111 protein-coding genes, 1 pseudogene and 1 riboswitch (2 of these 113 running past the window's edge) are annotated in these 111405 nt (G+C 69.7%); of the genes and pseudogenes, 56 read left to right on the top strand and 56 right to left on the bottom strand.

Going from position 1 to position 111405, the window contains the following annotated elements; genetic code table 11:
• Window positions 1–894 carry the 3' portion of a GNAT family N-acetyltransferase gene (locus ACH4FH_RS19155; RefSeq protein WP_398557032.1) on the top strand. Its footprint begins 534 nt before the window's first position, so the window shows 894 of its 1428 coding nt (coding positions 535–1428); the start codon falls outside the window, past its left edge; it ends in the stop codon at window positions 892–894.
• 97 nt (window positions 895–991) lie between these two features.
• Here the strand turns inward: ACH4FH_RS19155 and ACH4FH_RS19150 are convergent, their stop codons facing one another.
• Complete coding sequence (locus ACH4FH_RS19150; RefSeq protein ID WP_398557031.1) at window positions 992–1519, bottom strand: rhodanese-like domain-containing protein; 528 nt, start codon at window positions 1517–1519, stop codon at window positions 992–994.
• 94 nt (window positions 1520–1613) lie between these two features.
• Between ACH4FH_RS19150 and ACH4FH_RS19145 the strand changes: the two genes are divergently transcribed.
• Window positions 1614–2060, top strand: a complete 447-nt coding sequence (locus tag ACH4FH_RS19145; protein WP_398557030.1) for an Lrp/AsnC family transcriptional regulator — start codon at window positions 1614–1616, stop codon at window positions 2058–2060.
• A 23-nt stretch (window positions 2061–2083) separates the two neighbouring features.
• Here ACH4FH_RS19145 and ACH4FH_RS19140 read toward each other — a convergent pair whose 3' ends face one another.
• From ACH4FH_RS19140 to ACH4FH_RS19120, 5 genes are all read right to left on the bottom strand, one after another.
• Window positions 2084–5284, bottom strand: coding sequence for an AAA family ATPase (locus tag ACH4FH_RS19140; RefSeq protein WP_398557029.1), 3201 nt, complete (start codon window positions 5282–5284; stop codon window positions 2084–2086).
• Complete coding sequence (locus tag ACH4FH_RS19135) at window positions 5281–6447, bottom strand: exonuclease SbcCD subunit D (protein WP_398557028.1); 1167 nt, start codon at window positions 6445–6447, stop codon at window positions 5281–5283. Before ACH4FH_RS19135 ends, ACH4FH_RS19140 begins: the two co-directional genes overlap by 4 nt.
• Before the next feature lie 199 nt (window positions 6448–6646).
• Window positions 6647–7081, bottom strand: coding sequence for a hypothetical protein (locus ACH4FH_RS19130; RefSeq protein WP_398557027.1), 435 nt, complete (start codon window positions 7079–7081; stop codon window positions 6647–6649).
• A 271-nt stretch (window positions 7082–7352) separates the two neighbouring features.
• Window positions 7353–8816 carry an APC family permease gene (locus tag ACH4FH_RS19125; RefSeq protein ID WP_398557026.1) on the bottom strand — a complete coding sequence of 488 codons (1464 nt, stop codon included), beginning with the start codon at window positions 8814–8816 and terminating at the stop codon, window positions 7353–7355.
• A gap of 161 nt (window positions 8817–8977) precedes the next feature.
• The gene (locus tag ACH4FH_RS19120; RefSeq protein ID WP_398557025.1) at window positions 8978–9604 is read right to left on the bottom strand and encodes a YigZ family protein; all 627 of its coding nucleotides are present in this window, start codon (window positions 9602–9604) and stop codon (window positions 8978–8980) included.
• A 245-nt stretch (window positions 9605–9849) separates the two neighbouring features.
• Between ACH4FH_RS19120 and ACH4FH_RS19115 the strand changes: the two genes are divergently transcribed.
• The 3 genes from ACH4FH_RS19115 to ACH4FH_RS19105 all read left to right on the top strand — a co-directional run bounded on the left by ACH4FH_RS19115 (window position 9850) and on the right by ACH4FH_RS19105 (window position 11756).
• Window positions 9850–10647 carry a type VII secretion system-associated protein gene (locus ACH4FH_RS19115; RefSeq protein ID WP_398557024.1) on the top strand — a complete coding sequence of 266 codons (798 nt, stop codon included), beginning with the start codon at window positions 9850–9852 and terminating at the stop codon, window positions 10645–10647.
• Window positions 10648–10831: 184 nt separating this feature from the next.
• Window positions 10832–11239, top strand: a complete 408-nt coding sequence (locus ACH4FH_RS19110; protein ID WP_398557023.1) for a CoA-binding protein — start codon at window positions 10832–10834, stop codon at window positions 11237–11239.
• Between the two features lie 25 nt (window positions 11240–11264).
• The gene (locus ACH4FH_RS19105) at window positions 11265–11756 is read left to right on the top strand and encodes a GNAT family N-acetyltransferase (protein ID WP_398557022.1); all 492 of its coding nucleotides are present in this window, start codon (window positions 11265–11267) and stop codon (window positions 11754–11756) included.
• 112 nt (window positions 11757–11868) lie between these two features.
• Here the strand turns inward: ACH4FH_RS19105 and ACH4FH_RS19100 are convergent, their stop codons facing one another.
• Complete coding sequence (locus ACH4FH_RS19100; protein WP_398557021.1) at window positions 11869–12426, bottom strand: YbaK/EbsC family protein; 558 nt, start codon at window positions 12424–12426, stop codon at window positions 11869–11871.
• A 146-nt stretch (window positions 12427–12572) separates the two neighbouring features.
• Entirely contained in the window at window positions 12573–13145 is a 573-nt protein-coding gene (locus ACH4FH_RS19095; RefSeq protein ID WP_398557020.1) for a helix-turn-helix domain-containing protein, read from the bottom strand.
• 105 nt (window positions 13146–13250) lie between these two features.
• Here ACH4FH_RS19095 and ACH4FH_RS19090 point away from each other — a divergent pair, with 105 nt between their 5' ends.
• Both ACH4FH_RS19090 and ACH4FH_RS19085 read left to right on the top strand, forming a co-directional pair.
• Window positions 13251–14120, top strand: coding sequence for an EamA family transporter (locus ACH4FH_RS19090; protein ID WP_398557019.1), 870 nt, complete (start codon window positions 13251–13253; stop codon window positions 14118–14120).
• Window positions 14121–14246, top strand: coding sequence for a hypothetical protein (locus ACH4FH_RS19085; RefSeq protein WP_398557018.1), 126 nt, complete (start codon window positions 14121–14123; stop codon window positions 14244–14246).
• A 38-nt stretch (window positions 14247–14284) separates the two neighbouring features.
• Here the strand turns inward: ACH4FH_RS19085 and ACH4FH_RS19080 are convergent, their stop codons facing one another.
• On the bottom strand, window positions 14285–15139 hold the full coding sequence (locus ACH4FH_RS19080) for an acyltransferase (RefSeq protein WP_398557017.1): 855 nt from the start codon (window positions 15137–15139) through the stop codon (window positions 14285–14287).
• Window positions 15140–15281: 142 nt separating this feature from the next.
• Here ACH4FH_RS19080 and ACH4FH_RS19075 point away from each other — a divergent pair, with 142 nt between their 5' ends.
• Window positions 15282–15821, top strand: a complete 540-nt coding sequence (locus tag ACH4FH_RS19075; protein WP_398557016.1) for a gamma carbonic anhydrase family protein — start codon at window positions 15282–15284, stop codon at window positions 15819–15821.
• 93 nt (window positions 15822–15914) lie between these two features.
• Here the strand turns inward: ACH4FH_RS19075 and ACH4FH_RS19070 are convergent, their stop codons facing one another.
• The 8 genes from ACH4FH_RS19070 to ACH4FH_RS19035 all read right to left on the bottom strand — a co-directional run bounded on the left by ACH4FH_RS19070 (window position 15915) and on the right by ACH4FH_RS19035 (window position 23435).
• On the bottom strand, window positions 15915–16679 hold the full coding sequence (locus ACH4FH_RS19070; protein WP_398557015.1) for an enoyl-CoA hydratase/isomerase family protein: 765 nt from the start codon (window positions 16677–16679) through the stop codon (window positions 15915–15917).
• 53 nt (window positions 16680–16732) lie between these two features.
• Window positions 16733–17632: a cytochrome P450 gene (locus ACH4FH_RS19065; protein ID WP_398557014.1), complete on the bottom strand. Its 900-nt coding sequence runs from the start codon at window positions 17630–17632 to the stop codon at window positions 16733–16735.
• Between the two features lie 465 nt (window positions 17633–18097).
• Window positions 18098–19465 carry a cytochrome P450 gene (locus ACH4FH_RS19060; RefSeq protein ID WP_398557013.1) on the bottom strand — a complete coding sequence of 456 codons (1368 nt, stop codon included), beginning with the start codon at window positions 19463–19465 and terminating at the stop codon, window positions 18098–18100.
• Between the two features lie 10 nt (window positions 19466–19475).
• On the bottom strand, window positions 19476–20066 hold the full coding sequence (locus tag ACH4FH_RS19055; RefSeq protein WP_398557012.1) for a GTP-binding protein: 591 nt from the start codon (window positions 20064–20066) through the stop codon (window positions 19476–19478).
• Window positions 20041–20421, bottom strand: a complete 381-nt coding sequence (locus ACH4FH_RS19050; RefSeq protein WP_398557011.1) for a DUF742 domain-containing protein — start codon at window positions 20419–20421, stop codon at window positions 20041–20043. The genes ACH4FH_RS19055 and ACH4FH_RS19050 overlap by 26 nt, the downstream gene beginning before the upstream one ends.
• A complete protein-coding gene (locus ACH4FH_RS19045; protein ID WP_398557010.1) occupies window positions 20418–20825 on the bottom strand; it encodes a roadblock/LC7 domain-containing protein in 408 nt (135 codons plus the stop codon). Before ACH4FH_RS19045 ends, ACH4FH_RS19050 begins: the two co-directional genes overlap by 4 nt.
• The gene (locus ACH4FH_RS19040; protein ID WP_398557009.1) at window positions 20822–21961 is read right to left on the bottom strand and encodes an ATP-binding protein; all 1140 of its coding nucleotides are present in this window, start codon (window positions 21959–21961) and stop codon (window positions 20822–20824) included. The genes ACH4FH_RS19045 and ACH4FH_RS19040 overlap by 4 nt, the downstream gene beginning before the upstream one ends.
• A 472-nt stretch (window positions 21962–22433) precedes the next feature.
• Window positions 22434–23435, bottom strand: coding sequence for an alpha/beta hydrolase (locus ACH4FH_RS19035; RefSeq protein WP_398557008.1), 1002 nt, complete (start codon window positions 23433–23435; stop codon window positions 22434–22436).
• 279 nt (window positions 23436–23714) lie between these two features.
• Between ACH4FH_RS19035 and ACH4FH_RS19030 the strand changes: the two genes are divergently transcribed.
• The 4 genes from ACH4FH_RS19030 (at window position 23715) to ACH4FH_RS19015 (ending at window position 26030) form a co-directional block, all read left to right on the top strand.
• Window positions 23715–23930, top strand: coding sequence for a hypothetical protein (locus tag ACH4FH_RS19030; RefSeq protein WP_398557007.1), 216 nt, complete (start codon window positions 23715–23717; stop codon window positions 23928–23930).
• 119 nt (window positions 23931–24049) lie between these two features.
• On the top strand, window positions 24050–24259 hold the full coding sequence (locus ACH4FH_RS19025; RefSeq protein WP_398557006.1) for a hypothetical protein: 210 nt from the start codon (window positions 24050–24052) through the stop codon (window positions 24257–24259).
• A 262-nt stretch (window positions 24260–24521) separates the two neighbouring features.
• The gene (locus ACH4FH_RS19020; protein ID WP_398557005.1) at window positions 24522–25238 is read left to right on the top strand and encodes a hypothetical protein; all 717 of its coding nucleotides are present in this window, start codon (window positions 24522–24524) and stop codon (window positions 25236–25238) included.
• A gap of 126 nt (window positions 25239–25364) precedes the next feature.
• Window positions 25365–26030: a 1,4-alpha-glucan branching protein gene (locus tag ACH4FH_RS19015; protein WP_398557004.1), complete on the top strand. Its 666-nt coding sequence runs from the start codon at window positions 25365–25367 to the stop codon at window positions 26028–26030.
• A gap of 192 nt (window positions 26031–26222) precedes the next feature.
• Here the strand turns inward: ACH4FH_RS19015 and ACH4FH_RS19010 are convergent, their stop codons facing one another.
• Window positions 26223–26870, bottom strand: coding sequence for a DedA family protein (locus tag ACH4FH_RS19010; RefSeq protein WP_398557003.1), 648 nt, complete (start codon window positions 26868–26870; stop codon window positions 26223–26225).
• A gap of 363 nt (window positions 26871–27233) precedes the next feature.
• Window positions 27234–27689, bottom strand: coding sequence for a DUF4442 domain-containing protein (locus ACH4FH_RS19005; protein WP_398557002.1), 456 nt, complete (start codon window positions 27687–27689; stop codon window positions 27234–27236).
• A 242-nt stretch (window positions 27690–27931) separates the two neighbouring features.
• Between ACH4FH_RS19005 and ACH4FH_RS19000 the strand changes: the two genes are divergently transcribed.
• Entirely contained in the window at window positions 27932–29248 is a 1317-nt protein-coding gene (locus ACH4FH_RS19000; RefSeq protein ID WP_398557001.1) for an MFS transporter, read from the top strand.
• Window positions 29249–29282: 34 nt separating this feature from the next.
• On the opposite strand, the gene ACH4FH_RS18995 is transcribed toward ACH4FH_RS19000, so the two are convergent.
• The 4 genes from ACH4FH_RS18995 to ACH4FH_RS18980 all read right to left on the bottom strand — a co-directional run bounded on the left by ACH4FH_RS18995 (window position 29283) and on the right by ACH4FH_RS18980 (window position 32720).
• Window positions 29283–30074 carry a spermidine synthase gene (locus ACH4FH_RS18995; protein WP_398557117.1) on the bottom strand — a complete coding sequence of 264 codons (792 nt, stop codon included), beginning with the start codon at window positions 30072–30074 and terminating at the stop codon, window positions 29283–29285.
• 152 nt (window positions 30075–30226) lie between these two features.
• A complete protein-coding gene (locus ACH4FH_RS18990; RefSeq protein ID WP_398557000.1) occupies window positions 30227–31069 on the bottom strand; it encodes a patatin-like phospholipase family protein in 843 nt (280 codons plus the stop codon).
• Between the two features lie 180 nt (window positions 31070–31249).
• On the bottom strand, window positions 31250–32422 hold the full coding sequence (gene tuf, locus ACH4FH_RS18985; RefSeq protein WP_398556999.1) for an elongation factor Tu: 1173 nt from the start codon (window positions 32420–32422) through the stop codon (window positions 31250–31252).
• A gap of 109 nt (window positions 32423–32531) precedes the next feature.
• Window positions 32532–32720, bottom strand: coding sequence for a hypothetical protein (locus tag ACH4FH_RS18980; protein ID WP_398556998.1), 189 nt, complete (start codon window positions 32718–32720; stop codon window positions 32532–32534).
• Window positions 32721–33089: 369 nt separating this feature from the next.
• Between ACH4FH_RS18980 and ACH4FH_RS18975 the strand changes: the two genes are divergently transcribed.
• Together ACH4FH_RS18975 and ACH4FH_RS18970 are read left to right on the top strand one after the other, a co-directional pair.
• Window positions 33090–33791, top strand: coding sequence for a TVP38/TMEM64 family protein (locus ACH4FH_RS18975; RefSeq protein ID WP_398556997.1), 702 nt, complete (start codon window positions 33090–33092; stop codon window positions 33789–33791).
• 265 nt (window positions 33792–34056) lie between these two features.
• Window positions 34057–34929: an undecaprenyl-diphosphate phosphatase gene (locus tag ACH4FH_RS18970; protein WP_398556996.1), complete on the top strand. Its 873-nt coding sequence runs from the start codon at window positions 34057–34059 to the stop codon at window positions 34927–34929.
• Window positions 34930–34957: 28 nt separating this feature from the next.
• Here the strand turns inward: ACH4FH_RS18970 and ACH4FH_RS18965 are convergent, their stop codons facing one another.
• From ACH4FH_RS18965 to ACH4FH_RS18900, 14 genes are all read right to left on the bottom strand, one after another.
• Complete coding sequence (locus ACH4FH_RS18965; protein ID WP_398556995.1) at window positions 34958–35350, bottom strand: hypothetical protein; 393 nt, start codon at window positions 35348–35350, stop codon at window positions 34958–34960.
• A gap of 297 nt (window positions 35351–35647) precedes the next feature.
• On the bottom strand, window positions 35648–37006 hold the full coding sequence (gene mgtE / locus ACH4FH_RS18960) for a magnesium transporter (protein WP_398556994.1): 1359 nt from the start codon (window positions 37004–37006) through the stop codon (window positions 35648–35650).
• A gap of 275 nt (window positions 37007–37281) precedes the next feature.
• Window positions 37282–38025: a VOC family protein gene (locus ACH4FH_RS18955; protein ID WP_398556993.1), complete on the bottom strand. Its 744-nt coding sequence runs from the start codon at window positions 38023–38025 to the stop codon at window positions 37282–37284.
• A 426-nt stretch (window positions 38026–38451) separates the two neighbouring features.
• The gene (locus tag ACH4FH_RS18950) at window positions 38452–39075 is read right to left on the bottom strand and encodes a flavodoxin family protein (RefSeq protein ID WP_398557116.1); all 624 of its coding nucleotides are present in this window, start codon (window positions 39073–39075) and stop codon (window positions 38452–38454) included.
• Window positions 39076–39083: 8 nt separating this feature from the next.
• Window positions 39084–39581, bottom strand: coding sequence for a flavin reductase family protein (locus tag ACH4FH_RS18945; RefSeq protein ID WP_398557115.1), 498 nt, complete (start codon window positions 39579–39581; stop codon window positions 39084–39086).
• 52 nt (window positions 39582–39633) lie between these two features.
• Entirely contained in the window at window positions 39634–40284 is a 651-nt protein-coding gene (phzG, locus tag ACH4FH_RS18940) for a phenazine biosynthesis FMN-dependent oxidase PhzG (protein WP_398556992.1), read from the bottom strand.
• Window positions 40285–40294: 10 nt separating this feature from the next.
• Complete coding sequence (locus tag ACH4FH_RS18935; protein ID WP_398556991.1) at window positions 40295–41131, bottom strand: PhzF family phenazine biosynthesis protein; 837 nt, start codon at window positions 41129–41131, stop codon at window positions 40295–40297.
• 357 nt (window positions 41132–41488) lie between these two features.
• The gene (locus tag ACH4FH_RS18930) at window positions 41489–43384 is read right to left on the bottom strand and encodes an anthranilate synthase family protein (RefSeq protein WP_398556990.1); all 1896 of its coding nucleotides are present in this window, start codon (window positions 43382–43384) and stop codon (window positions 41489–41491) included.
• Window positions 43381–44004 carry an isochorismatase family protein gene (locus tag ACH4FH_RS18925; protein ID WP_398556989.1) on the bottom strand — a complete coding sequence of 208 codons (624 nt, stop codon included), beginning with the start codon at window positions 44002–44004 and terminating at the stop codon, window positions 43381–43383. Before ACH4FH_RS18925 ends, ACH4FH_RS18930 begins: the two co-directional genes overlap by 4 nt.
• A 44-nt stretch (window positions 44005–44048) precedes the next feature.
• Window positions 44049–45233 carry a 3-deoxy-7-phosphoheptulonate synthase gene (locus ACH4FH_RS18920; protein WP_398556988.1) on the bottom strand — a complete coding sequence of 395 codons (1185 nt, stop codon included), beginning with the start codon at window positions 45231–45233 and terminating at the stop codon, window positions 44049–44051.
• A gap of 71 nt (window positions 45234–45304) precedes the next feature.
• Window positions 45305–45784: a PhzA/PhzB family protein gene (locus ACH4FH_RS18915; protein WP_398556987.1), complete on the bottom strand. Its 480-nt coding sequence runs from the start codon at window positions 45782–45784 to the stop codon at window positions 45305–45307.
• 52 nt (window positions 45785–45836) lie between these two features.
• Entirely contained in the window at window positions 45837–47027 is a 1191-nt protein-coding gene (locus tag ACH4FH_RS18910; RefSeq protein WP_398556986.1) for an acyl-CoA dehydrogenase family protein, read from the bottom strand.
• Between the two features lie 152 nt (window positions 47028–47179).
• Entirely contained in the window at window positions 47180–48625 is a 1446-nt protein-coding gene (locus ACH4FH_RS18905; RefSeq protein WP_398556985.1) for an FAD-dependent oxidoreductase, read from the bottom strand.
• Window positions 48626–49188: 563 nt separating this feature from the next.
• On the bottom strand, window positions 49189–50049 hold the full coding sequence (locus ACH4FH_RS18900) for an SAM-dependent methyltransferase (protein WP_398556984.1): 861 nt from the start codon (window positions 50047–50049) through the stop codon (window positions 49189–49191).
• 294 nt (window positions 50050–50343) lie between these two features.
• On the opposite strand from ACH4FH_RS18900, the gene ACH4FH_RS18895 reads away from it, so the two are divergent.
• Window positions 50344–51363: an Lrp/AsnC family transcriptional regulator gene (locus tag ACH4FH_RS18895; protein ID WP_398556983.1), complete on the top strand. Its 1020-nt coding sequence runs from the start codon at window positions 50344–50346 to the stop codon at window positions 51361–51363.
• A 76-nt stretch (window positions 51364–51439) separates the two neighbouring features.
• Here the strand turns inward: ACH4FH_RS18895 and ACH4FH_RS18890 are convergent, their stop codons facing one another.
• A complete protein-coding gene (locus ACH4FH_RS18890) occupies window positions 51440–52897 on the bottom strand; it encodes an MFS transporter (RefSeq protein ID WP_398556982.1) in 1458 nt (485 codons plus the stop codon).
• Window positions 52898–53285: 388 nt separating this feature from the next.
• Here ACH4FH_RS18890 and ACH4FH_RS18885 point away from each other — a divergent pair, with 388 nt between their 5' ends.
• From ACH4FH_RS18885 to ACH4FH_RS18865, 5 genes are all read left to right on the top strand, one after another.
• Window positions 53286–54308, top strand: coding sequence for an MDR family NADP-dependent oxidoreductase (locus ACH4FH_RS18885; RefSeq protein ID WP_398556981.1), 1023 nt, complete (start codon window positions 53286–53288; stop codon window positions 54306–54308).
• Window positions 54309–54408: 100 nt separating this feature from the next.
• Complete coding sequence (locus ACH4FH_RS18880; RefSeq protein ID WP_398556980.1) at window positions 54409–55509, top strand: phenazine antibiotic biosynthesis protein; 1101 nt, start codon at window positions 54409–54411, stop codon at window positions 55507–55509.
• A gap of 74 nt (window positions 55510–55583) precedes the next feature.
• Window positions 55584–56894: an aldehyde dehydrogenase family protein gene (locus ACH4FH_RS18875; RefSeq protein ID WP_398556979.1), complete on the top strand. Its 1311-nt coding sequence runs from the start codon at window positions 55584–55586 to the stop codon at window positions 56892–56894.
• 175 nt (window positions 56895–57069) lie between these two features.
• On the top strand, window positions 57070–58080 hold the full coding sequence (locus ACH4FH_RS18870) for an Lrp/AsnC family transcriptional regulator (RefSeq protein WP_398556978.1): 1011 nt from the start codon (window positions 57070–57072) through the stop codon (window positions 58078–58080).
• Between the two features lie 806 nt (window positions 58081–58886).
• Entirely contained in the window at window positions 58887–59927 is a 1041-nt protein-coding gene (locus tag ACH4FH_RS18865; RefSeq protein WP_398556977.1) for a methyltransferase, read from the top strand.
• A gap of 237 nt (window positions 59928–60164) precedes the next feature.
• Here ACH4FH_RS18865 and ACH4FH_RS18860 read toward each other — a convergent pair.
• Together ACH4FH_RS18860 and ACH4FH_RS18855 are read right to left on the bottom strand one after the other, a co-directional pair.
• Window positions 60165–60318, bottom strand: a pseudogene (locus ACH4FH_RS18860) (kinase); the annotation flags it as partial.
• 614 nt (window positions 60319–60932) lie between these two features.
• Entirely contained in the window at window positions 60933–61322 is a 390-nt protein-coding gene (locus ACH4FH_RS18855) for a hypothetical protein (RefSeq protein ID WP_398557114.1), read from the bottom strand.
• Between the two features lie 137 nt (window positions 61323–61459).
• Here ACH4FH_RS18855 and ACH4FH_RS18850 point away from each other — a divergent pair, with 137 nt between their 5' ends.
• Entirely contained in the window at window positions 61460–62065 is a 606-nt protein-coding gene (locus ACH4FH_RS18850) for a TetR/AcrR family transcriptional regulator (RefSeq protein ID WP_398556976.1), read from the top strand.
• A 129-nt stretch (window positions 62066–62194) separates the two neighbouring features.
• Here the strand turns inward: ACH4FH_RS18850 and ACH4FH_RS18845 are convergent, their stop codons facing one another.
• Window positions 62195–63007: a MerR family transcriptional regulator gene (locus tag ACH4FH_RS18845; RefSeq protein ID WP_398556975.1), complete on the bottom strand. Its 813-nt coding sequence runs from the start codon at window positions 63005–63007 to the stop codon at window positions 62195–62197.
• Between the two features lie 348 nt (window positions 63008–63355).
• Between ACH4FH_RS18845 and ACH4FH_RS18840 the strand changes: the two genes are divergently transcribed.
• Both ACH4FH_RS18840 and ACH4FH_RS18835 read left to right on the top strand, forming a co-directional pair.
• On the top strand, window positions 63356–63748 hold the full coding sequence (locus ACH4FH_RS18840; RefSeq protein ID WP_398556974.1) for a YciI family protein: 393 nt from the start codon (window positions 63356–63358) through the stop codon (window positions 63746–63748).
• 65 nt (window positions 63749–63813) lie between these two features.
• Entirely contained in the window at window positions 63814–64140 is a 327-nt protein-coding gene (locus tag ACH4FH_RS18835; RefSeq protein WP_398556973.1) for a hypothetical protein, read from the top strand.
• 125 nt (window positions 64141–64265) lie between these two features.
• Here the strand turns inward: ACH4FH_RS18835 and ACH4FH_RS18830 are convergent, their stop codons facing one another.
• The 4 genes from ACH4FH_RS18830 to ACH4FH_RS18815 form a co-directional block, all read right to left on the bottom strand.
• On the bottom strand, window positions 64266–64691 hold the full coding sequence (locus tag ACH4FH_RS18830) for a VOC family protein (protein ID WP_398556972.1): 426 nt from the start codon (window positions 64689–64691) through the stop codon (window positions 64266–64268).
• Between the two features lie 174 nt (window positions 64692–64865).
• Complete coding sequence (locus tag ACH4FH_RS18825) at window positions 64866–66065, bottom strand: acyl-CoA dehydrogenase family protein (RefSeq protein WP_398556971.1); 1200 nt, start codon at window positions 66063–66065, stop codon at window positions 64866–64868.
• 56 nt (window positions 66066–66121) lie between these two features.
• Window positions 66122–67309 carry a CaiB/BaiF CoA transferase family protein gene (locus tag ACH4FH_RS18820; RefSeq protein WP_398556970.1) on the bottom strand — a complete coding sequence of 396 codons (1188 nt, stop codon included), beginning with the start codon at window positions 67307–67309 and terminating at the stop codon, window positions 66122–66124.
• A 5-nt stretch (window positions 67310–67314) separates the two neighbouring features.
• The gene (locus ACH4FH_RS18815) at window positions 67315–68559 is read right to left on the bottom strand and encodes an MmgE/PrpD family protein (protein ID WP_398556969.1); all 1245 of its coding nucleotides are present in this window, start codon (window positions 68557–68559) and stop codon (window positions 67315–67317) included.
• Window positions 68560–68869: 310 nt separating this feature from the next.
• On the opposite strand from ACH4FH_RS18815, the gene ACH4FH_RS18810 reads away from it, so the two are divergent.
• The 4 genes from ACH4FH_RS18810 (at window position 68870) to ACH4FH_RS18795 (ending at window position 72970) form a co-directional block, all read left to right on the top strand.
• Window positions 68870–70273, top strand: coding sequence for an MFS transporter (locus tag ACH4FH_RS18810; protein ID WP_398556968.1), 1404 nt, complete (start codon window positions 68870–68872; stop codon window positions 70271–70273).
• Between the two features lie 79 nt (window positions 70274–70352).
• On the top strand, window positions 70353–71243 hold the full coding sequence (locus tag ACH4FH_RS18805) for a hypothetical protein (protein WP_398556967.1): 891 nt from the start codon (window positions 70353–70355) through the stop codon (window positions 71241–71243).
• A complete protein-coding gene (locus tag ACH4FH_RS18800) occupies window positions 71240–72070 on the top strand; it encodes an HpcH/HpaI aldolase/citrate lyase family protein (RefSeq protein ID WP_398556966.1) in 831 nt (276 codons plus the stop codon). The genes ACH4FH_RS18805 and ACH4FH_RS18800 overlap by 4 nt, the downstream gene beginning before the upstream one ends.
• Window positions 72071–72208: 138 nt before the next feature.
• Window positions 72209–72970 carry a GntR family transcriptional regulator gene (locus tag ACH4FH_RS18795; protein ID WP_398556965.1) on the top strand — a complete coding sequence of 254 codons (762 nt, stop codon included), beginning with the start codon at window positions 72209–72211 and terminating at the stop codon, window positions 72968–72970.
• Between the two features lie 130 nt (window positions 72971–73100).
• Here ACH4FH_RS18795 and ACH4FH_RS18790 read toward each other — a convergent pair whose 3' ends face one another.
• Window positions 73101–73841 (bottom strand): Clp protease N-terminal domain-containing protein, encoded by a 741-nt coding sequence (locus ACH4FH_RS18790; protein WP_398556964.1) that lies wholly within the window; start codon window positions 73839–73841, stop codon window positions 73101–73103.
• Window positions 73842–73979: 138 nt separating this feature from the next.
• A complete protein-coding gene (locus tag ACH4FH_RS18785) occupies window positions 73980–74816 on the bottom strand; it encodes a hypothetical protein (RefSeq protein WP_398556963.1) in 837 nt (278 codons plus the stop codon).
• A gap of 614 nt (window positions 74817–75430) precedes the next feature.
• Here ACH4FH_RS18785 and ACH4FH_RS18780 point away from each other — a divergent pair.
• The 3 genes from ACH4FH_RS18780 to ACH4FH_RS18770 all read left to right on the top strand — a co-directional run bounded on the left by ACH4FH_RS18780 (window position 75431) and on the right by ACH4FH_RS18770 (window position 77855).
• The gene (locus ACH4FH_RS18780) at window positions 75431–76018 is read left to right on the top strand and encodes a hypothetical protein (RefSeq protein WP_398556962.1); all 588 of its coding nucleotides are present in this window, start codon (window positions 75431–75433) and stop codon (window positions 76016–76018) included.
• Between the two features lie 154 nt (window positions 76019–76172).
• Window positions 76173–76826 (top strand): class F sortase, encoded by a 654-nt coding sequence (locus ACH4FH_RS18775; protein ID WP_398556961.1) that lies wholly within the window; start codon window positions 76173–76175, stop codon window positions 76824–76826.
• 37 nt (window positions 76827–76863) lie between these two features.
• Window positions 76864–76951: riboswitch (ZMP/ZTP riboswitch) on the top strand.
• Between the two features lie 43 nt (window positions 76952–76994).
• The gene (locus ACH4FH_RS18770; protein WP_398557113.1) at window positions 76995–77855 is read left to right on the top strand and encodes a bifunctional 5,10-methylenetetrahydrofolate dehydrogenase/5,10-methenyltetrahydrofolate cyclohydrolase; all 861 of its coding nucleotides are present in this window, start codon (window positions 76995–76997) and stop codon (window positions 77853–77855) included.
• 128 nt (window positions 77856–77983) lie between these two features.
• Here ACH4FH_RS18770 and ACH4FH_RS18765 read toward each other — a convergent pair whose 3' ends face one another.
• Together ACH4FH_RS18765 and ACH4FH_RS18760 are read right to left on the bottom strand one after the other, a co-directional pair.
• Window positions 77984–78214, bottom strand: coding sequence for a hypothetical protein (locus ACH4FH_RS18765; RefSeq protein ID WP_398556960.1), 231 nt, complete (start codon window positions 78212–78214; stop codon window positions 77984–77986).
• A gap of 2 nt (window positions 78215–78216) precedes the next feature.
• A complete protein-coding gene (locus tag ACH4FH_RS18760; RefSeq protein ID WP_398556959.1) occupies window positions 78217–78453 on the bottom strand; it encodes a DUF6400 family protein in 237 nt (78 codons plus the stop codon).
• A 322-nt stretch (window positions 78454–78775) separates the two neighbouring features.
• On the opposite strand from ACH4FH_RS18760, the gene ACH4FH_RS18755 reads away from it, so the two are divergent.
• On the top strand, window positions 78776–79321 hold the full coding sequence (locus tag ACH4FH_RS18755; protein WP_398556958.1) for a hypothetical protein: 546 nt from the start codon (window positions 78776–78778) through the stop codon (window positions 79319–79321).
• A gap of 750 nt (window positions 79322–80071) precedes the next feature.
• On the opposite strand, the gene ACH4FH_RS18750 is transcribed toward ACH4FH_RS18755, so the two are convergent.
• A complete protein-coding gene (locus tag ACH4FH_RS18750) occupies window positions 80072–80776 on the bottom strand; it encodes a TetR/AcrR family transcriptional regulator (protein WP_398556957.1) in 705 nt (234 codons plus the stop codon).
• A 422-nt stretch (window positions 80777–81198) separates the two neighbouring features.
• Between ACH4FH_RS18750 and ACH4FH_RS18745 the strand changes: the two genes are divergently transcribed.
• Together ACH4FH_RS18745 and ACH4FH_RS18740 are read left to right on the top strand one after the other, a co-directional pair.
• Window positions 81199–82719, top strand: coding sequence for an APC family permease (locus ACH4FH_RS18745; protein WP_398556956.1), 1521 nt, complete (start codon window positions 81199–81201; stop codon window positions 82717–82719).
• Window positions 82720–82867: 148 nt separating this feature from the next.
• The gene (locus tag ACH4FH_RS18740) at window positions 82868–84538 is read left to right on the top strand and encodes an amidohydrolase (RefSeq protein WP_398556955.1); all 1671 of its coding nucleotides are present in this window, start codon (window positions 82868–82870) and stop codon (window positions 84536–84538) included.
• A gap of 116 nt (window positions 84539–84654) precedes the next feature.
• On the opposite strand, the gene ACH4FH_RS18735 is transcribed toward ACH4FH_RS18740, so the two are convergent.
• Complete coding sequence (locus tag ACH4FH_RS18735; RefSeq protein WP_398556954.1) at window positions 84655–86046, bottom strand: ROK family protein; 1392 nt, start codon at window positions 86044–86046, stop codon at window positions 84655–84657.
• A 152-nt stretch (window positions 86047–86198) separates the two neighbouring features.
• On the opposite strand from ACH4FH_RS18735, the gene ACH4FH_RS18730 reads away from it, so the two are divergent.
• Genes ACH4FH_RS18730 through ACH4FH_RS18715 form a run of 4 tightly spaced genes read left to right on the top strand, consistent with a single transcriptional unit; the run spans window position 86199 to window position 90810 of the window.
• Entirely contained in the window at window positions 86199–87515 is a 1317-nt protein-coding gene (locus tag ACH4FH_RS18730) for an extracellular solute-binding protein (protein WP_398556953.1), read from the top strand.
• Window positions 87516–87525: 10 nt separating this feature from the next.
• Entirely contained in the window at window positions 87526–88536 is a 1011-nt protein-coding gene (locus tag ACH4FH_RS18725; protein ID WP_398556952.1) for a carbohydrate ABC transporter permease, read from the top strand.
• Window positions 88529–89422, top strand: coding sequence for a carbohydrate ABC transporter permease (locus tag ACH4FH_RS18720; RefSeq protein ID WP_398556951.1), 894 nt, complete (start codon window positions 88529–88531; stop codon window positions 89420–89422). The genes ACH4FH_RS18725 and ACH4FH_RS18720 overlap by 8 nt, the downstream gene beginning before the upstream one ends.
• Window positions 89419–90810 carry a GH1 family beta-glucosidase gene (locus ACH4FH_RS18715; protein WP_398556950.1) on the top strand — a complete coding sequence of 464 codons (1392 nt, stop codon included), beginning with the start codon at window positions 89419–89421 and terminating at the stop codon, window positions 90808–90810. Before ACH4FH_RS18720 ends, ACH4FH_RS18715 begins: the two co-directional genes overlap by 4 nt.
• Window positions 90811–90885: 75 nt before the next feature.
• Here ACH4FH_RS18715 and ACH4FH_RS18710 read toward each other — a convergent pair whose 3' ends face one another.
• Entirely contained in the window at window positions 90886–91296 is a 411-nt protein-coding gene (locus tag ACH4FH_RS18710; protein ID WP_398556949.1) for an organic hydroperoxide resistance protein, read from the bottom strand.
• A gap of 129 nt (window positions 91297–91425) precedes the next feature.
• Here ACH4FH_RS18710 and ACH4FH_RS18705 point away from each other — a divergent pair, with 129 nt between their 5' ends.
• The 7 genes from ACH4FH_RS18705 (at window position 91426) to ACH4FH_RS18675 (ending at window position 97516) form a co-directional block, all read left to right on the top strand.
• Window positions 91426–91878: a MarR family winged helix-turn-helix transcriptional regulator gene (locus tag ACH4FH_RS18705; RefSeq protein ID WP_398556948.1), complete on the top strand. Its 453-nt coding sequence runs from the start codon at window positions 91426–91428 to the stop codon at window positions 91876–91878.
• 477 nt (window positions 91879–92355) lie between these two features.
• Window positions 92356–92589 (top strand): acyl carrier protein, encoded by a 234-nt coding sequence (locus ACH4FH_RS18700; protein WP_393896845.1) that lies wholly within the window; start codon window positions 92356–92358, stop codon window positions 92587–92589.
• Complete coding sequence (locus tag ACH4FH_RS18695; RefSeq protein WP_398556947.1) at window positions 92586–93827, top strand: beta-ketoacyl-[acyl-carrier-protein] synthase family protein; 1242 nt, start codon at window positions 92586–92588, stop codon at window positions 93825–93827. The genes ACH4FH_RS18700 and ACH4FH_RS18695 overlap by 4 nt, the downstream gene beginning before the upstream one ends.
• Before the next feature lie 180 nt (window positions 93828–94007).
• The gene (locus ACH4FH_RS18690; RefSeq protein ID WP_398556946.1) at window positions 94008–94928 is read left to right on the top strand and encodes an alpha/beta fold hydrolase; all 921 of its coding nucleotides are present in this window, start codon (window positions 94008–94010) and stop codon (window positions 94926–94928) included.
• Window positions 94929–95110: 182 nt separating this feature from the next.
• Window positions 95111–95428 carry an ArsR/SmtB family transcription factor gene (locus ACH4FH_RS18685; protein ID WP_398556945.1) on the top strand — a complete coding sequence of 106 codons (318 nt, stop codon included), beginning with the start codon at window positions 95111–95113 and terminating at the stop codon, window positions 95426–95428.
• Complete coding sequence (locus ACH4FH_RS18680; RefSeq protein WP_398556944.1) at window positions 95425–96273, top strand: SRPBCC family protein; 849 nt, start codon at window positions 95425–95427, stop codon at window positions 96271–96273. The genes ACH4FH_RS18685 and ACH4FH_RS18680 overlap by 4 nt, the downstream gene beginning before the upstream one ends.
• A 556-nt stretch (window positions 96274–96829) precedes the next feature.
• The gene (locus ACH4FH_RS18675) at window positions 96830–97516 is read left to right on the top strand and encodes a transglycosylase SLT domain-containing protein (RefSeq protein ID WP_398556943.1); all 687 of its coding nucleotides are present in this window, start codon (window positions 96830–96832) and stop codon (window positions 97514–97516) included.
• 117 nt (window positions 97517–97633) lie between these two features.
• On the opposite strand, the gene ACH4FH_RS18670 is transcribed toward ACH4FH_RS18675, so the two are convergent.
• Window positions 97634–97951 carry a hypothetical protein gene (locus tag ACH4FH_RS18670; protein WP_398556942.1) on the bottom strand — a complete coding sequence of 106 codons (318 nt, stop codon included), beginning with the start codon at window positions 97949–97951 and terminating at the stop codon, window positions 97634–97636.
• Between the two features lie 661 nt (window positions 97952–98612).
• Between ACH4FH_RS18670 and ACH4FH_RS18665 the strand changes: the two genes are divergently transcribed.
• The 4 genes from ACH4FH_RS18665 to ACH4FH_RS18650 all read left to right on the top strand — a co-directional run bounded on the left by ACH4FH_RS18665 (window position 98613) and on the right by ACH4FH_RS18650 (window position 102232).
• The gene (locus ACH4FH_RS18665) at window positions 98613–99179 is read left to right on the top strand and encodes a transglycosylase SLT domain-containing protein (RefSeq protein WP_398556941.1); all 567 of its coding nucleotides are present in this window, start codon (window positions 98613–98615) and stop codon (window positions 99177–99179) included.
• A gap of 450 nt (window positions 99180–99629) precedes the next feature.
• Entirely contained in the window at window positions 99630–100484 is an 855-nt protein-coding gene (locus ACH4FH_RS18660) for a lysozyme (protein WP_398556940.1), read from the top strand.
• A gap of 330 nt (window positions 100485–100814) precedes the next feature.
• Window positions 100815–101264 carry a spore-associated protein A gene (locus ACH4FH_RS18655; RefSeq protein WP_398556939.1) on the top strand — a complete coding sequence of 150 codons (450 nt, stop codon included), beginning with the start codon at window positions 100815–100817 and terminating at the stop codon, window positions 101262–101264.
• A gap of 368 nt (window positions 101265–101632) precedes the next feature.
• Complete coding sequence (locus tag ACH4FH_RS18650; RefSeq protein WP_398556938.1) at window positions 101633–102232, top strand: DUF4142 domain-containing protein; 600 nt, start codon at window positions 101633–101635, stop codon at window positions 102230–102232.
• A gap of 35 nt (window positions 102233–102267) precedes the next feature.
• On the opposite strand, the gene ACH4FH_RS18645 is transcribed toward ACH4FH_RS18650, so the two are convergent.
• Window positions 102268–102792 (bottom strand): MarR family winged helix-turn-helix transcriptional regulator, encoded by a 525-nt coding sequence (locus tag ACH4FH_RS18645; RefSeq protein WP_398556937.1) that lies wholly within the window; start codon window positions 102790–102792, stop codon window positions 102268–102270.
• Between the two features lie 268 nt (window positions 102793–103060).
• Between ACH4FH_RS18645 and ACH4FH_RS18640 the strand changes: the two genes are divergently transcribed.
• Window positions 103061–103444, top strand: coding sequence for a nitroreductase family deazaflavin-dependent oxidoreductase (locus ACH4FH_RS18640; protein WP_398556936.1), 384 nt, complete (start codon window positions 103061–103063; stop codon window positions 103442–103444).
• A 78-nt stretch (window positions 103445–103522) separates the two neighbouring features.
• Here the strand turns inward: ACH4FH_RS18640 and ACH4FH_RS18635 are convergent, their stop codons facing one another.
• Window positions 103523–104242: an alpha/beta hydrolase gene (locus ACH4FH_RS18635; protein ID WP_398556935.1), complete on the bottom strand. Its 720-nt coding sequence runs from the start codon at window positions 104240–104242 to the stop codon at window positions 103523–103525.
• A gap of 290 nt (window positions 104243–104532) precedes the next feature.
• On the opposite strand from ACH4FH_RS18635, the gene ACH4FH_RS18630 reads away from it, so the two are divergent.
• Entirely contained in the window at window positions 104533–104829 is a 297-nt protein-coding gene (locus tag ACH4FH_RS18630; RefSeq protein ID WP_398556934.1) for a hypothetical protein, read from the top strand.
• A 10-nt stretch (window positions 104830–104839) separates the two neighbouring features.
• Entirely contained in the window at window positions 104840–105733 is an 894-nt protein-coding gene (locus tag ACH4FH_RS18625; protein ID WP_398556933.1) for an endo alpha-1,4 polygalactosaminidase, read from the top strand.
• Between the two features lie 33 nt (window positions 105734–105766).
• Here the strand turns inward: ACH4FH_RS18625 and ACH4FH_RS18620 are convergent, their stop codons facing one another.
• A complete protein-coding gene (locus ACH4FH_RS18620) occupies window positions 105767–106846 on the bottom strand; it encodes a LacI family DNA-binding transcriptional regulator (RefSeq protein ID WP_398556932.1) in 1080 nt (359 codons plus the stop codon).
• Between the two features lie 469 nt (window positions 106847–107315).
• Between ACH4FH_RS18620 and ACH4FH_RS18615 the strand changes: the two genes are divergently transcribed.
• From ACH4FH_RS18615 to ACH4FH_RS18600, 4 genes are all read left to right on the top strand, one after another.
• Entirely contained in the window at window positions 107316–108608 is a 1293-nt protein-coding gene (locus ACH4FH_RS18615) for an ABC transporter substrate-binding protein (protein ID WP_398556931.1), read from the top strand.
• A 98-nt stretch (window positions 108609–108706) separates the two neighbouring features.
• A complete protein-coding gene (locus ACH4FH_RS18610; protein WP_398557112.1) occupies window positions 108707–109576 on the top strand; it encodes a carbohydrate ABC transporter permease in 870 nt (289 codons plus the stop codon).
• Window positions 109573–110436 carry a carbohydrate ABC transporter permease gene (locus ACH4FH_RS18605; protein WP_398556930.1) on the top strand — a complete coding sequence of 288 codons (864 nt, stop codon included), beginning with the start codon at window positions 109573–109575 and terminating at the stop codon, window positions 110434–110436. The genes ACH4FH_RS18610 and ACH4FH_RS18605 overlap by 4 nt, the downstream gene beginning before the upstream one ends.
• Window positions 110437–110508: 72 nt before the next feature.
• Window positions 110509–111405, top strand: partial view of a glycosyl hydrolase gene (locus tag ACH4FH_RS18600; RefSeq protein ID WP_398556929.1) — the 5' portion only. 408 nt of this gene lie beyond the right edge of the window; only the first 897 of its 1305 coding nucleotides appear in the window; it begins with the start codon at window positions 110509–110511; the stop codon falls past the right edge of the window.

Raw genomic sequence — 111405 nt, 5'->3', positions numbered from 1 at the left:
GCGTCGGTCGTCGAGAAATTCGTGGCCCTCCAGGAGGACTCCTTGACCGGGGGTGTGGTGCTGCGCGCCTTCGAGTCGTTCGACGCCGCGGGCGAGGCCCGGGTGTGGTGGGTGGACGGCGAGCCGGTGCTGGTCGGCGCGCATCCCGATACTCCGCAGCTGCGCCCGGTGCCCGATCTGACCGGGGTGGCTGCCGCCGTGCGGGAGTTGGGCTGCCGATTCGTCACCACGGATGTGGTACGTCGCTCGGACGGTGTCTGGCGTGTGGTGGAGGTCGGCGACGGCCAGGTCAGCGGGCTGCCCGAAGGGGCCGACGCGGGGCCGCTGTTCGAGGCGCTGGTCGCCGTCGGAGCGGGCTTCCCGCTGACGCTCACGGCGGGCCGGCTCGCCCTGCGCGCCTTGCTGCCGACCGCGGCGGCACAGGTCGCGGACGGCGAGCCCGCGGGGTACGACTGGGTGGACGGCACACCACCCCGGTCCACCTCCGCAGGCGCCGAGATCGCCGTACGCGAAGCCATCGCGGCCGGCCTGAAGCGCCCCGGCTGGAGCGGCTACGTCCTCACCGACGCCGGGACCGGCACCGCTCTGGGCAGCATCGGCTTCCACGGCCCGCCCGACGCGGAGGGCCGGGTGGAGATCGGCTACGACCTCTCGCCCTCCGCACGCGGCGCCGGGTGGGCGACCGACGCGGTGCGACTGCTGACCGGATGGGCGGCGGACCGCCCGGAGGTGCGGACGATCTGCGCTCTGACGGAGCCGGAGAACGCGCCCTCGCAGCGCGTGCTGGCACGCGCCGGCTTCCGCTTCGTCGGCGAACGCGAGGGCTTGCGGGAGTACGGGATGCAGACGCGGGCCGGGGCTGAGGCGGGGGCCGCCGGTGGACGGGGCGAATGAACGGGAGAGACGGTCGCCGGTCGTCCCGTCGGCATGGGTTCCCGCTCTCACCGCTTCTCTCGCTCCCCCGGCCCCCTTCCCCGCTCCCCGCCGCGGGTCAGCAGCCGCAGTCCTCGGCGTCCACGGGCGCCGTCAAGGGGTCGGCCGGACGGCGTTGCGGCCCCAGCCGGGTGGTCACCTCGTAGCCCTCCCGGATCCAGTACTCGATGCCGCCGAGCATCTCCTTGACGCGGTAGCCCAGCCGGGCCAGAGCGAGAGCGGCGCGAGTGGCACCGTCGCAGCCGGGGCCCCAGCAGTAGACAACAACCGGGACCGCCGGATCGAGGATCTGCCGCGCGTCCTGCGCCATGCGGGCGGTCGGCAGATGGACGGCGCCGGGGACGTGCCCCTGGTCCCATGCTTCGGTGCTGCGGGAGTCGACGACCACCAGATCGCGGGCGCCTGCCGCGAGCGCGCGGTGGACATCGGCGACGTCGGTGTGGAAGGCGAGGCGCGCGGCGAAGTACGCGGCGGCGTCATCCGGCGTGGCGGGCGGGACGGCGAGAACGGGGTGCGGAAGCGACCCGGCGGAAGTGCCGACGGGGCCGCCGGTGGCTACTGCACGCTGCGGTGTCTGTGTGGTCATGGCCGAAAATCTATGGTGCGCCGCTCGGCCTGAGAAGTGATGATCACCGGTAGAACCCTTGATCTGCCGGTGATTTCACTGCTAGACAGCGGAGATGACCGGTTATTCCCCCGACGCCACCGACTGGCGCATCCTCGATGTCCTGCAGCGCAACGGCCGCGCGGGCTACGCCGAGCTGGCACGCGCCGTGAACATGTCCGCGAGCGCCGTCACGGAGCGGGTGCGGCGGCTGGAGGACGCCGGGGTGATCTCCGGTTACGCGGCGGTGATCGACCCGGAGCGGATCGGTCTGTCCGTCCTCGCGTTCGTGCGGCTGCGCTATCCGAACGGCAACTACAAGCCGTTCCACGATCTGCTGGAGACCACGCCGGAGATACTGGAGGCGCACCACGTCACGGGTGACGACTGCTTCGTCATCAAGGTCGCCGCCCGTTCCATGAAGCATCTGGAGGAGGTGTCGGGCCGCATCGGAGCGCTCGGCGCGGTGACCACCAGCGTCGTCTACTCCTCTCCACTCCCCCGCCGTCCGGTCGGCCACTGAGGACCGCCGTCCCTGCGGCGTCCTCAGTGCCGGATGTGGTGCCGCACGGTCGATCCCGACCGGTCCTTGACGACTTCCAGCTGCGCCGGGATGCGCGCCCTGAGATCCGCTACGTGGCTGACGATGCCGACGCTGCGGTCCCGTTCGCGCAAGGAGTCCAGGACGTCGAGCACCTCGTCGAGGGTCTGTTCGTCGAGGCTGCCGAAGCCCTCGTCGATGAAGAGGGTGTCCAGCCGGGTGCCGCCGGCCTCGTCGGTGACGACGTCGGCGAGTCCGAGCGCCAGCGCGAGCGAGGCGAAGAAGGTCTCGCCACCGGAGAGGCTGGAGGTGTCCCGCTCATGGCCGGTCCAGGCGTCGATGACGTGCAGGCCGAGACCGGAGCGCCGGGCGCCGCCCGCCCGCTCGTCGGAGTGCACGAGGGTGTAGCGGCCCGCCGACATCCGGTGCAGCCGCGCGCTGGCAGCTGACGCGACCTGTTCCAGCCGGGCGGCGAGGACGTAGGACTCCAGGCGCATCCGCCGCTCGTTCTCCGACGAGGTGCCCGAGGCGAGCGAGGCGAGACGGGCGATCCGGTCGTGGTCGGCGCGCAGCGGGGCCAGATCCCGGGCGTCGGAGGCGGCGCGGGCCGACAGCCGGTCGAGTTCCGTGCAGCGTTCGCGGGCCGCGGAGTGGGTCGCGAAGGCGGTCCGAAGCCGCTGCTCCGCGGCGTCCAGGGCGACACGTGCGGACTGCGGGTCCGCGGGCGGCAGAGCCGCTGCCGCCACGCCCGCCGGATCGGCCAGTTCCGCTGCCACCGTTGCCGCTTCGGCCTGCCACGCGTCCAGCCGCTGCTGCAGCGCACGCCACTCACCGTCCCGCAGCAGCGCCTCGGCGGCGGCCTGCGGGGTGTCGAATCCGGCGCGATGGGCGGCGTCCGTCAGCCCGGTGGTGGCTTCCTCGAACCGTTCGGCGCAGGAGCCCGCCGTGCGGGACGCCTCGGCCGCGGCGGCGAGCAGGGTGACCTGCCGTTCCAGTCGCCGTGCCCGGTCGGCGACGCTGGCGCTGCCACCTCGGGCGCGGTCCAACTCGGATGCCAGAGCGGCGTGTTCGCGCTCCAGCGCCTCGCGGTGCGAGGTGCGCGCGGCGACCCGGCGCTCGGCCTGCTGCTGCGCGGTGCGGCGCCGTTCGTACTCGCGCTCAGCACGGTCCAGCGTCTCACGGGCGGCGTGCAGATCCGCGGCGGCCGTGCGGTCGCGCGCATGGTCGGCCCGCAACTGCTCGACATGTGCGGCGAGTTCGCCGGTCGGCGTGTCGCCCGCCGTGGCCGCCACGCCGGCCAGTGCCTCCTTGACGGACTGCCGCTGCCGCTCCGCTTCCTGGCGCTCCTGCTCGGCGCTCCGGTAGGCGGCCAACGCGCCCTCCTCGGTCGCCCGGTCGACGTGACCGGCGTCCGCCTTGGCCGGGTCGGGGTGCTCGGTCGCACCGCACACCGCGCAGGGCTGCCCCTCCCGCAGGCCGTCCGCGAGTTCGGCGGCGATGCCGCGCAGCCGCCGGTCCTTGAGGTCGAGCCAGTGCTCCTGGGCCGCGGCGGCCCGCTCCCGGGTGGCGAGCAACTCCTCCTCGACCGCCCGCACTTCTGCGCCGATACGGTCCCGGCGCCGGGCGGCGTCCAGGCGCTCCGCGGCCGGGGCGATCAGCGCGCCGAGCTGTTCGGCCCGGGTCGCGGCGTCCTGTGCCGTCTCGATGCGCTGCTGGTGGGCCTTGCGGGCCGTCTCCCAGCCGGCCAGCCACTCCGCGGCGTCCAGCAGTGTCTGCTCATCGGCGCGTGCCTCACGGTCGAGCGCGGCGCGCTCCAGGGCGATGTCGGCGGCCCGGCTTTCGGCGCGGCGTGCCGCGGCAAGCGCTCCCAGCTCCTCCCGCACCTCGCGCTCGCGGGCGGCGAGCCGCTCGCCCGCGGCGTCGGCGAGGTCCGGCGGAAGCTGCGTCCGGTGCCGGCGCTCGTCGCGCTGCGCGGCGTCAAGCTCGCCGCGGGCGGCGTCGCGCAACGCGAGGGCGGGGGCGACCTCCGCGGAGGCGCGGGCACGTTCCAGCCTGCGGCGGGTCCGCTCCCGCTCCTCGGTACCGGCGTCGAGCCGGGCGGCGCGCCGGTGGGCGTCGGCATGCCGCTGTTGCAGACGGTCGCGCTCCCTGGCCTCCTCCAGCCACCGGGCGTCGCCCCGCTCGGCCTCTTCCGCGGCGGACACCGCGGCCCGCGCGATGTCCAGCCGCTCCCGTGCGCCCGCTCGGGCCACGGCGGCTCTGACCAGTACGGCCTCGGCGAATCCCGGCTCCGAGGGGCCGGGGGCGTCGGGGTGTCCCGCGGCCGGATCGGCTGCGGTGGCGCGGCTGCCGTTCACGGCGCGGCCGGCGGGCCCGCCCTGGCCGGGCACGGTCGCCCGTCCCCGTCCGGCGGTGGCACTGCGGCGTCCGCGGGGCGGTACGGGCTGCGCGGCGCTCGCGGGCGCGGGGACCGACGGATCGGCGAGGTCGGCGCACTCACCGGCCGCCTGCGCCATCCGGTGTGCCAGTGCGAGCAGTTGCTCGTCGCCCGCGGCGACCCGGTCGGCCGCGCTCTTGCGGCGTGCGTTCAGCTGTTCTTCGAGGGCGGCGAACCTGCGGGTGTCGAAGAGGCGTCCGAGCAGCCGTGCGCGAGCCTCGGCGTCGGCGCGCAGAAAGCGCGCGAAGTCGCCCTGCGGCAGCAGGACGACCTGGCAGAACTGCTCCTTGCTCATGCCGAGGAGCTGGCCGATCTCCTCGCCGATCTCCTGGTGGGAGCGGCTCAGCGCCTTCCAGTGACCGGCTCCGTCCGCACCGCCTCCGGGCTCGCCCCCGGCTTCCGCGGGCACGTACTCCCGCAGCCGGCTCTGCGCCTTCTCCCGCGTCGTGCCGCTGCCCCGCTTCTTGGGGCGTGGCTGCTCGGGGAGCCGGGTGATCTCCAACCGCCGGTCGCCGACGGTCAGTTCGAGGACGACCTCGGTCAGGGTCAGCGGATCGGCGAGATCGCTGCGCAGCGACTGCCCGCTCTGCCGGGCCCCGGGCACCGACCCGTAGAGCGCGAAGCAGACGGCGTCCAGGACGGAGGTCTTGCCCGCTCCGGTCGGCCCGTGCAGCAGGAAGAGCCCCTCGCGCGAGAGGCGGTCGAAGTCGATGGTCTGGGTGCGGCCGAAGGGCCCGAAGGCCGTCAGCGTCAGCCGGTGCAGCCTCATCGCGCCACCTCGCGCACGGTGTCGTCGACGCGTACGTCGTCGATGGCCGACCGCAGTTCGGCCCGCTCGCCCGCGTCCGCACCGCGCCCGGCCCGTACATGTTCCACGAAGTCCTCGGCGATCTCCTGGTCGCTGCGGCCGCGCAGCCGCTGGGCGTACGAGGCCAGCGAGCGGGCGGGCCCCTCGTCCGGGTCGAAGACCAGGCTGACGATGTGCGGGAAACGCTTGGCGAGTCGGGCCATGGGCTCGTGGGGGCGGGAGGAGTCGGTGAGGGTCGCCTCGACCCACGCCTCCTCGCCTGCGGCCAACGCCGGGTCGTCGAGGAGTTGTTCCAGCGTTCCGCGGAGCCGGGCCAGGGGGCGCGGTACGGGGCAGTCCACCCGCTCGGCGTGCACCTCACCCGCCGCGTCGAGGTCGACGAGCCACGACGACTTGCGGTGGCCGGCCTCGGAGAAGGAGTAGGCGAGCGGCGATCCGGAGTAGCGGACCCGCGGGGAGAGCGTCTGGGCGCCGTGCAGATGCCCGAGCGCCGCGTAGTCGACGCCGTCGAAGACCGCCGCCGGGACGGACGCCACCCCGCCCACGGTGATGTCGCGCTCGCTGTCGCTGACGGCGCCCCCGGTGACGAAGGCGTGCGCCAGGACCACCGAGCGGGTGCCCGTGGGCCGGTCCGCCAGGTCGGCGCGCACCCGGTCCATCGCCGCCCCCAGCACCTCGGCGTGATCGGCGCGCCGGGCGCCGAGTTCCTCGCGCACCATGGCCGGTTCGAGGTACGGCAGCCCGTAGAGCGCGACCGGACCGTGCTCGTCGTCGAGGAGCACGGGCGTGGCACACGCCGCCGGGTCCGTCCGCAGATGGATGCCGGCCTGCCGCATCAGCCCGGAGCCGACGCCCAGCCGGCGGGCGGAGTCGTGGTTGCCGGAAATCATGACAGTGGGGACGCCGAGGTCGGCGAGGCGGTGCAGGACGTCGTCGAAGAGTTCCACGGCGGCGAGCGGCGGCACGGCCCGGTCGTAGATGTCCCCGGCGACGAGCACCGCGTCGACCTGCCGGCCGCGGACCGTCTCGACGAGATGGTCGAGGAAGGTCCGCTGGGCGGTGAGCAGGCTCACGCGGTGGAACGACCGCCCGAGGTGCCAGTCCGAGGTGTGCAGGATCCTCACGTCAGAGCCCCCACCCGCACCGCTACCTCTCCAACTGCTGCATGACCGCACCGGCCGGTACCGGACTCCTTCGGCACCGGACACTCTAGTCGCGGCCTGCACTCCGCCCGGCCGTGCCCCCGGGCCGCGCGCCGTCGAGGGGCCAGGCCGTCAGCGACGCGCCCGGACCGCGGCCCGGGGCGTCCTGGGGGGGGTGGTGTCACCTGCGCAGAGGTGGAGCGTCCCGGTGGTCGTGACGCGGTGGCCGCGCAGGTGGTGGCCGACCCGGACCGTTCCCGGTTCCGCACTGGGTGGCGTGCTTCTCGGGCGGTTCGCCGGCGAAGTCGGGGGTCCACATCAGCCAGAGCGAGTAGCAGCCGCGGCCGGTGTTCGTCAGCTGTCCGTCGATCATCAGTTCGGCGAGCGAACCGGCGCGCTTCACCTGCCGGCAGGTGCCGGAGGCGGCGGCCGTGCCCTGCCGCGACGACCATTCCACGGGTGCCGTCGACACAGCGGCCGTGGCGTGCGTTCGCGGCTGCGGCGCCTGTGCGGACGGTGGCGGGACCCCGGCGCCGGCGGACGAGGAGGTGAGGACCAGCAGCGGCACGACCGAGGCGACCACGGCGGCTCCGGAGATGCGCGCGGGTAAGCGCATCGTGGTGTTCCCCTTCGTCGGTCGCGCCGGACCCTGGGGCCCCCGAACGCCCCCCGCGCGACGCTGGAAGCACCGAATCAGCCCGTCCAGATATGACGCGCCTCACGAAGGACTTCGCAGCGAGAGATGCTATCGGCCGATATCAGGCCCTTTGGGGAGGGGAGGTGCCGAGCACGTGACGAAGGGCATATCCCGTCCCCTCGCAAAGACCCGCCCGCACAACGCAGTTGACGGTCCGTCGGTGGAGACGGGGCTCCCGGCTCCCTCTCGGCTAACCGACGGCCGGCTCCTCCTCCGCGGGGTCCGGCCCCGGCCCGTGCAGGTACTCCTCGCTGATGCGCTTCGGCCCGAACGGCCACTCCTTCTCGTGGCGCGCCCAGAGCAGGAAGGCCACGACGCCCGCCGCCACCCACGCCAGCGACCACTCGACGGGGTGCCTGCCGGGCGAGTTGCGGTCCGCGTAGCCGTAGATCACCAGCCAGCCGATCAGGGCGACGATGCTCGGCAGCGGGTAAAGCCACATCCGGTACGGGCGGCGCAGGGCCGGCTGGCGGCGGCGCAGCACGCTCACCGCGGCGATCTGTGCCAGCGCCTGCACGATCACCATGACGGTGGTCAGCAGCTGGATGATCGTCGTCAGGTCGGTGTGGCGCCCGATCAGGAAGCCGACGGCCATGATGCCGCCCATCGTGAGCAGCCCCAGGACGGGAAAGCGGTGGCGTGGGTGGAGCGTGCCGTACGGGCGGAAGAAGACCCGGTCGCGCGCGGCGTCGTACGGCACGCGGGAGCCGCCGAGCAGTCCGGCGAGGACGGAGGCGACGGCGGTGAGGAGGATGAGCACGGTCACCGCGTCGGCGGCGCCCCTGCCCCATGCCTTCTCCAGCACGACGGACGCGACGGAGGAGGACGCCGCGTTGTCCGGGTCGAGCATGTCCTGCCAGGGGATGACGCCCAAGGTGCCGACCTGGAGCAGCAGGTAGATGGCCATGATGCCGAGGATGGAGAAGAGGATGGCGCGCGGGAGGGTGCGGCCGGGGCGCTTGATCTCGGCGCCCAGGTAGGCGGCGGTGTTGTAGCCGAGGTAGTCGTAGATGCCGATGGTCAGGCCGGCCGCGAAGCCGATCCAGAATTGATGCGAGGTCAGCTCGAAGGCGTGCGCGGGATAGGTGAAGGCGCGCTCCGGGCTGAAGTGGGTGAACGCCGCGACGATGACGAGGACGACGGAGGCGATCATCACCGTCCAGAGCACGACGGTGAGCCTGGCGATGTTCTCCACCCGCCGCCACAGCAGCACGAGGACCCCGGCGGTGACGACGAGACCGACGGCGTCGCCCTGCTCCTGGCTCATTCCCGGCCACAGATAGCCCAGGTACTGGACGAAGCCGATGACTCCGGTGGCCATGCCGAGCGGGATGAACAGCATCGCCGTCCAGACGAACAGAAACGGCATCAGCTTTCCGGTGCGGTACTGGAACGCCTGGCGCAGGTAGACGTAGCTGCCGCCGGCGCCCGGCAGCGACGCGCCCAGCTCGGCCCAGACCAGCCCGTCGGCCAGGGCGAGCACCGCGCCCGCGAGGAAGCCGATCACCGCCTGCGGCCCGCCGAACGCCGCAACCATCAGCGGGATGGTCACGAAGGGGCCGATGCCGCACATCTGGCTCATGTTGATCGCGGTGGCCTGGAAGAGGCCGATACGGCGGACGAAACCCGTGCGCTCGTCGAGGAGGTCAGGCATCGGTCGGCCCTTTCTCGTGCCCGCTCGCCCACCCGGCAGCGGCCCGGTTCCCGGCGCGCAACAGGCTGGCACGCTCCGCGGTCCGCCGGTACGTCCGCCGGCGAAAACGCCCGGCGGCTCCCCCGGAATGGCCGGGATGCGGCGCCCGCCCCGCCCTCCGGTCAGAGGTCCCCGTACGCCTCGCCGCCGAGCTCCAGCCGCGCCGCGCCGGCCGTGGTGTCGGCCAGCCAGGCGGTGAAGGACTCCAGGTCGGCTTCCGGGAGCCCGATCTCGATGCGTACCTCGGCTCCGTAGGAGACCTCACGCACCGCCCGGCCCGTCGTGCGCAGGTCGTTCTCGACCCGTCCGGCCCGCTGGTGGTCGACGGTGATCGTCGCCAGCCGGAACCGCTGCCGGGTCACGGTGCCCAGCGCGTCCAGCGCCTCGCCGACGACGCCTCCGTAGGCCCGGATGAGGCCGCCCGCGCCGAGCTTCACGCCCCCGAACCAGCGCGTGACGACGGCGACGACGTAGCGCATCTCGCGGCGCACCAGCATCTGCAGCATCGGTACCCCGGCGGTGCCCCCCGGCTCGCCGTCGTCGCTCGCCTTCTGGATGCCACCGTCGGCACCGAGGACGTACGCGAAGCAGTGGTGACGGGCGCCGGGGTGTTCCTTGCGGACGCGCGCGATGAAGTCCTGGGCCTCGGCCTCGGTGGCGACGGGTGCCAGCGCGCAGAGGAAGCGGGACTTGTTGATCTCGATCTCGTGGACACCCTCGCGCGCGAGAGTCCGGTACTGCTCCTGCATCGCACCAGCCTATGCGGCCCCGCCGGCGGGCGGGCACCGGGCGCCCGCGGGGGTCACGCCGCGCCCCGGTGTCCGCCGTACGGGCTCTCTCGCACGGCCAGGCGGCGTACGCGCGAGGCGCGCACGGTGCGTCGGGAAGACGTTCGGGGAACCCGTGGGCACTGTGACCCCCAGGGCGAGGGCCTCGTGTTTCCGGGGCCGGCTCGTACACGCAGGAACCGGAACGGCGGGTTGGCGGAGGCTTCATGGACAAGGACACACAGTCGGCGATGACGGCGGGCGATCCCGTGACGGGCACGGACATGCCCGAACCACCCCCGGAGGTCGTCGAGGCGGCACGCAATGCGCCCGATCACTGGCTGGCCATGGTCGATCTGACCTGGTCGGGCGAGGGGCCACCGCCCCTCTGGGCGCTCATCGGGCAGTGGCGGTCGGGACCGACCGGCGAGATCGAGGAGTGGCGGAACAACCCGGAGTACCGGCCGTCGCCGCAGATGCTGGACTGGCCGGACCCGGCCGACGCGGTCGACAGCGCGGTGCAGCTCGCCGCGACCGGCTACGGACCGGCCGAGGACGTCCCGGCGGCGCTGGCCCGCGCGGAGGTCTCCGTGCTGGTCACCGCGACCGGCACGCCGCTGGCCGCGGCATCCCCCGAGGGCACGCCGGTGATCCCCGTCTACACCTCCGCGGTGTACCTGGAATCGGTGGGCCGACTGCTCTACGACCGGCGGCCGGTGGCCGAACTGGCCGAGCAGCTGCCGCCGGGCCACTCCCTCTACATCAACCCCACCGGCCCGGTGAGCATGCTGCTGGACACCGAGCAGCTGCGCGCGGCGCTGGCGGCTGCCGGCAGCGGTACCGCGCAGGGCGCCGACGACGCTCCCGAGCCGGTCGCTGCCGGGTCGCTGCGTCCCGGTACGGCGGCCGCCGGGATCGAGCCGGTGGGCGCCGGGATGGCGATCGGCAAGCCGGCGCGTGCCGGCGAGGAGAGCACCGTGGGCGCCGGGATGGCCGGTAGTGGGGCGGCCGGCGCAGCGAGCTGACCAGCCGGCACACGGACCCGCCCCGCCCGTCTTCCCCTTCGGGCGGGGCGGCCGTGTGCCCGCCGGTGCCGCCCGGTGTGCGCCCGGGGCTCCGAACAGGCACGTCACCGCCCGCGTCGGGAATCTCCGGGCGGCAGCATCCGTTGTCCGCACAAGAACCTTTCCGATGTGCAGGAGGCAGTGCGTGTACGGCGACACCGACACGATCCGCAGGATTCTCACCGAGCTCGGTGACACCTGGGCGGTGGTGGGCCTGTCCCGCAACGAGCAGCGCGCGGCCTACGGCGTCGCGCAGGTGCTGCAGGGCTACGGCAAGCGGATCGTGCCCGTCCACCCGAAGGCCGAGACGGTGCACGGCGAGCGGGGATACGCCTCCTTGGAAGCGATCCCGTTCCCGGTGGATGTCGTTGATGTCTTCGTCAACAGCGACCTGGCGGGAGAGGTCGCGGACGAGGCCGTCGCGATCGGCGCCAAGGCCGTGTGGTTCCAGCTCGGGGTGATCGACGAGGGGGCGTCGGACCGGGTGCGCGAGGCCGGTCTTGAGATGGTGATGGACCGTTGTCCGGCCATCGAGATACCCCGTTTGGGCTGAGGGCCGCCTGCGTTAGCGTCCTTGCATGATCACGCCACGTGCCGCGCTCCCCGAGGACGCCGCCGAACTGGTCCGGCTGCGCCGCTTGATGTTCACTGCCATGAACGGGCGGGACGAGCCCGGCAGTTGGGAGCAGGACGCCGAGGCGATCGCCCGCCGGCAGCTGACCGGGCCGGACGCTCCGCTGGGCGGGTTCGTGGTGGACGGGGACGGCGGCGGCTCGACGCATCTCGCGGCCTGCGCGGTCGGGCGGGTCGAGGAACGCCTTCCCGCGCCCGGCCACCCGTCGGGGCGGTTCGCCTTCGTCTTCAACGTCTGCACGGATCCCCGGTACCGGGGGCTCGGGTATGCGCGTGCCACGACGGAGGCGCTGTTGGACTGGTTCGCCGAGCGGGGCGTCACCCGCGTCGACCTGCACGCCACGGACGGCGCCGAGTCGCTGTACCGCAGCCTGGGTTTCGCCGAGCACTCCACGGCGCTCTCCCTGAATCTGCGCTCCCGCACGCCCACCGAGTAGCGCCGGCGGCCGATGTCACGCTGAAGCCCCCGGTCGAACCGTGCGGCGGCCCGGCCGGCTCCGGAACGACGATGCCGCCCCGGCCCCCACTGGGCCACGCCTTCGGCACTCGCTAGCCGACTCCGAGCCCGTCCAGGACCGTGGCGCCCGGCAGTTCGGCCAGAGCCTTGCCCGGCACGATGAGCTTGCCGCGGCGGCTGCCGCTGCCGATCAGCGCGTACGGGATGTCGGCGACGGCGGCGTCCACCAGGATCGGCCAGGCGGCGGGCAGACCGATCGGGGTGATGCCGCCGTACTCCATCCCGCTGTCGCCGACCGCGGCGTCCATCGGCGCGAACGACGCCTTGCGGGCGTTCAGTTGGCGTCGCACCACACCGTTGACGTCGACGCGGGTGTGCGAGAGGACCAGACAGCCGGCCAAGGTGACCTCGCCACCCCTCTTGCCGGCGACCACCACACAGTTCGCGGACTGCTCCAGCAGCCAGGCGCCGTGATGCCGGACGAGGGTCTCGGTGTCCGCGATGGCCGGATCGGTGTCGACGAACCGGAGTTCCTCGACGGGCACCGAACCGCTCCAGGAGCGCAGCGCGGCGGCAACGGGCTCGGTCAGCAGATCCAGGCACTCGGTGGCGGGCCGGACATCGTCGAAGGCATCCATCGGCACGGGCATATCAGCCAAGCTAGCAGCCGCGCCGGGCCGCCGGGACGGCGTCTCACCGCGCGCACGGAGCCCCCACACTCCTGCGGGGATCACCCTCCCGGCGCCGCGACTCCCGCGCCCCTCCCCGCACCCCCGCGCCCTACCGCCTCGGCGGCTCAGCGGGCGAGCGGGATGGTCACCGACATGGTCATCTCCACCGGCTCCGTGCCGTCGTTGCGATAGCCGTGCGGCACCTTGGCCTCGAAGGTCGCCGACGCCCCCTCGGTGACCGTGTGCTCCACGCCGTCCACCACCAGCGTCAGGGTTCCGGCGCGTACGTGGAGCAGCTCGAAGGTGCCGGGAGGGTGCGGGTCGGAGCTGCTGGCGTCACCGGGCATCAGCCGCCAGTCCCAGAGTTCGAAGGGGCCGGGGGCCTCGGCGCCGACCAGCAGCGAGGTGTGGCTGCCGGCGTCGGTGGACCACATCCGGACGGCGTTCTCCGGTGCCACGATCCGTACCTGCGGCCCCTGCTCGTAGTCCAGCAGCGTGGTGATGCTCACCCCGAGGGCATCGGCGATCTTGACGGTGGTCCCCACGCTCGGGTTCGTCCTGGCCTGCTCGATCTGGATGATCATGCCGCGACTGACGCCCGCCCGAGCCGCCAACGCGTCGAGGGTGTAGCCGCGTTCGGTGCGCCAGCGTTTGAGGTTGCGGGCGAGTGACTGCGTGAGCTGATCGAGGTCGGTCACGGTCCATCCCGGTCGGAGGTCAATATATTGAATTCCGTAGTCATCTTTCCTGTACTACGGTGAGCTGCACTTCATCGTTCAGCACACTGTACTGCGAGGTTCACCATGACAGCGGCTTTCGCCCTGGCCACCAGCCTGCTCTGGGGGCTCGCCGACTTCGGCGGCGGCCTGCTCACCCGACGGCTGCACGCGCTGACCGTCGTGGTCGTCTCGCAGACCCTGGCCGCGCTGGTGCTTGGCGTCATCGTGCTGGCGACCGGCGGCTGGCGGGAGGCCGGCCCGCAGCTGTGGTTCGCGGTCGCCGCCGGCGTCGTGGGCCCCGCCGCGATGCTCTGCTTCTACCGGGCGCTGGCGCTCGGCCCGATGGGAGTGGTCTCCCCGCTCGGGTCGATCGGCACCGTTCTGGTGCCGCTCGGCGTCGGCTTCGTGGCGGGTGAGCGGCCGGGGCTCCTGCAGGCCGCGGGCATGGTCGTCGCCGTGATCGGTGTCCTGCTGGCCGGCGGACCGCGGGTCGGCGGCGCGTCGGTGGCGCGCCGGACGATCGCGCTCACCCTGATCTCGGCACTCGGCTTCGGCGCGGTGATGGCGCTGATCGCGGAGGCGTCCACGACCGTCACCGGCCTCTTCCTCGCCCTGTTCGTCCAGCGGCTGTGCAACGTCGCCGTCGGCGGCGCCGCCCTCTGGGCCTCGGTCCGGCGTGGCACGCAGGCGCTGCCCGAGGGAGGCATCGGGGAGCTGCGCGACGCACTGCCCGCGTTGGGCTTCATCGGCATCGCCGACGTCGCCGCCAACGGCACCTACGCCCTCGCAGCCCAGAACGGCCCGGTCACCATGGCCGCGGTACTCGCCTCCCTGTACCCCGTCGTGACCGCGCTCGCCGCACTCGGCGTTCTCAAGGAGCGGATGCGGGCGATCCAGACGGCAGGCGCCTCACTGGCCCTGGTCGGCACGGTCCTGCTCGCCTCGGGCGGGTGAGTGGCAACAGCGGATCCAAGCCTCACCGCCCTTGCCGACGATCCCCTCACCACCGCCGCCATGGCCCTGCCCACCCTGCTCACCGCCCTCGGCGGCCGCCCCACCCACCGCGACGCGAGCCTGTGACACGACCCGTCAGGTCGTAGGCACGTAACGCCCGATGCCTACGGCACGTCCGCCGACGGCCGGACCTGACCCGCCTCGTCCACCGGCGGCGGGGCGGACGCGGGCTCCCCCGTCTCCCCCATCTCCCCCGCCGGCGGGACCGCATCCGTCTCACCGGCCTCGGCCTGCCACTCCGCCACGGCGACAAGCTGTTCCGAGGTGACGCCGTCGGGGATCGGCCGGGGCGTCGGCGTACGCAGGGGTGGCTGCCAGCCCTCCTGCGGGTCCCACCTGCGGACGACCCTCGCGGGGGCGCCCGCGACCACCGCATGGTCGGGGACCTCACCGCGGACGACGGCACCGGCCGCGACCACGACGTTCCGGCCCAGGCGTGCGCCCGGCAGGATCACCGCCCCGGTGCCGATCCAGCTGCCGGAGCCGATGCTGACGGGGGCACTGCGCGGCCACTGCTTACCGATCGGCACTTCGGGATCGTCGTAGCTGTGGTTGGTGGTGGTGAGGTAGACACCGGGACCGAAGAAGCAGTCGTTGCCGATCGTCAGCCGGACATCCGCGATCACATGGCTGCCGCGGCCCAGGACAACGCCGTTGCCCAGGGTGAGGATCGGGTCCGGTCCCAGGTCGAGGTCCGGCATCATGCCCGCTGTCAGGGTCACGTCCTGGGCGATGATGCAGTGCTCGCCGATCTCGATCCACGGATCACCGAAGACCGTGCCCTGCGGGAACGCCAGCCGGGCGCCGGAGCCGATACGGCGGAAGCGGTACGGCCCGGGCCGCTCGGACGTGACGGCTCCGGCCTGCCTCACCCAGCGCGCGACACGGTGGACGGCGCGCGACACGGCCCGGCGCCGCCAGGCCGCGAGGGACGAGAACAGGTTCTGCTTTATCGGCACGGGGACACCGTACTCAGCGCGCCGGACCACCCACCGCGCGCTGCGCTGTGATCTTCCCCCCACCGGCCCCTGCTGCCGCCGAACGCCGGTCCCGTCCTCTACGGTGCTCAAGGCGCGGCGTAGCACTGGCAAGGAGGCCGGAATGACAGGACGGGCACTGATCTCAGCGGTGGGCGGCAAGGAACCGGATCTCGATCCGGGGGCCTTCACCGCGCCGACGTCCGTCGTGCTCGGCGACGTCACCATGGCCGCGGGCGCGAGCGTCTGGTACCACACGGTGCTGCGCGCCGACTGCGGCCCGATCGTCCTCGGCACCGACAGCAACATCCAGGACAACTGCACCGTGCATGTCGACCCGGGCTTCCCGGTGACGGTGGGCGAGCGGGTCTCGGTCGGGCACAACGCCGTCCTGCACGGCTGCACCGTCGAGGACGACGTGCTGATCGGCATGGGCGCCACGGTCCTGAACGGCGCCCACATCGGCGCGGGCTCCCTGGTCGCCGCACAGGCGCTGGTCCCGCAGGGGATGCAGGTCCCGCCCGGCTCGCTCGTGGCGGGGGTGCCGGCGAAGGTCAAGCGGGAGCTGACCGACGAGGAGCGCGAGGTCATCAAGCTGAACGCCACGATGTACGTGGAGCTGGCGGCACAGCACCGGGACGCGGTGACGGGCGGGGAGAGCTGAGCCGGCAGCGTTGCCGCCGGCCCGTCACCTGACGCTTCGGTACGAACACCGGGCCGGGTGCGGGGCCGGGTGCGCGCGCCCGGCCCCGGTCACTCAGACGCGCCGGTCGGACGCCGCGGCGGCCAGCACCGACGTCATGAGTTCCGCATCGAACAGGGTGGCGTCCGCCAGGCGGTTGGCGCCCGCATACGCGTTCATCATCACCTTGGCGGTCCGCAGGGCGACGGGGGACCTGCGGAGCAGCGGCTTCGTCCACTGCCTGATGGCGTCGTCCAACTCCTCCTCGGCGACGACCTTGTGAAGGATGGACAGCTCCGCCGCCTTCGCCGCGTCGAAACTCGCGCCGGTCAGGATCAACTCACGAATCCGGGCGGCTCCGGTCTCGTTCAGCAGCCGCGGCAGCGCGCCGCCCCAGGCGGGCGGCATTCCGAGGGCGAGTTCGGGCATGCGGAAACGGCAGTTGTCCGCCCCCGCTCGCAGGTCACAGAACAACGCGAGCGCCATCCCCGCCCCGATCACCCCGCCTTGGAGGCGGGCGACCGTCACCGCATTCGCTGTGGCCAGGGCATCGCAGACCCGACGCGCCTTGTTGGCGAGTACGCGAAGCTCGGCGCCACCGGGATCGGCGGCGAGGAGCTCACCGAACTCCCTGCGGTCGCCGCCCAGACAGAAGTCCTGACCCGCACCGGAGAGAATCAGCACGCGGACGCCGGTCTCGTCCTGCAGGGTGCCCAGCACGGCCAGGAGCTCATCGAGTACGAGGCCGGAAACGGCATTACCGGTCTCCGGACTGCTCAACTCGACCTTCAGCACCGGGCCCTCGGGTATGACGCGAAGTGCCTTGAAGTCTTCCACCACGGTGTTCCCTGCTTCTCTTTTCTCGTTACTGGTTCTCCCCCGAAAGTGACACGTCAGGACGTGGCTACCCGCAGTTCCATGATGCGGCGGAAGCCCACCCGCGGCGCCCAGACCGGAGCCGCGCTGACGCGCAGCCCGGGGAGACCGGGAAGGCGTCTGAGCAGACCGCTCAGCAGAGTGGTCGCCTCCAGACGCGCGAGCGGTGCGCCCAGGCAGTAGTGAATTCCGCCGCTGAAGCTGAGGTGGGCGGCCTTGCGGTGGATGTCGAAGGTCCCGGGGTCGATGTGGTGCGCCGGGTCGTGATTGGCGGCACCGACCATGAGGTGCACCATGCTCCCCTTCTCGATGTGCACTCCGGCGAACATGGCGTCCTCGGTGGCCACCCGGCTGATCACATGGTTCGGGGAGTCGAAGCGCAGCACTTCCTCGACCGCGTCCGGTACATGCTCTGGATGCGCGCGCAGCCACGCCAGCTGGCGCGGGTGCTCCAGAAGCAGCCAGACCATGGTGGACAGCAGGGTCGCGGTGGTCTCCGGCGCGGCCAGGAAGACGAGGAGCGCGAGGAGGTAGACGGCTTCGTCGGCGGCTTCGCGGTCGGACTCGAGGTCGTCCCACGTACGGAGCCATGCCGAGATGGGGTCGTCCCCCGGTGCCCGGCGGCGGTCCCGCACCAGTGCGGTGAAGTAGTTTCGCAGCTGGTCGGTCGCGACATCCGATCGGGCGAGCTGGCTCGCCGAGGGAAGCAATTCCTGGGTGAATACCTGCTCATGAGCCAATTCCCGCAGCATGGGGTAATCGGCGGGCGGAAGTTGCAGCCATTCACCGATCGAACTCATCGGCAACTCTTCGCTGACCACGGAACTGAAATCGGCATCGCCGAGCCGCAAAGCACTGGTGAATCGATCGAGAAGGCTTTCCACCCGGCCCTCGATCGCTCCTTTGATATCTGCCACGGATTTACGGTCGAACATATTCCCCAACGACCGCCGCACCCGGGTGTGATGCGGAGGGTTGAGCGCGGGCAGAGTTCTGCTCATTTCACGCGACGAACGCGCACTCCAACGCGTCCCCACGCCTTGGCCGGCCCGCCAGTCACTGTCGGGTACCTGCCATGCTCGATCTCTTAACACCTGGTCACAGAGGCCGAACGAGGTAATCAGGTACCCGCCCCACGGAGCCGGAACAACATCCCCCATGGACCTCAGCTCCGCGTACAACGGCAGTGGGTTCGCCTGGCCGCTCGCCGTACGCAAGCGGGAGAAGAGCGAAATCACGGAACGCCGATCGGTGGGCGGGGAGGCCAGGGCGGGCTCCACAGCGACTCCTTCTTCAGAAGATCATATTAATCGCGACACCCCTGCCTACCCTTGTGGCTGAACACCCATACAGCGCACGGAGACCCGGAGTTGTCGTGAACATCACACCTTCCACCAGGTCAGGAATCCACTCCACCAGCTACTCTTCCGCGACTTTCCGTGACCCTCCTCGACCGGTGCATTTCCGGCGGTTCGCTCAGCCGTCGAATAAGGAGCGGATGCCCGCCTCTCGGTGCGTATCGGGGTGAAGCGGGCGGGAAGTGCATTGAGCGCCCGGTGGAATGGGCCCGGCCGCCAGGTAAGGCTCTCGTCAGGTACACCCACCTCGATGTCCGGCAGGGTGTTGAGCAGCTTCTCGATGGCCTGGACGGAGATCAGCAGAGCCGGATCCTTCGCAGGGCAGGCGTGCGGACCGGCTCCCCACGCGAGGTGCGCCCGCTTGCTGAGCGTCTGCCGGCCCACCGACAGGTTCGGATCGGTGTTGGCCGCGGCGAAGCTGATGAGCAGCGGATCACCGGCACCCAGCTTGTTACCGGAGAGCTCCACGTCGTGCACGGGGTAGTGCACGGCGTAGTTGGCGATCGGCGGGCTGTTCCACAGCACGTCATTGATGGCGTCGTCGACCAGAAGGCCGGCTGAGTGCTGACCGCCGGCGTACTTCTCGTCGGACAGCAGCAGCCGCAGAGCGCTGGAGATGATGTTCTGCATCGGCTCCGCGCCGGCTCCGATGAGCAGCACGAGCTGGTGGATCATCTCCTCGTCGGTCAGCTGCGACGGATGCGCCATCAACCACGAGGTGACATCCTCGCCGGGCTGGGCGCGCTTGAGGGCGACCAGCTCGAAGAGCGACTCCGTCAGGACCTCGTTCGCCTTCTCCGCGTCGACGCCGTCGAAGATGCCGGAGAAACCGTAGACCAGCCGGTCCCCGATCTCGGCCGGGCAGCCGAAGAGGTCGTTGAAGACCAGCAGGGGCAGCCACTGGGCGTAGTCGGTGACCAGATCGGCCTTGCCCCGGTTGCTGAACTGCTCGATGAGATACGCCGCCACCCGGTCGACGTGCCGGCTCATCCGGTGCATGTCCACCCGGGCAAGGCTGTCCGTGACCGCCTGACGCAGCCTCAAGTGGACGGCTCCGTCGGAGAACATGGTGTTCGGCCGGTACATCAGCATGGGCAGCACCGGGCTGTCCAGGGGGACCTCCCCGTCCTTGAGCGCACGCCACCGGCGCGGGTCCCGCGCGAAGGTGTCCGGATTCTGCAGGACGTGGAGGGCCGCGGCGTAGTCCGTGACCAGTGCGGCCTCCACGCCGGGGGCCAGCTCGACCGGGGCGGCGGGGCCGAACTGCCGCAGGTGTTCGTAGAACGCCTCGGGAGCGGCCGCGAATTCGGGCCCGTGCAGCGGCACACTCGTAGCGCTGTTGTGGGCGGGGCAACCGGGCGGTGGAGCCTGGTATTCCGGGTGAGATTGCATGCCTGAACTCCTAGTTGAGGCGAGTCTGAAGATAACGGACGAGCGTGATCAGCGAATCGGCCGAGGAACGCTCATCACGTGCGTCACACATGACAACGGGCGTCTCGGGAAGCAGGTCCAACGCCTCCCGGATCTCATCGAGCGGGTGATCCGGCGTACCGTCGAATCGGTTCACGGCGATGGCGTAGGGGATGCCGTAGTGCTCCACCAGGTCCATCACCGGGAAGGAATCCTCCAGGCGTTCGGGATCGACCAGCACGAGCGCCCCGAGGGCCCCGCGCGACATGTCCTCCCAGACCTGAACGAAGCGCTGCTGCCCCGGTGTTCCGAAGAGATACAGGACCAGTTTCTCACTGAGCGTGAGGCGCCCGAAGTCCATGGCGACCGTCGTCGTGGTCTTGCCCGGCGCACCCTTCGGGTCGTCAATTCCCGCGCCGGCCTGCGTCATGACCTCTTCGGTACGCAGCGGAGGAATCTCGGACATGGTCCCGATGAACGTCGTCTTGCCCACGGCAAAATGCCCGACCACGAGGATCTTCGCCGCGGTCTGCACCGAATTGCGCAGATAGACACCGTCACCCGAAGCGAGCCTGGAGTCCATTCAGCACCTCCTCAAGGATTTGCCTGTCGACAAGCTGGGCAGAAGGTATGGGCGCCCGCGTGCGAAGGTGCCCCTCCTGCGTGAGGTCGGACACCAGAATTTTGACGACACCCACTGGGAGCCGTGTGTGTCCAGCGATCTCGGCGACCGAAAGGAATCCTCCCGAACACAGCTCCAGCAGGCTGAGCTTCTCGGGATCGAGAGGTTTCGTCCGGGGTGGCTCCTCATGCACTGTGACCAGTGAGATCAGCGAAAAATCGCTGGCATCGAGGAGGTCACGGCCGTTTGTGATGACATACGGCCGCACTAATTCCGCGGCTTCGTGTTCCAGGTCCGGTTCGTCCGAGGTCGTCATGGTTGAATATCAGCCCTCTCACGCGGGGGGCTGGTCAACGCTTTGCCGAGCTGCCCGACGAGCTGCTGCATGCGGAACGTGATCTCGGCCATGTCGACATCGGGGGACGCCGAAACGGCGAGATAGGCCCCCTCGCCGGCCGAGATGAGAAAGACCCACCCATGGTCGAACTCGACAAGCGTCTGACGCCATTGCGGCCGCCCGTTGGGGCCACCGCAGAAATCGGCGACCGTACGACTCAAGGACTGCATACCGCTCATCGCGGCGGCGACGGTGTCGGCATGGTCCCGGCCGACGTCCTTGGAACGCGCCATGAGAAGACCGTCGGCGGAAACAAGAATTGCGTGTTGCGCTTCGGGCACTTCCAGAGCACTGTCAAGCATCCACGACAGATCGTAGTTCACTGAGCCTCATGCCCTTCACTGCTTGCATTGGTGGAACGACGGCCCGATTGCGTCCCCCGCTGGAAGGCACCCATGACGGAGGCGGCCTTCGCACTGTCCCGGGCCTGGCCGTCGGCGCTGCTCTCCGCATCCGCCGGCACGATGGATATGGCGCCACGCCGCCGCCGTTTCGGAAGGCCGCCGGCCGTGGTCGCGGGAGGCGGGGAGCTCTCAGGGCTCTCCTCGGGCGGCATCGGAGCGGACGCGGCCACGGCAGGACTCTCCTCGGGCTCGTGCAGGGACGTGAGTAGATCGTCGGGAAGAAGGACGACCGCGCGCACGCCGCCGTAGGGCGAGGTGGAGTCGACGGAGACGCTGAAGCCGTAGCGGGCGGCGAGCACACCGATGACGGTGAAGCCGAACTGCGGCGGATTTCCGAGGCTGGAGACGCCGGGCGAGTGCTCACTCGACAGCAGTTCCGCGGCTCGCGTCCGCTCCTCCTCGTTCATGCCGACACCGGCGTCGTCGACGACGATGCACACGCCCTTGGGGACCGGCCGGATATTGATCTCGATCATCGTTTCCGGAGCCGAATAGCTGGTGGCGTTGTCCAGCAGTTCGGCGAGCGTGAGCGCGACCGGTTCGACGGCGCGGTTCACGATGGCGAAATTGCTCTGGGAACGAATCTCGACGCGCGTGAAGTGGCGGATGCGCCCCTTCGCACTGCGCACCACGTCGTACAGCGAGGCAGCGTTCCGCCGCCGGCCGAGCCAACCATCACAGAGCACGGCAATGGATTGCGCACGCCGTGCGAACTGCGAGTTCATGTGGTCGATGTCGAGGAGGTCCTGAAGAATCTGGTGCTCGCCGTACGCTTCCTGCATCTTGGAAATCGCCAGCTGTTGCTCGCTCGCCAGACCCTGTAGGGTGCGCATAGCGGCCTTGAGCGTGTTCTTCGTGGCCTCTTCGGCCCTGTCCTTGGCCTCTTCGACGGCCTCCGCGTAATGCTCCTCCAGTGTGGCGTAATGCTTCCGGAGCTCGTCCTGTTCCTTTCGTAGCTCCGTGATCTTCTTTCTACCGCGAATAATCGCGGTAGCAGCGACAGGGACACCAGCGATCAAACCCCAGAGCGCTGGATCCTGAAAGTACTGCGTCATAGGACTCTCTTCGGACGACGGAGCCACCGGGTATTGCACGCCTGACTGACGGATGTCTCGTCACTTTTGTTTCCAGACATGCGTGAACGGCCGCGCAGGGTCGCCGGCCAGAAAGCCATCGAGGGCCCGGCTAATGGCATACCTCTCCCCGGGGTGGCGGTTTCTTAGGCCAATGCGCGGAATTTCGCTTTTGCCATAGCAGGTAATTACAGCGCTTGGCAAGTGTGATGATCTTAGCATCATGGCGCTGCCCGTCGTCCACGCCGATCTGGCCGCCCCCGACATCTGACGGAGATTCAACAAAGGTTCCCTTTGGGGTCATTGGGCGTTCTTGCCGGGCCCTTTAGCGGAGGCGGCCCACGGATGTCAACGCTGACTCTTCGCCGATAGCGCGGTGGTGACAACTCGTCACGGAGAGCCATTCTCAGTCGTGTTGGATCGCCGGGTGCGGCCACGGGCAAGCGCCACAGGGTCAAACGGAGGGCACCGGCCCCTGCATCTGCTCGCTGATCCAGTGCAAGGACTCGGCCATGCTCCGGAGGTAGGTGTGGCCGCTGTGCACGCCGTGCGGCGTTTCGAAGAGCGTGGTGCGAATCGGCCCGCCGGTGTGGTCGCGGATGAAGCTCTTCACATCGGGCACCGCGGCCTCGTCGGAGCCGAGTTCGAAGGCGAGGTAGACCGGGGGACCGTGCCGTGCGACCAGCTGCCGGGCCAAGCGCCGGGGGTCGTTCGCCCGCATCTCGGCCCGGTGCCCCCGCCACATCGGCGAATCCGGGGCGGTGTCGGGCCCGTTGACGACGGCCGCCTTGAACTTCTGCGGATACTTGAGCACCGCCTTCAGCGCGGCGAACCCGCCGGAGGAGGACCCCATGAACGCCCAGCCCTCCCGGCCGTCGTAGGTCCGGAAGTTGGCGCGCGCGAAGGCGGGAACGTCCTCGGTCAGCCAGGTGCCCATCTTCGGCCGGCCCGGGATGTCGCTCCCGTCGTGGTATTTCTTGCCCGGATTGAGCACCGGCATCACGACGATGAACGGCAGCGTCCTGCCCTGCCGCGACCACCGTGCGATCCGCTCCTCCAGCGCGAATCCCTCCCCCGCCCAGTAGTTGAACGGGTAGCCCCAGGCCCCGGGCAGCGCGATCAGCACCGGAAAGCCGCTCCTGGCGTACTCCGCCCGGTGGTACTGCGGCGGCAGCCAGACCCAGATGTCGCCGGTGAACCCGGACTTCCGGCCGTGCCACCGGGTCGTGACGACCGCGGTTCCGTCGTCCCCTGTCGTGCGGTACGGCAGGAACGTGGAGCGCGGGCCGAGGGGCGGCACCATGCGGGGCCTGCCGTTGCCGCCGTCCGCGGCCCGAGCCGGCGGCCGTGCCGCACCCGAGGCGTCGGCGATGTCCACGCCGAGGCTGCCGCACCCGGCAAGGAGGAGCGCCACCGCGACCGCACTCACCACAGCCCAGACACGCAGGCACTTCATCGGACGTTCTCCTCGTGCACGGCCCGGCCCCGGGGCAGCCCACTCTGCCGCCGCGACGCCGGACGAAAGGCACCAGAATAAGAGCGGCGGACCGGCACGGAGCGCCGCCACGGGCTCGTCGCCGACCAGGCAATTCCGTGTCACCAGCGGCCGAAGGAGCCGCCCCGCGCGTCAACGGCGCCGGCGGTGCTTCCCCCGATCGATAATCCCCGCGCGCTGTTTACCCGACTGTCGGTTCTGGCACCATGGGGCCACGAGGAATGCGGCACGGTCCGTGCCGTGGACGGGGATGCGATGAGCGCGTGGGCCGATCAGCGGCCGCTGCCCGGCGTCGTGGGGCGGGCCGTTGACCACGAACACCTCTCGGGGCTGCTGAACGGCACCCCCCTGGTGACCCTGACGGGTGGCGCCGGAGTGGGCAAGAGTCTCCTGGCCAGTGCCGTCCTCGAAGACCACATCGCGCGACACAAAGGCACTTTCGTCCGGATCGGCTGATGGGACGGCCTGACCGCAGGCGGCGAACCGACCGGCCGACGACCTGCGTCCATTACCCACTGCTATCACCCGAATGCTGTCGGCATGCGAGAGTGCCGGGGCGGCGGCATGCTGGGCTCATGAACCGTGCACCTGTGATCGTGCATCCGCCCTCGACCGGCGGCCGTCGCGTCACGCTCAACGGCCACGACCTCGGGCGGGCGCGCCGCACCGGTGACGTCGCCGCCTTCCTGCGCCGGGCCGGATTCGCCACCACGACGTTCATCTGGGAGGACGCGGGAGTCTTCGAATGGCGCGACGGCGGACCCGACATCTGGACCATGTCCTGACGGAGCGACATCACCTGTATGGCCGGGCACTTCTGTGCGCCCGGCCATCCCCTTTGCCCCCACGGCGTTCGCGCAGGCCACGCAGCTGCCACCTGCCGGTTCGGCACCCCCTCTCAATCGTTCAAAACAATCAACTCAGTTGAACTACTTGAGCGTTTGACGGGTCGTGTGTACAAACCGTTCAGGACATGCGGACGACGGGCGGGCCCGTAAGGCGTGCCGTCGGCCGAAGCGCAGGACTCTCGACCGAAGGGAACGGCACATGCGCATCCGCGCGGGCGTCTTCGGCGCCCTCCCCGTCATCGGCTCGGCACTGACTCTCCTTGCGGCCTCCCCCGCCGTTGCCTCCGTCATCTGGAACGGTGACGCGGCCGGGGGCACCGCGGTGTTCTCCTCGGTCCTGTGCGACGCGCCGGGCAGCGTCACCGCGCAGGACAATCACGACGGACACGGCATGGTCTTCAAGTTCAACAAGCCTCTGGGCCTTGAACGTTGTGAGGCGCACGGCCTCTCGGTCGGCGGTTCGCGCTACGCCTTCCACAACGACCGGACGTACTACCTCGGCTGGGACACCTCCACCAATACCGCGGACGCGGCGACCATCTTCCAGTGGAAGTCGTACGGCACCGGGGACCAGCAACAGCAGAACTACCCGGTGCTGATGAAGGTGGAGGGCGGTGTCCTGAAGTTGTTCCACATCGCGGCCGGGGAGAAGTGGACCCTGAAGTGGAGCACCCCCGTGGCGACCAGCACGTACAAGCGCATCGTGCTCGGGATCCACACCTCCGACGAGGCGTCGACCGGCTGGGTCGAGGCGTACTACAACGGCTCCAAGGTGGCCTCGTTCTCCGGACGGACCTGGGACGACCTCGGCAACGACACCCGGTGGGGCACCTACGGCGCGGACGTCACGAACGCGCGGGTCATCAACTGGGTGGACGGGCTGAAGGTCGGTACCAGCTACGCGGACGTCGCCTAGCGCGCGTCGGAGAAAGGGGCGCGCGCCTTTCTCGTCGATCTTGTCGGGTGGACGACAGCTCTCTCGCTGCCGCGCAGGTGGGAAGGTGAAGGTTCGCATCCACTTCGAGGGAAGAGAACCTTCGTTATGGCCGTCATCCACCGCACCGTCCTCAAGCCGACCAAGCTGGAACTGCTCACTGCCTGGCTGCCCACCCGCCCGTGGTACCGCGGCGGGGCGGGGGAACCGGAGTTGGCCAAGGCCGGCGGCTTCCGGCTGGACGATCCACAAGGTGAGGTCGGGATCGAGTTCATCGTGGTCACCGATGCGTCCGGCCCTCGCCCGACCGCCTACATGGTGCCGCTCACCTATCGCGGTGCCCCGCTCGCCGGCGCGGAGCACGCTCTCGTCGGCGTCATGGAGCACGGGGTGCTGGGGCGGCGCTGGGCATACGACGGCTGCCACGACCCGGTGTTGGTCGCCCAGCTGCTGGCCCTTGTCGAAGGCCGGGTCCAGGCCCAGGACCAGAACACCAGTGATGCCCCCGACCGGGAGGTCACCCGCGCCTACACCGGCGAAGGTGCCCTCGCCACGGACGTCGTCGCCACGGCCACCGACAACCAAGAGGGCACCGAGGTGCTCGCGCCCCACGGCATGGTCCTCCATTTGCAGCGGCTTCTGCGCCCTGCCCCGGAGGGCCGGCCTGTACCTCCGCAGGGGACGAGCGGACACGTCGCCGGCGCCTGGGACCTGCCGGATGGCACCCGCGCGTCGGGGCTCTTCGCCACCTTGCGTACGAGCCATCGGGCCTAGCCGGCGCCCGTTGGCCCGTTCGACCGCGGGGCGATCTTCGTATCGTGCTGTGACCGCCCATGACGACTACACGGGCCGGTTCCCTGTGCGTGGCCGGCAAAGGCGACGGCCCGGCAGCGAGTGCTGCCGGGCCGGTGTGGGCTTCGTCTGTCCCGCGGCGGGTCGGCCGAGGTCAGCGGTGGCTCCTGCGGGTCAGTCGACCGTCGCGGGGACCGGTGCCTCCGCCTCGCGCTCGGCGGCGGCCTTCTGCGCGCGGCGCTTCATGACGATGAAGGAGCCGACGCCGAACAGCAGGGCGGCGACAAGACCCAGCCAGGAGAAGCGCTTGAGCCACGGCTCGGCGACGATGCCCACGCTGTAGATGAGCGCGGTGGTGCCGCCGGCCCAGACGATGCCACCGAGGACGTTGGCGATGAGGAACTTCCAGTACGGCATCTTCAGCACACCGGCCAGCGGGCCGGCGAAGATGCGCAGCAGGGCGACGAAGCGGCCGAAGAACACCGCCCACATCCCCCACTTGTCGAACTTGGCCTCGGCCATGGCGACATGATCGGGGCCGAAGTGCTTGGGGAACTTCCGGCCGGCCCAGGTCAGCAGGGGCTGTCCCCCCTTGCGCCCGATGATGTACCCGATGGAGTCACCGATGATGGCGCCGCCGGACGCGCAGGCGCCCAGCACGAACGGGTCGATGTGGTCCTGGGTGGCGGCGAGGATCGCCGCGCTCACCAGGACGATCTCGCCGGGCAGGGGAATGCCCAGGCTCTCCAGTCCGATGACCACCCCCACCAGGAGGTAGACGCTCACGGCCGGTACGGTCTCGAGCCACTCCTGGATGTGCAACGCCGATTCCTCCGCATGCTGTGGGGCCCCCGTGGGCCGCTGACCGGAGTCGATGACACCGGTGCCGGTCGATACCCTGACGCGCCGCACAGGGCGCCCGCGAAGCGTACTCGATCGCCTTGGACGCGGGCCGGTTCATGCGCCGTTCAGCAACGCCTACCAGGGCGGTCCGCCGTCCGGCAAACCCGCCGGGCGATCCGCCGGGTGTCGCGGCACGACGACGGCCCGCCGTGCGTCGCACGACGGGCCGGGAGAGGCGGGCGGGCCGGGGTGTGTGCCCCGTCCGGGCGGCGTGGGCGCGCTCAGCTGTACCGAGGCGCCCCGAGGGCCGGTCCCGCCGAGGACGTCACATGGCCGTGGGCGTCACTTGTTGGGGCGCAGGGTCCACACGATGGTCATCTCGCCGGTGACCGCGCCGTCCTCGCGGGTGATGGCGACGTTCACCGGGAACTCCGGACGTCCGCCGGCGTCGAGCTCGGCGACCACCTCGGCGGCCGGCCGGCCCAGCTCCGCGGTCGCGGTGACCGCTCCCATCGCGAGCTTCTTGTAGCCGATCTCGGCGCGGACGGCGAGCGGCACGGCACGGCCGAGCTGGTCGCCGAAGGCCGCCATCACGATCGCCCCGCTCGCCGACTCGGCGAGGGTGAACATCGCTCCGGCGTGCGGGCCGCCGACGTGGTTGTGGAAATCGGGCTGGTCGGGCATGCGGACCACGGCACGCTCGGTGGTGGTCTCCGCGAAGTCGAGGTTCAGGGTGCGGGCCATCGGCACGGATGCCGCCATCATTTCGCCGATCGACGGCAGGGTCTCGGAGGACATGGCGGCATGTTACCTGTCAGTAGCTTGTGCTGGGAAGAGCCGGCCGCGATCCGGGACGGCCGGCCCACCCGCAGGCGCTGTTCCCGCGTGTCCGGGCCCCGCATATCGTTGACATCCATGTGGCCAGGACTGCAGGACACCGGGGGCGAGCGGGCCGCGCACCCGGCCCACCGCGCACCGACAACCCCGCGCCCGCGCACCCCCCGGCCCCCCGCCGCGGCCCGCCGGCCGGTGCGGTCTTGGTGACGGCCCGCCCCGCCTGGGCCGGGCGCAACTACACACTGCTCACCTGCGCCACCGTGATCGCGAGCCTGGGCAGCTCCGGAGCGCTCATCGGGGCGGCCTTCGCGGTCCTCGAATCCGGCGGTACGGCCACCGACGTCGGTCTGGTCGCCACCGCCCGCACGATCCCGCTCGTCCTCTTCCTGCTGATCGGCGGCGCGCTCGCCGACCGCGTCCCCCGGCACCGCGTCATGGTCGCCGCGAACGCGCTCAGCTTCGTCTCCCAGGGACTGTTCGCCCTGCTCGTGCTGGCCGGGGATCCGCAGCTGTGGCAGATGGCGCTTCTGGCCGCGCTCGGCGGCACCGGGCAGGCGTTCTTCGCGCCGGCGTCCGAGGGCATGGTGCTCGCCAGCGTCTCGGGCGAGCACTCCGGCCGGGCCTTCGCCGTCTTCCGCATGGGGATGAACGGGGCGAACATCGGCGGCGCGGCGCTCGGCGGCGCGCTGGTCGCCGCGGTCGGCCCCGGCTGGGTGCTGGCCATCGACGCGGCCACCTTCGCCGTCGCGGGTGGTCTCCGCGCGTTCCTCGACGTCAGCAAGGTGCCCGCGCGCGCCCCGGGCGGCGGGATGCTGCACGACCTGCGGGACGGCTGGCGCGAGGTGGTCTCACGGCCCTGGCTGTGGGCGATCGTGGTGCAGTTCGCCCTCGTCAACGCGGTCATCGCGGCGGCAGAGGCGGTCTACGGGCCGCTGGTCGCCGAGGAGCATCTGGGCGGTGCCGGCCCCTGGGGACTGGCGCTCGCCGCCTTCGGCGCGGGCACCGTCGTCGGCGCACTGGTGATGACCCGCTGCAAACCCCGGCGCATGCTCCTGGTCGGCGTGCTCTGTATCTTCCCACTCGCCCTGCCCTCCGCGGCGCTGGCCGTGCCGCTGCCGGCGGCCTGGCTCACCGCGATCATGTTCGTCACTGGGGTCTCGGTCGAGATCTTCGCGGTGACGTGGATGATGGCGCTCCACCAGGAGATCCCCGAGGAGAAGTTCTCCCGGGTCTCCTCCTACGACTGGTTCGGCTCCCTGGCCATCGTGCCGATGGCCACCGCGCTGGCCGGCCCCGTACAGGACCTCATCGGCAGGCCCGCCGCCCTGTGGGGATGCTCCGCGCTGGTCGCCCTGCTCACGGTGGGGGTGCTGTGCGTCCCCGACGTACGACGGCTGGAGCGGCGCGCGACGCCGCCGGTCACGGTTCCGCCGCCGGCCCAGGAGCCGGTCATGGGGGCGGTGCCGAGTTCGGTCCTGCCGCCCGCTCCTCCGCGGGACGGCGCCGCCACCGCGGAATGAGGGCGCCCGCACCCCGGGTCCGCGCGGACGCGGCTCAGCCGATGCTGAACGCGCCGTCCGGCGGCACCGGGGAGGCCACCGCGTCGACGTCCCGTACGGGTGCGGCGCCCGCGATCAGCCGCCGGAGCGCCGCGCCGTGCTCGACCCGGGCCGGGAACGCGTCGCCGGCCGTCCGCCGGGCCAGGGCGGCGAGAGGAAGTTCGGCCCCCGAGGCGACCAGCACCGCGTTGCCGAAGCGCCTGCCGCGCAGCACCGACGGCTCGGCGATCAGCGCGAGGTGGTCGAAGACGGTTCGGAAATTGGCGAGTTGGCCGCGCAGGAAGTCGAAGGGTGCGCTGTCGGCGAGGTTCGCGGCGTAGATGCCGTGCGGGCGAAGCGTCCGGGCGGCGGCGTGCGCGTACTCGACGGAGGTGAGGTGCGCCGGCACCCGCGAGCCGCCGAACACGTCCGCCACGATGACGTCGGCGCTGTCCTCCGGTGCCGCTTCCAGTGCCGTCCGGGCGTCCTGCGCCCGCACCGCGATGCCGGAGCCGTCGGGCAGCGGCAGGTGTTCCGTCACCAGGCGCAGCAGCCCACCGTCCGCGTCGACGACGTCCTGGCGGGAGTGAGGGCGGGTGGCGGCGACATAGCGCGGCAGGGTCAGCGCCCCACCGCCCAGGTGCAGCACGTCGAGCGGACGGCCGGGCTCCCCGGCTTCGTCCAGGACGTGCGCCACCCTGCGGACATACTCGAACTCCAGGTGCGTGGGCGCATCGAGGTCGACATACGACTGCGGCGCACCGTCCACCGTCAGCAGCCATGCCCGGCGGCGGTCCACGTCCGGCATCAGCTTGGCGGTGCCACAGTCCACGGTCCGGGTGACGGGTATCGGGTCGGGTGTCTCGTCCACGGTCACATTGTGCCGGTCGGAGCCGGGCCCCCGGATCCGTCGGGTCCGGGGGCCCGGCCTCAGCTGGTACGGACGACCCCGCGGTGCGCTCAGTCCGACCAGACCTGGTGGATCTCGGCGGCGTGGCGGGCCGACTGGCGGCGTCCCGCGCGGGCCGCGTCCGCGCGTTTGGCCGGGTCCAGGACGTTACGGCCGAACGCCGCCCTCGCCTCACGGTCAGGAGTGACCACGCACACCCGGGCGCCTTGGCGCGCGAGGGCGTCGCCCTGGGTCCGCGGTGCCGCGATCGGCCCGCCGCTGACCGCCATCGGCGCGACCACCACCACCCGGGCGTAGCCCGCGGCCAGATCGACGTTGGCGCTGGAGTGCACGCCCCCGTCGATCCACCGCACTCCGTCGAGGGTGACCGGCGGATAGACGCCGGGCACCGCGCAGCTCGCGGCGACCGCGTCGACCAACGGGACGCCACTGGTGTCGTCGAAGGTGGCCCGCTCCCCCGTCGCGGCGTCCACCGCGGTGATCACAAGCCGTCGCGCGGGCCAGTCGTCGAAGTCCAGGGTCCGGGCGATCACCGAGCGCTGTTCCGCCTCCGGGACCGTACGGGCCGCGAGCGCGAGGCGTCCCATGCGCGCGCCGAACGACACCACGTCCCGTGAGCGCAGCGCGATGGCGGCGAAGCGCGCCATCGCGGCGGGCCCCATCCTGGCGCCCGAGCGGCCTTCAGGCACCGCAAGCTGCCGCTGGTACATCTCCTCCAGGGACAGCCGCTCCGCCGTGAGGTGCGCGCCGACGATCGATCCGGCCGAGGTGCCGATGACGACATCGGCGGCGGCGAGGTCGATGCCCGCCTCCGCGAGACCGGTGAGCATGCCGATCTCCCAGCCGATGCCGGTGATCCCGCCGCCGCCGAGGACCAGTGCCGTGCCCGCCATGCGATGTCCCTTCTCTCCCCCGGCCCTCCCCCCGGAGCGCGTGGCTTGCCCGGGCCGCCCGGTCCGGAGCAAGCAGTCTCGCACTCGGCCCATCGGCTGGACAGCACGCGGCTGCGCCCCGCACCCGTGGGGGTGCGGGGCGCAGCCGGCCCTCCTGTCCTCAGGGCACGCGCCGTCCGCTCACGCCTCGACGGAGCGCACCGTGCCCGCGCCGACGGTCCTGCCGCCCTCGCGGATGGCGAAGCCGAGCCCCTTCTCCAGCGGCACGTCCCGGCCCAGCTCGACGGAGACGGTCACGGTCTCCCCGGGCCGCGCCACCGCCCGCTCGCCGAGGTCGAGGTCGCCGACCACGTCGGCGGTGCGGAGGTAGAACTGCGGCCGGTAGCCGGTGGACAGCGGCGTCCGGCGTCCGCCCTCCTCCGTGGACAGCACATAGACCTCGGCGGTGAAGCGGCGCCGCAGGGTGACGCTGCCCGGCGCCGCGACGACGTGTCCGCGGCGTACCTGGTCGCGGTGGAGACCACGCAGCAGCAGGGCGACGTTGTCCCCGGCCTCGGCGGACTCCATCGGCTTGCCGAACGTCTCCAGCCCCGTGACCGTGGTCTCGGCGTCCGCTCCCAGCACCGCCACCCGGTCGCCGACCCGCACCGCGCCGCGCTCGACGGCGCCGGTGACGACCGTGCCGCGCCCGGTGATCGTCAGCACGTTCTCCACCGGCAGGAGGAACGGCGCGTCGACGTACCGCTCGGGCATCGGCACGTACGTGTCCACGGCGTCCAGCAGCGCGTCGACCGCCTGTGTCCAGCGCGGGTCGCCTTCCAGCGCCCGCAGCCCCGAGACGCGGACGACCGGCACGTGCTCCCCGTCATAGCCGTGCGCACTCAGCAACTCCCGCACCTCCAGCTCCACCAGGTCGGTGAGCTCGGGGTCGCCGGCGTCGGCCTTGTTGAGGGCCACCACGATGTGCCGTACGCCGACCTGCTTGGCGAGCAGCAGGTGCTCGGCGGTCTGCGGCATGATCCCGTCGAGCGCGGAGACGACGAGGATCGCGCCGTCGAGCTGGGCGGCGCCGGTGACCATGTTCTTGATGAAGTCGGCGTGGCCCGGCATGTCGACATGGGCGTAGTGACGGGTGCCGGTCTCGTACTCGACGTGCGAGATGTTGATGGTGATACCGCGGGCGGCCTCCTCCGGGGCCCGGTCGATCCGGTCGAACGGCACGAAGGTGCCGCTCCCCCGGTCGCTGAGGACCTTGGTGATCGCGGCGGTCAGCGTGGTCTTGCCGTGGTCGACGTGGCCCATGGTGCCGATGTTCAGGTGCGGCTTGGTGCGCACGTATGCCGTCTTGGGCATGGTGTTCTTCCTCGCAACAATGCGGTGAGAACGGCGACTTCGCGCCGTGGGGACCCCCGGGCCCATCCGACCCTCCCCCTGCGGGGTCCGCCGGACAATCCGGAGAGGGTCAGCTTCGTGCGCCGTCGTGCGCGGCTGCGGCCGGGACGGCTGCTGCGGCGACGGGGGTGGCCGCGGCCACCGAGGCGGCGGCCGCGGCCGCGCACTCCGCCGCCGCGAGGGCCGCGAGGATGTGGAAGGCAGCCTTCGGCGCGTCCGCGACTGCGGACGGGAGCGGAAGGAAGGCGTGCCGGAACATGCGTCTTATGGTGCCGGGCCGTCGCTGCGACGTCGAACGATTTAATGGAGCGGGAAACGTGACGCCGCGAGCCGGGCGAGGCCCCGACGCCATGTCATCTCCCCTCCTGCGCAACGCCGTACGGCCGGTCAGCGGCCCGCCGTACGGCCGTATCGCTGTACCGCCGTACCGCCGCAATACAGTCAGGCGCGCAAAGCAACGAAGCGGGTCTCACAACAGGGGTCACCGCGGGTCGGGCAAGGGATCACCGCGCGCCGGAAGGACACTCGTCACCCGGCCGGGTGGTGACCCTCACCGCTCTGGAACCGGTATCGCGCCCACGCGTCCGACGTTCGGCTCCTGGCCACCCCTGTCGGTTACGCTCCCCGAATGTTCGAACCCGCCGCAACGCCCGACGGCCTCGCCGCGCGCTGCACGCGTGTGCTCTTCTCCCCCTGGGCCCGCCTGGGCCTGCTGCTCGCCCTGCTGGCCTGCGCCGCGACCGCGATGCTGCTCTGGCAGCCGCAGCGCCTGCTGGCCGACGGCTGGCCACCGCAGCTGACCGGCCCGATCGCCGCCGTGGTCTTCGCGCTGGCGTACGGCGTGTGCACCACCGCCTTCGTCCCCCGCCCGATCCTCAACCTCGCCGCGGGCGCCCTCTTCGCCGACACCGTCGGCCTCGCCGCCGCGCTCGCCGGCACGGTGCTGGGCGCCGGGCTGGCCTTCGGGCTCGGCCGGTGGCTCGGCCAGGACGCGCTGCGCCCGCTGCTGCGCGCCCGCTGGCTGGCGGCCGCCGACCGGCAGTTGAGCGAGCACGGCTTCCGCTCGATGCTGGCGATCCGTCTCTTCCCCGGCTTGCCGTTCTGCGCCAGCAACTACTGCGCCGCGGTCTCCCGTATGGGCTGGCTGCCCTACCTCCTCGCCACGGCGCTCGGCAGCATCCCCAACACCGCCGCGTACGTGGTCGCCGGGGCGCGGGCCGCCACCCCGACCTCCCCGGCGTTCCTCATCTCCCTGGGGTTCATCGCGATCAGCGGACTCGGCGGGCTGATCGTGGCGTGGTGCAAACGCAAGGCGCTGCGAGGGCGCTGAGGCCAGACCTCCCGACCCGCACGCAACTTCTGCCCGCCCTGTTCCCGCGCGCGGTTCCCCGGCCGCCGGCCGCCGGCTCACGAGCCGTCACCGGACGGGCGGCGTGCTTCCGGGAGTCCCGGGGCGCGGGGCCCTTTGGCCGCCCGGACATCTTCGGGCGTTACGCTGCCCTCCGTCGGCCGATGATCCGCATCCGCCGTCACCGCCTGCTTTCTCCCCGCCCGCGCCGGTAAGCGCTTGATCACCCTTGGATAGCGTACTTTCCATGACCTGGTTTGAATCTTTCGTCCTCGGGCTCGTCCAAGGGTTGACCGAGTTCCTGCCCATCTCCTCCAGCGCGCACCTCCGCCTGACCGCGGCCTTCGCCGGCTGGCACGACCCCGGTGCCGCCTTCACCGCCATCACCCAGATCGGCACCGAAGCCGCCGTCATCATCTACTTCCGCAAGGACATCGGGCGGATCATCTCGACGTGGGCACGCTCACTCTTCAACCGGGAACTGCGGCACGACCATGACGCCCAGATGGGCTGGCTGGTGATCGTCGGCTCGATCCCGATCGGCGTGCTGGGCATCACCCTCAAGGACGCCATCGAGGGACCGTTCCGCGACCTGCGGCTGATCGCGACCACCCTGATCGTCATGGGTGTGGTCCTCGGCATCGCCGACCGGCTGGCCGCCCGCGACGAGGTCGGCGGCCGGCACCGCGCCATCAAGCAGCGCAAGTCGCTCGATGACCTCAACGTCAGGGACGGCCTGATCTACGGCGTCTGCCAGGCCATGGCCCTCATCCCCGGCGTCTCCCGCTCCGGTGCCACCATCAGCGGCGGCCTGCTGATGGGCTACACCCGCGAATCCGCGGCCCGCTACTCCTTCCTGCTCGCCATCCCCGCGGTCCTGGCCTCAGGCGCCTACGAGCTCAAGGACGCCGGCGAAGGACACGTCTCCTGGGGCCCCACGATCTTCGCCACGATCATCGCGTTCGTCGTGGGCTACGTGGTGATCGCCTGGTTCATGAAGTTCATCTCCAGCAAGAGCTTCATGCCCTTCGTGATCTACCGCATCCTCCTGGGCATCGTCCTCTTCGCGCTGGTCGCCGCGGGAACGCTGAGCCCGCACGCGGGCGATTCGGCGGGCTGAGACAGCGACCGGGATGCCGGTCCGACGCTCACCTTCCCGTGGTTTTCCAGCAGTTCCTCGCATGAAATCGCATCTGGGTGCAGACGACCGCGTAGATCATCTCCCACTGGTCTCCCATTTGCAGGCCCCCATCCGGGTACGCGAAACCGGACCCCCGGAACACCCGCCCGGCAGGTGGAATGGGCGATCCCGGGGTGAGGTGCGGGTGGTGCAGGTGCTCCCGAATGAACGCCTGGATGCGCAAGGTGAGAGTCCGCCGGTGGGTCACCGAGGAGAGACAGTCGCCCGCTTCGAGCAGGTGGAAGAAGAGCACGGCGGCCAGGTCGGTCAGTGCCGTGCCCAGTCGAGGGCCGTCGGTGGGCTGGCATGAGGTGGTTTCCTCGGTGAGTCGGATGACAAACCGCGCGAGGACGGCGCCCATTCCTTCCCGGGAAGGTTGTGATGGCGTGGGAGCCCGGTGTTAACAGTGCCGGAGTGATCACCACCGATGGCGCTCGGCTGGGCGCGGAATCCGCGCGGCGACTGGCGCGGCGCGCTGGGCGGCCGTGGGGACTTCCGCTGGAAGACCGGGTGCTGCTCTTAGCCGCGTACTGGCCTACGCAGCGCTCATGGCAAGTCCCACGCTCTACATCCCCGAACGTTCCCGCTATTAGGGGCCGGCAGATCTCGGCAGTGCAGACCTGAGTTCGGCGAGGGTGCTCCGTCGTCGAGCGTCTGCTCAGATACCCAGGACTGCTCGAGCGGTGACGAAGTAGATCACCAGTCCTGTGGCGTCCACCAGCGTCGTGACCATCGGGGCCGAGACTACCGCCGGATCGATGTGAAGGCGTCTGGCCAGGAGCGGCATGGTTCCTCCGACTGTCGCCGCCCACCCGCAGATGATCACCAGCGCGGTACCGACCACAAGGGCGAGGCGGACGCCTACGAACACCGCGCCCAACGCCATCCCAAGGGTTGCCAGCATCGTTCCGATGACGACCCCCACCCGGCACTCACGCCAGATGATCGCGGGCAGGTCGGAGCTGCGTACTTCGCCCACGGCCAGCGCGCGTACGGCGGCGGTCGCGGCCTGCGCCCCCGCGTTTCCGCCTGTGCCGATCAACAGCGGGATGAACATGGCGAGTTGGGTGACCTCTTCAAGGGTGCCTTCGAAAGCCTGTGTCACCGTCACAGTGAGTGTCGCGGCCAACAGCAGAAGCAGGAGCCAAACGACCCTGTAGCGTGCCAACTGCCACACGGTCGCCGCCATGTAGTGACCGCTCCACGGAGCCGATCCTGACTGCCGTGCGACGTCTTCCGTGTCCGCCTCCTCGATCACCTCGACCGCGTCGTCGATGGTGAGCAGCCCGACGAGCCTTTCCTCGCTGTCAACGACGGGCAGGTCCAGGGTGTTCGTCTCGCGCATCAGACGTGCCGCGTCTTCCGCGGAGGCAGCAGCGTGCACACGTGGGGCATCAAGCACGACGAGGTCAAGGACATTGCTTCCCGGCGGGCTGAGTACAAGCTCACGTAGCTCGACGACTCCGGTCAGGCGGCGTCCGGCGTCCACCACTGGCAGCGTGTAAACCGTTTCGGCATCCGCGCCTTTGGACCGAACGAGATCCAGCGCCTGTTGTACGGTCAGGCGCTGGTTCAGAGCGACCACCTCGGGTGTCATGTAGCGCCCCACCGAGCCTTCCCGATACCCCAGCAGAGCGGCGGTCACCTGACGCTCGTGAGCACTGAGCCCCGCCAGGACCCTCTGAACCACCTTGGCGGGGGCCTCGCGGAGCATGCGCACACGGTCGTCGGGATCCAGCTCTTCGACCAGCTCGCGGAAGGCCACGTCCCGCAGTCCCATCAGGATGGCTTGCTGATCCACGGGCTCCAGTTCCTCGAAGACCTTGATGGCTTCGTCCTTGCCCAGGAGGCGGAAGGCGACGACCGCGTCGACGGCGTTCATACGGGCCAGCTCGTCGGCGATGACGTGGGGTGTGCGCCGGCCCAGCAAGTACTGTGCGTCGCGGAGGTCGTGGCGCTCCAAGGCGTCCTGAAGGCCGGTGGGCAGCTCGTCATCGGGCAGCTGAATGTGCGTCATGGCAGGAGTCACCTCGGCTGGTGCTGGGGAGGGCGGGATGCTCTAGTACGCGAGACGGACGGGTACTGAAACGATCCCTGCCTGGTGGAGGTCAGCTGTGACAACTCACAGCACGACCAAGTGCAGGACGGCCGTACGCGAAGTTCGACCGGGAGGCTCGCTCTGCACGGCGAACCACCTCCCTCCTCCGCGTACGGGCAAGGCGTCGTGCCACGACGGTTTCGTGATGCCAGAAGGCTCCCCTCGGAGCCGGCCCACCGGTCCGTACGGCGATGTCAGGCCCGGGTGACCAGCGCGAAGGTCACGCCGGACGGGTCCTTCAGCACGGCGACTCGTCCGACGCCGGTGACATCCGTGGGAGCGGAGATGACCGTGCCACCCAGCGCGACCGCCCTCACCGACGCCGCATCGACCTCCTCGACGCCGAAGTGCAGAGTCCAACCCTGCGAGTTCGCGGTCCCGTTGGTGATGCCACCGAACTCCTCTGGGTCACCATCTGCCGCCACATGGGCGATGTGCCCTGCCATCTGGGGTTCGGATGCCCAGCTGAAGACCTGGGTATAGAACGCTGCGGAGCCGCCGGTGTCGGGGGTACTCAGTCCGAACCAGGACGGCGTGCCGGGTTCGCGTACCAGGCCGGACCCGGGGTGCTTGTCCGGCTCCCAGGCGCCGAAGACTGCGCCGTCGGGAGCCTCGTAGACGGCAGCACTGCCGGCGACCGACACCTTCCTGGGAGGGCTGACCACGCTGCCTCCGGCCGCCTCCACCGCTTTCGTCGTCTCGGTCAGGTTCTCCGTCATGAAGTAGACGCTCCAGCCGGCCGAGTGCTCCTCGCCCTCCTTGAGCTTGATCGCGCCCACGATCTTCTCTTGGCGAAGCGTGAAGTTCACGTAGCCTCCCGGGAGTTCCAGGGCCTCCCAATCGAAGAGGGAGGTGTAGAAGGCACGAGCAGACGCGACGTCGGGAGTGTCGAGATCCGCCCAGCACGGTGCGCCGGGAAGGTGGCGAGTGATCTTCATTGTTCTCTCCTCAACACTGCATTGATCGATCTTCGTCACGGGGACCGGCCATGTTTGAGGCTCGGCTCGACCAGCGTGGCCGTCCACTGCAGCGCGACTCCAGTGAGAGCCGGGAACTCGTAGATCCTTTCCACCGGCGGGGCTGACCACGGCGAATTCGCTCACCCATGTGGGCGCGGATCGGCAGAGCTACGGACCCGTCTCGGGTAGCCGGGTCCTGGCCCTTCCCTGACTGTGGGCTTCGCCAGGCCGTCCAGGAGGATTCGCGTCGTAGCCGGTGAGGAAGGGCCGGAGAGCTCCCCGGGGGTGTAGGAGCTCTCCGGCCGGTAGGAACGCGGGGAAGCCGACGGGGACCGTTAGCCGGCTTCTGTCGGCGGGCAGTGGCGTCGACGGCGACTGCCCCCGCGTCCCGCAGGGACGGAGCCGTTATCGGCTTCCGTCTGACACGGTGGAGACGGCCCGGGCCAGTGTCACCACGCGTTCGGCCTGGACTCGCGCCGCGTTGCGGGTGATGTCACCTACTGGGGCGCTGCCGCCGGCGTCGTGATGCGCCGTCCCGTAGGGGTTGCCGTCGGCGAACTTGTCCGGGTGGGTGAATCCGGGCGCCACGACGATTCCGCCGAAGTGGTGGAAGGACTGCATCAAGGCCGGCAGCGTGGACTCGTTGCCTCCGTGAAGGCTGCCTGTGGAGGTGAAGCCGCTGTAGACCTTGTCGGCCAGTTCGCCCTTGCGCCAGGCACCGCCCAGGGTGTCGATAAACTGCTTGAGTTGGGCGGAGATGTTGCCGAATCGCGTCGGTGACCCCATGAGAACGGCGTCGGCCCACACAATGTCCTCGACGCTGGCCACAGGGACATCGGCCGTTGCCGCGGCGTTGGCTGCCCAGGCCGGATTGGACTCGATGGCGTCCTCAGGCGCCGGTCCCCGAACCTTGCGCAACCGGACCTCGGCGCCTGCTTTCTCGGCCGTCTCCACAATTTCGCCGGCGATGTCGGCGAAATGGCCCGTGGCGGAGCAATAGATGACGGCGACCTTTATTGCGTCCTTCATGGCAGCGATCACCAGTCCGCCAGGTGCAGGACCTTGACCTGCTCCTCGAACCTCGCCTCAGTGGCGGTGGCCGGGTAGGCGTACGCCCGGTTGTAGTACACGAGCGGCGTCCGGTCGTCTGCATAGGTGTCCAGCACGCGTCCGATGAGGATGCTGTGGTCGCCGGCATCGACAATGGAGTACATCGAGCAGGCGACGCGGGCGCAGGCACCGTGCGAACCAGGCAGTCCCAGTTCACAGGGCTCCATGTCGCCGGCGGCGAAGCGGTCGACTCCGGACTGGGCGAAGCGCCGCGCGACCGCGTCCTGGCCGTGCGCGAGGACATTGATCAGGAAGCGGCCGGCGGACGTGAACGCCTCGTGTGTGCTGGCGTTCTTGTTCAGGCAGACCAGGACGAGGGGCGGGTCCAGGGAGACGGAACTGAACGAGTTTGCGGTAAAGCCCCACCGGCGACCCGTGCCGTCGATCGTGGTCACCACGGTCACCGGTCCCGGAACCCTTGCCATCGCATGCGTCAATGCTGTGTGTTCCATCGTGTCATCTCCGGTTCGTCACAGGTCAGGGATGGAGTCGGCGCGTACGCCACCCGTGAGGGTCCTGGCGGTCGTAGCGCAGCCTGCGGTGCAGTCGCTCGGAGTCTGCGCACCAGAACTCCACGGCGACCGGGGCCAGCCGGTAGACGACGAAGTGAGCCGGGCGGGGCAGCGGAGTACCGGGAGCCTCCAGCCGGGCAGCCTCGGTGCGCAGGGCTGCCACGGCCGCCAGGTCATCGAGCGGTTCGCTCTGCCGGGAGACCATGGACATGGAGTGCATGGGGATCGGCCGGTCGAACCAGAAGGCGTCGGATTCTGCGTTGTCGAGCTGTGACACCGGGCCGGAGAAGATGAGTTGCTGGCCGGTCTCCCGCCAGTAGAGCAGGCCGGAGGCCCATCTGGTGGCGGCCAGTTCGCGGCCCTTCTGGCTGGTGCTGTGGCTAGCGAAAGCCAGCCCGCGGTCACTGATATCGGTGAGGGCAACGATGCGGCTGGATGCCCGCCCCTGGCTGTCAGAGGTCGCCAGGGCCAGCGCGCGGGGTTCCCGCACACCGCGTGCGGTCGCCTCGCCGATCCACTGCTGGACGAGAGGCATGGGGTCGGGCGGTGGATTGTCGTACTCGGGGAAGTCGATGTCGATCTCGCCGGTGAGGCTTTCGAACTGGCTGGTGTTCACGTGGTCCTCGCTAGACGTAGAGGGTGCCGCGGGCTGCTATGGCGCCGTGGCCGCCGACCTGCACGCTCCGGACGTGATTGCCCGTGCCGTACGCGGTGGCCAGCATGAGCGAGGGTCGGCCCATCTCGACCCCTTGGAGGATCTGAAGGCTCTCCCCGTACTCGCTGAGTCCGTGTCGGGCCAGGTGGATCGCGAGGGGGCCGGCGGCCGATCCGGTCGCCGCGTCCTCAACCACTCCATAGGCGGGTGAGAACATGCGTGTCCGCCAGCGGGTGCCTTCGCCGGCGAAGCAGTTGGCTGCCATGTCCGGGAAGCGGCTCAGGGCCCGGTGGTCCGGCCTGAGACTCGACAGCGCCGTCACGCTCTCCAGCCCCACGAAGACGTGGCGAGGGCCGTTGCGGTAGATCTCGACCGGCGTCGTGGACTCCGTGACACCGAGGGCTTCCAGGAGTTCCGCGCGGTGCTCGTACGGCTCCCATGTGGGGATGGGCTGCTCCATCCGCACTACCGGGACGCCCTCGTCGTCGTGGAGTTGGAACGGGACGTGCCCCATGCCGGTCTCCAGCAATAGGCGGTCCTCCTTGAGGGTGTGGCCGAGGGCAACCGCTGTGCCGAGCATGGGGTGGCCCGCGAACGGCAGCTCGTTGACGGGGGTGAAGATGCGGATCCGGGCGTCACCGCCCTGCTCCGGCGGCAGGACGAAGGTGACTTCGGAGAGGTTCATCTCCCGGGCGATGCGTTGCATCAGCTCGGCGGTCAGGTCGGCGGCGTCGAAGAATACGGCCACGGGATTGCCTTCGAGCGGTTGGCGTGCGAAGGCGTCCACCACTATGTATTCGTGCAGCAAGGTGTCTCTTCCCCCCGAATGGATGTGGGCGCTGTTGTCCGCGGCCCGAATACGGGCCCAAGGCCCTGCAGCTCGCGGAAGGAGCACGCTCCTTCGACCGCGGCCTCGACGTCGAACCCGGTCCGATGAGTGGGCGGACGGCCGATCAGTTCCGCGGCCCGGTTCGCCGGTAGGTCGGCCGGGCGGTCGGACTCCCAGAGCATGACTGCGCCCCAGCGGTTGTGCTGCCTGTCCGCCATCCAGAACTTCAGCCGCAGGCCCGGAACTTCTCGCCAGACATCGACGGTGCCGTCCCGCAGGTGCTCACGCAGGGAGTCGATAGTCTGCGGGGATCCGTCGAGATCCCACCAGGCGATGTCAACTCGCACGGTTGAGCACCTCCCGGATGGCCTGCCCGACGATGCGCGGCCCGTCGACGGTGAGGACCGACTCGGCGTGGAACTGCATCGAGGCGAAAGCCGGGCCGCGGAGGGCATGCACGTGACCGGTCGCCTGGTCACGACTCACTTCCACCAGGCCGATTCCCTCGATGTCCAGCTTGTCCTCGGTGCTGCGGGCGGCGAACGTGTTGTAGAAACCCACTCGTTCGCGGGAGCCGAACAGATCGATCGCCCGCTGCACACCCTGGTTGGGAACATCCCGGCGGACGAGATCGAGGCCGAGGGCCTCGCTGAGCACCTGGTGGCTCAGGCACACGGCGATGAACGGCCGCCGCTGCGCCAGAAGCTCGTCGATCGCCGAACGAAGGTGACTGATCTTGGGGTCGCCGGCGCTACGAGGGTCGCCGGGGCCAGGCCCCATCACGACGAGTTCATTGCCGTCGCACTCGTACGGTTCGTCGAAGCGGGTGACCGTCACCTGGACGCCCTGCGCACGGAGCTGGTGTCCGATCATCGCCGTAAAGGTGTCCTCCGCGTCGATGACGAGTGCCTTCAGCCCCTCAAGTCCGGTGATCGTCGGCCGGCGGCTCGCACTGTCCTGCAGCCAGAACTCGGCGATTCCGGAGTTGCGACGGCTGAGGGCGGCGCGGACCTCCGGGTGCGCGCCGAAGCGGCGGGGGCCTCCCGCATCCAGGGCAGCAAGGAGCCCCGAAGCCTTGGCACGTGTCTCCGCGACCTCCGAGACTGGGTCGGAGTGCCGCACCAGGGTGGCGCCCACACCGATGCGCACCCGGCCATGTGGGTCGATGTCAGCGGTGCGGATGAGGATGGCCGAGTCGAGTGAGCGCTCACCGTTCACGTCCCGGCCGATCAGCGCGGCCACACCGCTGTAGTAGCCGCGGCCCTCGGGTTCGTACTTCCGGATGACGCGTGCCGCGCTCTCCAGCGGGCTGCCCGTGACGGTGGGGGCGAACATCGTCTCGCGGAGGATCTCGCGCACGTCACGGTCGGTCTGTCCCTCGATGAAGTACTCGGTGTGGGCGAGCCGAGCCATCTCTTTGAGGTGCGGGCCCTGGACCCGGCCGCCCCCCTCGCAGATGCGGGCCATCATCTTGAGTTCCTCGTCGACGACCATGTACAGCTCGTCGGTCTCCTTGCGGTCCGCCAGGAACTCGGTGACGCCCTCCAGCGTGGGGCCGGCCGGGGGATAGCGGTAGGTGCCGCTGATCGGGTTCATCACGGCCGCCCCGCCGCTGACGGAGATGTGCCGCTCGGGCGTGGCGCCGACGAAAGTGCGCTGACCGGTGTGGATGAGGAAGGTCCAGTACGCGCCCTGCTCCCGCTCCAGCAGTCGTCGGAAGAATGCCAGTGCGCTATGGAGCGAGTAGTCGCTGATGTCGGCCACGAAGGAGCGCTTGATGACGAAGTTCGCCCCTTCGCCCATGCCGATCTCGTCCGTGACCACGCGTCGTACGGTCTCGGCGTAACGCTCGTCGTCCACGTCGAAGCCGTTGGCCGTCAGGTGGGTCGGCGTGTCCGGGAGCCGTAGCAGGAGTTCGGGCACAGACACCGTGGCCTGGCTGTTGATCGACAGGGAGAGGATCGGGGCGCCGTCGTCGGGTGCCGTGCAACCCCGCTCGGTGATCTGACGGTACGGCACCACGACCAGGACGTCGTGGTCGGTCAGCCGCGAGTCGGCCTCCCTCCCGGTGAGGGGAATGTCGGCCAGGGTGCTGGGCAGAGTCACGTCGCCGACCAGGACATCGACGGTGTCCGGCACCGCCCACTCCGGCCGGTGCAGCAGGGCGAAGGCGGACGGCTCCAGGTTCAGGACACGGCCGAGCAGGTCGCCGCCGGAATCCTGGCTGCTCACGCGAATACCTCCGTGGACGGAACGATCTGGGCACAGCGCTGAGCCGCGTACTCCAACGCGAGCCGGTGGTGGTTCTCGGAGAAGTCGCCGAGGGCGTCGGCCACCAGGAACGCCTGGATGTCGTTGGTGAAGGCATCGAGCGCCGTCGCCAGGACACCGATGTGCGCGTACACGCCGCACAGGACGAGCTGGTCACGCCCTGCGGCTCGCATTCGCTCCAGCAGGTCCGAGTGGAAGAAGGCGCTGTACCTCCACTTGGTGAACATCCAGTCGCCCTCGGCAGGGGCGAGCTCCGGCATGACTTCCCTGTCGGCAGGGTCGGGGCGCATTCCCGGGCCCCAGAAGTCCTTCAGCAGCCCTCGTTGGTCGTCGGTCATCCGTCCGGGCTGGGCGGTGTACGCCACAGGAATGCCGAGAGCGGTGCACCGCTTGCGCAGCGTGGCGGCGTTGTGGACGAGCTCGGTGCGCAGTTGGTCCGGCAGGGCGTTGAGGAAGTAGCGCTGCATGTCATGGACGAGCAGGACGGCGCGCTCCGGGCGCGGTGTCCACTGCGCCAGGTTCTCGGGCAGACTCCCCGCGGTGGGCAGGGAGTACGACGCGATGGGGGGTAAGCCGGCCATCGAGTAACTCCTTTCCAGCGATGTGGCCGAGGCAGCAGCGGTGTTCACGAAGCCTCGGACCAGGCCGTGACCAGGGAGACAGCCTGCCGTGAGTTGAGGCGGGGGTCGCAGAACGAGGTATGCCGGCTACCGGCCGAGCCGACTGCGGAGGCATCGGCCACGCACTCGGTTACGTCGTCAGGGGTGGTTTCCAGGTGCAGGCCACCGGCCACTCCGCCCGCCGCCGCCACCGCGCGCCGGAACCCGGCGACCTCGCGGGCCATCGCGGTGAGCAAGCGGGTCTTCTTGCCGCCCGGTGTGGTGACGGTGTTGCCGTGCATGGGGTCGCACAACCAGATCGCGGGATGACCCGCGGAGCGGACGGCCGCCACCAGGGACGGCAGGCGGTCGCTGACGACGTCGGCGCCCATGCGTGCGATCAGAGTGAGACGGCCGGGTTCTCGGAGCGGGTCGAGACGCTCGCACAGGGACGTGATCTCTTCGGCGGTCATGCTGGGGCCGACTTTGCAGGCCACCGGGTTCACGACGTCGGCGAGCAGCTCGACGTGGGCGCCGTCCAGTTGGCGGGTCCGTTCGCCGATCCACGGCCAGTGTGTGGAGCCGAGCCAGCGCCTGCCGTCCCCGACCTCGCGGATCATCGGGACTTCGTAATCGAGGAGGAGCGCCTCATGACTCGTCCACACAAGGGGTTCGATGCTCGGCCATACGCGGAGAGCCGGTGCGCGCCATCCCAGGTGTTCCACGATGTCGCCCGCCGCCATGTATCCGGTGAGGATGCGTAGCGGGTCCGGCTGCCTGCTCGCCAGGTCGGGTTCCGGACTGTTGACCATGTGCCCGCGGTAGACCGGCAGGACGAGGTCGCCGACCTCCTCGAAGGAGTTCGATCGCGGTTTGGCGAATTGTCCCGCGATGCGCCCGACACGGAGGACCGGCTTGCCTGTGACCATCTTCAGGGTGGTGGCCAGCAGGTCGAGCGCGGCGGACTTTCGGCGGACGTGCTCCGCGGTGCACTCCTCCGGGTCTTCCGCGCAGTCTCCCGCCTGCACCACGTGTGCTTCGCCCGCGGCGACGGACGCGAGCAGCGACCTGAGGGTGTGTACGTCGTCCACGCGGACCAGCGGCGGGCGGAAGCTGAGAATTTCCTTCACGCGCTGGATCTGTGAAAGATCGTTCCATTCGGGTTGTTGCAGGGCTTTGGCTCTCTGGATTTCTGTTACTGCGTGTCCCACGACTGTTCCCCCGTGAGGTGATGAGGTTTTACGGCTGGATCGTGACGGTCCGCGTTTCCGCGGACGACCTGTCAGGTCGGGATTCCCTCGCGCTCGATACGCGGGACGTCGATTCCCAGGGAGCGGAACTGCTGGCACGGGTTCATGAACTCGCGCTGCTGCTTTATCTTCCCGTTCTCGAACAGGAAGGAGTGGAGGAAGTGATTGCGGTAGGCGCCTTCGGGATATCCGGGGAAGAGGATTTTCCCCTCGCCGTCACACTCGACCCAGAAGCGGTTGGGGTCCTGAGTGTCGAAGATCTCGATGTTGATCCAGGCCCAGTCGGGGAAGCACTTGAGCGACCAGACGGCGTGTTCCCCCAGCCGGTCGCGGCCGCGGATGACTATCGGCTCACCGCTCTCCGTGGTCCACAGACCGCCGACGCCGTCCTCCGTGAAGAGGAGGTGCCGCCGGCGCCGGTCCTGTCCGCGGGTGTGCATGTACTGCTCGACGATGGCGCGGTTGTGGGCGCGCAGCTCGGTCTCGTCGGTGGGTATTTGGGGCGCTGCCATGAGTTTCCTCTGCTGTGAGGGAAGGAACGGATGGGTTCGGTCGCGTCTCGGGTCAGACAATGAAGCTGATGTCGCGCGGATCCTGGCCGACGAGTGCGCGGCCGTAGACCTGCTCGGGGATTCCCATGCCGAAGCCGGCGTGCCTACTGCCGACGTTGATGTCGCGCCAGAGCCGCTGCAGCGGGTTGGCCTCGTTGAAGGCGGAGGAGCCGTGGGCGGTCAGCAGGGTGTCGACGGCTTCCCGGCACAGCCGACCGACCTGTGCAGACTCCAGCCGGTTGCGGGCGCGCACGGTCAGATCCATGTTGATGCCGGCCCGGGCGTACTCGTCGACAGTGTCGGCGATACGGGCCGCGATCAGCCTGGCCGTGTCGATTTTCGAGGTGGCGTCGGCGATATCGAGCTGGAAGGTCGGCGACTGGGTCTGGTCACGGTAGGCGGAGCCCGCCACCGGACGCGTGGGGCCCTTGTCACGAACGTACGCAAGGGCGGCGTCGGCGCCGCCGATCAGCGAGCCGATCAGCCCAATGGCGAACAGGCCGGTCAGGCTGTTGCGGTAGGGCAGGTCGGGGTTGACCACACCGTCGGTCTCGCCGTTGAGTATGGGCACGTAGGGCACCAGACGGTGCCTGGGGACGAAGAGCCGTTCGGCGACTACGGTGTTGCTGCCGGTGCCACGCATCCCGGCGAAGTACCAGGTGTCTTCGATGCTGACCTCCTCGGCCCGCATCAGGGCGAAGTTGATCTCACGCTGGCCCTCGGCGGTGGGAACAGCGATCAGGACGCTGATCCACTGAGCGTGCAGGCAGCCTGAGACATAGGCCCACTGACCGCTGACTACAACGCCTCCGTCCACCTGCTCGACGTCCTGCGCGGGGAGCCCCAGGACCAGGGCGCAGCGGGCGTCGGGGGCCTCACCCCACACCTCGTTCCCACCGGCCGGCGGGAACAGCGACGCCGCGAAGTTTCCAGCGTTCACTACGCCTGCGATCCAGGCCGCGGAGCAGCACCCGCGGCCGAGTTCGGTGGCGACCTCGAGCAAGGTGCGCATGTCCGACTCGTAACCGCCGTACCGTCGCGGGGTCATCAAACGCAGAAGGCCCGAATCCGTCATGGCGGAAACAACGCTCGCGGCAATACGGCGCTCGCTTTCGCACTCGACGGCGTGCTCCGACAGCAGCTCACGTAAGCCCTCGGCCCGCTTCACGAGCTCCGCGCGATCGGGGACGGCGGCGGTAACCACCGGATGTGACATTCTGAACCATTCCTTTCGGTTTCTCGACTCCGGAGATTTCGGGCTCCGAATTGGTCTGCAAACATCTACGCGATGGCATGGCTCACCTGCACGGCGGCCTTGCCACTCCGCGTTCGTGGTTCTAAGTACTCAGCGACGGATCACACCTGTTGCCGCGCCTCGGCATTCCCTCGGCGGCGTCGCAGGTTGCCGAGGACCACCCGCCCGATCGTTCCGGGCTTGAGTAAAATCGTGGGGGGAGCGAGCAGGGAACTGACTTTGACGAACTCGTGGGTCAGCGCCGGGTCGTGTTCGGCAGCGCTCAGCAACCGGGCGAAGAACCCGTTGCTGATGCGCACCGGTAGCGGCCGCGGACCGGCAACCTCGGGAAGCGCAAGGTCGCTGCCTACGGCCATCTGCCAGGCCACCTCGATGCGGCGCGCGGCTGCCTTGAAGAAGCGGCGCGGCAGCTGGCCACCCTCCTTGGCGAGAGCCTCCTTGAGCGCCCCTGCCTGCAGAGCAGCCGCGGACATCCCCTGCCCGTAAACGGGGTTGAAGCTGCAGATCGCGTCCCCGAAGACGAGCAGTCCACTGGGGAAACGTTCCAGCCGTTCGTAGCGGCGGCGCACGCTTGCCGGATAACGATGCGCGACCGGGTCGTCGAGGGGCTCAGCGGCACACAGGGCGTCGAAGACGTCCGGGGGGACGATGGGTTTGGCGAATTCCAGGAACCCGCTTGGGTCAGTGGGCGGGTGATGTCCTCCATAGCCGATCAGTGTCAGCATCCAGTGGTCCTCGCCATGCTGGAGAAGCGTCGCGCCGGTAGGCCGGCCAGGGCAGGCCCCGACGATCACGACCTTCCTCCGGCCAAGGGCGCCCGGTGCCATCCTCAGGTTCCGGCTGACGTACTTGATGTCGATCGCAATCCGGTCTTCCTGCGGCCGGTCGTAGCCCAGGTCCGCGAGCCATCGCGTGGTGCGTCCGCCGCGGCCCGTCGCGTCGACGACAAGGTCTGCAGCGATTTCCCGTTCCGCTCCGCTGTCGCGGTGCACGACGCGGGCGCCGATGACGCGCTGTCCGTCCGAGGTGCTGATCAGTCCCGTCGCCTCGATGCGGTCGACGATCTCGACGTTCGTCAGCGCCCTGATACGAGAACGGACCTGGTCTTCCAGCTGAGGTCGGCTCGGCTGATAAGTGGGGGTGGGGTCCGCGTAGCGGCCCTCCTGGCTCAGCAGGTGGCCTCCTGGCGCGAAATGCATCTCGGTGGGTTCTCGAACCACCGGCACGCCATCCGCGTCGAAGCCCTCGAGCAGACCGGGAAACATCTCCTGGAGCCACTTCGTGCCGGCGGGCAGTATCGCGTGCGCGTGGCGGCCCTGCGGCACCCCGCGCCGATTCTCGTCCGTCTCCGGCAGTAGGTCCCGGTCGATCAGCGTCACCCGGCCGAAGGTGTCGGACAGCACCCGGGCGGCGAAGAGCCCACCGATGCTGGCACCCAAGACCACGCAGTGGCTGTCCGGCGCTCTGGACGCGGACTCGCCGGAGCGGCTGCTGCGTCGTGAGGGGTACTCGTCCGGGGCATGCGGGCGTGCGGTGTCGTCAGACATGCGAATCCTCCGCTGTCCTTGTGGGGTATTAGGCGGGCGGCAAGAGTCCGCGATTGCGCGAACCCGATAGTGCGCCGGATGAGTTGCGGCGACTTGAGCTGACCCGACCGCGGGAAGCGTCGGGCGTCAGAGAGATACCGATGCCAGGGGATGTGAGCGAGAGTGCTCGTGCATCGGACTTGTCGTTCCCCATTCCGCCCCGAACGCGTTGCGGCGGACAGCGGTGCTGCCGCGGAAGCCTGGGCATGGGTAGCCGCCTCGAGTCAGGCCGACAATCGGTGGGTGCATTCCGTGGAGGATTTGAGCCACGTAGGCATGTCCGTCCGGTGGCCGCTGAGTCATAAGCTGCGGCCGACTCACATCGGCTGTCGGCGGAATGACCCGTTCAAAGACACGCCACGCACCGTCGTGCTGCACAATATCCCCCGTACCAAATTGAGCAAACTTGCGGCACATTTCACCGCATCATTTCGGCCAGGAACCCTCGCGCGATGGCACCGGTATAGCACCATCAACGGAATTCTGAATTCCGGATTCCCTCTTGGATGGTCTGAAAATTGCCGTCAGGACATGGCAGTGCCGACGGGGCGGATGAGCGTGCCGGTCGCCAGCCAGCATGCCGGGAGCGGCGCCACCGTGCGCCCGTGTCCGATCCGGGAGTCGTCGCCCGCGTACACCTCTGCCTGCCAGCTGTGGCCGCCCATCCAGGACTTGAGGTCATCACGAGCGGAGAGCCAGGAGGCACCCTGCTCCTCGACCCGTGCACGCACGGGCCTGCCCTCTTCCTCGAGCATGGCTGCCTTGAGGTGCTCCAGCATGAGCTGACTTCCAGGTGCGGACAGTTCGGTGAGGCCGGCCAGGATCGCGTCTCCCGCGGCATCGGGCAGGTACATCAAGAGGCCTTCGACCAGCCAGACTGTGGGCTGTGACGGGTCGAAGCCCGCGGCTCGCAGCGCCAACTGCCAGTCCTCCCTCAGATCCGCGGCCACTCCATGACGCTCACACGCGAGGGGCAGGCCGGACCGTTCGATCAGGGCGTCCTTGAACGCTGTCATCTCCGGCAGTTCCACCTCGAACCAGCGCGTCCCGGCCGGCAGATCCAGTCGGACGGTGCGTCCGTCCACTCCGGCGGCCAGCGTGACGACCTGACGGATCCCGCGCTGGACCGCAGAGAGCACCTCGTCGTCGAAGAACCGGGTGCGCACCGCGAAATACGTGGGGAAACCGCGGGCGCTGCTGTGGGTCTGCTTGATCACCTCGGCCACGTCGGCCAGGACCGGGTCCTCCGCCAGCGCTGAGAGCATTGCAGCGGCGAGTGGGTCCCGAAATAGCGGATCCGGACGGTCGCTTTCCAGTTGCCGCATCCACGCGATAAAGAGTGCGGTCTGTCCGACTCCAACAGAGGGCGTCTTCAACTCAACCATAAAATCCTCCCCAAGATGAGTTCAATTCGACGAAAAGAGGCGAGGCAACGCCGATAGGCATCGGCGCCTGAAAGGCCCATCGAAGTGGCTTGATGTCTTCCTTGGCTGTGGAGCATGAGAGAGAACAAAAGGGCAACATGCCCGTTCGCCGCGCGCTTACCAACTATGCACGAGCCCTATGCTCGAGCGGGGAACTGATGGAATTCTGCGTGCCTCTGCGGCTGCGATGGTAGCGTGCTCTTCAATATCTTCAACTTTATTCCACAGAGCAGGCCCCCACTGAAGGATGTGTGCATGCTCGACGACCTGGACCGTGCGCTGATCCACGCGCTGCACATAGACGGCCGCGCGCCCTTCAGCCAGATCGCCGTCGCCCTCGACGTCTCGCCCCAAACCATCGCCCGCCGCTACCGGCGGCTGCGTGACGAGGCATCGCTACGTGTCGTCGGGCTGGCGGACCCTCACCGAGCCGGTCAGACCCAGTGGCTCATCAGACTCACCGCCGCGGCAAGCTCCGCACAGGATCTCGCGCACGCCCTGGCCCGGCGACCGGACACCTCGTGGGTCAAGCTCACCTCCGGCGGCACCGAGATCGTCGCGATCATCCATACCCCCACTGACGACGACGCCGGCAACTCCCTGCTCTTGCGCGACATCCCACGCACCAACAACATCACGGCGGTGTCCGCCCACTGCCTGCTGCACATGTATCTCGGAGGTCCCACGAACTGGCGCCGGAGCGTCGAGGCCCTCAACGAGGAGCAGCAGCGCATCCTGCGATCACACGAGGCGGCCGACACCGCGTACGTCCCCGTACCACGTCACCTGAGCGACGGGGACGCCGGTTTGCTGGTTGCGCTGCAGAAGGACGGGCGCGCCAGCCACGCGGAACTCGCCCAGGCGACCGGCTGGTCCCCCGTCACCGTCGCCCGGCGCCTGGCTGATCTGCAGGCAAGCGGAGCCATCTTCTTCGACGTCGAGGTCGATACCGGGCTGTTCGGCGCCAACACCAGGGCACTGCTGTGGATGTCGGTGAGCCCCGCGCATCTGGAACACGTGGCGACGACCCTGGCGGGCCACGACGAACTCGCCTTCGTCGCCGTGACCACCGGCCCCACCAATCTCGTGGCCCAGGCGCTGTGCAGCGACCCTGCCGACCTGCACCGCTACCTCGCCCGTCGGCTCGGCTCCCTCGATGCGATCCAGACCCTCGAGACCAGCCCGGTGCTGCAGAACGTCAAGGCGGCAAGCCCGATGATCACGGACCTCGCCCGTACCCGACGGCCTGCTCCGACTGCGCGTGCTCGGCTGTGAAGGCGTGTGTCCCCTCGCACATGCCGATGCGGCGACCGCCAGGCCGCCGCATGGACCGCTCAGGAATGTGGCTCGATCAGTGCTGTGCTCCGGCCTTGTCCGAAGCATCCTTCTCGATCATCAGCCTGCTGGTGAAGAAGGTCACCACCACCAGCGCGACGGCAACCCAGAAGGCGACCTGGACTGCGTGCAGAGCGGCCGAAGGCCCCCCAGGTTCTGCGCTGTTGAGGTAGACGCTGCCCAGGATGGCGACTCCGAGCGTGGCTCCCAACTGCTGGAGCGCGTTCAACAGTCCGGCAGCCGACCCGATCTCCTGCGGCTGCAGCGGTTTCAGGGCGATGGTAAAGAAGGTGGGGCTGAAGAGCCCGACTCCCAGGCCGACGACACCCAGCGCGATCAGCAGCAGTTGGGGGTAGGCCGTGGGATCTGCCGCATGGTAGACGGCGATGGCGGCCAGGGCTCCGACCAGGAGTACAGCAAGGCCCAGAGACATCATGCGGTGCCCGTAGCGCCGGACCAGATGCGCGCCGGCCACCCACGACGCCACGGCCAGGCCCACCGACCACGGAGCAAGCGTCAGTCCCGCGTTGAGCACATCAGTGCCGAGCCCCAGCTGAAGCTGCAACACGATGACCATCATCAGACCGTTCGTCACCGCGAAGAAGGATGCCGACGTCACCAAGGCGGCCGGAAAACTCCGATGCGCGAACAAGCTCGGCTCCACCAGCGGGCTGCGGCGGCCGCCCGCGGCGACACGGCGCTGGTGCAGCCCGAACCCGACCATCACGATCAGCCCGACGACGATGCCGCCCCAGCTCCACACGGACATGGCGGCGATGTCGGCACCGATCAGGGGATAGACGATGAGCCCGACGCCGATCGTGGCCAGGAGCGTGCCGGTCAGATCGAGCGTGGGCCGCTTCGGAGCGCGGTTCTCCAGCAGTTTGGGGGTGATGGCCAGCACGACCAGGGACACGGGGACGTTGAGCAGGAACGCCGCCCGCCACGACGAGCCGAACAGGTCGGCATGGGTCAGGACACCGCCGAGCACCGGACCGCAGACGGCGGCAAGGCCCATGACGGGGCCGATGCTGCCAAGGGCCTTGGACATCTCATCGCCGGAGAACATGGTCTTGATCAGACCGATGGTCTGGGGAATGATCACGGCCGCCGCCGCTCCCTGCACCACACGGAAGGCGATCAAGAGCCCCACCGAGGGAGCCAGGGCGCAAGCGATGGACGCGAGCATGAATCCCGTGACGCCGATGACGAACAGCCGCCGTCGGCCGGCGATATCGCCCAGCCGACCACCGGTGATGAGCAGCACCGCGAACGGGAGGGTGTAGGCCGTCGTGAACCACTGGATATCGGACACGGACCCTCCCAGATCGGCATGGATCGCCGGCCCGGCGACCTGCACGATGGTCGCGTCCAACAGGTTCATGGCCTCCCCGAGCAGCAGGGCGGTGAGCGCCAGCCACCGCCATCGGTACGCCGCTGTGGGAGACGGCGCAAGCACACGCTCAGCAGTCATCGGATTTCCTCTCCACCGTTGTCGACACGCCGAGTCGAACCCCTGGACCAGGGCATCCGGCTCGACCACGAGTCAGCATGGAAGGACGGATGCAAGGACCTCCAGCCAGAGCGCGTAGATGGAAGATTCCTTCCGTCGAGGGCACCTGGGGTTGCGATTTCCCACGCGACGACCCGATGCGCGCGCACGATCGCCGACGCCGCGGAGGGGATGAGGGGACAACGCAGGGTGTGAGCTTCCTTCAGCCGGCCGTCCCGGATGGAAGAAATGCTCCAGTAGAGCGCCGGGACTGGAGTTGGCGGGGTGAGCACTCCATGTTGGAATCCCTTGGTCACTCCGCGTGCACCAGGGCTTCATATCCGTACGTTCTTCCTGCTCAGGAGCGTAAATGGCGCCTCTGCCCGCTACCCAGAGAGAAGTCCGCCTCGTTGCCAAGCCCGACGGGCTACCGCGGCTGGAGCACTTCAGTGTCGTCGAGACACCCATGCCCTCGCCGGGAGAAGACGAGGTGCTGGTACGCAATATGTTCTTCCACGTCTTCGCCACACTGCGCATACTCATCGCGGGTGCAACACAAGACACTCCGTTCCCCAAGCTCAACGCCGGCGACACCCTGGTCGGGGCGGCGATCGGCGAGGTCGTCTCCGCCCCGGAGGGCAGTACGCTGCGGCCGGGCGATCTGGCGTCGCACTGGCTCGGCTGGCGCGAGTACGCCGCCGTACCCACGGTTGAGTGTGCGCGGCTGGACGACGAGGCACTTCCCGACCCGATCACACACCTTCAGCAGGGCTGGACGGCGTACGCGGCACTGACTCGAGGGGTCGAACTCCGCCCCGGGGACACCGTGTTCGTCTCCGCAGGCGGTAGTGGGATCGGCGCGATGGCCGGGCAGATCGCCAAACGGCTGGGCGCCGGCCGCGTCATCGCCAGCACCAGCTCGCGGGGGAAGGCCGATCGTCTCGTGAACGAGCTGGGTTACGACGCCGCAGTCATCCGCGGTGCCGGACCGCTCACCGAACAGCTGGCGAAGGCCGCACCGGACGGCATCGACGTCTTCTTCGACAACGTCGGAGGGGAGCAGCTGCGCGCGGCTGTGGAGGCGGCACGTCCGGGCGCCCGCTTCGTCCTGACCGGCGCCCTCTCCGGACAGCTTTCCGAGGACGGGACAGGCACCACGGCGCCCGTGGAGTTGGACTCCCTGCCACTCATCCACAAGCGGATCGTGATGCGTGGCTTCAGCTCGGACGACTTCGACGACCAGGCGGAGTGGACCGAGAGGTTCGGTACGTGGCTTCGCACAGGGGAGATGGTTTTCCCCCACGTGCGGATCAAGGGCATCGAACTTGCTTCCCAAGCCCTGCTGGAGGTGATCGACGGGCGGCACATCGGTGCCGTCATCGTCGAGCTGTAGCTCCACGCTCCCTCCGTCCGCAACTTCGGTACGTCGGCGGAGGTTCCCCGCCTCCGCCTGGCAATCCAGTCCTCACTACATATGCCGAAAGGGAGTTCCCGTGCCGCGAGCCACCACACAGATCCTCGACCTCCCCCTCGATGTCCGTCCCGAGCCGGACGAACTGATCCAGGCCGCCATGGAGTGGCACTTCAACCCGGATACGGGATGCCGGTTCTGGCTGGAGCGTGCCAAAGCCCTGCCCTTCGATCCTCTCAGTGACATCCGCACCCACAAAGATCTCAGGCTCTTCCCCAACGTGGCGGCCGAACTGCGCGACGTCCGCGCGGAAGACCTGATCCCGCGAGGCTATGGTCAACGCCCTGATGTCGTCGGGGTGTTCGAGAGCGGCGGGACCACGGGAGCGCCCAAGCGAGTCGTCCTGCTCGGGGACTGGCTGCAGCGCATGGTCCACTGGAGCAACGCCAACCTCGATGCTCACGGCTTTCCCGGCGGCACCAACTGGCTGGGGCTCGTCCCGACAGGGCCCCACATCGTGGGTGAGTACTTCCGCAGGTCCGCAACCAGCCACGGCCGCCACGGCTTCACCGTCGATCTCGATCCCCGATGGGTGAAGAAATTGATCTCCGGCGGACGGAGCGCCGATGCCGATGTCTACGCCGAACACCTCATTGATCAGGCCGCGTTCGTGCTCCGCACCCAGGACATCGGCGTCCTGACCATCACGCCCCCGCTGCTGGAGCGCCTCGCACGGCGGGATGACCTGGCCCAGCTGGTCAACGAGAAGGTCCGAGCCATCCGCTGGGGTGGCACCCAGCTGGATCCCGACTCCCGCTACCTCTATAAGACCGAGGTCTTCCCCAATACGGTCCTGTGCGGCAACTACGGCAGCACCATGATCCTTGGGTTCGCCGGTGAGCGCCCGAAACTACCGGAGGACGCCGGCTGCGTCTTCGACTCCTACAGCCCGTATGTCACGTTTTCCGTTGTCGATCCGGAAACACTCCGGCCGGTCGCGTACGGCGAACGCGGCCGCGTCCTGGTCAACCACGTCAGCAAGTCGTTCTTCCTGCCCAACAACCTGGAGCGGGATGTGGCAACCCGGGTCGAGCCCCTGGTCGGTCAGGTCGGCGATGCGGTGGCGGACATCGCTCCGGTTGCGACCTTCGAAGACGAGTCCGTGATCGAGGGAGTCTACTGATGACGGAGCCACCCGCCGATGCACTCCAGCTTCCCGCCCTGGGGCCTCAAGGCTCATTCAGGGCGCGCAACCGCATGGCCGTACACGACGTCGCGGGCCAAGAGGTCGCCGAACTGAGCCTGGTTCCTCCTCTGTTCGTCGAGCACACGATGAAGTCCCTGCGCCATGCCTCCCCTCCCCCGATCGACAACAGGATCGAGATGATCGGTCATGCCGCTGAGCTCTTCGCAACCGCCACGCTGAGTGACCAGTCGGTCGAGGAGTACGAGTACCGGGTCAGTCGAGTCGGAGGGATTCCGATCTCCGTGGTGCGGGCGACCACCCGAGCCATCGAGTCCCGGATGAAGAAGGCCCACTACAGCGTGGAACACGCCCGGCCGACCGGAGCGGTGACGCGATGGGACGACCCGCTGACCCGCACCGGCCGCGCGGTGTGGGCACGGCGCGGGAGCGTCTTCGCCGTCCACGCAGCCGGCAACCACCCGGGACCGCACAGCCTCTGGCCGGAGGCGCTCGCACTGGGCTACCGCGTCGCGGTCCGCCCCTCCCGGCGCGAGCCGTTCACCCCGCATCGACTGGTCACCGCACTGCGCAGCGCCGGCTTCGGCAACGACCAGGTGGCCTTGCTGCCCACCGACCACGCCACCGCGGACACCCTGCTGCGAGGCGCCGACTTGGGACTGGTCTACGGCGGCGACGACGTGGTACGCAAATACGCTCCAGACCCGCTGGTCCTCCCGCAAGGCCCGGGCCGCTCGAAGATTCTGCTGACCGAGGAAACGGACTGGCGGAACCATCTCGACACGATTGTCGACTCCATAAGCGGCCACGGCGGCACCGGCTGTGTCAACACCACCGCCGTATTCATCGAGGGCGACCCGGCCCCGCTCTGCGAGGCACTCACCGAGCGCCTTTCATCTGTGCCAAGCCTGCCTCCCGAGGATCCGGCGGCCGTCCTGCCCGTCCAGCCGCTCGCAACGGCCAAGGCATTCGAGGCGTCCCTGCTCCAGAAGGCATCGGGCACCAAGCCGTGGCTCGGCGGCGACGGCGTCGTCGCCGAACTGGGCGACGGCAGCGCCGTACTCCGCCCCGCAATCCATCAGCTCGACCTTCCCGATGCGCCCCAGGCTTCCGTTGAGCTTCCCTTCCCTTGCGTATGGGTCGCTCCGTGGACGCGTGAAGCAGGCATCGCCTCGCTGAGGGACAGCCTGGTCCTGACGGCGATCACACACGATGCCGGGCTCGTGGAACGGCTGCTGGACGAACCGTCGATCAGCAACGTCTACGTAGGAGATCACCGAACTTACTGGATGGAGTCCGGCATGCCGCATGACGGCTACCTCGCCGAGTTCCTGATGCGCTGCAAGTCGGTGATCAGGGGCTGACCGCTCCCCGTGGCGGCGAACGCTCGCCACCGCGACGCCGACGGGGAGGGTGCTCCTCCCCTGTCTCCGGGCTGCCGGGCCCGGCTCCAGACTGAGCGGAGCGCTGACGTGTGCAGGGGCTGCCTCCGGCGACGTGCCACGCCCTGCCACGCGGTGCGTGAAGGATGGTGTGCGAATGCTCGACGACCTCGATCGCGCCTTGATCCACGCGCTACACATCAACGGACGCGCTTCCTTCACACAGATCGGCGGCGTACTGGCGGTTTCCACGCAGACGGTTTCCCGTCGTTACGACAGGTTGCGCGAGCACGCCGCTCTCCGAGTCGTCGGGCTGCCCGACCCTCACCTGACGGGCCACGAGCAGTGGCTGCTGCGACTGACCGCTGCCCCAGAGGCCGCGCTGGATCTCGCCCGCGCCCTGGTCCGGCGCCAGGACACATCATGGGTCTACCTCACCGGTGGCGGCACCGAGATCGTCGCGGTGCTCGAGACCCCACTCGGCACGGCACACGGCCACTCCCTGCTCCTGCACGAACTGCCCCCCAGCATTGGGCTGACCGCTGTATCCGCCCACCATCTGCTGCACACCTATGTCGGCTGGCGTACCCCCTGGCACATGAGCGCCAGCGCCCTCAGACCACGACAACAACACCTGCTGGGAGGCGCAAAGCCCGCTGACCACAACGAGCCCCCATCCCCGGAGCGGTGCCGGCAGGTGAAGCTCTCCCCCGCGGACCATGCCTTGATGGAAGCCCTGCGGCACGACGGCCGAACCAGCGTCGGTGAACTCGCGGCCACCACAGGCTGGTCGCCGGCGACGGTTTCGCGTCGGCTGGACAACCTCCGCGACTGCGGTGCGATCTTCTTCGATGTGGAGATCGACCCCGCACTTCTCGGGGGCAGCACCAAGATCCTTCTGTGGATGGCTGTCGCTCCCGCCCATCTCGATGAGGTGGCTACCACGTTGACCTACCATGCCGAACTCGCCTTCGTGGCTCACACCACCGGCCCCACCAACCTTGTGGCTCACGCCCTGTGCAGGGACAGCGCAGCGCTCTACCACTACCTCACCCATGGCCTGGGCGCCGTGAAGGCAATCCGTACCCTGGAGACAGCGCCTGTCCTAAGAACCCTCAAAGCAGTGGGCACAATCTCTTCCACGCCCACGTCACCTCGCCACGGGTAGGAAGGCCCTGTCCACCCGACGGGCAGTGCGAGTCTCTGCCCCCGGAGCGGAGCACTGGCATCAGCGCTGTCCTCCCAATGAGTTGGGCAGTAGGCCCGGTGGCGCCGTAGCGACCACCGCCTGCCTGCCTGCCTGGAAGCTGAGGCTGCCGGCGCAGGGGTGGTTCGTAGCAGCCGGGGGAGAGCCGCGCACGCTTGAACCACATCAACGGCTGAACGCTCATAGCCACTGGACCGAAACTGCTGGGGTGGTTCGGTCCAGTGGCACAAGCCGTAGAGCCAGACGATCTCGTCCGGGTCGGCGGGCTCTTTCGGGAGACTCACCACCCCGTGGGCTGGAGGACCGAGCAGGTCGGTGGCCACGTACCAGGTGGCCTTCTCCGGCAGGTGCGCTCGGGCCGGAGCCTGGGTCGCCGAACTGGCTGGTGGCCTGTTGCAGGGCTGGCAAGGGTGACGGCCGCCTGCAAGGCCCCCGGGCCACCAACACCGTCGAGAGGCCGATCGCCGAACTCGAGCTCCGCCACCGGGTGCGAGCCCGGGCCGGCGTCCCCACCCAATGCGACAGCCATCCCTCGGCCTGCCCGCATCACGTCGGAACACACGAAAAAACGTCTGCCGACTCCATCGACCGTCACGAAAGATCGAGGCTGACAAGCCACCGGCAGTGAGTGAATCCTTCACGGTCAGCCCACAAACGGCAGGACTCTACAATTTGTCGGCCTTCCCTGGAGCCGGGATACGACAGCCGCCACGCTGATCGTGCCAGAAACCCTCTGGCTACCCTCGATCCAACGGGAGTGATTGAGAATGGCCGCCGAAATTACCGCCAGCAACGATCTCAGTCTGGATGCCGCGAAGGGACGCATGCTGGAGTTTCAGAACGGCCTGAGGCTGGCACATCTGTTGTACGCTGTGGCCGATTTGGGCGTGGCAGATCAACTCACCTCAGGCCCACTGCCGGTTGACGAGATCGCCAAGCGTGTTGACGCGCACCCGGGTACCTTGTATCGCGCGATGCGTGCTATCGCCAGCCGGGGGGTATTCACCGAGGTGGCCCCGAGCACCTTCGCGCTCAACACCATGGCCGAGACCTTGCGCTCAGACATACCGGGTTCGATGCGGGATCATTTCCGGTATGAGGGACAGCCGGCACTGCAACAGGCGTACGCTGCGCTCGGGCACAGCATCCGGACTGGACAGTGCGCTTTCGAGCAGGTGCACGGTACCGACCTGTTCTCCTATCTGACCGCTCGTCCAGAGCTGGGACAGATATTCAACAACGCGATGGGCGAACTCGTCCGCCACCTCCAGAGCGCCGCAGTCGAGACCTACGACCTGTCCGAGATACGGCGGATCGTGGATATCGGTGGCGGTCATGGGTACCTGGTGGCTCGGATACTTCAGCGCTACCCCGAAATGCGCGGTGTGGTGTTCGACCTGCCCGAGGTTGTGCCAGGAGCCACCGAGGTGCTCACCGAAGCCGGTGTCATCGACCGCAGCGAGACATTCGGCGGTGATTACCTGACCTCTGTGCCGGCCGGCGCTGACGCCTATGTGATTTCCCATGTGGCACACCAGCTGAGCGATGCAGATGCGATCACCGTTCTGAAGAACATCCGCGAGGTCATGGATCCCGACGGCCGAGTCGTCATCCTCGATCCCGTGATTCCGGAGGGTGATATCCCGCACCCCGGGAAGTTCCTGGACATCGTGATGCTGGCACTCACCCCAGGGCGGGAACGCACAGAGGCCGAGTTCGCCGGCCTGTTTCGGGCAGCGGGGCTGCGCCACGTGGAAACGGTGGCGCTTTCGGCACCCTCAAGCGTCATCGTAGCCATGGCCGATTGAGGCGGAGGAGTGGACGAAGCTGTCGGAAGAAAGTTCTCCGGGACGAGCTCCGTGGGGAAAGCCGATACTCACCCCAGGTAGGCCTGGGATGCTGAGGTCTCAGTAGCGCGCCTGACCAAGCGTTCCGGACGGTGCTGTCCACCCTGCACGGCAGGGTGGACAGCACCGTAGAACTCCACGGCCGCCGCGTCATCGTCTCCGAACTCAAGGCCGGCGACCGCTTCGACCAAGTACAGCGGGGACGCGGTGGTCGGCGCGCAGCTGGGCGAGCATCTTGCCGTAGTGGTCGGCGTACAGGATCCCTTCGACCACGACATGGAACCTGGCGCCCAGGACATAACGGGCCGTCATGCCGGTCAGAGCCGGTGTTCGCAGCTCCCGGCCGGCCACGTCAAGCTGTACTGCTGCTGATACATACGCAGCGCCGGGTCGACAGCGAGGGCCGGCGCGGCGCCCGGCCTCCACGCGCATCGACCCTGATGCCGGCCGACCTCGTCCCGGTTTCGGGCGTCCAGCCTCCCGCTCCTCGACGAGTACAGGGGCAACTCTCCTTCCCCTCGCGGTGAAATGCGCACACCGTCCGCACCCGGCCCCACGGGCGCCAACAGCGCGGCGTTCCTGAACTTCCTCAGTTCCAGAGGGTCGCTGCACTTCATCTCGATCATTCGCATCACTCAGCCCATCGCGACACCGTACGCGTGGCGGCTCACCTCGACCTGCACCTCGCCAAGGAAGCCGATGCGACCGGCCCCGCGCGTCCCCGAGCTCCTGCATCCCAGGCCCCGGGACCCACCGGGCGCACGGAAGGCCGGCCTTGCGCAGCCTCTGGGACTCGCACGACCTGATCGCGCCGGACCGGCTGCCACCCAACCACGCCGACCCGCCGGCCACCGCCCGGCCCAGCCGCGTGTAAGAGAGTTTGAGGACCAGCCAGGGATGCGGGATGGCGGCAGGCTCCCCACCGTCGCGTCGGGGCCACCCTCGCCCCCGGATCAAAGCCGGCTGTCAGTGCGCGGAGTCCTTTGCGCGGGTGTCCGCAGTCGTCTGTACGGGGGCGGCAGTTGCCAGCAGTGCGGCGAGCGCGAGGGGTGCGGCCGTCTGGTAGCCGACCCACACCTCACCCCCGGTACCGCTGCCCTGCCATGCCATCAGCAGGCCGGCAACCGTGGCCAGGGCCCAGGCGCTGTCGTAGGCGACCATGAGCCGCGTGTACGTGCGCATCGTGCGGCTGCGCACGTACCTGATCTCGGTCCCACCACCGATCAGCAGGGCCACGCCGGAGACGACCATCAGCCAGGCGGGCACGCCGAGCAGCTGATCGAGCCGGGCAGCGCCGGCGATGAATGTGGCACCGAGCAGCAGCTTGACGACACCGTCGGCGATGACCCCCACCATCCGACTGGTCCCTGCCGTAGCCACGGCCTGGTTCTGGGTCTGGGTCTGGGTCTGGGTCTGGGTCATGAGCGTTTCCCCCTGATGCTGTCCGACTCCCGTTTCCGTAACTTGATTACTATAATAATGAAACTATGAGAATGACGAGAGCGGAGACCAAGGAACGCAACCGCCGCGCCCTGCTGGATGCCGCGTTCCAGGTCGTCTCCCGAGACGGGTACCGCGCCAGGCTCGACGAGATCGCCGAGCGGGCCGACCTGACCACCGGCGCCATCTACTCGCTGTTCGGCAGCAAGAACGGCCTGGTGATCGCCCTGGTCACCGACTACCTGCGGCCGCACTACGAAGAGATCGAGCAGGCGGTTCCCGCCGGCCTGGATCTGCTTGAAGCGGTCGACGCCTTCGCTCGGTACTACCGGCGCACCTGTGACGCCCCCGACGCGTTGTCCAGAATGTCGCTGCAGATCACCTTGCTGGACATGGCCGTGCACGACCCCGAGTTGGGGTCCCGGCTCGCCGGGGCCATCCGGACGCAGGAGACCGACCTGGTCGCGATGTTCACCGGAAGAGCCCACAAAGGGAGCGTCGTGACGCCGCATCAGGCCCAACGCCTGGTCACCGCTCTCAGGGCACTGTTCGTCGGCCTCAGCCAGGGCGTCGTCCTCGGCCTCGCCCACGGTGCCGACGAACAGTACTTCGCCGACACCGCCCGCGCCCTGGCATCCGAGGTGCCCCTCATCGATTGAGCACCGCAGAGCGCCACACGCCATATGGCCGTGGCCGTGGCCGTGGCCGTGGCCGTGGCCGTGCGGGAACAGTGCCCTCCAAGGGTTCAGCCACCCCATCGCGTCATGGCTGAACCCCTCCCCGCCCCGTCAGACCTTGGTAACCGGCTCCTGGAGTTCGGTCACCCACTCGTCCCGGTTCTCCGGGCACTCCAGGTTGATCTCCCTGGGGTAGCCCGCCGAGCGGTAGCCGTTGGCGTCGATCCAACGGCCCAGGGTCTGGATCGTCGGCAGGATCGCGTCCATCGAGCCGCGGTGCACGATGGTCGCGGCCTGTTCGACGGGCGGCAGGTCCACGATCCGCAGCCCGTCGTCCTTCCCGAGGGGCGCCGCGACCTCGACGCCCGCGTGGACGAGGACCCCGCCGTCCGGGGCGTCCTCGTAGTACGCGACACCCGGCCCGGTCAATGCGATGCCGGCGGTATGGAGGCGCCTCATCAGTTCCTCGTACAGCGGCTGGACAACCGGCCCGATGCTGTCGAAGTCCGTTGCCACCGCGGTCAGTTCGGCCACGCGCACGCTCGGCAGGCTCTTCACTACGATGTCGTTACCAGTCATGTGCCCTTCGCTCTCGATCGACCGGAGCCTCGCCTCGACCTGGGTCAGCCGGGCCGCCGCGGCCGTCATCGTGGCCTCCAGCTCGGCGCGCCGCAGCCGCAGCATGGCGCGCAGTTCCTCGGTGGAGACCTTCTCGTCGAGGATCTCCTGGACCTGCTGGAGGGTGAAGCCGAGGTCCTTGAGCGCGATGACACGGTTGAGGCGGGCGAGCTGGCCGGCCATGTAGTAGCGGTAGCCGGTGGCGGGGTCGACCCGGGCCGGGCGCAACAGGCCGATCGCGTCGTAGTGACGCAGCATCCGGACCGATACGCGGCCGTGCCGGGCGAAGTCTCCGATGGTGAACATGATGGTCTCCGAGTTGACCGCCTGACACGGTGTGAGGGTCAAGAACCCTACGCGGCGGTCGGGCGCAGTGGCAGCGCTACCAGGCGCCCAGGACGCGCTGCGGTCCCCGCCCGGCTGCGGCGGGGCCTTCGTCGTGTCAACCCTCGGGGTGGAGATCGCGGCATTACCATGAGAGAGGCGCGATGCGCGGCGCGCATGTGCTGCCTCAGCCGCTCGGACGTCTCTCCGCAGTGCCAGGTCAGCGCCAGGTCTCGATGATCCGCTCGTCGTGCGGAGTGGACCGATGAGTTCTGCCGCATCCGGGCGTCTATCCCTTCGACAGCAGCACCCGCCCGGAAGGTGAGAATCATGCAGTACATGATCCAGCTGAATGTCCCGGCCCCCCAGTGGGACTCGATGATGTCGGCATACTCCGAGGACGACACCAAGGCGATGTTCGCCCACATGAACGCGCTCAACAACGAGCTGACCTCCGCCGGGGAGCTCGTGGAGGCGCGGGGCCTGGGCGGGCCCTCGCTGGCCAAGACCGTACGGGCCGGGGACGACGGGCGCCCGGTGGTGAGCGAGGGGCCGGCGGAGGCGGACCGCATCCTCGCCGGTTACTGGGTGGTCGACGTCAAGAGCGAGGACCGGGCCCTGGAGATCGCCGCGAGGGCGTCGGCCTGTCCCGGCCCCGGTGGCCGGCCGAGCAATGAGCCGGTCGAGGTGCACCCGGTCCCCGCTGAGCCGCCGACCGCCTGAGCCCGGTGCCGCGTGACGGGGCGGCCGCCGCAGCACACCGGTGACGGGTGGGTCAGCGCGTACGTGTGACCATCGTCGACAGCGGTCGTTCACCGGTAATGAAGAAGATCATCACCGTCGTCGGAGTCCTTGCGGCGTCCGCTCTGGGCCTGGCGGGCCAGGCCCAGGCCGGGCCCGCCCCCATGCCGAACTTCAAGGGCAAGCCCCTCATGGCCGTCTACCGAACCGTCGACGCCGGCACCAGGATTGACGTCCGGGACGTGAGTGGGTTCAAGAGGCATGTCCTTTGGCCCGCGAATTGGAAGGCTTGTACCCAGGTGCCGGCCGCGGGCGCGCCCGTCGGCGCCCCCGTCGAGATCGGCGTGGTCAAGAACGCCGAGCGATGCCCGTGACGTAGGAGCGCCGGACGCCGGGCGCCGGCGCCGGTGTCCGAGCAAGCCGGATGGCCCGATGAGCACCACGGTTTGCCGCGTGGAAACGGCATCTGTTGTGCTTCGGTCGGGCCATGGTGCTCCGCTCAGACGACAGGCTCGCCGATGCCCAGCAGATTTCCCTCGCTGTCACGGAACCAGGCCGCGCGTTCTCCCCGTGCGCCCTTGCTCGCGTAGTTCCCCTCGATCTCGGCGATCCCGCCGTTCGTTCGGAACCCGGGCGCGTCGACCTCTTCGAACATCACACCGCGCTGCTTGAGTTCCGACACGACGATCTCGAGGTCGTCGACCGCCCACCCCATCTGAGTGAAGGTGCCGGGCGACGCGCCCGTCGACTTGAACAGCGCGAACTCCGTGTCTCCGCACCGATACAGCAGCCCACCGGGTCGTTCGTCGACGGGCTCCAGACCGAGCTGATCGGCGTAGAAGCGCCGTGCCCGGTCCAGGTCCTGGGCCGGCAGCCTGGTCGCCACGCGTCCCCGGGCCAGAATGTTGCTGTCGTCTGCGTTCATGCCGCCACTGTGCCGTGAGCCGTGGCCGAAACGGACAGCCGACAGGCGCGTGTCACGGTTTGGGGTCCAGCCGTCTTCCGCCATTCGTGTTGCCGACGGCCTCGGGGGCGGGGTGGCCCCATCCCGAGGCCGTCGGCCCGGTCGCACCGGGCCCGCCCCGCCCCGTCTCCCTCCCTATTCCAGTCCCCCACGCTTGACCAGTTGTGCGGCGATGACGTTTCGCTGGATCTCGTTCGTTCCCTCGCCGACGATCATCAGTGGCGCGTCGCGGAAGTAGCGCTCGACGTCGTACTCGGTGGAGTAGCCGTAACCGCCGTGGATGCGGACGGCGTTGAGGGCGATCTCCATCGCGGTCTCGGAGGCGAAGAGTTTGGCCATGCCGGCTTCCATGTCCACCCGGCGGCCCGCGTCGGCCTCGCGGGCGGCGTGCAGGGTAAGCTGCCGGGCCGCGGTCAGCTTGGTGGCCATGTCGGCCAGATAGTTGCCGACGGACTGGTGCTTCCAGATGGGCTTGCCGAACGACTCGCGTTCCTGGGCGTAGCCGAGCGAGTCCTCCAGGGCGGCGCGTCCGACGCCCAGTGCGCGGGCGGCGACCTGGAGGCGGCCGGTCTCCAGGCCCTTCATCATCTGGGGGAAGCCCTCGCCCTCCACGCCCCCGAGCAACGCGTCCGGCGCGGCCAGGTAGTTGTCGAAGGACACCTCACAGCTCTCGACGCCCTTGTAGCCGAGCTTGGGGAGGTCGCGGGAGACCGTGAGGCCGGGGCCGTGCTCCACAAGGAGGATGGAGATGCCGCGGTGGGCGGGAGCGGCGGCCGGGTCGGTCTTGCAGAGCAGGGCGATCAGCTGGGAGCGGCGTGAGTTGGTGATCCAGGTCTTGGTGCCGTTGACGAGGTAGCCTCCGGCGCGCCCGGCTTCGCTCGCGCCGGAGGTGTCGCCGCCGTCCCTGCGGGCGGTGGTGCGCATGGCCTGGAGGTCGGAGCCGCCGCCGGGTTCGGTGAGGGCCATGGTCGCGCGGATCTCGCCGGTGGCCATCTTCGGCAGGTAGCGGCGCTTCTGCTCCTCCGTCCCGAAGTGCAGCAGCAGCTTGGCGACGACGGTGTGGCCACCCATCGCGCCCGCCAGGCTCATCCAGCCGCGGGCCAGTTCCTCGGTGGCCAGGACGTAGCAGGCGGTGGAGACCGCGGTGCCGCCGTACTCCTCGGGGATGGCGAGCCCGTAGATGCCGAGGGCCTTCATCTTCTCGATGAGCTGCTCGGGGTAGGTGTTGGCGTGCTCCAGTTCCTGGACGACGGGCTTGACGTCCTTGTTGACGAAGTCGTGCACGGTCTCGACGACGAAGCGCTCGTCGTCGGTGAGGGTGTCCAGCGTGCTCATGCGGGTTCCTTGGGTGCGGGCGGCAGGAAGTGGCGGGAACGGGCCGGGGAGAGGCGTCAGATGGTGCCGTCGGCGCGCAGCGCGGCGAGGTACTCGGGGCTGTGGCCCAGGGCGGTGAGGACCGCTTCGGTGTGTTCGCCGACGGCCGGTACGGGGTCCATGCGGGCGGTGAGTCCGGCGAGGTCGGCGGGCGGCAGCAGGGCCTGCACGGTGGCGCCCGGTACGGCGACGTCGCGCCAGCGGTCGCGGCCTTCCAGTACGGGGTGTTCGAGGAACTCCGTGAGGGAGTTGACCCCGGCGCAGGCGATGCCGATCTCGTCGAGGGACTTCAGGATGTCGGCGGCCGCGCAGTCGGCGAACCGCTCGGCGATGATGGCGTTGAGCGCGTCGCGGTGGACGACGCGGTCGGAGCCGGTGGCGAAGCGCGGGTCGTCGTTCAGTTCGGGCCGGCCGAGGAAGTCGGCGCACAGCGCGGCCCATTCGCGCTCGTTCTGGATGGAGAAGAGGACGTCCTTGCCGTCGGCCGCGGTGTAGGCGCCGTACGGGGCGATGGTGGCGTGCTGGGTGCCGATCCGTGGCGGCTGGCTGCCGCTGTGCCGGGTGTAGTAAGCGGGCTGGCTCATCCATTCCGCAAGCGCCTCAAAGAGCGAGACCTCCACCGGGTGCACCACGCCGCTGGTGGCGCGGGCGAAGAGGGCGGTGAGGATGCCGCTGTAGGCGTACATACCGGCGGAGATGTCGGCGACGGAGATGCCGACCCGGGCCGTTTCCTCGGCGCTTCCGGTGAGGGAGACCAGGCCGGTCTGGCACTGGATGAGCAGGTCGTAGGCCTTGCGATCGGCCCAGGGGCCGCTGGTGCCGTAACCGGAGACCGTGCAGGGGATCAGCTTCGGGTAGCGGGCGGTCAGCGCGTCGGGGCCGAGGCCGAGACGGTCGGCGGCGCCGGGGGCCAGGTTCTGGACGAACACATCGGCCTCGGCGAGGAGTTGGTGCAGGATTTCCTGACCGCGCTCGTCCTTGAGGTCGAGGGTGACGGATTCCTTGGAGCGGTTGAGCCAGACGAAGTAGCTGGACTGGCCGTGCACGGTGCGGTCGTAGCGGCGGGCGAAGTCGCCGTCTCCGGGGCGTTCGATCTTGATGACGCGGGCGCCGAGGTCGGCGAGCTGGCGGGTGGCGAAGGGGGCGGCCACCGCCTGTTCGATGCTGACGACGGTGATGCCTTCGAGAGGGAGCTGCTGCTGCACGGTCCTCACGCCTCCTGGTGGGGGTTCGGGGCGGGGTGTGCCTCCGCCGCCGGGAACGCCGTACGCATCAGTGTCGCGGCGCCCGCCCAGCTGATGCCCTCCAGCAGCCCGGGGACATCCGTTCCGCAGGCGGCGAACTTCTCGCGCAGGTCGCTCTCGGTGGGCGGGCGCCGCGGTGAGCCGGGCGGCAGGGCCATCTCGGAGTGCACCGCGGTGCCGTCGGCGAGGTCGATGCGGAGGGCGACCGTGCCGTCGAGGAGGGTGGTGGTCTCGCCGGGGAGCCGGTCGACGGTCACGAGGTCGATGATCTTCTGCGCCTCCGGCCGGTTCACCGCTTCGTCCGTGAAGCTCTCGAAGCCGGGATAGTCGTCGAGCAGCGCGGTGGCGATCGCGTACGGCATGGAGAACTTCGCCTCGAGGCCGGTCTCGGGCCGGTCGTGGAGGAGCGGATGCACGGTCCCCGCGGGGGTGGTGACCGTGATGCCGGTGATCTCACCGCCCGTGCGGTCGCCGGTCAGCCTGTCGCGGATCTCGCGCAGTGCGGCGATCGGCCGCTGCATGGCGTAGCAGCAGGGGAACAGCTTGATCGCGAGACCGCCCGGGACGGCGGGGATCTCGGCGCATTCCGTCGTGGGGGTGCCGCCGACCCGCTCCAGCCAGGCGTCCAGGGCACGGGGGTCGGCGGTGGCGCCGGCCAGTGCGAGCCGGGCGGCTCGTACTCCGGCATCCGCGGCGAAGCCGACCTGCAGGGACTTGCTGTGCGTCCCGAACGCCTCCTGGACGCCACCGGCCCCGGGGACGGCGAGCGCCATCGCGGTGGCCAGCCGGGGGACGTCCAGCCCGAGGCCGATGCCGGCCGCGACGGCGGCGGCCGGGGCGCCCGCGGTGCAGGTCGCGTGCCAGCCGGCCGCGTAGTGGCGCCAGCCGAGCATCGCGCCGAGCCGGGCCATGACGCCGGCGCCCGCCGAGTAGGCGCGGGCGTCGCCGCCGACGGCGAGTACGGCGGGGACGGTGACCACGGAGATGTGCGTGGTGGTGTCGGTGTGCAGGTCGTCGAAGTCCAGTACATGGGCCATCGCCGCCCAGCGCGCCGCGTCCGGCAGAGGCGCGGTGACCGGGCGCAGCGGGTGCTCGCGGGCGGCGAGCGCGACGGCGAGGGTGTCGGCCAGCGCGCGGTCGGCGAGGGCGAGGTCGTCGGGGTCGGGCCGGTGGTCGTGGGCCCACTGCGCGAGGGCTCGGGCGGCGGTCATGCGGTCCCCTCCGTGTTTCGGCGTCCGCCGGGCGTGCCGTCGGCGGCTCTGCGCAATTTGTACGGCCAAATATCCGGCGTGTCAACGAGCGAGAATCCGGGCGTCACCAGGGAAGTTCAGCACACCCTTGACGGCAGAGTGAGGCGCACCACAGAATGCCGATGCTTTGTACGTAGCAATGCATCAAATGGCTTCATCAATGCCCCGCCGGGACGGCGGGTGGCCTGTGAGCGCCGCGGGACGCGTCGCCTCCACACCCGTCGCCGGATGAGCCGCCGCCCGCATGCCGGGAACCCTTGGAGGTAGGTCAGTGTCGACCCCGTCCCCCGCCCTCGCCGCACTGAGCGGGGCACCCATCGGCCGTATGCACCGCAGGGTGCTGCTGACCGTGAGCGCGATGTTCCTGTTCGATCTCGCCGACCTCAACACCTTTGCCTACGCCGCCCCGGCGATCCGGGCCGCGCACCTGTTCACCGTGCACGACGTGGCCTTCGTGACCGCGATGAGCTTCGCGGGCATGGCGGTGGGCGCCGTACTCGGCGGACGCGCCGCCGACCTGCTGGGCCGCCGGGTCGGCATGTCCGCCGCTGTCCTGATTTTCTCGGCCGCCTCGCTGATCAACGCCGTGGTCTCCACCCCCGGCCTGATGGCGGCGGCCCGCGCACTGACCGGCTTCGGTCTCGGCGCGATGACCGCGGTGGCGATCTCCTACCTTTCCGAGGTCACCCCGGCCACCCATCGCGGCCGCTTCCAGGCCGTCGCGCTCGGTGTCGGTCTCGTCGGCATCCCGCTGGTCGCCTTCTCCGCCCGCGCGGTCACCGTGTCCCACCCCACCGCATGGCGCTGGCTGTTCGTCGCGGGCGCGCTCGGGTTCCTGCTGCTCCCACTGGTCTGGCGGCTGCCGGAGTCGCCGCGCTGGCTGCTCTCCCGGGGCCGGACCGAGGAGGCAGAAGAGACGGTCCGCCGCTTCGTACCGGATTTCCGCCCGGATGCCGCGCGGCCGCACGAGGAGGTGCCCGCGGCGGATCAGGTCCTGCCCCCGAAGGCCCGCTTCGCCGACCTCTTCGCACCGGGCCAGCGGCACAACTCCCTTGTCATGATGGTCGTGTGGATCTTCGCGCTGACCGGCTTCTACGGTTTCGCCTCCTGGGTGCCGACCCTGCTGGCCGAGCGCGGCCAGGACTTCGCCAAGTCCATGACCATGTCGGCGATCACCACGATCGGCGCGGTGCCCGGCGCGTTCCTCGCCGCGCCGTTCATCGACCGCTTCGCGCGCAAGCACCTCTCCGTCGTCCTGGGCCTGCTCGTCGCGGTGGTCGGCATCAGCTACGGGCTCAGCACCAGCACCGCCGCCATCGTCATCTTCGGCGTGCTGGTCGCGGCCCTCAGCCAGGCCTACATCGCCGTCCTGTACTCCTACACGCCCGAGTACTTCCCGACCGCCCTGCGGACCGCGGGTTCGGGGTTGGGCAACGGTGCGGGGCGCGCCGCGAACATCGTCGCCCCGCTGATCATCGCGGCCATCTACACCTCACCCGGCCTCGGTTACGTCGGTGTATTCGCCTTCGTGGCAGGGGCCTGGCTCATCGCAAGCCTCACCGTGGCATTCTTCGGCCTCAACACACGCGACGCGGCGCTGGAGGAACTGCACGCCCGGCCCGCGCAGGAGGAGCCGGTGCCCACCCCTGCCACCAACCACACCGCAGCCCACTGACCACCCGGTCGCCGGTCGCCCCCGGCCGGCGACCGGCCTCCCCCTCCGCCGTCCCGCCCCTCGCACGACAGGAGCCTCCTTGTCCCCCGCCGATGCCTCCGTCACCGACTTCAGCGTCCTCGAAGAGACCGCCCGCACCTGGCACCCGGCGGGCACCCGTGCCACCGACGCGCTGGCCCCCGCGCCGGTCGCGGCACTCTCCGCCGTGCTCGACCTGCCGGAGCCGGTGGCCACCGCCGGGCAGCCGCTGCCGCCACTGTGGCACTGGCTGCACTTCCTGACCTGGCCGCGGCAGAGCGAGCTGGGCCCGGACGGGCACTTGCGCGACGGGCACTTCCTGCCGCCGCTGCCGGAGCGGCGTCGCATGTTCGCCGGCGGCCGGCTGGAGATCCGTACGCCGCTGACCACCGGGCGCCCGGCCGAACAGACCAGTCGCGTGGTGAAGGTGCAGGCGAAGAAGGGACGCAGCGGCGGGCTGCTGTTCGTCACCGTGCGCCACGAGCTCAGCCAGGACGGCGACGTGCGGGTGGCGGAGGAGCAGGACATCGTCTACCGCAGCGGCGGCGGCGCGCCGGTCCAGGCCGCCCTCGCCGTGGACCCCGCCGCCGAGCCGCGGAGCGACGCACCGTGGCAGCTGCCGTGGACCACCGATCCCGCCGTACTCTTCCGCGTCAGCGCGCTCACCGCGAACGCCCACCGCATCCACTACGACGCCCCCTACGTCACCGGCATCGAGGGGTATCCGGGGCTGGTCGTGCACGGTCCGCTGCTGGCGCTGATGATGCTGGAGGTGGTCCGCCGGCAAGCTCCCGAGCGCACCGTCCGCACCCTGTCCTACCGACTGCTCAAGCCGGCCTTCTGCGGCGAACAGTTGCTGGCCTGCGGGGAACCGTCCGACGAAGGCGTACGGCTGCGGGTCACGGGGGCGCGAGAGGCCGAACACGCCACGGCGGAGGTGACCTTCGCATGAGCAGCGCCGACACGGACGCATGGGCACGGCCACTGGCGGCCGCCCGCAGCCTGTTGTTCGTCCCCGGGCATCGGGCCGACCGCTACGACAAGGCGATGGCCGCGGGCGCCGACGGCGTGATCATCGATCTGGAGGACGCGGTCGCCCCCGAGGCGAAGGACGCGGCCCGCGAGGACGTGGCCGCATGGCTGACCGGCGGCGGACAGGCGGTGGTCCGGATCAACGCGCCCGGCACCCCGTGGTTCGAGGCCGACGTGGCGATGGCCGCGGCGCACGGTGTCCCCCTCATGCTGCCCAAGGCCGAGGACCCGGCCGTCCCGGAGGCGATCGCCCTGGAGACGCGCGGCCGATCGCCGGTGCTTGCGCTGGTGGAGACCGCCGCCGGGGTCGAGAACGCCGCGGCCCTCTGCCGGGCCCCGAACGTACTGCGGGCGGCCTTCGGCAACGTCGACCTCTCGGCACAGCTCGGTGTGGACCCCACCGATCACCAGGCATTGGCGTACGCGCGCTCGCGGGTGGTGTGTGCGTCGGCAGCCGCCGGGCTCGCGCTGCCCCTGGACGGCGTCACGACCGACCTCACCGACGCCGAGCCCTTGGCGGCGGATGTTGCGCACGCCCGCCGGATGGGATTCACCGGCAAGCTGTGCATCCATCCGCGCCAACTGGACGCGGTACACAAGGGTTTCGCGCCCTCCACGGCCGAGCGGGAGTGGGCGCGCCGGGTGCTGGGTGCCGGCGAGGCGGTCACCGTCGTCGACGGTCAGATGGTGGACCGCCCGGTCCTGGAGCGGGCACGTCGCATCCTTCAAGCCGCGGCACACGGCTGAGCGGGCGCGGCGGACGGCCCGTCCCGCGGAGGCGTGAGACCGCCGCCCGCACGCCTCCGGACACCGACGGGCCGCCCCGCATCCCTGCGGGTGACCTGCCCCTTCACGGGCCGATAGGCTGGCCGTTCCTTCCCGGATGTGAACGGCGACGAGGGTGTGATGGCCAACAAGCCGGCCCGTGGGCAGAGCGCGTACCAGCAGCTGGCGAACGATCTGCGCGCGGACCTCGCGGACGACCGCTACCCCGAAGGGGTGCGGCTCCCGACGGAGGCCGAGCTGGCCGAGACCTACCAGGTCAGCCGCCAGACGGTACGGCGCGCCTTCCACGACCTGGTCGCCGAGGGCCTGGTCTACCGGGTCCCGGGGCGCGGGACGTTCGCCTCCCCACGCGACGGCCGCTACCTGCGGAAGTTCGGGTCGGTGGACGACCTGATGGGGCTGTCCATCGACACCACCATGCAGCTGACCAGCCCGCTGCGGCGGCGCGTGGACATCGACGCGGCCGGGCGACTGCGGCTGGACAGCGACATGGTGCACACCCTCGCCTTCCGGCGGCTGCACGACGAGGTTCCGTTCTGTCACACCACGGTGTGGCTGCCGACGGACGTCGGCGAGACCCTGTCCTCGGTCGACCAGCTGACGGAGACGGGCGCGACCAGCACCTTCACCATCATCGGACTTCTCGACGACCGGCTGGGCCGGCCCATCACCGGGGCCGAGCAGAGCATCACGGTCGCCCCGGCCCCGGATGCCGTCGCCGAGCAGCTGAAGTGCGATCCGCAGCATCCGCTGCTGCGGATCGACCGCCTCTACACGACCGCTGAAGGCCGCCGCGTCGAGCTGGCGATCAGTTACTTCCTGCCCGAGCTGTACTCCTACCGCGTCCGCCTACGCCGCTGACCGCGGCACCGCCACTCGCCGCCCGCTCTCCCAACTGCCTTGTCGTTGACGGGCGATGAGGCAGCATCCACACGAGAGCGACAGCGCCACCGCGAGCTTGAGCCCAGCGGCTGCGGCGGCACGGCCGAGGTCACTCCGGCTCTTCCGCGGCGAGGGCCGCTGCGACCGCATCCGCGATGTAGTCCCCGGTCGCCACCTTGTCGAGGCCGAGACCGGCGAGGGCACCCTCGCCCGCTTCGAGCTCCAGCAGCGCCAAGAGGATGTGCTCGGTGCCGACGTAGTTGTGCCCCAGCCGCAGGGCCTCCCGGAACGTGAGCTCCAATGCCTTGCGCGCCTGCGCGTCGTACGGGATGAGCTCGGGCACCTGCCCGGCCGCCGGCGGCAGCGTCCGGGTCACGGCCTGCCGTACGGTCTCCAGCGGCACGCCCTGCGCGACGATCGATGTCGCGGCGAGCGCGTCCGGCTCGTTCAGCAGCCCCAGGACCAGATGCGCCGGGCGGATCTCGTCTCCGCCTGCCGCCCGGGCCTCGTTCTGCGCGGCCACCACGACGTTCCGTGCCCGCTGCGTGAACCGGCTGAAGCCCTGACTCGGGTCGAGGTCCGAGGGACCACCCGGGTCCTTCGGCACGAACCGCTTCTGCGCTGCTTGCTTGGTCACCCCCATGCTCCGGCCGATCTCGGTCCAGGAGGCACCCGAGCGCCGCGCCTGATCGACGAAGTGACCGATCAGGTGGTCGGCCACGTCGCCGAGATGATCCGCGGCGAGGACTGCATCGGAGAGCTGGTCAAGAGCTTCGGGGTGGACCTTCTTGATCGCCTCGATCAGATCGTCGAGACGTACCTGAGGAGTCATGCGAAGGGGATTCGTCATGCGTCAACCGTAGGTTGTCGACCCAGAGCCCGTCAACCATTCGTTGACGGCCCGGCTTGTCCGCCCCCTCCCCCTCCGCTGTTTCCACGGTCGCCGCACCGCAGGTGCTATCCGGCACCTGCGGGGCCCTGCGGTACATCAAGAGCTGAGGTGGTACTGGGTCCAAGGCTGAGGGGAGGCCGCTGCCTCCTCGTAAGGGGAGGCGATCGTGCCCCACGGAGCGAGGGCGTTGTCCCAGTCCTGAGCGAGTGCTACATCCTGGACGGTCTCCCCCGCCGGCACCGCGCCTTGGTACCAGGCGGACGGCATCGCGTGCGCGGTGGGCGCGGCATTCCAGGCCGCCGTCTGCTGGGCAGGGATGGCGTATTCGGATTCATGCATCTCGCCGGGGCCACGGCGATGGCGTCCCGCATGACCGTCATGACCGGACTGAAAACGGCCCTGGGCCGACAGCTGTTGGGCGCGGCTGACAAGACGTGTCAGATCGAGGCCGAGTTCGGTCGCCAACTCGCGCAGATCCACCCCGGTCTGCCAACTGCCGATGAGCACCGCATCCATTGCCGCCGACCACGCCTGCTCCTGAGAGCTGCTCGCCGCCTCGCGCGGGGGAGCCGCCTGACGGGCGCCGGACGGCTGCGTGGACGCGGCCCCGGCGGCGGGCGGAACCTCGGAAGAGTAATCCGGCGCCTCCGCCATTTCCGGTTCCCGGATCAGCGCCGTCGGCCCCCCGGCCAACAACTCCTCGGCAACGGCGCGAGCATCGTCCTTGCCCACCGTGCGCCGGGCGACCCGCACTTCCCGCTCGTTCAATCCGAAGAGGCCGGCCACGGCGCCCGCGCTGCCCACCGTCACCGCGAACGCCGCCAGAACCCGTGACCGGTCGGCCTGTGCCTCATCGAGCCTGGCCTGCGCCTCGCGCACCCGCTCGTCTCCCAGGCAAAACGCTTCCGCCAGCACGGCGTTGCGGTCCCACAACTCTCTAGGCTCCATACCCGGACAACGTTTCAACAACGCAGTTGAACCGTTTTGGCGCAATAAAGCACCCCAAAGCACGCATATGCCCACGAAATGACAATAACGTCACAGGTGCGCGGTCCGTCTCGGGGCGCTTCACGACTGAGGGGCCCAGGCTTACCGATCGGGCGCCTTTCGGAACGTTCGACACACCCCAACCGGCCGAACGTGTTACGCCACGCCCGCCATTCGGCCCCATCCCGCGACCGTTCCGGCGCCCCCTCGGCTGCCCGCGCCTGCCCATGCGCCGAGGAGGACGGCAGTCACGGCCTGGGCCGGCGACGAACGGCGGGGTCGACAGCCGGGGGGGGGACGGTGTCGTCGACCGTCTCCGCGCACGCGCTCCGCCAGAACCCCTTTACCGCATGACGACGCCTCCACCGCGGAGGCGCACACCGCCCAACGGGTGATTTTCGGGCCCTTATCCACTCGAAGGGCCCAGCGTGTCGCTCGAATGCGGCGTTCTCCGGTGGTGGCGCGCCGTGATCCGACTGACGGTGATCACGCCGCACCTGCGATCCCATGTGCCGATAACGCGTCGGCCTTCGTGGACGCGGCGAAAGGAACATGTCCCTATGCGCACTGCCCGCACCCTGTTCGCCTCGGCCGCCATCACCGCGGCCCTCGCGATATCCGCTCCGGCCGCGAACGCCATGACCACGGCCGAGGGCCGGACCCCGGACAGCAATCCCTCTTCCAGCAGCGACCACCATGACAAGTCCGGGAAGGGCGATCACGACAAGTCCGGTAAGCACCACAAGGGCCACAAGAACGACCACGACAAGTCCCGGGACGGCCGAAAGCCGCACGGCGGCATGCACACCGGCGGCGGCGCCCTGGCCAAGACGCTGACCCAGGACTGGGACCAGGACGACTACCCGTCCGCCGACGACCGCGAGGAAGGCTGGAAGGGCGACCGCGAAGGCGGCTGGAAGGGCGACCGGGAGGGCGGCTGGAAGGGCGGCCACGACAAGTCCTGGAAGGACGAGCACAACAAGTCGTGGGAGGGCAAGAAGCCGCACGGTGGCGTCCACACCGGTGGCGGCGCCCTGGCCATGTCCGGGAGCGGCCTCGCCGCCGGCTCGGTACTGCTGCTCGGTGGGCTCGGCGCCGGCGCGTACGTGCTGCGCCGCCGCAACGCGTCAGGTGCCGCGGCGGCCTGATCGGGCCGCACCCGTCACAGGTCGCTTTGCTGTCGCGGCCACCGTCCGGCCGGGCGGTGGCCGCGGCGATGCGTTTTTCCGTCACCGGCCCGGCCTGCGGCTCGCAGGTACGGCGCCCGGACGTCGCACCGCTCCGTTCACGAAAGGCCCGTTCATGTCCGCGCAGCAGAACTCCCCCCGGACCGCGACAGCCCACCGCCCGCTCGGCCGAGCCCTGATGTGGCCCGCCGCAGCCGTCGGCGTGGGCGCCCTCCTCCTCTACAACTCCTTCGAGACCACCGCGGACCCCAAGCCGCAGGCCCGCCCCCCGGCGGTCGCCTCGGCCACCCCCGGGCCATCGATGCCACGTTCCGCACCGACACGGCTCTCGATCCCGGAGATCGCGGTCGACGCGCCGTTCACTCCGCTGGACATCGACTCGTCGGGCCAGCTCGCGGCGCCTCCCTCGGACAACAACAACCTGGTCGGCTGGTTCGAGGAGGGGGCGTCGCCCGGCGAGCGCGGCGCCTCGATCGTCGCAGGCCACGTCGACACCAAGACCGGCCCGGCGGTGTTCCTCCAGCTCAGCACACTCAAGCGCGGCAGCACCGTCGACATCGCCCGGGAGGACGGCACCGTCGCGACGTTCGAGGTCGACACCGTGGAGACCTTCAGCAAGGCGGACTTCCCCAACGACCGGGTCTACGCCGACACTCCGTCCTCGCAGCTGCGACTGATCACGTGCGGTGGGGCCTACGACCGGAAGGCCAAGGACTACTCCGACAACGTGGTCGTCTTCGCCCACCTCGCGTCGTCCAAGAGCGCCTGAGGCGCCCTACGGCGCGCCGTCCTCGTCCTCTACAGTGGTGCCGGGCCGTGACTGGCGCTTGGGTGGGACACCACCGGGGAGCGGCCCGGCCGACCTGGTCAGTGCCGTGCGCCTGGGCGACTCGTCTCGAAGCCCCAGGAGAGCACCGTGTCCCGGACCGCTCGTGTGATGGACGGCAGGAATCTCGCGCGCCGCATGGTCGAGCAGGCCGCCGAGCGTGCGGCGGAGATCTCCCGGCGGACAGGGCAACGCCCGTGCCTGGCCACGGTGCTGGTGGGCGAGGATCCGGCCTCGGTGACCTACGTCCGGATGAAGCGGAACCGCTGCGAGCGCGCCGGTCTCCGATCCCGGCATGTCGCACTGCCCGCCTCGACCACTCAGGCCGAACTCATCGGCACCATCACCTCGTTGTCGCAGGACCCCGACGTGCACGGCATCCTGCTCCAGCACCCGGTCGGCCCGCACCTCGACGAGCGCGCGGCGTTCGAGGCCATCGCTCCCGAGAAGGACGTCGACGGCGTCACCACCCACTCGTTCGCCGCGATGGGCTTCGGTCTGGACGGCTTCGCCTCGTGCACTCCCGGCGGCATCATGCGGCTGCTGGAGCACTACGACGTCGATCTGGCCGGCCGGCGAGCCGTCGTGGTCGGCCGCAGCGCGATCCTCGGGAAGCCGGTCGGGATGCTGCTGCTCGCCCGCGATGCCACGGTGACCTACTGCCACTCCCGCACCACGGATCTCCCGTCCGTCACCAAGGAGGCCGATGTGCTGATCGTCGCGGTCGGCCGGCCCCGTTTCCTGCACGGTGACCACATCAAGCCCGGCGCCGTCGTGATCGATGCCGGCTATCACCCCGACAACGTCGGAGACGTCGACTTCGACAGTGCGCAGCGTCGCGCCGGCCTCCTCACCCCCGTGCCCGGCGGAGTGGGTCCCATGACCATCGCCACCCTGCTCACACAGACCGTCGACGCGGCGGCCCGGCAGCTGGGCGTTCTCGGCGAGGAGGCATTCGCCGGGGCACGGTGAGGCACTCAACTCACCGTACGGCGAACGGAGTTACCGTCACCTGGGCCACCCTGCGCAAGAGCCTTGCACGGACCGGCACTTGAGGCTGGGCAGGACGAGCCACAGTCCGCCTCACCCCGTCCGCGCGGTCAGCTCTCCGACCGGCCGCCCGCCCCGAAGCCCGACTGCCAGGCCCACAGGTGAGTGCAGTTGGGGCATTGCAGGTGCAGCGTGCTGCCCTTGTTCGTCAGGAGGTAGCGCCAGTGATCGCCGCAGGTGCGGCCGTCCAGGCAGGTCGCGCAGTCCTGCTGGTCCTCGCATCGGGGGCAGGGCACCCAGGCCCTGCGGCCGATGTCGGCGGTGGGATCGAGCGGCAGCATCGTCAGCCCCGGCCGGACGCGGGCAGGACTCCGGCGGCGACCAGCATGTCGTAGGTGGCCTGCTGCTCCGCGTCGAGGCCGGAGTAGAGGAGTCGGTGCGCTTCGTCCTCGGACTCCATCACCGCGAGGGGGTCCCAGGTGTCCCCCAGCGCCGCCACCACTTCGGTTCGGCGCGTGGCCTCGTGGTCGGCGAGATCGAACTCAAATATCTGCTGGTCAGAGCCGTTGCGGTCGATCATGATGGGCTTCCCGTACACGTGCGGATGAGGCAATCGTGTCTACCAAGGCGCACGGGCTTGAGGAAGCGTCAGGCAATGAGGGGCGGCGCGCGGGCCACTGCGGCTTCATTGTGTGACGACACCAACCGCCGTATATCGACCCAAAGAGGCGCGATGGACCTGCCCATTTACAGCCTTTGTCCATTTTTGGCAGGCAATAAGTGGTGTGACGCATTTCATCCGACGTCAAAGGCTTGATCCAATGACGGTTCGGCGGCCTTGTTGACGCGCCCCGTCGGCCGGGCCACTCTCGGAGCCCTCATCCTTCTTCCAGGAGGTCTTCATGCTCCGACGTACGGCCGCGACCGCCTTCGGTGTTGTCATGCTCGCGGCGGGTGCCTCCCTGGGCGCCGCCCCCACCTCGTACGCCGCCTCCCCCGCCTCCGACACCACCGAGCAGGCCGACGCCGGCCTGCTCGCCAAGCTCACCCACGCGCAGGCCACCGAGAAGTTCCGCGCGGCCGGCATCACCTGGTCCTCCAGTGGCGGCTGCTCGGACCGCAACAACTCCACCTGCACCTCGTTCGACCAGGTCAACTCGGCCACCGTGGACGGCGTGATCACCCTCAGGGGCGCGACCGGCTGCGCGATCAACCTCACCGGAGGCACCGAAACCGGCCACGCCAGCGGCACCTACAGCCACTGGAACGGCTACAAGGTCGACTTCAGTCTCTCCACCTGCCTGACCAACTACATCACCGGGACGTTCTCCTCCATCGGCGGTTCCAAATGGAAGTCCGCCAGCGGGAACGTCTACTACAAGGAAGGCGATCACTGGGACGTCACGTACTACAACTGCGGTGGCTGCGTGGCAGGAGTGCGGCCGTAGAGCGGAGCAGCGGGACGGCCACGAGCGGGTGACGGGAGCGGGCGGACAGCCGGAAGCAACCGGAAGCGGCCGGTCAGGGCGTCGGCCCGCTCTTGGCCCCGACGGGCTCGGCGGAACCGGCCCGTAGCGCGTGGACGGTGATCGCTGCCACGCTGCCGGTCCTGCCACGCCCCGCAGGACGGACTGCCAGGCACCGTGAAGTGGCCGGCGAGGACCCCCTCGTGAGCCCCCGACGTTGCCGGTACGGAGACGGCCGGCGAGCGGAGCGGAGCCGACGCGCTGCTGGACGAGATGGGTGAGCACCGCGCCGAACACGCGAAGGTCGCCCGCCGGCCCAGGCCGCAGGAAGAAGCCGGTCACCACCCACTGCAACGCTCCCCCGGACACCCGCAAGTCGGCGCCGATGCGGGGCAGCGCCACGGTCGTGACGCCCGTGCCGGACATCAACATCGGCAGGGCGAGTGATCCGAGCAGAACGACCACGACCGTGAGCGGGGGGCCACGCTCCTGGACGCTCGCGGGGCCGTCGGCGCTCGCGGGCGTGCGTCCGTCCGCCCGAGTCCATACCGTGCAGGGCAACAGGTGAACCGAGCGGCGCAAGGCAGGGGCGCGGGGATGGTGGATGTGGGCGGGCGGGCCTATCAACCCAGGTCAGGGGCATGGTCCAGGGCAACGGGACGGTGGGCGCGGCGGCCGTGACGCGGGGGCGCGTCAGGGTGCAGTGGTGGAACCACGCACCGGACCCAGCCGTCACTCCTGCCGATCGCCCGCTTCGCGGCGCAATGCGGCGATGAGGAGATCGAGCGCGGGCTCGACCGCCGAGCCCGCCATGAGCGGGAGATGGTCCCGTACGCGGCGCACGCTGGGGTACTCAGCCGCCGGCAGACCGCCGTACGCCGCCTGCCAGGCCGCTTCGTCTGCCGCGCGCTGAGCCGGGGCCAGCCGCAGTACCCCGGCGTCCAGGGCCGCATGGCCGAGGGCGGTGTCGACCAGCGCGTGGTAGTGGCGGACGGCCGTGGCCTCGTCGAAACCGGCCTGGAGGAGCAGGCCGATACCGGTGTCGACGGCGCGTTGCTCGTGCGGGCGGCCCGTCACACGGACGGTGCTGAAGACCGCGATCTGTGGGTGCCGCAGCGCGGAGCGGTAGGCGCGGAGACCGAAATCGCGCAGGTCGGCGGCCCAATCGCCGCTCGGGAAGAAGTCCGCCATGGACTCGCCGATGAGGCGGTCGGCCAGTGCCAGGAAGAGGTCCTCGGCGTTGCGGAAGTAGCGGTAGACGGCGGAAGGGTCGGCACCGAGGGCCGCGCCGAGCTTGCGCATGGTGAACGCCTGCGCCCCTTGGGCGTCGATCAGGTCCCGTGCCGCGTCGACGATGAGATCGACGGACAGCACCACACCTGAACCGGTCGGCCGGCGCCGCTTGCGCTCGGCCGGGACCCGCTCGCTGTCCGACACCGTTCCCCTCCGCTCCACGCTGCTCCCGCTCCGGATCTCTCCGGCTTCCCGAAGACGCCGGGACGGGCCCCGAAACCACCGAGTTCCACCGGCGGGAACAGGGTCTGCGGCCTCGGGCCGCCACGTGGTCCAGTTAATCACCAAGTTAAGACAACGCCGTTGACACAAGCTTGCGCGGGCTGTTTCATCGGCGAACACGGATTGCGGTGCCCATCCCGCACGACGCGATCCGTCCGGCTGACGTCCCGCGCACCACGGGCTGTCGGTGTTCCGCGCAGCGATATCCGCCCCGGCAACCCGCTCCGGCCCCACCTCCCCTCGCCTCCACTCGTCCGCACCTCCTTTCATTCCGCGCCTCCTTCATCCCGCGCCTCCGAATCCCATGGCCCGGCCCGACCGGTGCCCGTCAAGGAGTGAGTGCCATGCCCTCCGCAGTGCAGCAGGACCCCGGACCCGTGCGTATGCGCCGCTCGCTGGGGGTGAAGGACGGAGTGGCGATCGCCGCTTCGAGTACCGCTGCGACGACCAGCATCGGCATCGGAATGGGCGCGCTGGCCGCGTACGCCGGCCGGCAGACTCCCGGCCTGCTGCTTCTCGCGGCCCTCCCCATCCTGGGCATCGCACTGTCGTACGCCCGGCTCAATCGCACCGAGCCGAACTGCGGCAGCGGCTACACCTGGGTGGGCCGCTCCATAGGTCCCTGGCCGGGCTTCCTGACCGGGTGGGTGGTGCTGGTGGGCAACGTCGTCTTCATGGCGTACACGGGCGCGGTCACCGGGTCGGTGGTGCTGCAGTTCCTGAACAAACTGGGGTGGCACAGCGTTCTCGGAATCCGTCTCGATCCGGCCTCGACCGGCATCAGTACCGCGGTCGGCCTGGTCGCGTTGGTCTTCGTCACGGCCACCGCCATCACCGGTGTGCGATCGGCGACCCGGATCCAGTTGGCACTGCTGATCTTCGAGTACGCGGTGCTGCTGGTGTTCTGCGGCTGGGCCCTGGTCGTGGGAGACCAGCCTTTCTCACTGTCCTGGCTCAACCCCTTCGCGATCGGGTCCCCGCAGGCACTGGCGCAGGGATTGGTGCTCGCGGTGTTCATCTACTGGGGATGGGACGCGGCGTTCAGCGTCAACGAGGAGACGCGCAACGCCTCGGACGCGTCGCGGGGCGGACTGATCGCCCTGGCGGCGATGACGGGACTCTTCCTCTTCGGCGCGATTGCCTTCCAGCGCGTGATGAGCACGGACGAGCTCCTTCGCAACGGGCCGCAGGCGCTCACCTACCTGGGCAACCGTCTGGCGCCCGAGCCCTGGGCGTCCCTCCCGCTGGCCGCACTGATGTGCTCGGCCTTCGCCTCCCTCCAGTCCAGCGTCATCCCCACCGCCCGTGGCGCGCTGGCCATGGGGCGGGACCGAACGCTCGGTGCGGTGTGGCAGCGCGTGCACCCCCGCTACGGATCGCCCGCCGTCGGCACGCTCCTGATCATGGCCGTCGCCGCGCTGCTCGCCGTACTCGCCGTCGGCATCCCCGAGCTCAACGACATGATCCTCACCGCCGTCAACTCGATCGGTCTGACCGTGGCGCTCTATTACGGACTCACCGCCCTCGCCTGCGCGGTGCGCTTCCGCGACAGCCTGCGCGGCGGGCCGGTCCGCGCGCTGCGGGACGTACTCGTCCCGGCGGCGAGCGCACTGACACTGTTCGGCCTCGGCGGCTTTCTCCTCTGGAACTACGCGACCATGAGCGACCACTTCGAGGCGAGCCCGGACAACGGCTGGTTCATGCTGACGCTGCCCACGGTCTTCGTGGTGCTGGGCCTGGGCGTCGCCGCCTGGGCCAAGTGGGTACGCCGCTCCCCGTACTTCCGTACCGGGCGCGGTACGGACGCCGACGCGATCGCCTTGCCGATGGACGGAGCGGCGACCGGCTCCCCCGGCCGTCCGTAACCGTGTGCTCCACGGCCGCAGCCGCGGCCGCAGCTGACGCGCGACGGTCCTGCCAACTCGCGCAATCTGTCGTGCAGTTCACGCTTACGAAACCCGTACCGGACACCTCTCTCCCTCCCCCGAGTCTCGAACAAGGAGCCGCACCACGATGGACGTCAGCACCCCCGGCCGGTCCGCCGCCGACCTCGTCTTCCTCTCCGGTCCCGTCCACACCGTGGACCCTGCCCGCACCCGGGCGAGCGCCGTCGCTGTACGAGGGGACCGCATCCTCGCCGTCGGCCACGAAGCGGAGGTCGCGGACCTGATCGGGCCCGGTACCGAGGTCGTCGACCTGCACGGCAAGCTGCTCCTCCCTGGCTTTCAGGACGCCCATGTCCATCCGGTAGGCGGCGGGATGGAGTTGGGCCAGTGCGATCTCAGCTCGGCAGACACAGCCGATGCCTACCGCGAACTGATCCACTCCTACGCCACGGCACATCCGGAGGCCCCGTGGATCGTCGGCGGCGGCTGGTCCCTGGAAGCGTTCCCCGGCGGGTTGCCGACCCGGGGCTTCCTGGACGCCGTCGTGCCCGACCGCCCCGTCTTCCTGGTCAACCGCGACCACCACGGCGGCTGGGCCAACTCCCGCGCGCTGGAACGCGCCGGACTCACCGCCCGTACACCGGACCCGGTCGACGGGCGCATCGAACGCGACGCCACCGGTGAACCGTCCGGCATGCTCCAAGAGGGTGCCATGCGGCTGGTCGCCGACCTCCTTCCCGAGCCGACCGTCACCGAACTCACGGAGGGGCTGCTCCGGGCGCAGCGCCTCCTCCACTCCTACGGAGTGACCGCCTGGCAGGACGCGATGCTGGGCCGTGGCCCCGGTACGGCCGACCCGATCCCCGCCTACCTGGCCGCCCGGCTGGACGGGAAGCTGACCGCGCGGGTGACCGGCGCGCTGTGGTGGGACCGGTCACGCGGCAGCGAGCAGATCCCTGAACTCATCGCCCGAAGGGACGAGTTGAGCGGTGGGTTGTTGCGGGCCACGAGCGTGAAGATCATGCAGGACGGGATCGCCGAGAACCACACGGCGGCCATGCTGACTCCCTATCTGACCGCGTGCGGCTGCGCCTCGGACAACAGCGGCATCTCGTTCATCGATCCCGGGGACCTGCAAAGGTATGTCACCGAGCTGGACGCCGCGGGATTCCAGGTGCACTTCCACGCCTTGGGTGACCGGGCGGTGCGAGAGGCGCTGGACGCGGTCGAGGCAGCCCGTCGGACCAACGGCCTGCGGGACACCCGACCGCACCTCGCGCACCTCCAGGTGGTGCACCCCGAGGACATTCCGCGCTTCCGCAAGCTCGGCGCCACAGCCAACATCCAGGCGCTGTGGGCGGCCCATGAGCCACAGATGGACGAGCTGACGATTCCCTTCCTCGGGCCGCGACGGGCAGCCTGGCAATACCCGTTCGGTGACCTGCTGCGCGCCGGCGTCACCCTCGCGGCGGGCAGCGACTGGCCGGTCAGCTCCCCCGATCCGATTGCCGCGCTGCACGTGGCCGTCAATCGCCGGACACCGGACAGTCCGCCGTCGGCGCCGGTCTTCCTGCCGGAGCAGCGCATCGACCTCGGCTCGGCGCTCGCCGCGTACACGGCGGGCAGCGCGTACGCCAACCACCTCGACGACACCGGCAGTATCCAACCCGGAAAGCTGGCGGACTTGGTCGTCCTCGACCGTGACCCGTTCAACGGGCCCGGCGAGGAGATCGCGGCGACCCACGTCCTGCAGACGTTCGTCGGGGGGCGGCGGGTGTACGCGGCTGACGACGCGTAAGAAGCGGGCCGGGGCAGGCAGGTGAGGGGCGGCAGGCACTGCGGCAAGGCGGGATTCCCTCCCTGCCGAACGCCGCGTGCCGCGTGCCGCGTGCCGCGTGCCGCACCCACGTTGGCTTATCCCTCTCGCACCGCGGCTGCGCCCGGCCCCCTTCCCCACGCCACTCCGGCCCGGTTCCCGCCCGGCCCGCCCTCGCGCTGCGCGCGGCTCTCCAGGCCGGTGCGCCAGCCCTGTGACAGCGGCGGCGCGCTCTCTTCGGTGACCGGTGCCGCGCGCCGCCCGCCGTGGGCGAAGAAGTCCGCGAGCGGGAGGGTCGCGGCACCGACCGTGACGGCGTCGGGGCCCAGCAGGCCGAGGTCGATGGTGACGCGCCCGGCGGGATGGGCGAGGGAGTAGCCGGTGGCGTAGGACCGTACGGCAGGCAGGATGTGCGGGCCCAGTTGGAGGCCGGCCCAGCCGCCGATGAGGACGCGTTCGGGGCTGAAGAGGTTGATCAGGTCGGAGATGCCGGCGCCCAGGTATTCGGCGGTCTCCTCCAGGACGGCGGCCGCCACGGGGTCGGGCGCGGTGGCGTCGTCGCGCGGGTGGGCCGCGGCGATCAATGCGGTCACCGCCGATTCCTCGTCCGCGCCTTCGGGAAGCCGTCCACCGGCCTCCTGCCAGCGTTCCAGCAGCGCCTCCGACCCGGTGTACGCCTCCAGGCAGCCCCGCGCGCCGCAACGGCAGCGCCGGCCGCGGACGCTGACGGTCAGGTGGCCCCATTCGCCGGCGCTGTCGCGTTCGCCGCCATGGATGACACCGTCGGTGACGATGCAGGCGCCGACTCCGGAGCCGAACAGCACGATGACCGCGTCCTTCACGCCCCGGCCGCCGCCGAACCACATCTCGGCCTGACCGAGCGCCTTCGCCCCGTTGTTGATGAAGAAGCGGACGCCCATGGGGAGTTCGACGGCCTCGCGCAGCAGGGATTCCAGGGGGACGGCGTGCCAGCCGATGGTCTGGCCGTGGACGACGGCGCCGTCCGGCCCTCCCCTGTCGAGGATTCCGGGGACTCCGACCCCGACGCCGAGCAACCGGCCGGGGTCGACGCGCCCCGCCCGCAACACGGTGGCGATTCCGTCAGCGATATGACGCACAATCAGGTCCACGTCGTAACCCTGGTGTGTCAACGGCAGTTCAGCGCGGGCGAGTTCGCCGAGGGCGAGGTCGAACAGCTCGATCCGCACCCGGGTCTCGCCGACGTCCACGCCGATCAGGCAGCCGCTCGTGGGCGCCACCCGCAGCAGCGTGCGGGGTCTGCCACCGTCGGACTCGACCACGCCGGCCTCCTCCAGCAGCCCGTCCTCGGTGAGTTCGGCGACGACATTGCTGACGGATCCTGAACTGAGGCCCGTGGCGGGGCCCAGCGCCTGCCGGCTCATGGGCCCGTCGAAATACAACCGTTGCAGAACCGCGGTGCGGTTGGCCCTCCGCAGGTCACGCACCGTCCGTCTGTTGCGCTCGGTCATGTGGCTCCCTCCCTCCCCGCAACATACCCGTGCCCGATCCCTTGACGCGCTCTTCTCTCGGGCTTTAACTCACATCCTAAGTTAAGCCATGAGGCCGTTCAGGAACTGAACATGGCCGACCTCCGGACTCCTCAGAGAGAGGCGTATCCGTCATGCGCATACTCCGAGCCGCGACCGTCACCGCCACCGTCACCGTGCTCGCCGCCGCGGCCACCGGGTGCGGCGGCGGGTCGACTCCCAGCGGCGGGGGCAGCAACGACTCCCCCAGGACGCTGACGTATTGGGCGTCCAACCAAGGGCCGAACGTCGAGGCGGACAAGAAGATCCTCGGGCCGGAGCTGCGGAAGTTCGAGAAGCGGACCGGGATCAAGGTCAAGCTGGAAGTCGTGCCATGGCCGGATCTGCTCAACCGGATCCTCGCCGCGACCACGTCAGGCCAGGGGCCCGACGTCCTGAACATCGGCAACACCTGGTCCGCCTCGCTCCAGGCCACCGGCGCGCTGCTCCCCTGGGACAAAGGGAACTTCGACAAGATCGGCGGCCGGGAACGGTTCGTCACGCCGGCGCTCGGCACCACGGGCGCCGCGGGCAAGGACCCGGCCGCCGTGCCGCTCTACTCGCTCACCTATGCCCTCTACTACAACAAGCAGATGTTCAAGGACGCCGGGGTCACTCAACCACCAGCCACCTGGGATGAGTTGGTGGCGGACGGCAAGAAGATCTCCAAGAACGGCAAGTGGGCCCTGGGAGCCGAGGGCGGAAACCTGTCCAACAACATCCACCAGGTGTTCGTCCTCGCCAAGCAGCACGGCGCCGACTTCTTCGACGCGTCCGGGAAGCCCACCTTCACCTCGCCGGAGGCCGTGGCCGCGGTGAAGCAGTACGTCGACTTCATGGCCAAGGACGGCATCATCGCGCCCGGCAACGCCGAGTACGGTCAGAATCAGTCGCTCCAGGACTTCGCCAAGGGCAGGACCGCGATGGTCCTGTGGCAGGCCGCGGCCAGCACCTTCACCGCGCACGGGATGAAGGCCGAGGACTGGGGCGTGGTTCCGGTGCCCGTGCCCTCCGGCGCCCCGGGCACCGGTCGGCGGACCAACTCGATGATCGCCGGCATCAACATCGCCGTCTTCAAGAACACCGACAATCTCGACGGCGCCCGGAAGTTCGTGAAGTTCATGACGAGCGACGCCGAGCAGAAGCTGCTCAACAAGACGTACGGCGCCATCCCGCCGGTGAAGGCCGCCCAGGCCGACCCGGCGTTCAACCGACCGGACACCAAGGTGCTTCGCCAGACGCTCACCAGGAGTGCCGCGCCACTCCCCCGGATCGCCGACGAGGCACAGTTCGAAACGTCCGTCGGCACCGCCGTCAAGGACCTCTTCGCCGATGCGGCCGCCGGGCACCCGGTGACCACCGCGTCGGTCAGGGCGCGGCTCGCCGAGGCCGAGCAGCAGATGGCGAAGTGAGCGGCCCGCGATGACCACCACCGTGACCGCTCGCGAGCAGGCACCGCCGGGCCGCGGCCGGCGACCGGACGGCAGGAAGCCCACGGCGCGCCGCCGGCCCCGCCTCCCCGCCCGGCTGCGCCGCATCGGCCTGCCCTATCTGCTTCTGCTGCCCGCACTGCTGCTGGAACTGCTGATCCACCTGGCGCCGATGGCGATCGGCATCGTCATGAGCTTCAAGGAACTGACCCAACTCTTCATCGCCAACTGGGGCGCGGCTCCCTGGAAGGCACTGGACAACTACCGAGTCGTCGTCGACCTCGACGCGCCGATCGGCGCCGCGCTGCTGCACTCCTTTCTGGTCACCTGTGTCTTCAGCGTGCTCTCGGTCGGGCTGTGCTGGCTCCTGGGCACCGCCGCGGCGATCTGCATGCAGGAGAACTTCCGGGGCCGCGGACTCCTGCGCGCCGTCTTCCTCACGCCGTACGCGCTGCCCGTCTACGCTGCCGTGATCACCTGGGCGTTCATGTTCCAGAGGGACAACGGCCTGGTCAATCACGTCCTGCACGACCAGCTCCAGCTCACCGACGGCCGGCCCTTCTGGCTGCTGGGCGACAACAGCTTCCTCGCACTGACCGTCGTCGCCGTCTGGAAGACCTGGCCGTTCGCGTTCCTGATCGTGATGGCCGCCCTGCAGAACATTCCCAAGGACCTCTACGAGGCCGCGGCCCTCGACGGCGCGGGCGTCCGCCAGCAGATCCGGCGGATCACCCTGCCCGCGCTGCGGCCCGTCAACCAGGTGCTCGTCCTGGTGCTGTTCCTGTGGACGTTCAACGACTTCAACACGCCCTACGTGCTGTTCGGCAAGGCCGCGCCGAAGGCCGCCGACCTGATCTCCGTCCACATCTACCAGTCCTCGTTCGTCACCTGGAACTTCGGCACCGGCTCTGCCATGTCCGTGTTGCTGCTGCTCTTCCTGCTCGTGGTGACGGCCGGCTATCTCCTGCTGACCTCACGGGGAAGGAAGCACGCCGATGGCTAGCCCCTCCGTCCGCACCCCGGCCGGCGCCGCCCGGCGGCGCTCCCCCACCGCCCCGCCCCGCTCCTTCGTCTGGACCCGCCGGATCCTCCTCACCGCCCTGTCCTGCTTCGTGCTGCTGCCGGTGTACGTCATGGTCAGCAGCTCCCTGAAGCCGCTGGAGGATGTCTCGGGCTCCTTCCACTGGCTGCCCGAGACCCTGACCATCCGCCCCTACCTCGACATCTGGCAGACCGTGCCGCTGGCCCGGTACTTCACCAACTCGCTGATCGTGGCGGGCTCGGCGACGGTCTGCTCAGTGGTGATCGCGGTGTTCGCCGCGTACGCCGTGAGCCGCTACCGCTTCCGCGGCAAGCGGGTCTTCACCGTCACGGTGCTGTCCACACAGATGTTCCCGGGCATCCTGTTCCTGCTGCCGCTGTTCCTGATCTTCGTCAACATCGGGAACTCCACCGGACTCGCCCTCTACGGCTCCCGCGGCGGTCTCATCCTGACCTATCTGACGTTCTCGCTGCCGTTCTCCATCTGGATGCTGATCGGCTACTTCGAGTCGGTGCCGCGCGAACTGGACGAGGCCGCATCCGTGGACGGCTGCGGCCCGCTCGGCGCGCTCTTCCGAGTGGTGCTGCCCGCCGCGGTGCCCGGCATCGTCGCGGTCGCCGTCTACGCGTTCATGACCGCCTGGGGCGAAGTGCTGTTCGCCTCCGTCATGACCAACGACACCACCCGCACCTTGTCCGTCGGACTCCAGGGCTACGCCACACAGAACGACGTCTACTGGAACCAGGTCATGGCCGCGTCGCTGGTCGTCAGCGTCCCCGTGGTCGCGGGGTTCCTGCTCCTCCAGCGCTATCTGGTCGCCGGGCTCACCGCCGGGGCCGTCAAATGACCCAGCCGGAAAGGACTTCCGTGACCGACCGGATCGACTTCACCGCCCTGCCGGACGACTTCGCCTGGGGCGTGGCCACATCGGCCTACCAGATCGAGGGGGCGGTCTCCGAGGACGGCCGCGCCCCGTCCATCTGGGACACCTTCTCGCACACCCCGGGGAAGATCGACAACGACGACACCGGGGATCTGGCCTGCGACCATTACCACCGGTGGCCCGAGGACATCGCCCTGATGCGTCAACTCGGCGTCGGCGCCTACCGGTTCTCGCTGGCGTGGCCGCGGATCGTGCCGGACGGCGACGGCCGGGTCAATGCCAAGGGCCTGGCCTTCTACGACCGGCTCGTCGACGGCCTCCTCGACGCGGGCATCACCCCGTCCGCCACCCTCTACCACTGGGATCTGCCGCAGGCACTCCAGGACCGCGGCGGCTGGCCCGTACGGGAGACCGCCGAACATCTCGCGGCCTACGCGCAGGTCGTCGCCGAAAGGCTCGGCGACCGCGTACACCACTGGGCCACGCTCAACGAGCCGCTGTGCTCGGCCTGGATCGGCCACCTCGAAGGCCGGATGGCGCCCGGCGTGACGGACCTCACCGCGGCGGTGCGTGCCTCGTACCACCTGCTGCTCGGGCACGGCCTGGCCACCCAGGCGATCCGGGCGGCCGCGCCGGGCGCCGAGGTGGGCATCGTCAACAACCTCAGCACCGTCGAGCCCGCCACCGGATCCGAGGCCGATGCCGCGGCGGCGCGGCGGATGGACGGGCACACCAACCGCTGGTGGCTCGACCCCGTGCACGGTCGGGGGTTTCCCGCGGACATGCGGGAGGTGTACGGCGTGGAGCTGCCCGAGCGTGCCGGCGATCCGCAGACCATCGCGCAGCCGCTGGACTGGCTGGGGCTGAACTACTACTTCCCCGCGGTCGTCACCGCCGAGCCGTCCGGCCCGCCGCCGCACGCCCGCCAGGTGCGCAGGCTGCACGTACCGCGGACGGGGATGGACTGGGAGATCGACGCCGGCGGCATCGAGACCCTGCTGCTGCGGCTCACCCACGAGTACGCGCCACGCAAGATCTACGTCACCGAGAACGGTTCCGCCTACCCCGACATCGTCCGGCCCGAAGGCACGGTCGCGGACCCCGAGCGCACACGGTATTTGCACGACCATGTGGCGGCGTGCGCGCGCGCAGCCCGCAAGGGAGCACCCCTGTCGGGGTATTTCGCCTGGTCCCTGATGGACAACTTCGAGTGGGCGTACGGCTATGACAAACGCTTCGGCCTCTTTCACGTCGACTACGCCACCCAGCGGCGCACGATCAAGGACAGCGGTCGGCACTACGCCGAACTGATCCGCGGCCACCCGCGCCGCAGCAACCCGCACGCCGCCTGAACCACGGACGTACGAGAGGGCCGGCCCCCGCGACGGCGTCGCGGAGCCCGGCCCTTCCCGGACGATCTGAGGGCGTTACTCGATGACGAGCTCCACGTCGATGTTGCCGCGAGTGGCCTTCGAGTAGGGGCAGAAATCGTGGGTCGCCTCGACGAGCCGGCGGCCGGTCTCGCCGGCCAGGGCGTCCGGCAGCTCCACACGCATGATCACAGCGAGACCGAAGCCGGTGTCGTCCTTGCCTATGGAGACCTCCGCGGTCACCGAGACGTCCTTGGTGTCGACCTTCAGCTGACGCCCGACGTTGCTCATCGCGCTGGCGAAGCAGGCCGCGTAACCGGCGGCGAAGAGCTGCTCCGGATTGGTGCCGGCACCGTTGCCGCCGAGGGCCGGGGGCATGGCCAGGGCGAGGTCGATCTGCCCGTCGGAGCTGACGGCCCGGCCCTCTCGGCCATTGGCGGTGGCGACAGCGGTGTACAGCGCGTCCATCTCGGTTCCCTTCGATAGCCCGGCGGCCGTTCCCCGACCGCCCGATGAGCCCTACAGTTGCACACATTTAAATTGGACGCAACTAAGTTGCACGCAACTGAATGGAGTACGGCGCGTTAACCTGGACGCATGGCCACGCTCCCGGTACCCGACGCCGAACTCCTCCGCCTCGACCACCAGGTCTGCTTCTCGCTGCACGCCGCCTCGCGCGCCTTCGGCGGCGTCTACCGGGACGCCCTCAAGGACCTGGGCCTGACCTACCCGCAGTACCTCGTCATGCTCGTCCTCTGGGAGCACGGCCCGCAGCCCGTCAAGACCATCGGCGAACAGCTCCGACTGGACTCCGGCACCCTCTCCCCGCTCCTGAAGCGCCTGGAAGCCGCCGGCCTGGTACGCCGCGAGCGCAGCAGCGAGGACGAGCGGTCGGTCACCATCCACCTCACCACCGTCGGCGAGGACCTCCGCGAACAGGCGCTCCCGGTGCCGCGCAGGATGCTGGCCGCCACCGGCCTGACGGTCGACGAGCTCCGCACCCTGCGGGGCCTGTTGAGCAGGGTCACCACCGCGCTCGACGAAGCCTGACCGGCGCGGCCGACCACCTTCACCCCCTTTCCCGGGCGGCCCGGGGCGGTCCGGGACCCCAACAGGCCGCCCGTCGAGCCCCGGCGGGACCACGACGCAGGGGCGACGCCCGTGACGCCACGCGCGAGCGCCGGGCGGCACGGGCGAGCGGCCGACCGGCCGTTACCGAAGCCGGGTACGCAACGGCAGCCCAGACCGGACGGGCCCCTTTCCCGGCCCCTTGGCCTCCGCCCCGTACCTTCTCGTCGGCCCGCGGCGTTAGGACGGGCAGATGCCTTCCGCGGTGCGCGCCCCAGTTGTGCGCCTCTCGCACACCCCGGCTCACTCATCACCCCATTGAGCTACCACTGTTGGGGAGTCTTCGAGGACGAAGGTGCACAAAAAGGCGTATAAAGGGTGGCCGAACCAGCCGGATCCGCCTGCGAGCACCCAGGACGCGGTTGGCGGCATCGCCTACGACAAGCGGAGGAGCGCCACGTGAATGCGGCAGAAGTTGTCAACACCTTGCTGGTCCAACGATTCGGAGTCGCCCCGGTCGACGTCACCGACGAGACCCCGCTGCGCAACCTGCGCATGGACTCCCTCGCGCTGGAAGAACTCCGGGTGCTCATCGAGGAAGAGCTGGACATCGACCTCGACGCGGTGGCGCTGACCTCGCGGGACACCGTGGGGCAGCTGGTGGCGGCCGTCGACGGCGAACTCGTCGCGTGACGGGCCACCGCAAGCCGTTCTCCGCGGCGGTGACGGGCCTGGGACTGGTGACCGCGGCCGGGGTGGGCGTGAAGGCCACCTGGCATTCGGTCACCCAGGACAGCACACCGAGCGGAGTGCTGCGGCAGGAGGAACTCGCCGATCTGCCCTGCGACTTCATGTACACCGTCGGGGGCCTGGACACCACCGAGGTGCTGGGAGTGGCCGCGCAGCGGCTGATGGACCGTTTCTCCCAGCTCGCGGTGATCGCCGCTCGGGAAGCCCTCGCGGATGCCGGGCTCGACCCGGAAACCTGGGACAGCGAGCGCGTCGCCGTCGTCATCGGCTCCGCCCACGGCGGCCTGCCCTTCTACGACCAGCAGCACGTCGCCATGGCCGGCCGCGGCGCCCGCCGCGTCTCCCCGAAGCTCGCCCCCCTCACCGTCGTCAACAGCGCCGCCAGCAGCGTCTGCATGGACATCGGCGCGCGGGGCCCCAGCCTGGGCGTGGCGACCGCCTGTTCCTCCGGCACCGTCGCCCTGGGCACCGCACATCAGTTGCTGCGCACGGGGGCCTGTGACATCGCCATCGCCGGCGGCGCCGAGTCGCCCCTCTCCCGGCTGCTGATCGCCAGCGCCTGCCAGATGAAGGCCGTCTCCACCCGTCGCGACGATCCGTCGGCGGCCTGCCGCCCCTTCGACGCGGGCCGGGACGGTTTCGTCGTCGGTGAGGGCGCGGGCCTGCTCGTCATGGAGCGCCCCGAACACGCGAAGGCACGCGGGGCGCACATCCGCGCCCACGTCTCGGGGTACGGCGCGTCCAGCGACGCGTACGCGGCCGTGGCACCGGACCCCGACGGCAACGGCATCGAGCGGGCGCTGCGGAGCGCGATGGCGGACGCGGAGGTGTCGGCGGGTGACGTCGGCCATGTCAACGCCCATGGCACGTCGACGGTGGTCAACGACCTCATCGAGGCCACCATGCTGCGCCGGGTGCTCGGAGACCACCCCTTGGTCACGTCGACCAAGGCGATGACCGGGCACACCCTGGGTGCCGCCGGCGGCATCGAGACCGCGCTCACCGTGCTCGCCCTGGAGCAGCAGCTGGTGCCGCCGACCGCCAACCTCGAGGTGCCGGATCCGCAGATCCCGATCGATATCGTGCGCGACGAGGCCCGGCGGTCGACGTTCGACTGCGCGGTCAAGACGTCACTCGGGTTCGGCGGACACAACGCCGTGCTCGTCCTCACCCGCGCTTGACGCCCTACCCGCGTACCGGTCCCCCACCATCGCAACCCGCCGCGTGCGCGCCCTGCGGCCCGCCGCGGTGCCGGCCGGCGGCGGCCCGCGCCCCCCGTATCTTGCCGACCGAGGCGGCCGGGCCGGGCTCACCGCTCGGCGCCACCCGTCCCCGCCGGTCTCCCCGAGAAGGAATCAGCCATGTCCGAGGAAACCATCCGCTCTCTGTCGGTGGGCGGGTTGCCGTATTCCTACCGGTTGCTGCGCCAGCCGGACCGGATCACCGAACCCGTCATGGTGCTGGGTGGCGCGCTGCAGGGGATGTACGGCTGGCCGCAGATGGAAGATCATGTCGGACCGGTCGCGGACGTCGTCACGGCCGACCTGCCCGGCATGGGGAGCGCCGACCCGCTCCCGCCGGGGCCGAGCATCGACGTCATGTGCGCGGCGATCGGGGGCATCATCGAGGACCTGAACGTCCCGCGGATCAACATCTTCGGGTTCTCCTACGGCGCGGGCCTTGCCTACGGCTACGCCCAGCGCTATCCGTGGCGCGTCGCGCGGCTCGCCCTCGGCGGTGTGCCGGCGCACATCAGCGCCGCGCAGCTGGACTACTGGCGACGCGCCGCCGGCCATCTCGCGCGCGGTGACATCGAGACCTTCGCCACCCTGGTCGCGGAGGGCCTGATGTGCCTGGACGAGACCCGGCACGTCACCCGGCGCAAGCTCGCCTTCCGGTACGTCCGGCGGTCGATGCTGCATGCGGCCCGCCACTCGCCGCACGCCGTCGATGCGCTGGGGCGCGCTCTGTCGGACCGCCCGGACTTCTCCGGCGGCCTCACCGGCGTACCCACCCTGGTCTTCAGCGGCGAGCACGACACGGTGACCTCCCCGGCCCGGCAACGTGACTTCGCGGCCACCATCGAGGGCAGTCGCTTTCTGGCGATCCCGGACGCCGACCACTGGGTCGTGCTCGAACGCCCCCAGGAGGTGGCCGACCTGGCGGCCCGCTTCTTCACCGACGGACCGCTCAGCTCGGCGCCGTGCCTCACGCCGCTCGGGCCCGAGCGGTGGCCCCGGCCGGCCCGGCCTACCCATGACCAGGCTCAACTCAGCGTATGAGCAACGCTCTTGAGCGATGGACGCCGAGCGCGTGGGTGCCCGTCGCGCGAGTGCCGGGGCGTGGGGCATCCGGTCCTGCGTCCCGATTGCCACGGGCACGCGGTCGGCGCTGAACCCGCCTCACGCGGCCCCGCCCACAACATTCCCTTGCGGTTATATAACCGCTGAGCAATACTGAGTTCATGCCCATACCGTTCGACGTCCTCGCGGAACCGAGCCGGCGCAGGATCCTCGACCTGCTCCTGGAGCGCCCCCATCTGGTCGGCGAGCTGACCGATCAGCTCGGCCTGAGCCAGCCCGGGACCTCCAAGCATCTGCGGGTGCTGCGCGAGGCCGGGCTCGTGCGGGTACGACAGGAGGCCCAGCGCCGGTGGTACGAGCTGCGCCCCGAACCCCTCGCGGAACTCGACGCATGGCTCGCGCACTACCGGCACCTGTGGACCGGAAGCCTCGACGCGCTCGAACGGCACCTCGACGCGACGGAGGACGAACCGCGATGAATCCGCACTCCGACACCCTCACCACCAGCGACGGACGGAACGCGCTGCGCATGGTGCGCCGGCTCGCCCATCCACCCCGGAAGGTCTGGGCCGCGATCACGGACCCGGCCCGGATCGGCCAGTGGTTCCCCTCCGAGGTCACCGTGGACCTGGCACCGGGCGGGGCGATGACCTTCTCCATGCCGGGTGAGAGCGGCCCGGCCATGACCGGCACGGTCACCGACGTCGACCCGCCCCGGCTGTTCGCCTTCACCTGGGGCGAGGACCATCTGAGCTGGGAGATCACCCCTGACGGTGAGGGCTCGCTACTCACCCTGGTGCACACCTTCGGCGACCGCTTCGGCGGCGCGAGCTTCGCTTCCGGCTGGCACCTGTGCCTCACCGGCCTGTCCCAGCTGCTGGACGGTGACGCGCCGGCGGTGGCCCGCGACACGGGCGAACTGCACGAGGCGTACCTCGAACAGTTCGATCTCGGCCGAGGTGTGGTGGAGCACACTCCGGACGGCCCGCGGATCCGCTTCGAGCGGCAGCTCGTGCGCCCCGCGGAGGCCGTCTGGGCGGAGCTGGCCCAGGGCCGCGAACCAGTGGCCGGCGCACCCGCCCCGGAGGGCTTCACCGCGGAGCCGGGACCGCCCGGGCCCGTCAGCGAGGTACGGGCGCCGACGGCGCTGGCGTATGCCTGCCCACCGGGCGGGACGGTGCGCTGGGAGCTGGGAAGCGGGACCGGCCACGGCGCCCGCCTTGTGCTCACCCGGACCGGTCCGCCGGGATTCGACACGGACGCCGCGCTGGCGGCATGGCATGACCGGATCGAGCATCTCGCGGCCCGGCTGCTGGACGACTGACGCGGACCGGGCCGCATCCCGACGGCCTCGCATATCGCCCCACGCCCCCTGCCTGCGCGCAGGGGGCGCAGCCTTGTGGCCCGGCGCACCAGGCCGGACCCGTCGGCTCGGTGGCATAAGCGCGCGGGCGGGAGGGCAGGCGCCCGAGCGGACCCCGCTCCGGGCCCCCACGATCGCCAGGGGAAGGCACCCGGGAAGCGGCCTCTCACCGGTGTGAGCCAGGCAACTTCGCAAGGGGGGCACAAGGGCTCCGACCTCCCGCCGAGGTGATGCCGGGCACAGGACCCACGTCACGTACGAAGGGGGGTAGTGGTGTGTTTTCCTGCCCTGCACCACCAAAAGCGGCCTCATTCGGGCATCTCGACCCATCTCACGAAGAGGGGTAGTACAAGGCATCTTTGCCTGCATCCAGGACGGGCGCTACCAATGTTTCCGGTAGCGCCGAGAACGAGCCGACGACCTCATCCAGTGAGGCGAGCACGGCAGTCTCCCTCGGTCGCACAAGCGCCGCCGAAGGCCGCCACCCGCCACCCGCACTTGGAAGAGGTCACTCCGCATGCCGAACTTCACGCTGCTCCGCTCCGCCCGCATCACCCGCACCCACAAGATCGCCACCGCCGTGCTGGCCGGCGCAGCCGCCACCACGGGCCTGGCGCTCACCGCGTCGCCGAGCGACGCCGACACCTCCGCCGCCCCGGCAACGGTCCAGCCGGTCAGCGCCAACGGCCAGCCGACCACGCCGAAGGACAAGGCCGAGGACGCCAAGAAGAAGGCGGCCGCCGAGCACACCGCCCAGCAGGCCGCGAACCGCTCCACCGAGCGCAAGCCCATGGCGGCCCCGAAGACCGCCCCGAAGGCCGCGCCCAAGGCAGCTCCGAAGGCCGCCCCCAAGGCGGCTCCGAAGCCCGCCCCCAAGACCTACGCGAACAACCTCGACGGCTGGATCCGCCAGTCCCTGGACATCATGAAGGCCAAGGGCATCCCCGGCAGCTACGAGGGCCTGCACCGCAACATCATCCGTGAGTCCGGCGGCGACCCCAACGCGGTCAACGACTGGGACATCAACGCCATCAACGGCGTCCCCTCCAAGGGCCTGCTCCAGGTGATCCAGCCCACGTTCGACACGTACCACGTGACCGGCACGCCCAACAAGCTCACCGACCCGATCGCGAACATCACGGCCGCCGCCAACTACGCGGCCGACCGCTACGGCTCCATCGACAACGTCGACTCCGCCTACTGAGCAGAGTTCGCACGCCTGGACGGCGCCCCCTGGGGCGTCGCCCGCCCCTGGCAGCTCCAATGGCCCTGACCGCTTCTGCGGTCAGGGCCATTGGAGTTCAGCCGTTTTGAGCGGGTGTCAGTTCGCCCCGCCCAGCGGAAGCAGGCTCCCGACGACCTCACGCAGCACCTGGCCCGCGACGCGGAGGCCCGCCCGCTCCTTCGCGGTGAGCGGCTCCGATTCCTTGACCGTCCGCCCGTTGACGGTGATGCGCTTCTCCTTGGTGGTGGCGTGCTTCTCCTTGTCGGTGACGTACCTCGGGCTGTCGCTGGTCCGCTGCTTGACGCTGATGTGCAGCGGACCATCGGCGGGCGCGGAAGCGGCGGCGACCCCGGTGGCGAGGGATCCGGCGAGGACGATGCCGGAGAGAACGACGGGCAGGCGACGACGGAGCATGAGCGGTTCCTTACGGTGAGTGGTGACGGTGTCCGCTCTCACCTTCCGCGACGTCCGCCCGGGCGGCCATTCGACAGCGCCCGCGCTGCTACGAACGGACCAGCGGCACCGCCGTATCGCCGTAACGAGGCGCACGAACGGCCGACCCCTTGCGTCCCCTTTCCTCTTACGCACCGGGCGCGAATCCCCTGAACTGGCCTCCGCTGAAGTGCTCCACGCCGCTTACGGGCCACCGGAACACCGCCACCGGGCTTCGCCTCCCCCTTTTCCCGTGCTCTTCGTGGTCCGAAAGCCCTGCGGGGAAGCACAATTCGCTGTGAGCCAAGCAACTTTGCGACCCCGGAAAAGGGGGCTGCGAAGCCCCCGTCAGGTGATGCCCGGCACAGGACTTAGGTCACGTACGAACGCGCTTAGTTCCGGCCGTTCTGGGCCCACACCGGCCGAACCGCGCTGATCTCGGGCCCTTCGGTCCACCGCACGAAGCCGGGTAGTAAAAGGCACCTTTGCCACCGTCCGGGGCCCGCGTTAACCATGGATTCCGGACGCACCGAGAAGAGCTTGCGACCTACGCCCCGATGGGCGAGCGCAGCGAAGACACTCGGTCTCCTTCGCGCCACAAAGGCCACCTCCCCGTCCCCATACCTGGAAGAGGTCACTCTGCATGCGTAGCTTCACCCTGCCCCGCGCTGCCCGTACCACCCGCATTACCCGCACCCACAAGATCGCCACCGCCCTGCTGGCCGGCGCAGCCGCCACCACGGGCCTGGCAGTCACCGCAGCGCCCGGCGCCCAGGCCGCCTCCAAGCCGGCGACTTCCGCCACGGCCGACGTGAAGGTCACGGCCGTCGCCAAGCAGGAGGCCGCCGCCAAGAAGGCCGCCGCCAAGGCCGACGCCCCCAAGACTTATGCGAACAACCTCGACGGCTGGATCCGTGAGTCCCTGGACATCATGAAGGCCAAGGGCATCCCCGGCAGCTACGAGGGCCTGCACCGCAACATCATGCGCGAGTCCGGCGGCGACCCGAACGTCTCGAACGACTGGGACATCAACGCCGTCAACGGCACTCCCTCCAAGGGTCTGCTGCAGGTGATCCAGCCCACGTTCGACGCTTACCACGTGGCCGGCACTCCCGATAACCTCACCGACCCGGTCGCCAACATCACCGCCGCCGCCAACTACGCGGCCGACCGCTACGGCTCCATCGACAACGTCGACTCGGCCTACTGAGCCCGATCGATCGGACCCGCCGCGGAGCAGGGGGACGTTCCAACGCGGCAGTGACATGACGTGATAACAGAAGGAGCCGACACGGTCGGCCGGGCAGTGGGCGACGCGCGACACGGCGCGTTCGCCGCTGCACCAGCGAAGCGGGTCCCGGCAATGCCGGGGCCCGCTTTCGTGTCTTAGGGCACGGCGGCGGATGCGTGCACCGGCGGCCCGGCGCCCGGTCGCGAGGGCGCCCGCTCCGCGAAAGCGGAGGCCGCCGGAGGCCACCCGGATCCGGGCGGAGACCGCCGTACGTGACGGCCACACGAGTGAGATGGCAGGTCCGGTCGTCCGCCTGACGGCCTGTTGGCCCAGGAGTCCGGCCGTCTCGGCGTAGAAAGTCTTCTTATCGGCAGGATTCTGCTCAAATGCTGTCGAACCTGACCAACCGAAGGCCTTCGGAGGCATGCGATGCCCTTGCGCAGATCCGGTCCGGCCCGCCGCACACGCACCGTTGCGGCCGGAACACTCGTTTCCCTTTTCTCCGTGCTCGCTCTGCCACTCGCGCTGTCGGGCTCCGCCGCGGCGTCCCAGGCGGGGCAGGGTCCCGCCCACCCCGAGCAGGACTGGATGGGCTCCACCATCGCTGCCCACGAGGGCATCGACCGCGCCGCCGACACGGAGCCGCAGACGTCGTCCAGTTCCGTGGCGGGCGTGGACGTCTCCAGCCACAACGGCAACGTCGGGTGGGCCGCGCTGCACAAGACCGGGGTCCGCTTCGCGTACGTCAAGGCCACCGAAGGAACCAGCTACAAGAACCCGTACTTCCACCAGCAGTACCGGGGCTCGTACGACGCCGGGATGATCCACGGTGCCTACCACTTCGCGCTGCCGAACCACTCCAGCGGCGCCACCCAGGCGAAGTACTTCGCCTCCCACGGCGGCGGCTGGTCGAAGGACGGCAAGACGATGCCCGGTGCGCTCGACATGGAGTACAACCCCTACGGCGCGACCTGCTACGGCAAGAGCCACGCGGGGATGGTCAGCTGGATCGCGGACTTCTTCCGTACGTATCGGGCGCAGACCGGCCGCGACGCGGTCATCTACACCTCGACCAACTGGTGGAAGACGTGCACCGGCAACTCCAGCCGGTTCGGCAAGACCAACCCGCTGTGGATCCCGCGGTACGCCTCGTCCGTCGGCACGCTGCCGGCCGGCTGGCGCTTCCACAGCATCTGGCAGCACACCTCCTCGGGGAAGCCGGTCGGCGACCGCAACCGCTTCAACGGCGCGTACAGCCGCCTCAAGGCGCTCGCGAACGGCTGAACCCCCCGGCCCGGCGCACGACTACGGCCGGCTCCCGACGCTCAAGAAGGCGCCGAGGGCCGGCCGTAGTCGTGCCCAGCCGGCCGCGGTACTCCTGCGCCGGTTTTCATCATCATTTTCCCGCTGCCCACAAGCCGTTCGAGGAGCGGCGAATTCACGCTGAAGTGCGAGGACATGGCTTTCCGGAGGGGCTCTGTGCAGTTGCGTCCGAGGGGTGTTCGAAGGCCGGGGAGAAAGTTTATCGACCCGGGGTACAACCATTCCCGGCCGACTCCTGTCCAACACTGTGAAATGACCACGCGACGCCTACCATCCAACGGGGGGATTCCCATGAAGCGTTCACGTGCCATCGCAGGATCCGCAGTACTGGCCGTGGCCGGTCTCGCCACCATGGCCACCGCCACCACCGCATCCGCCGCTCCGGCGCCCGCCGCCTACAACGGAGCCTGCGGAAGCGGCTACAGCGTAGTGAATTCCGTGCCGATCACCGGTAAGGGAAAGGTGTATCTCACGTACAACTCCAAAACCGGAAAGAACTGTGTGGTGACAGTTCGGAACAGTCCCGGTTCGAAGGTATACATGTACACCTATCTCGCGGCGAGTGACGGAAGTTCCGACGCGGTGTGGGACAGCGGCCTTTACACCTCCTACGCAGGTCCGGTCTACCTGCAGGCGAAGGGCCTGTGCGTGGACTGGGGTGGCACGATCGAGACCGTCAGTGTCAGCGTCTCGGGTTCCAACTGCGGCCGTATGGCGGCAGGGGTCGTGACGCACAGCTGACACCAGCGGCGCCACACGGCTGAATCGCTCTCCACGGCGGGTCCCGGGCAGTACGCCCAGGGGCCCGTTGTGCGTGCCCCGTGATGAGGGCTGCTCTCATGCCGTGGCCTGCGGCTTGCCGGACGACGAGACAAAAAGCAGGAGCGTATCCGATGGCGCTCCGGCGTCACCCGCCTTTGAGCATCATCGCTGAATCAGATCGTTTGCCCTATGCAAAGATTAGCGTGGCTCATGCCCCAGCAGTCCGCCGTGACACAACGCTCGCAGGCGAATTGTCCCGCACTTCAGGAGGCATGATGAAGTCTCACGCCCGAAATCCCAGGCAGCGCGCCGGTCGTGGTCGCGTGCTCATCCTCACGGTCGCTCTCGTGGCAGTCATCGCCGCCGTCTCCGTCTGGCTCTCCCAAAGAGGCAGCCCTGACGACCAGTCGGTCTCCGCCAACCTCCCGGCGGCAGCGGCCGGACCGGCTGCCCGTCAGGCCGGAAGCGCAGGCACGATCACCGAGTTGGACAAGACCTTCCTCGTCAAGGTGCGGCAGGCAGGGTTGTGGGAGATCCCGGCCGCTCGGCTCGCCCAGACGCACGCATCGAGCGAAGCCATCAAACGCGCCGGTATGCATGTGCTCGACGGTCACAGCAAACTCGACCAACTGGCCCGTGAGGACTCCGAGGCGTTGAACGCGCCGATCCCCGACGAGGCCACTCCCGAGCAGCAAGGCTGGGTCGACCAGTTGAAGGACGTCCGGGGTCGCGCCTTCGACCAGCTCTTCGTCGACCTGCTGCGGGCATCCCACGGCAAGATCTTCATCACCATCGGCGAGGTCCGCGCCACCACCAAGAACGCCCTCATACGGCGGCTGGCGACCCAGACCAACAACACCGTCCAGGACCACATGGACGTACTGGAGGACACCGGCCTGGTCACGGACGCGACGCTGGATGACGTCGCCTCCACCGTTCCCAAGTGAACCAGCTCCGTCGGTGACGCACCCGATTCGCCGGCTCAGGCACCACTCCGGGTCGAGGCATCCGCCCACCCCAGGGGGTGCAACTCCTGCTCCTCCGCGGGCGGTTCACCACCCGCCTCGTTGAGAGCGGTCAACGCCTTGATGAGAGCCGTACGCTGACCGGGGGCGAGCCGCTCCACGATCGCGCTGATCTCGGCACGACGCCGGCGGGTGACGTCCTCCACGGTGCGACGCCCCTCGTCCGTGAGACGCAGCAGGGTTTCGCGGCGGTTGTCGGGGTTGGTCTGCCGGTCTGCCAGGCCCGCCACGATAAGGCGGTCCACCATGCGCATCGCGGTCGAGGGGGCGACCTGGAGGAGTTCGGCGAGGGTGACCAACTTGGTGACTCCGCGCGTGGAGAGAACCACCAGCATCCGGAACTGCGGCAGCGTCACCCGCTCCTCGACCTCCGCCAGCGAGCGCGCGGACACCGCAACCAGCAGTCGCGACGCCGTGAGCACCGCACGGGTCACCGCGTCCACATCATCCACGTCCCTCACAGGGGCTTCACGCTCGCTCATTCCCCATTTCTATCGTCCGGTGCACCCTGCATACTCACTCGGCCACCTGCAAAGGCTGCACAGACGAAGGTTCGCCCCCCGGGGGCCTCGCTCTCCGATCACGGCCGGGGGCTGAGGCTTCCCGACCTCGGAAGGCGACGATGACGCACCTGTTCTCGCCACAAGAACGCCCCCAACTGCCCACCGGATGGCGACGTTTCCTGGCTCGCCTGCCCATCCGCCTCTACCGGCTGGGCTCGGCGCACTCTTCGGCAAAAGACTGCTCCTGTTGCCTCACACGGGTCGCCGCACAAGGCTGCGTCGCAGCGTGGTCCTGGAAGTGATCGCGTACGAGCGGAAGGGCGACACGCTCAGCTGGACGATCGCGTCCGGCTTCGGCCCGGCCGCAGCGTGGTACCAGAACCTGCGCAACGCCCCAGGGGCCACGATCCGGTTCGGCAGTCGCCGCTACGCCACCACCGCATACTTCCTGCCCCCGGAGGACGGCGCCGCACTCATGGCCCGTTACGCTCCCCAGCACCCACGGCTCGCCCGCCGTCTGTGCACGTTCATGGGCTTCGACGTGGACAGCAGCGAAGCCGCCTTCCGCGCGGCCGGGCGGTCCATCCCGTTCGTACGCCTGGAGGCGACTCCCGGGCGGCGGCTCGTGTGATCAGTGGCAGCGACCGTCATCAGACTGCCGGGCGACAGGACAGGGGCAGCGTGGGATGCCCACTGCCGATGAACGCCGCTATGTCGCTGCGGGTGGGAGCGTGAGACGCGCCCGGGTGACCGCTTCCGGCAGGTCCTCGCACCCGAGCAGTCCGGCGACGGATCGCGTCGTCAGGTCGTGCCAGGCGCCGGCCCCGCGCAGCATCGCGTGGTCACCGCCCGGCATGGTCAGGGCGTACGCCTCGGCGCCGGCCGTCCGTGCGCGGCCGGCGAAAAGGGCGGTGGCGCGCGGGTCGGTGACGCGGTCACGGTCCCCGTGCAGCAGGACGACGCGTTTGCCCGTCAGGTGGTCGACCGGTTCTTCGTCGGGGCACCACGGCGCGAGCCCCACGACAGCGCGGACCGACGGATGCCGGGCGGCTCTCAGCGCGGCCCGGCCGCCCATGGAGTGACCCACCAGCACCACGGGCAGCTCGCCGAGGAGCGCGGTGAGGTCGTCCAGGGCACACTGCGCATCGGCGGCGGCGTCGGCGCGCGTACCGTTCCAGCCACGGTGGCGGTAGCGCACCGAGCCGAGCGCCACGTCCGCGTCACGGGTGGCGCGCGCGATCGCCCTGGCGAACGGTGCCATCCGTCGCCCCGGCAGGTTCCACCACGTGGGCGCCTCCAGCCCGTCGGCACGACCGCCGTGCAGCAGCAGGACGGCGGCCCGCGGTGTGTCGGGGCGCCGGCTCAGCACGAGCGGGGACATCGGCCGTTCCTGCCGCCGAGGCCGCGCCTTGGATTCGTCACCCGTCATCGCTCTTCCTTCATCGTCCCGGATCGCTCACCGCCGGTCGTCTCCGGTGGATCCGCCGCAGGGAAGCGTGGGCAACCCCGTTCGTGCTTCGGAGCGTAGAGGGCGGCGGATTGGTCAGGTGGGGGACCCCGTCCTCACCCTCGGCCCGACGGTCTGCTGCGTCGCCCGCCGAGGCGTTAGCGGCGTGTTAGTGGATCATCAGCGGCGCCGGAGAGTGTGGTTTCCACGGAACGGAGCGGGCCCCGGGGCCGGTCTTCGAGCCGTACGCAGGAAACAGCCAAGGGGGACTCATGTCGGATCACACCACGCTCCACCGCGGTCGCAAGACCGTCGCAGCCACGCTGATCGCCGCCGCCGCGCTCGCGCTCGCCGCCTGCCAGGACGCCAACTCCGGTGCGGCAGATGCTTCATCGTCGGGCAAGCCCACAGTCTCGTCGTATTCGTCTGCGGATTCGTACTCGTCGTCTTCTTCGCCTTCCGCTGACAACGGCGGTGCCACCCTGGGCCGGTCGGCCGCCACGCACGCGGGCACCTTCGTCGGCCATTCTTCCGGCGCCGGGAAGGGGAGCCGTGTGGTCCGCGCGTAGGGTCAGCCCCGTGGTTCCTCCCCCCTCCCGCACCGTCGGCCTCCTGGCCCTCGTCCTGGCCCCGGTCCTGGCGCTCGGCACGGCCTGCTCCGCCACCGGCCCACACCGCGGCGCCGACAGGGACCCGGCATCCACCTCCGCATCCGAGTCCGCCGGCGGCACGGGGCCCGGCGCACCGGGGCGCGTACGGCTTCCCGCCGCGAACGCGGAGTTCGACTACCAGCTCGGCGACCCGTATCCGCCCCCCGACAAGGTCCGCGCGGTCTCCCGCGACCGCAGCGCCGAACCCGCCGAGGGCCTCTACAACATCTGCTACGTCAACGCCTTCCAGACGCAGCCCGGCAAGGCCGTCACCTGGTGGGAGAAGCACCACCCCGACCTGCTCCTGAAGGACGACGACGGAAACCCGGTCACCGACGAGGACTGGGATGAGCCCTTGCTCGACATCTCCACCCCGGCACGGCGCACGGCCCTCATGGGTATCGTCGGGCCGTGGATCGATGGCTGCGCCGCAGCGGGTTTCGACGCGGTGGAACCGGACAACCTCGACTCCTACGAGCGGTCCGACGGCAAACTGACCAGTCGGCACGCGGCCGCCTTCGCGCGGATGTTGGCCGATCGCGCACACCTGCGCCACCTGGCCATCGCCCAGAAGAACACCGCTGACCTCCTGCCCCGGCACACGCGCATCGGCTTCGATTTCGCCGTCGTCGAGGAATGCGCCCGCTACAAGGAGTGCCCCGACTTCAGCCAGGCTTACGACGGCAGGATCTTCGACATCGAGTACGTGAACAAGGACTTCGCCGCTGCCTGCCGGTCCTGGGGGCAGTCCCTGTCCGTCACCTTGCGCGACCGCGATGTCCGCCCCGCCGGCACCGACGGCTACGTCCGCAAGTCCTGCTGACCTGGCCGGACCCGATCGCCGGGGAAGCCACGCCTAAGACGCCCCCGGTTCCCCCGTGCTCTCCCGGGCTTCGAGATGGGGCAGTTCGCCTTGGACGGTGCGCAGGGGTCCGCCGTCGAGTACGGCGAGCAGTTCCTGGGCGGCGAGCCGGCCGAAGCCCGGGGTGTCGCGGACGAGCGCTGTCAGCCGGGGGTGGGTGACGCGGCACAGCGCCGAGTCGTCCCAGGCCACGATCGACAACTCGCCCGGTACCGCGATGCCGCGCCCCGCCGCGACCGACGCGCCGGCCACGGCCATCACGTCGTTGTCGTAGATGATCGCCGTGGGTGGCGTGGCCACGTCGAGGATGCGGCGGGTGGCTTCGGCCCCCTCGGCGTCGGAGTAGTCGGTGGTCACCGACCGGACGTGGTCCGCGTCGAGGCCGCGCAGGTCCGCTTCGGCGCGCAGGGAGCGAATCCGGCGCTCGGTGTGAGCGAGGCCCGGCAGTCCGGCGACGTGTCCGATCCGGCGGTGCCCGAGGCCGTGGAGGTGGTCGAGGATCCGGGCCATGGCCTTGGAGTCGTCGGCCCAGACGGTGGACAGCGGCGGACGCGCGGTGGCCGGCTGCGGGGCGCCGAGACCGCCGACGACGACTGCGGGGAGCCCGAGGGAGGCGAGGAGTTCGGGTCGCGGGTCCTCGGTGCGCGGGTCGACGACGAGGACGCCGTCGACGCGTCGTTCGGCCCACCAGCGGCGGTAGAGGGCGCATTCGGCGTCGAGGTCCTCGACGACCTGGAAGAGCAACGCGATCTTCCGTGCCGAGAGCACCTCCTGGATGCCGGAGACGAGTTGGAGGAAGAAGGACTCCACGCCGAGTGTCTGCGCGGGGCGGGCCAGCACCAGGCCGGTGCAGCCGGCGCGTTCGCCGGACAGAGCGCGGGCGGCGCTGTTGGCCTGCCAGCCGAGCTCCTCGGCGACGCGGCGAACCCGGGCTCGGGTGTCCTGGGAGACGCCCGGCCGGTCGTTGAGCGCGAAGGAGACGGCGCTTTCCGACACCCCGGCCCGGCGTGCGATGTCCTTGATCGTCGGCCGGCGCGCCGGCTTGCGGCGGGCGGCCTCACCGGGCGCTGTCATGACGGGCTCTCCTCGTGCGGCGGGGCGTGCGCATCCCGTGCGGCGGCCGGGCGCGAGCCGGGTCGTCCGGGCACGCCCTAAACCGCATTAGTGCGCTCAGTCTGATCAGCACGAGGGCGCCTGTCAAACGTTCGGGGAAGGGATCTAGGGAGCGGTGCGCGCGGCGTGACCAGCGCATCGGATGCCTTCCGATCGAGATCCCGCGAAGTCGGTTGCGGTGGGGGTGTTGACACTCACTAAAACGCATTAGTACCGTCTGCCGCGTTGTCATCCGAGAGCCGTTGAAAGGTCTACTCGGGTCCACTCGTCAAGGTCAGGACCGCCATTCTGTCCTGATCAGCATGTCCCGGGGATCGGATTCACCACGGGTCCGAAGGATGGGAATGCGCCATGGCGGCCCCGGCTTCCCCGGTGGCCGGCGCGCAGCATTTCGACATGTTTCTGGTTCGAGCAAAGGAGCCCGCCGGCCATGCGCATATCCCGCCGAACAGCAGCCTTCAGCACGGTCCTGGTCACCTCGGCGCTCGCCCTGTCCGCGTGCGGGGCCTCGGGAGACTCCGGCGGTTCGGACAGCGCCTCGGGCAAGGTCGAGGGAAAGGTCACCTTCCAGACCTGGAACCTCAAGGCCAATTTCAAGGACTATTTCGAGGGTGTCATCGCGGACTTCGAGAAGAAGTACCCGGATGCCGAGGTAACCTGGGTGGACCAGCCGGCCGAGGGGTATCCGGAGAAACTCAGCGCCGATGCCGCCGGCGGCACCCTGCCTGACGTCGTCAACGTCTCCCCCGACCTCGCCTATCCGCTGGCCAAAGCCGGTATCGCGCTGGACCTGGAAAAAGCCGCCGGTAAATATCGCGGCGAGTATCTGGAGGGCGCTTGGAAGAGCCATGAGATGCCGGGAATGAAAGGCGTCTACGCCTTCCCCTGGTATCTGAATACCGGCCCCATGTTCTACAACAAGGATCTCTTCCGGCAGGCCGGTCTGGATCCGGAGAAGCCGCCGACCACGTACGACCAGCTCTTCCAGGACGCCGTGTCGATGGCGAAGAAGAGCGACCGCAGGATAGCGATGCTCGCGAGCACCCCGTCGATCGAGGATTTCGGACGCTACGGCGTGCCGCTGATGGACGCGTCCGGCACGAAGTTCACCTTCAACGGACCCAAGGGCGTCGAGCTGGTGCAGCACTACAAGGAGCTGTACGAGGCGGGGGCGTTGGACTCACAGGCGCTCACCGCTCAGGCCGAGTCAGCCGGCCGAAAGTTCCAGCAGCAGTCCGTGGCCATGAACCCGGGCAGCGCGCACGACCTGGAGAACTTCAAGAAGGAATCGCCCGGCCTCTACAAGAACATCGGGATCACGGACGCGGTCAACAACACCGGCAAGGCCAACATGTACGTGCAGGGCCTGATGGTGAACGCGCAGAGCAAGGTCAAGCCGGCGGCCGTCGCCTTCGCGCACTTCGTCACCGACAAGAAGAACCAGATGGCGTTCGCCAAGGAAGTGACGATCTTCCCGAGCACCAAGGGCTCGCTGAGCGATCCGTACTTCACCAAGGAGGACGGGACCGACGCGACCCGGGTCCGGGTGGCCTCGGCCGCCTCCCTCAAGGATGCGGTCAACTACACGCCGGTGCTGCTCAGCGACCAGATGAAGACCGTGCTGCGCAATGCCGTCGCCAAGGCCGTCCAGGGCGAGCTGTCGCCCAAGGCGGCGCTGGACGGGGCGGTCGCCGACTGCAACCGCCTGCTCGCGACCGGCTGAGGCCGGGCAACGTGCAGACCGAGACGACACCGCGGAGCGAGCCCGCCGCTCCGTCCGCCGCTCCCCCACCGCCCCGGACACACCGCCGACGCCGTGGGATCCGTACGCATCTGCCCTCCAGCCCCTGGCTGTTCCTCGCCCCGGGCCTCCTGATCGTCGCCGGATTCAGCCTGTACCCGTTCCTGAGCACCGTGGCGCACTCCTTCACCGACGCGCGCACGCTCACCGAGGGGCAATTCGTCGGCGGCGCCAACTATCGGGAGCTGATCCACGACGCGATGTTCTGGACGGGGCTGCGCAACAGCCTGCTGTACGTCCTGGGTGTCGTCCCGCTGCTGGTGGTGCTGCCGTTGCTGCTCGCCCTGCTCGTCCAGCGGCACCTCCCCGGGATCACCTTCTTCCGGGCCGCGTTCTACACACCGGTGGTCGCCTCCGTCGTCGTGGTGGGACTGATCTGGGTGTGGCTGCTGGACGACCGCGGGCTGATCAACGCGGTGCTGGAGACCGTCGGGTTCGGCAAGGTCGGCTTCCTCAGCGACCCCTGGCTGCTGCTGCTCAGCGCGATGGCGGTCACGGTCTGGAAGGGCCTCGGCTACTACATGATCATTTATCTGGCCGCGCTGGCCGGTGTCCCCCGCGAGCTGCACGAGGCCTGTGCGGTCGACGGCGCGGGTGCGGTACGCCGCTTCCTGACCGTCACCGTGCCCGCGGTGCGCTCCACGATGGTGCTGGTGGCCGCGCTCTCCTCGGTCGGCGCCTTCAAGGTGTTCTCCGAGGTCTACCTGATGGCCGGGCCGACCGGCGGGCCCGGAGGCGCGGACACCACCTTGGTGATGCTCGTGCAGCAGGTCGGTACCGGCCTCAGCGGCCGGGTGGGATACGCCTCCGCGCTGTCCGTCGTGGTCTTCGTCCTCACCCTCGGCCTGATGCTGCTCGTGCTGCGCGCCAACCGCAAGGAGGACGCATGAGTGCCACGGCAGCACGCGACCGGGAGGAGCGGCGGAGGATGCCGGCGTGGCAGCTGGTGCTGCGCTACCTGCTGCTGCTCGCCGTGCTGGCGCTGACCGTCGGGCCGTTCCTGTGGCAGCTGTCGACGTCCCTCAAGGGCGCCGGCGAGGACATCTACCGCTACCCGCCCGACCTGATCCCCCACGACGTCACACTGGACAACTACGCCGGGGTCGCCAAGATCATCCCGGTCTGGGACTTCGCACTGAACTCCCTCCAGGTCGCCGCCGCGAATGTGCTGACCAACTGTGTGGGGGCCGCGCTCGCGGGCTACGCACTGGCCCGGATGCGCTTCAGGGGACGGCGCACCGCGCTGGTCGTCTTCGTGACGGCGATGCTGGTGCCGGTGGAGAGCATCATGATCGCCCAGTTCGTGACGATGCGGGAACTCCAGCTGAACAACACCCTGATCGGGGTGCTGTTGCCCGGCTGCATCGGCGCGATGAACGTGCTGCTGATGCGCAACGCCTTCGCGGGGCTGCCGTACGAGGTGGACGAGGCCGCGTTCGTCGACGGCGCCAACGCCTGGCAGCGGTTCTTCCGGATCGCGCTCCCCTCGGTCAAGGGCACTCTCGCCGTCGTCGCCATCTTCGCCTTCATGGGCGCCTGGGACGACTTCCTGTGGCCGCTGATCGTGCTGAGCGACCAGTCGAAATTCACCCTGACCATCGGCCTGAACTTTCTGCACGGCACCTTCGCGGACAACCAGCGGCTGGTCGCGGCCGGCACCATCATCGCCGTCCTGCCGCTGATCGTGTTGTTCGCCTGCCTCCAGCGCTACTTCTTCCGCGGTGTCGGCGAGGGTGCCGTCAAGGGCTGACCGAGGCCCCGCACCGCCGCCGCACACCGACCGCCCGGCGCCCGAACGTGGCCCTCACTGACAGGAACGCCCATGCCCGTGCAGGACACCGCCCGCCGCCCGCTGCGCTTCGGCGCCAACTACACGCCCACACAAGGGTGGTTCCATCACTGGCTGGACTTCGATCCGGACGCGGTCCGCGCCGACCTCGACTCCCTCGCCGCCCTCGGCCTTGACCACATCCGGGTCTTCCCGCTCTGGCCGCTGTTCCAGCCCAACCGCACGCTGATCCGGCCGCGCGCCGTGGAGCAGCTGGTGCAGTTGGCGGACGCCGCCGCCGAGCGGGGGCTGGACGTCAACGTCGACGGGCTGCAGGGCCATCTGTCGAGCTTCGACTTCCTGCCCGCCTGGACGCAGACCTGGCACCGCCGCAACCTCTTCACCGACCCCGACGTGCTCGCCGGGCAGGAAGAGTATCTGCGGACACTGGCCGCCGCGCTGGCCGACCGACCCAACTTCCTCGGGATGACACTCGGCAACGAGATCAACCAGTTCTCGGACGGGCCGCACCCGGACCCGGACCGGATCACTCGCGGCCAGGCCGCGGCCTGGCTGGAGCGGATGCTGACGGCCTGCGAGCGCGGTGCGCCCGGGCGGATGCATCTGCACGCCGAGTACGACGCGGCGTGGTACCGCGACGGCCATCCGTTCACGCCCGCCCAGGCCGCCCGGCTCGGCTCCGTGACAGCCGTGCACTCCTGGGTGTTCAACGGCACCGCGCAGCGGCACGGCCCGGCCGGCACCGCCACCGAGCACCACGCCGCCTATCTGATCGAGTTGTCCAAGGCATGGGCGACCGACCCGCACCGCCCGGTGTGGCTCCAGGAGGTCGGCGCCCCCGCCCCGCACATCCCCGCCGAGCGGGCGGCGGACTTCACCGAGGCGACCGTCGTCAACGCCCTGGACTGCCCGGACGTGTGGGGTGTCACC

This window comes from Streptomyces sp. NPDC017993, from assembly GCF_044328065.1.
In the GTDB taxonomy this organism is placed as follows: Bacteria; Actinomycetota; Actinomycetes; order Streptomycetales; family Streptomycetaceae; genus Streptomyces.
Note: the sequence above shows the minus strand (reverse complement) of the source record. Positions and strands in the feature narration are given on the sequence as shown.

Excerpts from the sequence above, each read along its gene's own strand:
- ACH4FH_RS19075 (WP_398557016.1), top strand. The coding sequence starts at position 15,282 with ATGACAGGACGGGCACTGATCTCAGCGGTGGGCGGCAAGGAACCGGAT.
- ACH4FH_RS18995 (WP_398557117.1), bottom strand. The coding sequence starts at position 30,074 with ATGCCGGACGTGGACCGCCGCCGGGCATGGCTGCTGACGGTGGACGGT.
- ACH4FH_RS19120 (WP_398557025.1), bottom strand. The coding sequence starts at position 9,604 with ATGCAGGAGCAGTACCGGACTCTCGCGCGCGAGGGTGTCCACGAGATC.
- ACH4FH_RS18705 (WP_398556948.1), top strand. The coding sequence starts at position 91,426 with ATGGCCACGCTCCCGGTACCCGACGCCGAACTCCTCCGCCTCGACCAC.
- ACH4FH_RS18665 (WP_398556941.1), top strand. The coding sequence starts at position 98,613 with ATGCGTAGCTTCACCCTGCCCCGCGCTGCCCGTACCACCCGCATTACC.
- ACH4FH_RS18690 (WP_398556946.1), top strand. The coding sequence starts at position 94,008 with ATGTCCGAGGAAACCATCCGCTCTCTGTCGGTGGGCGGGTTGCCGTAT.
- ACH4FH_RS18755 (WP_398556958.1), top strand. The coding sequence starts at position 78,776 with ATGCTCCGACGTACGGCCGCGACCGCCTTCGGTGTTGTCATGCTCGCG.
- ACH4FH_RS18760 (WP_398556959.1), bottom strand. The coding sequence starts at position 78,453 with ATGATCGACCGCAACGGCTCTGACCAGCAGATATTTGAGTTCGATCTC.
- ACH4FH_RS18955 (WP_398556993.1), bottom strand. The coding sequence starts at position 38,025 with ATGAAGATCACTCGCCACCTTCCCGGCGCACCGTGCTGGGCGGATCTC.
- ACH4FH_RS18875 (WP_398556979.1), top strand. The coding sequence starts at position 55,584 with ATGGCCGTACACGACGTCGCGGGCCAAGAGGTCGCCGAACTGAGCCTG.
- ACH4FH_RS18685 (WP_398556945.1), top strand. The coding sequence starts at position 95,111 with ATGCCCATACCGTTCGACGTCCTCGCGGAACCGAGCCGGCGCAGGATC.
- ACH4FH_RS18825 (WP_398556971.1), bottom strand. The coding sequence starts at position 66,065 with ATGAGCACGCTGGACACCCTCACCGACGACGAGCGCTTCGTCGTCGAG.
- ACH4FH_RS19020 (WP_398557005.1), top strand. The coding sequence starts at position 24,522 with ATGCGCATCCGCGCGGGCGTCTTCGGCGCCCTCCCCGTCATCGGCTCG.
- ACH4FH_RS18850 (WP_398556976.1), top strand. The coding sequence starts at position 61,460 with ATGACGAGAGCGGAGACCAAGGAACGCAACCGCCGCGCCCTGCTGGAT.
- ACH4FH_RS18980 (WP_398556998.1), bottom strand. The coding sequence starts at position 32,720 with ATGTTCCGGCACGCCTTCCTTCCGCTCCCGTCCGCAGTCGCGGACGCG.
- ACH4FH_RS18735 (WP_398556954.1), bottom strand. The coding sequence starts at position 86,046 with ATGACCGAGCGCAACAGACGGACGGTGCGTGACCTGCGGAGGGCCAAC.
- ACH4FH_RS18775 (WP_398556961.1), top strand. The coding sequence starts at position 76,173 with ATGTCCGCGCAGCAGAACTCCCCCCGGACCGCGACAGCCCACCGCCCG.
- ACH4FH_RS19015 (WP_398557004.1), top strand. The coding sequence starts at position 25,365 with ATGGCCGTCATCCACCGCACCGTCCTCAAGCCGACCAAGCTGGAACTG.
- ACH4FH_RS18925 (WP_398556989.1), bottom strand. The coding sequence starts at position 44,004 with ATGGCCGGCTTACCCCCCATCGCGTCGTACTCCCTGCCCACCGCGGGG.
- ACH4FH_RS19035 (WP_398557008.1), bottom strand. The coding sequence starts at position 23,435 with ATGAAGTGCCTGCGTGTCTGGGCTGTGGTGAGTGCGGTCGCGGTGGCG.
- mgtE (WP_398556994.1), bottom strand. The coding sequence starts at position 37,006 with ATGACGCACATTCAGCTGCCCGATGACGAGCTGCCCACCGGCCTTCAG.
- ACH4FH_RS18895 (WP_398556983.1), top strand. The coding sequence starts at position 50,344 with ATGCTCGACGACCTGGACCGTGCGCTGATCCACGCGCTGCACATAGAC.
- ACH4FH_RS19130 (WP_398557027.1), bottom strand. The coding sequence starts at position 7,081 with ATGCGCTTACCCGCGCGCATCTCCGGAGCCGCCGTGGTCGCCTCGGTC.
- ACH4FH_RS18900 (WP_398556984.1), bottom strand. The coding sequence starts at position 50,049 with ATGGTTGAGTTGAAGACGCCCTCTGTTGGAGTCGGACAGACCGCACTC.
- ACH4FH_RS18675 (WP_398556943.1), top strand. The coding sequence starts at position 96,830 with ATGCCGAACTTCACGCTGCTCCGCTCCGCCCGCATCACCCGCACCCAC.
- ACH4FH_RS18915 (WP_398556987.1), bottom strand. The coding sequence starts at position 45,784 with ATGGCAGCGCCCCAAATACCCACCGACGAGACCGAGCTGCGCGCCCAC.
- ACH4FH_RS18655 (WP_398556939.1), top strand. The coding sequence starts at position 100,815 with ATGAAGCGTTCACGTGCCATCGCAGGATCCGCAGTACTGGCCGTGGCC.
- ACH4FH_RS18890 (WP_398556982.1), bottom strand. The coding sequence starts at position 52,897 with ATGACTGCTGAGCGTGTGCTTGCGCCGTCTCCCACAGCGGCGTACCGA.
- ACH4FH_RS18710 (WP_398556949.1), bottom strand. The coding sequence starts at position 91,296 with ATGGACGCGCTGTACACCGCTGTCGCCACCGCCAATGGCCGAGAGGGC.
- ACH4FH_RS19040 (WP_398557009.1), bottom strand. The coding sequence starts at position 21,961 with ATGACGCAGTACTTTCAGGATCCAGCGCTCTGGGGTTTGATCGCTGGT.
- ACH4FH_RS18965 (WP_398556995.1), bottom strand. The coding sequence starts at position 35,350 with ATGGGCGCCGTCCTCGCGCGGTTTGTCATCCGACTCACCGAGGAAACC.
- ACH4FH_RS18605 (WP_398556930.1), top strand. The coding sequence starts at position 109,573 with ATGAGTGCCACGGCAGCACGCGACCGGGAGGAGCGGCGGAGGATGCCG.
- ACH4FH_RS18715 (WP_398556950.1), top strand. The coding sequence starts at position 89,419 with ATGACCCAGCCGGAAAGGACTTCCGTGACCGACCGGATCGACTTCACC.
- ACH4FH_RS19025 (WP_398557006.1), top strand. The coding sequence starts at position 24,050 with ATGAACCGTGCACCTGTGATCGTGCATCCGCCCTCGACCGGCGGCCGT.
- ACH4FH_RS18615 (WP_398556931.1), top strand. The coding sequence starts at position 107,316 with ATGCGCATATCCCGCCGAACAGCAGCCTTCAGCACGGTCCTGGTCACC.
- ACH4FH_RS19100 (WP_398557021.1), bottom strand. The coding sequence starts at position 12,426 with ATGCCCGTGCCGATGGATGCCTTCGACGATGTCCGGCCCGCCACCGAG.
- ACH4FH_RS19150 (WP_398557031.1), bottom strand. The coding sequence starts at position 1,519 with ATGACCACACAGACACCGCAGCGTGCAGTAGCCACCGGCGGCCCCGTC.
- ACH4FH_RS18660 (WP_398556940.1), top strand. The coding sequence starts at position 99,630 with ATGCCCTTGCGCAGATCCGGTCCGGCCCGCCGCACACGCACCGTTGCG.
- ACH4FH_RS18865 (WP_398556977.1), top strand. The coding sequence starts at position 58,887 with ATGGCCGCCGAAATTACCGCCAGCAACGATCTCAGTCTGGATGCCGCG.
- ACH4FH_RS19055 (WP_398557012.1), bottom strand. The coding sequence starts at position 20,066 with ATGGACTCCAGGCTCGCTTCGGGTGACGGTGTCTATCTGCGCAATTCG.
- ACH4FH_RS18630 (WP_398556934.1), top strand. The coding sequence starts at position 104,533 with ATGTCGGATCACACCACGCTCCACCGCGGTCGCAAGACCGTCGCAGCC.
- ACH4FH_RS18680 (WP_398556944.1), top strand. The coding sequence starts at position 95,425 with ATGAATCCGCACTCCGACACCCTCACCACCAGCGACGGACGGAACGCG.
- ACH4FH_RS18970 (WP_398556996.1), top strand. The coding sequence starts at position 34,057 with ATGACCTGGTTTGAATCTTTCGTCCTCGGGCTCGTCCAAGGGTTGACC.
- ACH4FH_RS18840 (WP_398556974.1), top strand. The coding sequence starts at position 63,356 with ATGCAGTACATGATCCAGCTGAATGTCCCGGCCCCCCAGTGGGACTCG.
- ACH4FH_RS19060 (WP_398557013.1), bottom strand. The coding sequence starts at position 19,465 with ATGCAATCTCACCCGGAATACCAGGCTCCACCGCCCGGTTGCCCCGCC.
- ACH4FH_RS18905 (WP_398556985.1), bottom strand. The coding sequence starts at position 48,625 with ATGTCTGACGACACCGCACGCCCGCATGCCCCGGACGAGTACCCCTCA.
- ACH4FH_RS19105 (WP_398557022.1), top strand. The coding sequence starts at position 11,265 with ATGATCACGCCACGTGCCGCGCTCCCCGAGGACGCCGCCGAACTGGTC.
- ACH4FH_RS18765 (WP_398556960.1), bottom strand. The coding sequence starts at position 78,214 with ATGCTGCCGCTCGATCCCACCGCCGACATCGGCCGCAGGGCCTGGGTG.
- ACH4FH_RS18740 (WP_398556955.1), top strand. The coding sequence starts at position 82,868 with ATGGACGTCAGCACCCCCGGCCGGTCCGCCGCCGACCTCGTCTTCCTC.
- ACH4FH_RS18725 (WP_398556952.1), top strand. The coding sequence starts at position 87,526 with ATGACCACCACCGTGACCGCTCGCGAGCAGGCACCGCCGGGCCGCGGC.
- ACH4FH_RS18830 (WP_398556972.1), bottom strand. The coding sequence starts at position 64,691 with ATGAACGCAGACGACAGCAACATTCTGGCCCGGGGACGCGTGGCGACC.
- ACH4FH_RS18975 (WP_398556997.1), top strand. The coding sequence starts at position 33,090 with ATGTTCGAACCCGCCGCAACGCCCGACGGCCTCGCCGCGCGCTGCACG.
- ACH4FH_RS18870 (WP_398556978.1), top strand. The coding sequence starts at position 57,070 with ATGCTCGACGACCTCGATCGCGCCTTGATCCACGCGCTACACATCAAC.
- ACH4FH_RS18815 (WP_398556969.1), bottom strand. The coding sequence starts at position 68,559 with ATGACCGCCGCCCGAGCCCTCGCGCAGTGGGCCCACGACCACCGGCCC.
- ACH4FH_RS19145 (WP_398557030.1), top strand. The coding sequence starts at position 1,614 with ATGACCGGTTATTCCCCCGACGCCACCGACTGGCGCATCCTCGATGTC.
- ACH4FH_RS18670 (WP_398556942.1), bottom strand. The coding sequence starts at position 97,951 with ATGCTCCGTCGTCGCCTGCCCGTCGTTCTCTCCGGCATCGTCCTCGCC.
- ACH4FH_RS18800 (WP_398556966.1), top strand. The coding sequence starts at position 71,240 with ATGAGCAGCGCCGACACGGACGCATGGGCACGGCCACTGGCGGCCGCC.
- ACH4FH_RS18770 (WP_398557113.1), top strand. The coding sequence starts at position 76,995 with ATGGACGGCAGGAATCTCGCGCGCCGCATGGTCGAGCAGGCCGCCGAG.
- ACH4FH_RS19115 (WP_398557024.1), top strand. The coding sequence starts at position 9,850 with ATGGACAAGGACACACAGTCGGCGATGACGGCGGGCGATCCCGTGACG.
- ACH4FH_RS18845 (WP_398556975.1), bottom strand. The coding sequence starts at position 63,007 with ATGTTCACCATCGGAGACTTCGCCCGGCACGGCCGCGTATCGGTCCGG.
- ACH4FH_RS18645 (WP_398556937.1), bottom strand. The coding sequence starts at position 102,792 with ATGAGCGAGCGTGAAGCCCCTGTGAGGGACGTGGATGATGTGGACGCG.
- tuf (WP_398556999.1), bottom strand. The coding sequence starts at position 32,422 with ATGCCCAAGACGGCATACGTGCGCACCAAGCCGCACCTGAACATCGGC.
- ACH4FH_RS19005 (WP_398557002.1), bottom strand. The coding sequence starts at position 27,689 with ATGTCCTCCGAGACCCTGCCGTCGATCGGCGAAATGATGGCGGCATCC.
- ACH4FH_RS18620 (WP_398556932.1), bottom strand. The coding sequence starts at position 106,846 with ATGACAGCGCCCGGTGAGGCCGCCCGCCGCAAGCCGGCGCGCCGGCCG.
- ACH4FH_RS18945 (WP_398557115.1), bottom strand. The coding sequence starts at position 39,581 with ATGGCAAGGGTTCCGGGACCGGTGACCGTGGTGACCACGATCGACGGC.
- ACH4FH_RS18720 (WP_398556951.1), top strand. The coding sequence starts at position 88,529 with ATGGCTAGCCCCTCCGTCCGCACCCCGGCCGGCGCCGCCCGGCGGCGC.
- ACH4FH_RS19050 (WP_398557011.1), bottom strand. The coding sequence starts at position 20,421 with ATGACGACCTCGGACGAACCGGACCTGGAACACGAAGCCGCGGAATTA.
- ACH4FH_RS18950 (WP_398557116.1), bottom strand. The coding sequence starts at position 39,075 with ATGAAGGACGCAATAAAGGTCGCCGTCATCTATTGCTCCGCCACGGGC.
- ACH4FH_RS19125 (WP_398557026.1), bottom strand. The coding sequence starts at position 8,816 with ATGCCTGACCTCCTCGACGAGCGCACGGGTTTCGTCCGCCGTATCGGC.
- ACH4FH_RS18990 (WP_398557000.1), bottom strand. The coding sequence starts at position 31,069 with ATGGCGGGCACGGCACTGGTCCTCGGCGGCGGCGGGATCACCGGCATC.
- ACH4FH_RS19140 (WP_398557029.1), bottom strand. The coding sequence starts at position 5,284 with ATGAGGCTGCACCGGCTGACGCTGACGGCCTTCGGGCCCTTCGGCCGC.
- ACH4FH_RS18635 (WP_398556935.1), bottom strand. The coding sequence starts at position 104,242 with ATGACGGGTGACGAATCCAAGGCGCGGCCTCGGCGGCAGGAACGGCCG.
- ACH4FH_RS18855 (WP_398557114.1), bottom strand. The coding sequence starts at position 61,322 with ATGGTGGGGGTCATCGCCGACGGTGTCGTCAAGCTGCTGCTCGGTGCC.
- ACH4FH_RS18745 (WP_398556956.1), top strand. The coding sequence starts at position 81,199 with ATGCCCTCCGCAGTGCAGCAGGACCCCGGACCCGTGCGTATGCGCCGC.
- ACH4FH_RS18730 (WP_398556953.1), top strand. The coding sequence starts at position 86,199 with ATGCGCATACTCCGAGCCGCGACCGTCACCGCCACCGTCACCGTGCTC.
- ACH4FH_RS18885 (WP_398556981.1), top strand. The coding sequence starts at position 53,286 with ATGGCGCCTCTGCCCGCTACCCAGAGAGAAGTCCGCCTCGTTGCCAAG.
- ACH4FH_RS18780 (WP_398556962.1), top strand. The coding sequence starts at position 75,431 with ATGCGCACTGCCCGCACCCTGTTCGCCTCGGCCGCCATCACCGCGGCC.
- ACH4FH_RS19090 (WP_398557019.1), top strand. The coding sequence starts at position 13,251 with ATGACAGCGGCTTTCGCCCTGGCCACCAGCCTGCTCTGGGGGCTCGCC.
- ACH4FH_RS18790 (WP_398556964.1), bottom strand. The coding sequence starts at position 73,841 with ATGACGAATCCCCTTCGCATGACTCCTCAGGTACGTCTCGACGATCTG.